Origin of the sequence: Amycolatopsis sp. NPDC049868 (assembly GCF_044461365.1) — a bacterium.
Lineage (GTDB): Bacteria > Actinomycetota > Actinomycetes > Mycobacteriales > Pseudonocardiaceae > Amycolatopsis.
Genome location: NZ_JBITKV010000006.1, coordinates 226,706 through 339,772 on the forward strand (window position 1 = coordinate 226,706; position 113,067 = coordinate 339,772).

Annotated in this window: 105 protein-coding genes and 1 pseudogene (2 of these 106 only partly in view); 50 read left to right on the top strand and 56 right to left on the bottom strand. The window is 69.0% G+C overall.

The features are described 5' to 3' along the window. Positions 1–2,697 carry the 3' portion of a serine hydrolase gene (locus tag ACIBTM_RS25440; protein ID WP_395879619.1) on the top strand. The gene continues 621 nt to the left of window position 1, outside the view, so the window shows 2,697 of its 3,318 coding nt (coding positions 622–3,318); its start codon lies off the left edge, out of view; the stop codon is at positions 2,695–2,697. A 42-nt stretch (positions 2,698–2,739) separates the two neighbouring features. Here ACIBTM_RS25440 and ACIBTM_RS25445 read toward each other — a convergent pair whose 3' ends face one another. Together ACIBTM_RS25445 and ACIBTM_RS25450 are read right to left on the bottom strand one after the other, a co-directional pair. After that, entirely contained in the window at positions 2,740–2,934 is a 195-nt protein-coding gene (locus ACIBTM_RS25445; RefSeq protein WP_395879620.1) for a hypothetical protein, read from the bottom strand. Between the two features lie 70 nt (positions 2,935–3,004). After that, positions 3,005–5,854 carry an AAA family ATPase gene (locus ACIBTM_RS25450; protein ID WP_395879621.1) on the bottom strand — a complete coding sequence of 950 codons (2,850 nt, stop codon included), beginning with the start codon at positions 5,852–5,854 and terminating at the stop codon, positions 3,005–3,007. Between the two features lie 606 nt (positions 5,855–6,460). Between ACIBTM_RS25450 and ACIBTM_RS25455 the strand changes: the two genes are divergently transcribed. Together ACIBTM_RS25455 and ACIBTM_RS25460 are read left to right on the top strand one after the other, a co-directional pair. Further along, the gene (locus ACIBTM_RS25455; protein WP_395879622.1) at positions 6,461–7,624 is read left to right on the top strand and encodes an MFS transporter; all 1,164 of its coding nucleotides are present in this window, start codon (positions 6,461–6,463) and stop codon (positions 7,622–7,624) included. Next, a complete protein-coding gene (locus tag ACIBTM_RS25460; RefSeq protein WP_395879623.1) occupies positions 7,621–8,958 on the top strand; it encodes a M20/M25/M40 family metallo-hydrolase in 1,338 nt (445 codons plus the stop codon). The genes ACIBTM_RS25455 and ACIBTM_RS25460 overlap by 4 nt, the downstream gene beginning before the upstream one ends. Positions 8,959–8,968: 10 nt before the next feature. Here the strand turns inward: ACIBTM_RS25460 and ACIBTM_RS25465 are convergent, their stop codons facing one another. Together ACIBTM_RS25465 and ACIBTM_RS25470 are read right to left on the bottom strand one after the other, a co-directional pair. Further along, a complete protein-coding gene (locus ACIBTM_RS25465) occupies positions 8,969–9,616 on the bottom strand; it encodes a response regulator (protein WP_395879624.1) in 648 nt (215 codons plus the stop codon). Beyond that, positions 9,604–10,803, bottom strand: coding sequence for a sensor histidine kinase (locus tag ACIBTM_RS25470; protein WP_395879625.1), 1,200 nt, complete (start codon positions 10,801–10,803; stop codon positions 9,604–9,606). The genes ACIBTM_RS25465 and ACIBTM_RS25470 overlap by 13 nt, the downstream gene beginning before the upstream one ends. A 75-nt stretch (positions 10,804–10,878) precedes the next feature. On the opposite strand from ACIBTM_RS25470, the gene ACIBTM_RS25475 reads away from it, so the two are divergent. Then, positions 10,879–11,205, top strand: coding sequence for a putative quinol monooxygenase (locus ACIBTM_RS25475; protein ID WP_395879626.1), 327 nt, complete (start codon positions 10,879–10,881; stop codon positions 11,203–11,205). Here the strand turns inward: ACIBTM_RS25475 and ACIBTM_RS25480 are convergent. Beyond that, positions 11,189–12,052, bottom strand: a complete 864-nt coding sequence (locus ACIBTM_RS25480) for an alpha/beta fold hydrolase (RefSeq protein WP_395879627.1) — start codon at positions 12,050–12,052, stop codon at positions 11,189–11,191. The genes ACIBTM_RS25475 and ACIBTM_RS25480 overlap by 17 nt on opposite strands. A gap of 110 nt (positions 12,053–12,162) precedes the next feature. Between ACIBTM_RS25480 and ACIBTM_RS25485 the strand changes: the two genes are divergently transcribed. Both ACIBTM_RS25485 and ACIBTM_RS25490 read left to right on the top strand, forming a co-directional pair. After that, complete coding sequence (locus tag ACIBTM_RS25485) at positions 12,163–13,071, top strand: diiron oxygenase (protein WP_395879628.1); 909 nt, start codon at positions 12,163–12,165, stop codon at positions 13,069–13,071. Position 13,072: 1 nt separating this feature from the next. Next, a complete protein-coding gene (locus ACIBTM_RS25490; RefSeq protein ID WP_395879629.1) occupies positions 13,073–14,581 on the top strand; it encodes an FAD-dependent oxidoreductase in 1,509 nt (502 codons plus the stop codon). A 62-nt stretch (positions 14,582–14,643) separates the two neighbouring features. Here the strand turns inward: ACIBTM_RS25490 and ACIBTM_RS25495 are convergent, their stop codons facing one another. The 7 genes from ACIBTM_RS25495 to ACIBTM_RS25525 form a co-directional block, all read right to left on the bottom strand. Next, positions 14,644–15,864, bottom strand: a complete 1,221-nt coding sequence (locus ACIBTM_RS25495; protein WP_395879630.1) for a cytochrome P450 — start codon at positions 15,862–15,864, stop codon at positions 14,644–14,646. Positions 15,865–15,950: 86 nt separating this feature from the next. Then, the gene (locus tag ACIBTM_RS25500; RefSeq protein ID WP_395879631.1) at positions 15,951–16,904 is read right to left on the bottom strand and encodes a PDR/VanB family oxidoreductase; all 954 of its coding nucleotides are present in this window, start codon (positions 16,902–16,904) and stop codon (positions 15,951–15,953) included. A gap of 15 nt (positions 16,905–16,919) precedes the next feature. Further along, positions 16,920–17,669: an SDR family NAD(P)-dependent oxidoreductase gene (locus ACIBTM_RS25505; RefSeq protein ID WP_395879632.1), complete on the bottom strand. Its 750-nt coding sequence runs from the start codon at positions 17,667–17,669 to the stop codon at positions 16,920–16,922. Then, the gene (locus ACIBTM_RS25510; RefSeq protein ID WP_395879633.1) at positions 17,666–18,160 is read right to left on the bottom strand and encodes an aromatic-ring-hydroxylating dioxygenase subunit beta; all 495 of its coding nucleotides are present in this window, start codon (positions 18,158–18,160) and stop codon (positions 17,666–17,668) included. The genes ACIBTM_RS25505 and ACIBTM_RS25510 overlap by 4 nt, the downstream gene beginning before the upstream one ends. After that, positions 18,153–19,448 (bottom strand): Rieske 2Fe-2S domain-containing protein, encoded by a 1,296-nt coding sequence (locus ACIBTM_RS25515; protein ID WP_395879634.1) that lies wholly within the window; start codon positions 19,446–19,448, stop codon positions 18,153–18,155. The genes ACIBTM_RS25510 and ACIBTM_RS25515 overlap by 8 nt, the downstream gene beginning before the upstream one ends. 5 nt (positions 19,449–19,453) lie before the next feature. Further along, positions 19,454–19,825 (bottom strand): hypothetical protein, encoded by a 372-nt coding sequence (locus ACIBTM_RS25520; protein WP_395879636.1) that lies wholly within the window; start codon positions 19,823–19,825, stop codon positions 19,454–19,456. Positions 19,826–19,863: 38 nt separating this feature from the next. After that, the gene (locus ACIBTM_RS25525) at positions 19,864–21,003 is read right to left on the bottom strand and encodes an acyl-CoA dehydrogenase family protein (RefSeq protein WP_395879637.1); all 1,140 of its coding nucleotides are present in this window, start codon (positions 21,001–21,003) and stop codon (positions 19,864–19,866) included. A 158-nt stretch (positions 21,004–21,161) separates the two neighbouring features. Between ACIBTM_RS25525 and ACIBTM_RS25530 the strand changes: the two genes are divergently transcribed. The 5 genes from ACIBTM_RS25530 (at position 21,162) to ACIBTM_RS25550 (ending at position 25,370) form a co-directional block, all read left to right on the top strand. Beyond that, positions 21,162–22,649, top strand: coding sequence for an ATP-binding protein (locus tag ACIBTM_RS25530; RefSeq protein ID WP_395879639.1), 1,488 nt, complete (start codon positions 21,162–21,164; stop codon positions 22,647–22,649). Positions 22,650–22,719: 70 nt separating this feature from the next. Next, the gene (locus ACIBTM_RS25535) at positions 22,720–23,220 is read left to right on the top strand and encodes a flavin reductase (RefSeq protein WP_395867015.1); all 501 of its coding nucleotides are present in this window, start codon (positions 22,720–22,722) and stop codon (positions 23,218–23,220) included. Beyond that, positions 23,217–23,477 carry a hypothetical protein gene (locus tag ACIBTM_RS25540; RefSeq protein WP_395879641.1) on the top strand — a complete coding sequence of 87 codons (261 nt, stop codon included), beginning with the start codon at positions 23,217–23,219 and terminating at the stop codon, positions 23,475–23,477. Before ACIBTM_RS25535 ends, ACIBTM_RS25540 begins: the two co-directional genes overlap by 4 nt. Next, positions 23,474–24,718, top strand: coding sequence for an amidase (locus tag ACIBTM_RS25545; RefSeq protein WP_395879642.1), 1,245 nt, complete (start codon positions 23,474–23,476; stop codon positions 24,716–24,718). The genes ACIBTM_RS25540 and ACIBTM_RS25545 overlap by 4 nt, the downstream gene beginning before the upstream one ends. A 10-nt stretch (positions 24,719–24,728) precedes the next feature. After that, positions 24,729–25,370, top strand: a complete 642-nt coding sequence (locus ACIBTM_RS25550) for a response regulator transcription factor (protein ID WP_395879643.1) — start codon at positions 24,729–24,731, stop codon at positions 25,368–25,370. 119 nt (positions 25,371–25,489) lie between these two features. Here the strand turns inward: ACIBTM_RS25550 and ACIBTM_RS25555 are convergent, their stop codons facing one another. After that, the gene (locus ACIBTM_RS25555; RefSeq protein WP_395879644.1) at positions 25,490–26,038 is read right to left on the bottom strand and encodes a nuclear transport factor 2 family protein; all 549 of its coding nucleotides are present in this window, start codon (positions 26,036–26,038) and stop codon (positions 25,490–25,492) included. Further along, entirely contained in the window at positions 26,035–27,357 is a 1,323-nt protein-coding gene (locus ACIBTM_RS25560; RefSeq protein WP_395879645.1) for an MFS transporter, read from the bottom strand. The genes ACIBTM_RS25555 and ACIBTM_RS25560 overlap by 4 nt, the downstream gene beginning before the upstream one ends. Positions 27,358–27,518: 161 nt before the next feature. Here ACIBTM_RS25560 and ACIBTM_RS25565 point away from each other — a divergent pair, with 161 nt between their 5' ends. The 5 genes from ACIBTM_RS25565 to ACIBTM_RS25585 all read left to right on the top strand — a co-directional run bounded on the left by ACIBTM_RS25565 (position 27,519) and on the right by ACIBTM_RS25585 (position 33,966). Further along, positions 27,519–28,937, top strand: coding sequence for an amidase (locus tag ACIBTM_RS25565; RefSeq protein WP_395879646.1), 1,419 nt, complete (start codon positions 27,519–27,521; stop codon positions 28,935–28,937). 116 nt (positions 28,938–29,053) lie between these two features. Next, entirely contained in the window at positions 29,054–29,794 is a 741-nt protein-coding gene (locus ACIBTM_RS25570) for an ABC transporter ATP-binding protein (RefSeq protein WP_395879647.1), read from the top strand. Between the two features lie 4 nt (positions 29,795–29,798). Continuing rightward, positions 29,799–32,369 carry an FtsX-like permease family protein gene (locus ACIBTM_RS25575; protein ID WP_395879648.1) on the top strand — a complete coding sequence of 857 codons (2,571 nt, stop codon included), beginning with the start codon at positions 29,799–29,801 and terminating at the stop codon, positions 32,367–32,369. A gap of 187 nt (positions 32,370–32,556) precedes the next feature. Beyond that, on the top strand, positions 32,557–32,916 hold the full coding sequence (locus ACIBTM_RS25580; RefSeq protein WP_395879649.1) for an antibiotic biosynthesis monooxygenase family protein: 360 nt from the start codon (positions 32,557–32,559) through the stop codon (positions 32,914–32,916). Between the two features lie 96 nt (positions 32,917–33,012). Next, entirely contained in the window at positions 33,013–33,966 is a 954-nt protein-coding gene (locus ACIBTM_RS25585) for an Acg family FMN-binding oxidoreductase (protein ID WP_395879651.1), read from the top strand. Here ACIBTM_RS25585 and ACIBTM_RS25590 read toward each other — a convergent pair. The 5 genes from ACIBTM_RS25590 to ACIBTM_RS25610 all read right to left on the bottom strand — a co-directional run bounded on the left by ACIBTM_RS25590 (position 33,900) and on the right by ACIBTM_RS25610 (position 38,796). Beyond that, on the bottom strand, positions 33,900–35,267 hold the full coding sequence (locus ACIBTM_RS25590) for a DJ-1/PfpI family protein (protein WP_395879652.1): 1,368 nt from the start codon (positions 35,265–35,267) through the stop codon (positions 33,900–33,902). The two genes, ACIBTM_RS25585 and ACIBTM_RS25590, sit on opposite strands and share 67 nt — an antisense overlap. A 2-nt stretch (positions 35,268–35,269) precedes the next feature. Continuing rightward, a complete protein-coding gene (locus tag ACIBTM_RS25595) occupies positions 35,270–35,668 on the bottom strand; it encodes a hypothetical protein (RefSeq protein ID WP_395879653.1) in 399 nt (132 codons plus the stop codon). Between the two features lie 297 nt (positions 35,669–35,965). After that, positions 35,966–36,607 (bottom strand): response regulator, encoded by a 642-nt coding sequence (locus ACIBTM_RS25600; RefSeq protein ID WP_395879654.1) that lies wholly within the window; start codon positions 36,605–36,607, stop codon positions 35,966–35,968. Then, entirely contained in the window at positions 36,604–37,707 is a 1,104-nt protein-coding gene (locus tag ACIBTM_RS25605) for a sensor histidine kinase (protein WP_395879655.1), read from the bottom strand. The genes ACIBTM_RS25600 and ACIBTM_RS25605 overlap by 4 nt, the downstream gene beginning before the upstream one ends. A 90-nt stretch (positions 37,708–37,797) precedes the next feature. Next, positions 37,798–38,796 carry a LacI family DNA-binding transcriptional regulator gene (locus ACIBTM_RS25610; RefSeq protein WP_395869208.1) on the bottom strand — a complete coding sequence of 333 codons (999 nt, stop codon included), beginning with the start codon at positions 38,794–38,796 and terminating at the stop codon, positions 37,798–37,800. Positions 38,797–38,957: 161 nt separating this feature from the next. Between ACIBTM_RS25610 and ACIBTM_RS25615 the strand changes: the two genes are divergently transcribed. From ACIBTM_RS25615 to ACIBTM_RS25640, 6 genes are all read left to right on the top strand, one after another. Continuing rightward, entirely contained in the window at positions 38,958–40,025 is a 1,068-nt protein-coding gene (locus tag ACIBTM_RS25615; RefSeq protein ID WP_395879656.1) for an ABC transporter substrate-binding protein, read from the top strand. Positions 40,026–40,027: 2 nt separating this feature from the next. Next, positions 40,028–41,503: a sugar ABC transporter ATP-binding protein gene (locus ACIBTM_RS25620; protein ID WP_395879657.1), complete on the top strand. Its 1,476-nt coding sequence runs from the start codon at positions 40,028–40,030 to the stop codon at positions 41,501–41,503. A gap of 34 nt (positions 41,504–41,537) precedes the next feature. Continuing rightward, on the top strand, positions 41,538–42,494 hold the full coding sequence (locus ACIBTM_RS25625) for an ABC transporter permease (RefSeq protein WP_395879659.1): 957 nt from the start codon (positions 41,538–41,540) through the stop codon (positions 42,492–42,494). Then, entirely contained in the window at positions 42,491–43,483 is a 993-nt protein-coding gene (locus tag ACIBTM_RS25630; RefSeq protein ID WP_395879660.1) for an ABC transporter permease, read from the top strand. The genes ACIBTM_RS25625 and ACIBTM_RS25630 overlap by 4 nt, the downstream gene beginning before the upstream one ends. A gap of 10 nt (positions 43,484–43,493) precedes the next feature. After that, a complete protein-coding gene (locus ACIBTM_RS25635; RefSeq protein WP_395879661.1) occupies positions 43,494–46,217 on the top strand; it encodes an AbfB domain-containing protein in 2,724 nt (907 codons plus the stop codon). A 110-nt stretch (positions 46,218–46,327) separates the two neighbouring features. Next, a complete protein-coding gene (locus ACIBTM_RS25640) occupies positions 46,328–47,080 on the top strand; it encodes a LysR family substrate-binding domain-containing protein (protein ID WP_395879662.1) in 753 nt (250 codons plus the stop codon). Here ACIBTM_RS25640 and ACIBTM_RS25645 read toward each other — a convergent pair. Genes ACIBTM_RS25645 through ACIBTM_RS25655 form a run of 3 tightly spaced genes read right to left on the bottom strand, consistent with a single transcriptional unit; the run spans position 47,077 to position 48,886 of the window. Then, positions 47,077–47,454: a DUF5997 family protein gene (locus ACIBTM_RS25645; RefSeq protein WP_395879663.1), complete on the bottom strand. Its 378-nt coding sequence runs from the start codon at positions 47,452–47,454 to the stop codon at positions 47,077–47,079. The two genes, ACIBTM_RS25640 and ACIBTM_RS25645, sit on opposite strands and share 4 nt — an antisense overlap. A 23-nt stretch (positions 47,455–47,477) precedes the next feature. Continuing rightward, the gene (locus ACIBTM_RS25650) at positions 47,478–48,536 is read right to left on the bottom strand and encodes a DUF1648 domain-containing protein (protein ID WP_395879664.1); all 1,059 of its coding nucleotides are present in this window, start codon (positions 48,534–48,536) and stop codon (positions 47,478–47,480) included. Beyond that, positions 48,491–48,886 (bottom strand): GntR family transcriptional regulator, encoded by a 396-nt coding sequence (locus ACIBTM_RS25655; RefSeq protein ID WP_395879665.1) that lies wholly within the window; start codon positions 48,884–48,886, stop codon positions 48,491–48,493. Before ACIBTM_RS25655 ends, ACIBTM_RS25650 begins: the two co-directional genes overlap by 46 nt. Before the next feature lie 70 nt (positions 48,887–48,956). Here ACIBTM_RS25655 and ACIBTM_RS25660 point away from each other — a divergent pair, with 70 nt between their 5' ends. After that, positions 48,957–49,319: a hypothetical protein gene (locus tag ACIBTM_RS25660; RefSeq protein WP_395879666.1), complete on the top strand. Its 363-nt coding sequence runs from the start codon at positions 48,957–48,959 to the stop codon at positions 49,317–49,319. Here the strand turns inward: ACIBTM_RS25660 and ACIBTM_RS25665 are convergent. Beyond that, positions 49,316–49,810 (bottom strand): hypothetical protein, encoded by a 495-nt coding sequence (locus ACIBTM_RS25665; RefSeq protein WP_395879667.1) that lies wholly within the window; start codon positions 49,808–49,810, stop codon positions 49,316–49,318. The genes ACIBTM_RS25660 and ACIBTM_RS25665 overlap by 4 nt on opposite strands. A 211-nt stretch (positions 49,811–50,021) precedes the next feature. On the opposite strand from ACIBTM_RS25665, the gene ACIBTM_RS25670 reads away from it, so the two are divergent. Then, positions 50,022–51,158 carry a serine hydrolase domain-containing protein gene (locus tag ACIBTM_RS25670; protein WP_395879668.1) on the top strand — a complete coding sequence of 379 codons (1,137 nt, stop codon included), beginning with the start codon at positions 50,022–50,024 and terminating at the stop codon, positions 51,156–51,158. 57 nt (positions 51,159–51,215) lie between these two features. Here ACIBTM_RS25670 and ACIBTM_RS25675 read toward each other — a convergent pair whose 3' ends face one another. The 3 genes from ACIBTM_RS25675 to ACIBTM_RS25685 all read right to left on the bottom strand — a co-directional run bounded on the left by ACIBTM_RS25675 (position 51,216) and on the right by ACIBTM_RS25685 (position 54,443). Beyond that, entirely contained in the window at positions 51,216–51,965 is a 750-nt protein-coding gene (locus ACIBTM_RS25675) for an isocitrate lyase/phosphoenolpyruvate mutase family protein (RefSeq protein ID WP_395879669.1), read from the bottom strand. Continuing rightward, entirely contained in the window at positions 51,962–53,347 is a 1,386-nt protein-coding gene (locus ACIBTM_RS25680) for an MFS transporter (protein ID WP_395879670.1), read from the bottom strand. The genes ACIBTM_RS25675 and ACIBTM_RS25680 overlap by 4 nt, the downstream gene beginning before the upstream one ends. 76 nt (positions 53,348–53,423) lie before the next feature. Continuing rightward, on the bottom strand, positions 53,424–54,443 hold the full coding sequence (locus ACIBTM_RS25685) for a sigma-70 family RNA polymerase sigma factor (protein ID WP_395879671.1): 1,020 nt from the start codon (positions 54,441–54,443) through the stop codon (positions 53,424–53,426). Between the two features lie 389 nt (positions 54,444–54,832). Here ACIBTM_RS25685 and fusA point away from each other — a divergent pair, with 389 nt between their 5' ends. Next, on the top strand, positions 54,833–56,884 hold the full coding sequence (fusA, locus tag ACIBTM_RS25690; RefSeq protein WP_395879672.1) for an elongation factor G: 2,052 nt from the start codon (positions 54,833–54,835) through the stop codon (positions 56,882–56,884). A 96-nt stretch (positions 56,885–56,980) separates the two neighbouring features. Here fusA and ACIBTM_RS25695 read toward each other — a convergent pair whose 3' ends face one another. From ACIBTM_RS25695 to pdhA, 6 genes and pseudogenes are all read right to left on the bottom strand, one after another. Next, positions 56,981–57,754: a PE-PPE domain-containing protein gene (locus ACIBTM_RS25695; RefSeq protein ID WP_395879673.1), complete on the bottom strand. Its 774-nt coding sequence runs from the start codon at positions 57,752–57,754 to the stop codon at positions 56,981–56,983. 78 nt (positions 57,755–57,832) lie between these two features. Then, positions 57,833–58,108 (bottom strand): annotated as a pseudogene (locus tag ACIBTM_RS25700) (VOC family protein); the annotation flags it as partial. Continuing rightward, the gene (locus tag ACIBTM_RS25705; RefSeq protein WP_395879674.1) at positions 58,017–59,405 is read right to left on the bottom strand and encodes an MFS transporter; all 1,389 of its coding nucleotides are present in this window, start codon (positions 59,403–59,405) and stop codon (positions 58,017–58,019) included. The gene ACIBTM_RS25705 and the pseudogene ACIBTM_RS25700, both read right to left, overlap by 92 nt. 81 nt (positions 59,406–59,486) lie before the next feature. Beyond that, complete coding sequence (locus ACIBTM_RS25710) at positions 59,487–60,680, bottom strand: dihydrolipoamide acetyltransferase family protein (RefSeq protein ID WP_395879675.1); 1,194 nt, start codon at positions 60,678–60,680, stop codon at positions 59,487–59,489. Beyond that, positions 60,673–61,671 carry an alpha-ketoacid dehydrogenase subunit beta gene (locus tag ACIBTM_RS25715; RefSeq protein WP_395879676.1) on the bottom strand — a complete coding sequence of 333 codons (999 nt, stop codon included), beginning with the start codon at positions 61,669–61,671 and terminating at the stop codon, positions 60,673–60,675. Before ACIBTM_RS25715 ends, ACIBTM_RS25710 begins: the two co-directional genes overlap by 8 nt. After that, a complete protein-coding gene (gene pdhA, locus ACIBTM_RS25720; RefSeq protein WP_395879677.1) occupies positions 61,671–62,759 on the bottom strand; it encodes a pyruvate dehydrogenase (acetyl-transferring) E1 component subunit alpha in 1,089 nt (362 codons plus the stop codon). The genes ACIBTM_RS25715 and pdhA overlap by 1 nt, the downstream gene beginning before the upstream one ends. A gap of 135 nt (positions 62,760–62,894) precedes the next feature. On the opposite strand from pdhA, the gene ACIBTM_RS25725 reads away from it, so the two are divergent. Beyond that, a complete protein-coding gene (locus ACIBTM_RS25725; protein WP_395879678.1) occupies positions 62,895–63,377 on the top strand; it encodes an Lrp/AsnC family transcriptional regulator in 483 nt (160 codons plus the stop codon). Between the two features lie 380 nt (positions 63,378–63,757). Here ACIBTM_RS25725 and ACIBTM_RS25730 read toward each other — a convergent pair whose 3' ends face one another. Then, entirely contained in the window at positions 63,758–64,192 is a 435-nt protein-coding gene (locus tag ACIBTM_RS25730) for an Lrp/AsnC family transcriptional regulator (protein ID WP_395879679.1), read from the bottom strand. An 82-nt stretch (positions 64,193–64,274) separates the two neighbouring features. Between ACIBTM_RS25730 and ACIBTM_RS25735 the strand changes: the two genes are divergently transcribed. The 4 genes from ACIBTM_RS25735 to ACIBTM_RS25750 all read left to right on the top strand — a co-directional run bounded on the left by ACIBTM_RS25735 (position 64,275) and on the right by ACIBTM_RS25750 (position 66,961). Further along, on the top strand, positions 64,275–64,886 hold the full coding sequence (locus ACIBTM_RS25735) for a LysE family translocator (RefSeq protein WP_395879680.1): 612 nt from the start codon (positions 64,275–64,277) through the stop codon (positions 64,884–64,886). A 99-nt stretch (positions 64,887–64,985) separates the two neighbouring features. Beyond that, on the top strand, positions 64,986–65,903 hold the full coding sequence (locus ACIBTM_RS25740; RefSeq protein ID WP_395879681.1) for a lysyl endopeptidase: 918 nt from the start codon (positions 64,986–64,988) through the stop codon (positions 65,901–65,903). Positions 65,904–65,967: 64 nt separating this feature from the next. After that, positions 65,968–66,384 carry a hypothetical protein gene (locus ACIBTM_RS25745; protein ID WP_395879682.1) on the top strand — a complete coding sequence of 139 codons (417 nt, stop codon included), beginning with the start codon at positions 65,968–65,970 and terminating at the stop codon, positions 66,382–66,384. Positions 66,385–66,499: 115 nt separating this feature from the next. Beyond that, the gene (locus tag ACIBTM_RS25750; RefSeq protein WP_395879683.1) at positions 66,500–66,961 is read left to right on the top strand and encodes a hypothetical protein; all 462 of its coding nucleotides are present in this window, start codon (positions 66,500–66,502) and stop codon (positions 66,959–66,961) included. Here the strand turns inward: ACIBTM_RS25750 and ACIBTM_RS25755 are convergent. Next, positions 66,918–68,093, bottom strand: coding sequence for an ROK family protein (locus tag ACIBTM_RS25755; protein ID WP_395879684.1), 1,176 nt, complete (start codon positions 68,091–68,093; stop codon positions 66,918–66,920). The two genes, ACIBTM_RS25750 and ACIBTM_RS25755, sit on opposite strands and share 44 nt — an antisense overlap. A 93-nt stretch (positions 68,094–68,186) precedes the next feature. Here ACIBTM_RS25755 and xylA point away from each other — a divergent pair, with 93 nt between their 5' ends. Next, positions 68,187–69,356 (top strand): xylose isomerase, encoded by a 1,170-nt coding sequence (gene xylA / locus ACIBTM_RS25760; RefSeq protein WP_395879685.1) that lies wholly within the window; start codon positions 68,187–68,189, stop codon positions 69,354–69,356. On the opposite strand, the gene ACIBTM_RS25765 is transcribed toward xylA, so the two are convergent. Together ACIBTM_RS25765 and ACIBTM_RS25770 are read right to left on the bottom strand one after the other, a co-directional pair. Next, complete coding sequence (locus tag ACIBTM_RS25765) at positions 69,353–70,357, bottom strand: alpha/beta fold hydrolase (RefSeq protein WP_395879686.1); 1,005 nt, start codon at positions 70,355–70,357, stop codon at positions 69,353–69,355. The genes xylA and ACIBTM_RS25765 overlap by 4 nt on opposite strands. A gap of 100 nt (positions 70,358–70,457) precedes the next feature. Continuing rightward, positions 70,458–71,213 (bottom strand): thioesterase II family protein, encoded by a 756-nt coding sequence (locus tag ACIBTM_RS25770; RefSeq protein ID WP_395879687.1) that lies wholly within the window; start codon positions 71,211–71,213, stop codon positions 70,458–70,460. A gap of 161 nt (positions 71,214–71,374) precedes the next feature. On the opposite strand from ACIBTM_RS25770, the gene ACIBTM_RS25775 reads away from it, so the two are divergent. From ACIBTM_RS25775 to ACIBTM_RS25785, 3 genes are all read left to right on the top strand, one after another. Next, a complete protein-coding gene (locus ACIBTM_RS25775; RefSeq protein WP_395879688.1) occupies positions 71,375–71,764 on the top strand; it encodes a hypothetical protein in 390 nt (129 codons plus the stop codon). 113 nt (positions 71,765–71,877) lie between these two features. Beyond that, positions 71,878–72,537 carry a DUF998 domain-containing protein gene (locus ACIBTM_RS25780; RefSeq protein WP_395879689.1) on the top strand — a complete coding sequence of 220 codons (660 nt, stop codon included), beginning with the start codon at positions 71,878–71,880 and terminating at the stop codon, positions 72,535–72,537. Positions 72,538–72,617: 80 nt separating this feature from the next. Then, complete coding sequence (locus tag ACIBTM_RS25785; protein WP_395879690.1) at positions 72,618–73,466, top strand: fructosamine kinase family protein; 849 nt, start codon at positions 72,618–72,620, stop codon at positions 73,464–73,466. A gap of 1 nt (position 73,467) precedes the next feature. On the opposite strand, the gene ACIBTM_RS25790 is transcribed toward ACIBTM_RS25785, so the two are convergent. Beyond that, positions 73,468–74,142: a TetR/AcrR family transcriptional regulator gene (locus tag ACIBTM_RS25790; protein ID WP_395879691.1), complete on the bottom strand. Its 675-nt coding sequence runs from the start codon at positions 74,140–74,142 to the stop codon at positions 73,468–73,470. A gap of 92 nt (positions 74,143–74,234) precedes the next feature. On the opposite strand from ACIBTM_RS25790, the gene ACIBTM_RS25795 reads away from it, so the two are divergent. Beyond that, positions 74,235–74,960 carry an SDR family oxidoreductase gene (locus ACIBTM_RS25795; RefSeq protein WP_395879692.1) on the top strand — a complete coding sequence of 242 codons (726 nt, stop codon included), beginning with the start codon at positions 74,235–74,237 and terminating at the stop codon, positions 74,958–74,960. A 19-nt stretch (positions 74,961–74,979) separates the two neighbouring features. Here the strand turns inward: ACIBTM_RS25795 and ACIBTM_RS25800 are convergent, their stop codons facing one another. The 4 genes from ACIBTM_RS25800 to ACIBTM_RS25815 all read right to left on the bottom strand — a co-directional run bounded on the left by ACIBTM_RS25800 (position 74,980) and on the right by ACIBTM_RS25815 (position 77,670). Next, positions 74,980–75,471, bottom strand: coding sequence for a hypothetical protein (locus ACIBTM_RS25800; protein ID WP_395879693.1), 492 nt, complete (start codon positions 75,469–75,471; stop codon positions 74,980–74,982). 75 nt (positions 75,472–75,546) lie between these two features. Beyond that, the gene (locus ACIBTM_RS25805) at positions 75,547–75,810 is read right to left on the bottom strand and encodes an amphi-Trp domain-containing protein (RefSeq protein WP_125677397.1); all 264 of its coding nucleotides are present in this window, start codon (positions 75,808–75,810) and stop codon (positions 75,547–75,549) included. 82 nt (positions 75,811–75,892) lie between these two features. Then, the gene (locus ACIBTM_RS25810) at positions 75,893–76,489 is read right to left on the bottom strand and encodes a formylglycine-generating enzyme family protein (protein ID WP_395879694.1); all 597 of its coding nucleotides are present in this window, start codon (positions 76,487–76,489) and stop codon (positions 75,893–75,895) included. A gap of 35 nt (positions 76,490–76,524) precedes the next feature. Then, positions 76,525–77,670, bottom strand: coding sequence for a Cmx/CmrA family chloramphenicol efflux MFS transporter (locus ACIBTM_RS25815; RefSeq protein ID WP_395879695.1), 1,146 nt, complete (start codon positions 77,668–77,670; stop codon positions 76,525–76,527). 376 nt (positions 77,671–78,046) lie between these two features. On the opposite strand from ACIBTM_RS25815, the gene ACIBTM_RS25820 reads away from it, so the two are divergent. Continuing rightward, on the top strand, positions 78,047–79,126 hold the full coding sequence (locus ACIBTM_RS25820; RefSeq protein ID WP_395879696.1) for a dihydrodipicolinate reductase: 1,080 nt from the start codon (positions 78,047–78,049) through the stop codon (positions 79,124–79,126). Further along, a complete protein-coding gene (locus ACIBTM_RS25825) occupies positions 79,123–79,602 on the top strand; it encodes a carboxymuconolactone decarboxylase family protein (protein WP_395879697.1) in 480 nt (159 codons plus the stop codon). Before ACIBTM_RS25820 ends, ACIBTM_RS25825 begins: the two co-directional genes overlap by 4 nt. Before the next feature lie 56 nt (positions 79,603–79,658). Here ACIBTM_RS25825 and ACIBTM_RS25830 read toward each other — a convergent pair whose 3' ends face one another. Beyond that, a complete protein-coding gene (locus ACIBTM_RS25830; protein WP_395879698.1) occupies positions 79,659–81,200 on the bottom strand; it encodes a GMC oxidoreductase in 1,542 nt (513 codons plus the stop codon). A 173-nt stretch (positions 81,201–81,373) separates the two neighbouring features. Between ACIBTM_RS25830 and ACIBTM_RS25835 the strand changes: the two genes are divergently transcribed. Beyond that, positions 81,374–81,739, top strand: a complete 366-nt coding sequence (locus ACIBTM_RS25835) for an RNA-binding S4 domain-containing protein (protein WP_073843358.1) — start codon at positions 81,374–81,376, stop codon at positions 81,737–81,739. 5 nt (positions 81,740–81,744) lie between these two features. On the opposite strand, the gene ACIBTM_RS25840 is transcribed toward ACIBTM_RS25835, so the two are convergent. Beyond that, positions 81,745–82,722: a DUF5937 family protein gene (locus ACIBTM_RS25840; RefSeq protein WP_395879699.1), complete on the bottom strand. Its 978-nt coding sequence runs from the start codon at positions 82,720–82,722 to the stop codon at positions 81,745–81,747. A 48-nt stretch (positions 82,723–82,770) separates the two neighbouring features. On the opposite strand from ACIBTM_RS25840, the gene ACIBTM_RS25845 reads away from it, so the two are divergent. The 4 genes from ACIBTM_RS25845 (at position 82,771) to ACIBTM_RS25860 (ending at position 88,427) form a co-directional block, all read left to right on the top strand. Next, positions 82,771–83,958: an MFS transporter gene (locus tag ACIBTM_RS25845; RefSeq protein WP_395879700.1), complete on the top strand. Its 1,188-nt coding sequence runs from the start codon at positions 82,771–82,773 to the stop codon at positions 83,956–83,958. A 24-nt stretch (positions 83,959–83,982) separates the two neighbouring features. Then, positions 83,983–84,555, top strand: a complete 573-nt coding sequence (locus ACIBTM_RS25850) for an NADPH-dependent FMN reductase (RefSeq protein ID WP_395879701.1) — start codon at positions 83,983–83,985, stop codon at positions 84,553–84,555. Between the two features lie 99 nt (positions 84,556–84,654). Beyond that, positions 84,655–86,976, top strand: a complete 2,322-nt coding sequence (locus ACIBTM_RS25855) for a cellulose binding domain-containing protein (protein WP_395879702.1) — start codon at positions 84,655–84,657, stop codon at positions 86,974–86,976. Beyond that, positions 86,973–88,427 (top strand): cellulose binding domain-containing protein, encoded by a 1,455-nt coding sequence (locus ACIBTM_RS25860; protein ID WP_395879703.1) that lies wholly within the window; start codon positions 86,973–86,975, stop codon positions 88,425–88,427. Before ACIBTM_RS25855 ends, ACIBTM_RS25860 begins: the two co-directional genes overlap by 4 nt. Before the next feature lie 44 nt (positions 88,428–88,471). Here ACIBTM_RS25860 and ACIBTM_RS25865 read toward each other — a convergent pair whose 3' ends face one another. Beyond that, complete coding sequence (locus tag ACIBTM_RS25865) at positions 88,472–89,212, bottom strand: class I SAM-dependent methyltransferase (protein WP_395879939.1); 741 nt, start codon at positions 89,210–89,212, stop codon at positions 88,472–88,474. 114 nt (positions 89,213–89,326) lie between these two features. Here ACIBTM_RS25865 and ACIBTM_RS25870 point away from each other — a divergent pair, with 114 nt between their 5' ends. After that, the gene (locus tag ACIBTM_RS25870; RefSeq protein ID WP_395879704.1) at positions 89,327–89,899 is read left to right on the top strand and encodes a TetR/AcrR family transcriptional regulator; all 573 of its coding nucleotides are present in this window, start codon (positions 89,327–89,329) and stop codon (positions 89,897–89,899) included. Positions 89,900–90,116: 217 nt separating this feature from the next. On the opposite strand, the gene ACIBTM_RS25875 is transcribed toward ACIBTM_RS25870, so the two are convergent. The 4 genes from ACIBTM_RS25875 to ACIBTM_RS25890 all read right to left on the bottom strand — a co-directional run bounded on the left by ACIBTM_RS25875 (position 90,117) and on the right by ACIBTM_RS25890 (position 93,569). Then, positions 90,117–90,950, bottom strand: a complete 834-nt coding sequence (locus tag ACIBTM_RS25875; RefSeq protein ID WP_395879705.1) for a bifunctional 5,10-methylenetetrahydrofolate dehydrogenase/5,10-methenyltetrahydrofolate cyclohydrolase — start codon at positions 90,948–90,950, stop codon at positions 90,117–90,119. Then, positions 90,947–91,570 carry a cyclodeaminase/cyclohydrolase family protein gene (locus tag ACIBTM_RS25880; protein WP_037338332.1) on the bottom strand — a complete coding sequence of 208 codons (624 nt, stop codon included), beginning with the start codon at positions 91,568–91,570 and terminating at the stop codon, positions 90,947–90,949. Before ACIBTM_RS25880 ends, ACIBTM_RS25875 begins: the two co-directional genes overlap by 4 nt. A gap of 121 nt (positions 91,571–91,691) precedes the next feature. Continuing rightward, positions 91,692–92,516 carry a peptidoglycan-binding protein gene (locus ACIBTM_RS25885; protein ID WP_395879708.1) on the bottom strand — a complete coding sequence of 275 codons (825 nt, stop codon included), beginning with the start codon at positions 92,514–92,516 and terminating at the stop codon, positions 91,692–91,694. A 78-nt stretch (positions 92,517–92,594) separates the two neighbouring features. After that, the gene (locus tag ACIBTM_RS25890; protein ID WP_395879709.1) at positions 92,595–93,569 is read right to left on the bottom strand and encodes a hypothetical protein; all 975 of its coding nucleotides are present in this window, start codon (positions 93,567–93,569) and stop codon (positions 92,595–92,597) included. A 277-nt stretch (positions 93,570–93,846) separates the two neighbouring features. On the opposite strand from ACIBTM_RS25890, the gene ACIBTM_RS25895 reads away from it, so the two are divergent. The 4 genes from ACIBTM_RS25895 to ACIBTM_RS25910 all read left to right on the top strand — a co-directional run bounded on the left by ACIBTM_RS25895 (position 93,847) and on the right by ACIBTM_RS25910 (position 100,555). After that, positions 93,847–94,233, top strand: coding sequence for a hypothetical protein (locus ACIBTM_RS25895; RefSeq protein WP_395879710.1), 387 nt, complete (start codon positions 93,847–93,849; stop codon positions 94,231–94,233). A 77-nt stretch (positions 94,234–94,310) separates the two neighbouring features. Continuing rightward, positions 94,311–96,674, top strand: a complete 2,364-nt coding sequence (locus tag ACIBTM_RS25900) for an ATP-binding protein (RefSeq protein ID WP_395879711.1) — start codon at positions 94,311–94,313, stop codon at positions 96,672–96,674. A gap of 124 nt (positions 96,675–96,798) precedes the next feature. After that, positions 96,799–99,132, top strand: coding sequence for a chitobiase/beta-hexosaminidase C-terminal domain-containing protein (locus tag ACIBTM_RS25905; protein WP_395879712.1), 2,334 nt, complete (start codon positions 96,799–96,801; stop codon positions 99,130–99,132). Positions 99,133–99,229: 97 nt separating this feature from the next. Next, positions 99,230–100,555, top strand: a complete 1,326-nt coding sequence (locus tag ACIBTM_RS25910; protein WP_395879713.1) for an aldehyde dehydrogenase family protein — start codon at positions 99,230–99,232, stop codon at positions 100,553–100,555. A gap of 1 nt (position 100,556) precedes the next feature. Here ACIBTM_RS25910 and ACIBTM_RS25915 read toward each other — a convergent pair whose 3' ends face one another. Beyond that, on the bottom strand, positions 100,557–101,225 hold the full coding sequence (locus ACIBTM_RS25915) for a hypothetical protein (protein ID WP_395879714.1): 669 nt from the start codon (positions 101,223–101,225) through the stop codon (positions 100,557–100,559). Between the two features lie 165 nt (positions 101,226–101,390). Between ACIBTM_RS25915 and ACIBTM_RS25920 the strand changes: the two genes are divergently transcribed. Continuing rightward, positions 101,391–101,846, top strand: coding sequence for a DUF4383 domain-containing protein (locus ACIBTM_RS25920; protein ID WP_395879715.1), 456 nt, complete (start codon positions 101,391–101,393; stop codon positions 101,844–101,846). A gap of 151 nt (positions 101,847–101,997) precedes the next feature. Here ACIBTM_RS25920 and ACIBTM_RS25925 read toward each other — a convergent pair whose 3' ends face one another. From ACIBTM_RS25925 to ACIBTM_RS25945, 5 genes are all read right to left on the bottom strand, one after another. After that, on the bottom strand, positions 101,998–102,201 hold the full coding sequence (locus ACIBTM_RS25925) for a ferrous iron transport protein A (RefSeq protein WP_395879716.1): 204 nt from the start codon (positions 102,199–102,201) through the stop codon (positions 101,998–102,000). Then, positions 102,198–102,437 carry a glutaredoxin domain-containing protein gene (locus ACIBTM_RS25930; RefSeq protein ID WP_037338316.1) on the bottom strand — a complete coding sequence of 80 codons (240 nt, stop codon included), beginning with the start codon at positions 102,435–102,437 and terminating at the stop codon, positions 102,198–102,200. The genes ACIBTM_RS25925 and ACIBTM_RS25930 overlap by 4 nt, the downstream gene beginning before the upstream one ends. 3 nt (positions 102,438–102,440) lie before the next feature. Further along, entirely contained in the window at positions 102,441–105,329 is a 2,889-nt protein-coding gene (locus tag ACIBTM_RS25935) for a helix-turn-helix transcriptional regulator (protein WP_395879717.1), read from the bottom strand. 89 nt (positions 105,330–105,418) lie between these two features. Next, positions 105,419–105,613 (bottom strand): hypothetical protein, encoded by a 195-nt coding sequence (locus tag ACIBTM_RS25940; protein WP_016334466.1) that lies wholly within the window; start codon positions 105,611–105,613, stop codon positions 105,419–105,421. Positions 105,614–105,626: 13 nt separating this feature from the next. Continuing rightward, on the bottom strand, positions 105,627–108,497 hold the full coding sequence (locus ACIBTM_RS25945) for a type 2 lanthipeptide synthetase LanM family protein (protein ID WP_395879719.1): 2,871 nt from the start codon (positions 108,495–108,497) through the stop codon (positions 105,627–105,629). A gap of 258 nt (positions 108,498–108,755) precedes the next feature. On the opposite strand from ACIBTM_RS25945, the gene ACIBTM_RS25950 reads away from it, so the two are divergent. Next, positions 108,756–109,991 (top strand): acetyl-CoA hydrolase/transferase family protein, encoded by a 1,236-nt coding sequence (locus tag ACIBTM_RS25950; RefSeq protein WP_395879720.1) that lies wholly within the window; start codon positions 108,756–108,758, stop codon positions 109,989–109,991. A gap of 571 nt (positions 109,992–110,562) precedes the next feature. Here the strand turns inward: ACIBTM_RS25950 and ACIBTM_RS25955 are convergent. Together ACIBTM_RS25955 and ACIBTM_RS25960 are read right to left on the bottom strand one after the other, a co-directional pair. Further along, entirely contained in the window at positions 110,563–111,207 is a 645-nt protein-coding gene (locus ACIBTM_RS25955) for a hypothetical protein (RefSeq protein ID WP_395879721.1), read from the bottom strand. Between the two features lie 236 nt (positions 111,208–111,443). Next, a complete protein-coding gene (locus tag ACIBTM_RS25960; RefSeq protein WP_395879722.1) occupies positions 111,444–112,553 on the bottom strand; it encodes a serine hydrolase domain-containing protein in 1,110 nt (369 codons plus the stop codon). 344 nt (positions 112,554–112,897) lie between these two features. On the opposite strand from ACIBTM_RS25960, the gene ACIBTM_RS25965 reads away from it, so the two are divergent. Next, positions 112,898–113,067, top strand: the beginning of a protein-coding gene (locus ACIBTM_RS25965) for an N-acetylmuramoyl-L-alanine amidase (protein WP_395879723.1). Its footprint extends 1,411 nt past the window's final position; 170 of the gene's 1,581 nt are visible here — the first part of the coding sequence; the start codon lies at positions 112,898–112,900; its stop codon lies off the right edge, out of view.

A 113,067-nucleotide genomic window follows, 5' to 3' on the forward strand; every position in this document is an offset into this window, starting at 1 on the left:
TTCCGCTCCGGCGCTTACGTTCTCGACGTGACCACGAAGACCTCCGAGCCGCGGCTGATCGGCTCGGGCGAAGGCATGGCGGGCACGGTCGGCTGGACCGCCGACGGTACCGCGCTGCTGGTGGTAGGCAGGCCCGACACCCAGGTCGGGCACCTGGGGCTGTGGCGGGTGCCGCTCGACGGTGGCGAGCCGGCCGACCTGTCCGCCGCATTGGACCGCAACGTGATGTCCGGCGGCTCCGGCTATCCGGGAGCTCTGCCGCAAACGACGAAGAACGGCACCGTGCTGTTCGGCGTCCGCGACCGCGGCTGCACGCATCTGTACGAAGTGGACACCGAGGGCGGGACGCCGCGCGCGGTGCTGGCGGGCGCGGACCGCGTCGTGTCCGGAATGGACATCGCGGACGGGCGGGTCGTGGTCGTCCTGGCCACGGCCACGTCGTTCGGCGAGGTCGCCGTCGTCGACCCGGCCACCGGCGCCGTCGAGGTGCGGACGAAGCACGGCGACTCCGACGTCGAGCTCTTCCGCCACGAGGAGCGGGAATTCACCATCGGCGACGGCACGGTCGTCCACGGCTGGCTGCTGCGGGACCCGTCGCGATCCGGCGCCGCCCCGCTGCTGCTCGACATCCACGGCGGACCGCACAACGCCTGGAACGGCGCGGCCGACTCGATCCACCTCTATCACCAGGAGCTCGTCGCCCGAGGCTGGGCGGTGCTGCTGCTCAACCCGCGTGGCAGCGACGGCTACGGCGAGGACTTCTACACCGGCGCCGTGGGCGCATGGGGGGTGGCCGACGCGGCCGACTTCCTCGAACCCCTTGACCAGCTGGTCGCGGAAGGGGTCGCCGACGCCGACCGGCTCACCGTGGCGGGCTACAGCTACGGCGGGTTCATGACCTGCTACCTGACCAGCCGCGACGACCGCTTCGCCGCCGCCGTCGCCGGCGGTGTGGTCAGCGACCTCACCAGTATGGGCGGCACGTCCGACGCCGGGCACTACCTGGCCGTCGGTGAACTCGGCGGTCCGGCGTGGGACAAGGCGAACGAGCGGTTCTCACCGTTCGCCCGCGTCGCCGACGTGCGGACGCCGACGCTCGTGCTCCAAGGCTCGAACGACGACCGGTGCCCGGTCGGTCAGGCCGAGCAGTGGTTCGGTGCCCTGCGCGCACGGGGCGTCCCGACGCGGCTGGTGCTGTACCCGGACGCCTCGCACCTGTTCATCCTCGACGGACCGCCCTCGCAGCGCGTCGACTTCAACCGGCGCGTCCTCGAATGGGTCGAGCAGTACGCCGCGCCCGCGGACGGGGTGTCGCGAGTGCCGATCGAAGCGGCGCACTGGCGGCGACGGCTGGCCGAGCTCGCGCGCAAGCACCGCGTTCCCGGTGCGGCGCTGGGTATCACGCGGGTCGGCGACGTGGAGGACACCACGGTTCTCGCCTCCTACGGCGTGCTGAACACGAAGACCGGGGTCGAGGTCACCGACGATTCGGTGTTCCAGATCGGTTCGGTCTCCAAGGTGTGGACCGCGACCGTGGTCATGCAGCTGGTCGACGACGGCCTTCTCGACCTCGACGCGCCGATCGCCGACGTCGTCCCCGAGCTGCGGCTGGCCGATCCGGACGTCGCCAAGCAGGTGACCATGCGGCATCTGCTGACGCACACCAGCGGGATCGACGGCGACGTCTTCACCGACACCGGCCGAGGCGACGACTGTCTCGAACGCTATGTCGAAATCCTCGACCAGGCGGCGCAGAACCATCCTCTCGGTGAGACGTTCTCCTACTGCAACTCGGGTTTCGTGCTCATGGGGCGGGTGATCGAGAAGCTCACCGGGCAGACCTGGGACGCCGCGATGCGGGAGAAACTGTTCACCCCGCTCGGCCTCACCCACACCGTGACGCTGCCCGAGGAAGCGCTGCTGTTCCGCGCCGCCGTCGGGCACGTCGGTGGCGCGGACGAGGACCCGAAGCCCGCCCCGGTCTGGGGACTGCCGCGGAACATGGGCCCCGCGGGCCTGATCACCGCCACCGCCAAGGACGTGCTCGGCTTCGCCCGGCTGCACCTGACCGGCGGGCTCACCCCGTCCGGCGAGCGGATCCTGACCACGGCGTCCGCCACCGAGATGGCCGAGAAGCACGCCGACCTCCCCGACAAACACTCCCTCGGTGACTCCTGGGGCCTCGGCTGGATCCGCGACGACTGGAGCGGACGGCGGATCATCGGCCACGACGGCAACACCATCGGGCAATCCGCGTTCCTGCGGCTGCTGCCCGATCAGGGGCTCGCCGTCACACTGCTTACCAACGGCGGCAACACCCGCGACCTGTTCGAGGAGCTGTACCGGGAGATCTTCGCGGAGCTGGCGGATGTGGCGATGCCGCGGCCGCTGGCGCCGCCGTCGCCCCCGGTCACCGTCGACGGTTCGCGGCACGTCGGCGTCTACGAACGGGCAGGCGCACTGATGGAGGTACTGTCCGAAAAGGACGGACTCCGGCTGCGGCTGACCGCGACGGGCCCGCTAGCCGAGCTGATGCCGGAGAAGACGATGGAGTTCGACCTGGTCCCGGTGACCGACTCGCTCTACGTCTGTCGTGAGCCGGGCTCGCAGACCTGGACGCCGGTCACGTTCTACACGTTGCCGACAGGGGAGCCGTACGTGCACTACGGCGTGCGCGCGACGCCGAAGGTGTCCTGAAAGCACCCGGCCCGCCCGGACTTCTGGGCGGGCCGAGTGCATTCAGGCCTTGCGCCGCGCGATGTAACGGACGATCAGAAGCACGATGCACACGACCGAGACGGCGCCCGCGAACATGCGGATCGTCCAATCCAGCCCCGCGAACTGGCCGATCGAGTTGGTGGCCGCGCTGACGAGGAGGACGAGCCAGAGGGAGGCGGTGACGAGCACGCCGCCGGTGTTTTTGGTGTCGTTCATGGGAAAGACGTTATGGAACGGCGGGACCGGCGACCAGGGGAGTGACCCCCGGGCTCGGGTGGTGCTGGCGCTACCCCGGCGTCGACGTGGCCGGCGGCAGACCGAGCCGATGCGCGGCCGTCGCGGCCTGGACACGGCCGGAAACGCCCAGTTTGGACAGGATGTTCGATACGTGGGTGCTGACGGTCTTCGCGGAGATGTAGAGCTCCGCGGCGATCTGACGATTGGTCCGCCCTTCGGCGAGCAGCCCGAGCACCTCGATTTCCCGCCCGGTCAGGCCGTGCCGGTCGTGCGCGGGATCGTCGGAGCCGGCCAAGGAGACGCGAAGCGCTCTGGCCAGCCGTTCGATTTCGGCTCCCAATGGAACGACGCCGAGCCGGTCGGCGAGCGCGGCGGCGCCGCGGAGGCGGGTGACCGCGTCGTCGTGGGCGCCGTCCTCGCCGGCGGCCGATGCCGCCGCGAGCAACGTCCGTGCCTGTGGATAGGGCTCACCCAGCTCTGCCCACGCCGTCGCGGCCCGGTCCCATGCGGACCGCTCGGGGTCGATGGTCGCGGCGAAGGTGAGCCGGTGCGCCTCTTGTACCGGGCCGATCGACGGCAACGTGGCGGCCAAGGACCGCAATCGGGGACGAAGCCAGGGCAGGTGGGCTCCCGAAACCAGCACCGGCCACAGATAACGCGGACTCGCCTCGGCGCCCGGTAGGTTCAAAGCCTCCGTGACCAGATCGGCGGCCTCCGTCTGCCGGCGCTGGGCCAGCTTCAGGTCGATCTCCAGCCGGGCGAGGGGCAGCAGGTCCTGCGTGTCGGGGTAGCCGTGGGCGAACACCTCGCGTGCGTACGTGGATGCCGTTCCCGCTCCCGTGAGATCCCCTCTGGCCAGCAGGATCGTGCCGCGCAGCACCAGCAAATAGGCGTCCAGGCCGGGTATCGGCGGATGGCCGAGCGCGTGCTCGATGGTTTCGGTGGCCTCGTCCCAGTCGCCGACGGCGATCAACGCTTCGGCGAGGTTCGCCGCGTGGACCGGGCCGGCCGTTCGCGCCAGACCGGCCGCCGCGCATACGGCGAGGCCGGTCCGGGACGCCGATGCGGCCGCCGCGTACCTGCCTTCGCCTTGCAACAGATCGGCTTCGCGGCGCAACACGTGCAGAAGCGCGGTGTCGTCGGCGAGGTCCCGCGCCGTCGCGCCGGCTTGCGCCAGCTCCGGCAACTGGGCGTCGAGATCGCCTGCCCTGGCACGGGAGTAGGCCAGGTCGGCCCTGGCCATCACCTCGGCACGGACATCGCCGAAGCGCCGGGCGGCGGTGATCGCCGCCTCGGCGACCAGACGCCCCTCGTCCTCGTACGGCACCGTCAGCAGCCGGTAGGAGAGGGCCGCCAGTGCCGTCGCGGCCGCCGGATCCGTTCCGGGGATCAGTTCGGCCGCGGCGCGGAGGTCATCGAGTCCGCCCTGCTGCCCGAGGGAGTGCCGGAGTTCGCCCCGGCGCATCAGCGATCGTCCGGCCCGGCTCGGCTCGGCCGCGGCGTCGATCTCGGCCAGCAGAGTCTCGACGAGAGCCAGTGCGCGGGTCACGTCGCCTGCCGAGGAGGCGGCTTCCGCAGCTTTGTCGAGCACGTCGTCATGCCCGACACCGAGGTGTTCTTCCGCGGTGGGTACCAGCCGCCACAGCCGCAGTACGTCAGTAAGCAGGTGCAGTTGCTCGGCGTAGGCCAGTGACCGGCCCGCCTCCTCGGCGGCGTGCCACGCCGCGATCAGCGCCCGAGCGGGATGTTTGCCGGCGACCGCGCTCCAGTGAGCGGCCAGCTGCGCGCCCGCCTTTCCCGGCGACGCGAGCGACGGATCACGTTCGAGGGCTTCGGCGTAGGCGACGTGCAGCCGGGCACGTTCCACGGGCAGCAGATCGTCCTGGACGACCTCGCGCGTCAACGCGTGCCGAAACCGGTAGCCCTCGCTGTCGGCGGCGAGCAGGTTCGCCTCGACAGCGGGACGGAGTGCGGCCGCCAGCTCCGGCTCGTCGAGCCCGGTGACCGTCGCGAGCAGCTCGTGTCCGATGTGGACAGTGCAGACCGAAGCCGCGCGTACGACCTCTTGGCTCGGCGCGGGAAGCCTGCTCAGCGGGGCGATCAGCAGGTCGCGAATCGTCGGTGGCACCACGGCACCGCGCCGATCGGGACAGCGCATCAGCGCCTCGACGAAGAGCGGATTGCCCTCACTGCGCGCGAAGACGTCGTCGCTGAGGTCGACGTCCGGCTCGTGCCCGAGCAACTCACGCAGCTGAGCCGTCACTCCTCGTCTCGACAGCGGGCGGAGATCGAACCCGCGGACCCAGCCGACCCTGGCCAGCTCCGACGGCAACAGCCGCGCCGCGTGAGCCCGGTCGAGGTCGGTCCGGAACGTGAGGACGATGAGCAGGGCGGGCACCGCCCGCTGGTTCCCGACGAGGAACAAGAGAAGTTCCCTGGTCGCCTGGTCCGCCCAGTGGATGTCCTCGATCAGCAGCAGGGTGGGCCGCTGCTCGGCCAAGGCCTGCAACAGGGACAGCATCTGTTCGAACAGCCGTGCCTTGGCAGCCTCCGGGTCGCCGCCGGGCGGAGGCCCCAGCACGGGCAGCAACCGGCCGAGTTCGCCCACCGCTCCGCCGGGAAGCAGCCGGAGGACTCCGGCGACGCCCAGTTCGCCGACCAGGTCACGCAGCATCGAGGTGAACGGCGCGAAAGGAAGGCCGCTTCCACCGAAGTCGAGGCAATCGCCGGCCACCACCCGGGCCCCGTCATCGACGGTCGCCGCGAACTCCCGCACCAGACTCGACTTCCCGACGCCCGCGTCGGCGGTGACGAGCACGGTGACCGGAGCGCCGGCTCGGACCTCGTCGAAAGCCGCACGCAGCTCGGCGAGCTCCCGATCTCGTTCCACGACTGCCACAGGCCGAGTCTAAGGACCTGTTGGCGGATTCGGGCCGGGTAGGTCACGCCCCCCGCCGCCGGGGCTGATGTGACGAAAGGAGCTTTCGCCCCTGGTCGGATACGGTCACACGTGACGCTTCGGGTCAAGTCCGTGAAGGCCCCCTTGCCTCGGCTCAGCCGAGGAAACTCGACCTTGCCAAGTACATGAAGGCCCCCATCCTTGCGCCTAGGTACAGGAAGGGGGCCTTCATGTACCTCGGGTGCCGTCTCGTGAGTGTTTTGGGTCGTCGCCGAGGGTGTCGCGAAAGCCACTTTCGCGACACACCTCCACAACCGGACCGGAGCCTGAGACCGGCAGCAGCTGAAAGCAGGTAGGTAGCCAAGACACCCTTGGCTACAGCGACCCAAAACACTCACGAGGTCCACCGGAACGTTCTTTACGCTCACGGCCCCTCGCGAAACGCCCGAATCGGCCAGGCGGCCCAGACCCACCCCACCCGAATAAGCCGACAGCATCGTCTGATGCGGCGAAGGGAGCCTTCAGCCCACCACAGGCCGACTCTAAGGACCCGAATAGGGCACTTGCCCGATGCCGGCCCGCTCGCACGGGCCGCATGCTGACGACATGATCGACGAGCCGGTGGTCAGGACGACGCCGAAGGCGAGCAAACAGCTGGTGATGCTGCTGGTGGCCGCTTTCGGCGCGCTCAGCGGGTTCTACCTCCTGGTGTCGGTGGTCCCGCTGTACATCGCCGATTCGGGAAGCGGCGGGTTCGGCGCCGGGCTCGCCACGGGCGCGATGATGCTGGCCACGGTGGTGACGGAACTGGCCGTGCCGAGGTTGGTGGCGCGGCTCGGCTACCGGGCGGTGTTCGCTCTGGGGCAGCTGCTCCTCGGCGTGCCGGCACTCGCGTTGATCATCTCGCCCGCCACCGGGCTGACGCTGGGGGTCAGCCTGGTGCGCGGGGCAGGTCTCGGGATCGTGGTGGTCGTCGGGAGCGCGCTCGCCGCCGAACTGGCCCCTGCCCGCCGCCGCGCCGAAGGACTCGCGATCTACGGCGTCGTGGTGGGTGTGCCCGCGGTCGTGGGGCTGCCCGCCGGAATCTGGCTCAGCGAGCAGTTCGGTTTCGCGGCGACGTTCGCCGTCGCCGCGGTGGTTTCGCTGTCGCCGCTGGCCGTGGTCTCGTCGTTGCCGTCGAAATCCGGCGATGTGACGGCGTCGGGCTCGGTGCTGAGGACCCTCCGGGCGGGCGGACTGGCCCGGCTGACGGTGGTCTTCACCGCGATAACGATCGGTGCCGGTGTGTTCGCCACTTTCCTGCCGCTGGCCGTATCGGCCGAAGCGCGCGGGACGGCGGCCCTCGCGCTCCTCGTTCAGTCTCTGGCCATGTCGGCCGCCCGCTTCGCCGCGGGCCGGTTCGGGGACAGACACGGCTCCGGGCGGCTGCTCGTCCCATCCGTGCTCGTCTCGGCCGTCGGCGCGGCGTTGTTGTCGTGGACGGACAGCTCTCTGCTGATGGTCGCCGGGATGGCGTTGTTCGGCGCCGGGTTCGGCGTGGCGCAGAACGTGACGTTGACGCTGATGATCGAGCGGGTCGACGTGGCCGAGTACGGCAACACGAGTGCGTTGTGGAACCTGGCCTACGACGCGGGATTCGGTCTCGGCGCGGTCGGTTTCGGGCTGCTGACCGGACCGTTCGGCTACGGGACCGGATTCGCGCTGACCGCGGTCGTGCTCCTCACCGCGCTCGTCCCGGCGATCCTCGACAGGAAGGTCGCGAAGCCGTGATCGACATCGACAAGGTGCTGCCCGCGGCTCGTGCGGCGCTCGACGCACTGGTGCGGATCCCGTCGGTGAGCGCCGAGCCCACCGGAGACATGCGGCGCTGCGCCGAGCTGACGGCGGCGTTGTTCCGTGGCGCGGGGATGCCGGAAGTCGAGCTCCTCGACGACCTGCCAGGCGGTCGACCCGCGGTGCTGGCCAGACATCCGGCGCCACCCGGAAGACCGACCGTGCTCCTGTACGCCCATTACGACGTCCAGCCCGCCGGCGACCTCGCGCACTGGACCAGTCCGCCGTTCGAGCCCGTCGTGCGCGACGGCCGGTTGTCCGGCAGGGGCACGGCCGACGACAAGGCCGGTATCGCGGCACACCTCGCCGCGGTGCTGGCGTACGAGGGCGCCCCTCCGGTCGGCGTCACCGTGCTCGTCGAGGGGGAGGAGGAGATCTCATCACCGACTCTCGGCGAACTGCTCAGCAGGCACCGCGACCGGCTCGCCGCCGACCTGATCGTGCTCGCGGACTCCGAGAACCTGGAGCGCGGCACACCGGCGTTCACCACTTCACTGCGCGGCACCGCCGCGTGCGTCGTCGAGCTGCGCACGCTGGAGAGCGGTGTCCACTCCGGCAGCTTCGGCGGCCCGGCACCCGACGCGCTCAGCGCGCTGTGCGGTCTGCTCGCCACCTTGCACGACGAACACGGCGATGTGGCCGTGTCCGGCCTCAAAACCGGCCAGGTTCCCGGGTACGGCTACCCGGTACGGAGGTATCGCGCCGAAGCAGGTGTGCTCGACGGTGTCGAACTGCTCGGCACGGGCGACGTCGCCGAGCGGCTGTGGGCCAAACCGGCGGTGAGTGTCCTCGCCATCGACGCACCCGCGGTCACGACGGCGTCGAACACGATCGTCCCGGTGGCCAGGGCCAAGGTCGGTCTGCGAGTGGCCCCTGGCGACGACGCGGTCCGCGCCGCCGCGTCACTGGCCGAGCACCTGACCGCGCACACGCCCTGGGGCGCCCGGGTATCGGTCTCCGTCGCGGACATCGCGCAACCCCACCAGGTCGACACCGCCCACCCGGCCTATGCGGCGGCCGGACGGGCCTACCGCGAGGCCTACGGCAAGGACGTGATTCACATCGGCAGCGGCGGCAGCATCCCGTTCGTGGCGGAATTCGCCGCCGCCTTCCCCGCCGCCGCGATCCTCATCACCAGCGCGGGCGCGGACACCGACTCCAATCCTCATGGTCCCGACGAGAGCGTGCACCTCGCGGAATTCGAACGAGCCTGCCATGCGGAGGCCCTCCTGCTGTCCGAACTCGGCCGAGACCGACCGCGCCGGCGGTGAGGGTGCCGCCTCAGCTCTTCCCGCCCAGGTAGGCCAGCACGGCCAAGACCCGCCGATGCCCGCTGTCCTCCGGCAACCCGAGCTTCGCGAAGATGTTCCGGATGTGCTTGTGCACCGCGCCGTCGCTCACCACCAGCAGTTCGGCGATCGTCGTGTTGTTGTAGCCCTCCGCCATCAGCCCGAGCACCTCGCGCTCGCGCGCGGTCAGCACTTCGAGCGGGTCGGTCGCGCGGCGGTGCGCCATCAGCTGGGTGATCACCTCGGGGTCCATGGCCGTCCCGCCCTTGACGACCCGGTCCAGCGCGTCGAGGAACTTTTCGACCTTCCCGACGCGCTCTTTGAGCAGATACCCGACAGCGCCCTTGCCGTCGGCCAGGAGTTCGGCCGCGTAACTGGTTTCGACGTGCGCGGACAGCACGAGCACGGGAAGCCCGGGGTACATCTTCCGTGCCTTGACGGCGGCGCGGAGGCCTTCGTCGGTGTGGGTCGGTGGCAGCCGGACGTCGGTGATCACCGCGTCGGGCCGGTCCTTGGTGACCAGTTCGAGGAACTCGTCCACGTCGTCGACCGCGGCGGTGACGTCGATGCCCGAGGTGTTCAGCAGCATCACCAGGCCTTCGCGCAGCAGTGCGTCGTCCTCGACGATCACGACCCGCATGGCAACTCCACTTTCAGTACGGTCGGCCCACCGGCGGGGCTCGACAGTTTCAAGGTCCCGTCGAAGGCCTCGGCCCGCTTGCGGATCCCGGACAGGCCGCTGCCGCCTGATTCGTCGGCGCCGCCGTGGCCGTCGTCGCGGATTTCGATGAGCAGGGTGTCCGCGGTGCCGTCGAGGGTGATCGAGGCGTGTTCGGCGCCGGAATGTTTGGTGATGTTCGCCAGCATCTCGGCGACGACGAAGTAGGCGGCCGCTTCGACGGCGGCGGGACGACGGCTGCTGCTGCGAACGTCCACAGTGCACGGAACCGGGCAGCGGTCGGCCAGCGCGGTGACGGCGCCGTCGAGGCCGCGGTCGGTCAGCAGCGGCGGGTGGATGCTGCGCACGACGGTCCGGAGTTCGGCGAGCGCGCCGGTCGCGGTGTCCTGCGCCTTGCCCAGTAACTCCCTCGCCCGCTGCGGATCCTTGTCGAAAAGCGAATCGGCGATCCCCAATTGCAGGACCACCGCGGCGATCCTCGCCTGTGTCCCGTCGTGCAGGTCGCGTTCGAGGCGACGGAGCTCGGCGCCGTGCGCCTCCAGCGCGGCGGCCCGCGACGCGGCGAGTTCGACGACGCGGTCGGTCAGCACGACCCCGGCCGCCGGCGCGAGCAGCCTGCGCGCGACGGAGGCCTGCCACCGGGCCACCGCCGGTGTCAGGAACACGAGCGCGATCATCGCGACGCCGGTGACGACGCTGAGGATCGCCAGTGGCCAGGACGTCACGACGAAACCGAGGGAGCTTTCCACCCCGCCGGGCACCGTTTGCCACACCAGCGCCGTGACGAGCTGGCGGAGCCCGCCGAGCGGCAGGGCGACGGCGAAGATGCCGATGACGAAACCGGTGGCGCCGTGGAAGGCGAGCCAGCCCAGATCCCGCCGCGACGCCGGGTCGGTCACCGGGTTCCCCGACCGGTACGGCTCGGGGATCGGCTCGCCCAGCAGGCGGGCGGCCCGCCGTCGTTCGAAGTTGACCGGATGCCTGATCAGCCGGAGCGCGACGGGCACTGCCGGGATCCCGACGCCGAACGGGCACATCATCAGCACGAACAGCATGCCGACGAGGACGAACCAGGCGAACATGGAGGAAGCCGCGCCGACCGCCAGGTACCGGATCGCGGACCAACAGGACCGGAGCCGGGTGATCACCCGGACAGTCTTTCATCCGGTCGCCGGCGGCCTCGGAGCGGAGCGCGTGAAGGCCCGCTTTGCGATACTCGGGCCATGATCCTCATCGTCCTCAAGGCACAGATCCGCCCCGAGAAGCGAACCGAATGGCTGGCGGGTATCGAGCGCTACACGCAGCAGGTGCGCGGCGAACCCGGCAATGTCTCGTTCGACTACTACCAGAACGCCGGTGACGAGAACGAGTTCGTCCTGGTCGAGGTCTTCGCCGACAGCGCCGCGGGTGACGCCCACGTCGCCACGCGGCACGCCCAGGAGTTCTTCCCGTTCATGGCGACCGTCGTCGCCGAGAAGCCGCGGATCAACTACCAGAACCTCGACGGTGACGCGTGGTCGGAGATGGCCGAGGTCACGCCGGTCGACTAGTGGCGCCGGTCGCGGTGCGGTCGATGATGGCGGCCAGCGTCGTGGCCGCCTCCTCGGGGATCCAGTGGCTGACGCCGGTCAGGATTTCGAGCCGGTAGGCGGCGTCGACATACTGGCCGGCGAGTTCGGCGCTTCGCCGGGACAGGGCCGTGTCGCCGTCGCTCCAGACGTGGGTGGTCGGCACGGTGACCCGGGCGCGGAGGGCGGCCGGGTGGTTGAAGACCATCGCGCGGTACCAGTTCAAGCCGCCGGTGAGGGCTCCGCCGCGGACGATGTCCTGGCGGACCTGGTCGATCTGGGCGGGTGTCATCCCGGTGCCTGCCAGCGTGCGTTCCAGTACGCGTGGCCGGCTCCGGATGGCGAGTTCGGGCAGCCAGGGGAGCTGGAAGAGGAACATGTAGTACGACCGGACGAGCTGGTCGCTGCAGAGCATCGCGCGGAGGAACGCCCCGGGATGGGGGACCGACACGGTGGTCAGAGATGTGACCAGGTCTGGTCGCCGGGCCGCGGTCGACCAGGCGGCGACGGCACCCCAGTCGTGTCCGACGAGATGGACCGGCCCGGTGTCGAGGGTGTCGATGAGGGCGACGGTGTCGGCCACCAGACGGCTGGATCGGTAGGCGAAGCGGCCCCGCGGGCGTGCGCGGGGTGAGTAGCCGCGCTGGTCGGGCACGATCGTGCGGTATCCCCGCTGGTGGAGCTGGGCCGCGGTGTCGGTCCAGGAGGCGCCGGTCTGCGGGAAACCGTGCAGCAGGACGACGACGTCGCCGTCGAGCGGTCCGGTGTCCCGGACATCGAAGACGAGTCCGTCGTGGTCGAAGGTGGCGATGCGGCGGGGCGCGGTCATGGGCGGATTTCCCCTTCTTTCGTGGACTGCTCGTATATGTTACCTTGAGTAACAGTGAATCGCGGTAACAGGTAGCCGCGCACTCTGTCGACGTCGTCAGGGAGGTCCGTATGACCAGCACCGATGTGCCGCGAACGGCCGGGGCAGGCCGCCACGAGACCGCGCAGCGGCTCCTCGATTCGTCCGCGATGCTGTCCTACGACCCGGCCACCGAGGTGGACTGGGAGACGCCGCTGGACAAGGACTTCCACGGTGCCAGTCCGGAGTGGAGCACCCTCTACGGCACGAGCTACTGGGGCGAGATGAGCCCGGAGCAGCAGAAGGAGCTCACCCGCCAGGAAGCCGCTTCGGTCGCGAGCACCGGCATCTGGTTCGAGATGATCCTGCAGCAGATGGTGCTGCGCGACTTCTACGCCAAGGACCCGACCGATCCGGCGTTCCAGTGGGCGCTGACCGAGATCGCGGACGAATGCCGTCACTCGATCATGTTCGCCCGCGGCGCGGCGAAGCTCGGCGCGCCGCCGTACCGCCCGCGCAAGCTGGCCGTCGAACTCGGCCGGGTCTTCAAGGCGACGGCCAGTGGCGAAGCGGCGTACGCGGCGATCCTCGTCGCCGAAGAGGTCCTCGACGTCATGCAGCGCGACTGGATGCGCGACGAGCGCGTGGTCCCGTTCGTGCGCACCATCAACAACATCCACGTGGTCGAAGAGTCCCGGCACATGAAGTTCGCCAGGGAGGAGACGCGGGAGCAACTGGAGGGCGCGGGCTTCCTGCGCCGCCGGATCAACGCGCTGGTCATCGCGATCGCTTCGTACTTCATCGTCAGCAGCATGATCAACCGCGACGTCTACAAGTATGCGGGGCTCGACCCGAAGCGCGCTTTGCGCGAGGCGAAGGCCAACGAGCACCACAAGGCGATGATGCGGTCCAGCTGTGCCGGCCTGATGGAGTTCCTCGGCTCGTGCGGTCTGCTCACCCGCCCGGCGCTGGTGTTCTACAAGCGGGCGAACCTGATCTGACATGGCCTTCGCGATCACCCAGACCTGTTGCAACGACGCCACTTGCGTGTCCGTCTGCCCGGTCAACTGCATCCACCCGACGCCGGACGAACCCGACTTCGGCACCACCGAGATGCTCTACGTGGACCCGGCCACCTGCATCGACTGCGGGGCCTGCGCGGACGCCTGCCCGGTGGACGCCATCTTCCCGGCGGATCTGCTGACCGGACCGCTGCAGGTCTACGCGGGAATCAACGCGGCCTTCTACGCCGACCGCGAGCCCGTCGCCTCGGCGGATCCGGCGCCGAACTTTCACCAGTGGGGCCCGCCGACGTTCGACCGGGCCATCCCGAGCGACTTCGCACCCGCGGACATCGCCGTCGTCGGCACCGGTCCGGCCGGCATGTACGCCGTGGAGGACCTGCTGCTCCACACGAACGCGCGGGTCACGCTGATCGACCGGCTGCCGGTCGCGGGCGGACTCGTCCGCTACGGCGTCGCCCCGGACCACCCCGCCACGAAGCGGATCGGCGAGACCTTCTCGCGGTTTCACGAACACCCGCGGCTGCGGATGCGCCTGGGCACCGAGATCGGTCGCGACGTGTCGGTGGACGAGCTGGCCGAGCGTCACGACGCCGTCGTCTACGCGGTCGGTGCCTCCTCCGCGCGTGGTCTCGGCCTGGACGGCGAGGATCTGCCCGGCAGTATCGCCGCGACCACGGTCGTCGGCTGGTACAACGGCCATCCGGACGTGCCCGCGAACGCGGTGGACCTGTCCGCGGAACGTGTCGTACTGGTCGGCACCGGGAACGTCGCACTGGACGTGGCCCGGATCCTCACCGCCGACCCCGACGACCTCGCCGGCACGACGATCGCCCCGCACGCGCTGGAACGGTTGCGTACCAGCAAGATCCGGGAAGTCGTGCTGCTCGCCCGGCGCGGGCCGGAGGACGCCGCGTACACGTCGCCGGAGCTGCTCGCCTTGGCAGGGCGCGATGACGTGCCACTCGTCGTCGACGACGCGGACCCGCGAACCACGGCCGCGATCGACGCGGCCGACGGCAAAGCGGCGCTGCTGCGCGAACTCGGCCGCGAGACCGTCGACTGGACCGCGCCTCCGGCCGGGGACTCGCGCCGGATCGTCCTGCGCTTCCACTCCGCGCCGGCCGAGATCATCGGCGACACCCAGGTGCGCGGCCTGCGCGTCACGGGGCAGGGCGGGCCGGTGGAAATCGCCGCCGGTCAGGTCGTCCGCGCTGTCGGCTATCGAGGTGTGCCGGTGCCGGGGCTCCCGTTCGACGACGACCGCGGCACGATCCCGAACACCGCCGGTCGCGTCGAGGGGCTCAGTGGCGCCTACGTGGTCGGTTGGATCAAACGCGGTCCTTCGGGCGGAATCGGCGCGAACCGCACTTGTGCGCGGGAGACCGTGGCGACCTTGCTGGAGGACATCACGTCCGGCGCGCTGCCGGTTCGGGTGCGGCGGTCGCCGATCGCCGCGCTGGCCGCGAGATTCCGCGGGCGGTCTTGAGGTTGGGCAGTTGAAGTACATGAAGGCCCCCTTCCTGTACTTAGGCGCAAGGAAGGGGGCCTTCATGTACTTGGCCCGCGATCAAGCCGCACCGGCAGCACGCGGTGACCGTTGGAGATGAACGAGTCCAGGTGCCGTAGCCCCTCCGGGCCGGCCGCGAGGGCCATCTCCGGGAAACGCTCGAACAGGGCCGGAAGAGCGATCGCCGCCTCCAGCCGGGCCAGCGGTGCGCCGATGCAGTAGTGCGCTCCGAAGCCGAAAGCGATGTGCGCTTTGTCCTCGCGCGCGACGTCGAACGCGTCGGCGTCGTGCTCGTGCAGTTCCGGGTCACGTCCGGCGGCGGCGTAGCCGGCGAGAATCGCGTCGCCCTGCCGGATGACCACGTCGGCGACAGCGATGTCCTCGACGGCGTAGCGCAACGGCAGGTTCGCCACAGGTGCCTGCCACCGCAAGGTTTCCTCGATCGCGTCAGTCCAGGAGACCTGCCCGGAGCGGAGCAGGGCGAGCTGATCGGGATGGGTCAGCAGCGCGGTGATCGCCTGGTCGAGGAGATTCACGGTGGTCTCATGCCCCGCCGAGATGAACAGGATGAGAGTGTCGATCAGTTCGGCTTCGTCGAGCCGGGCGCCGTCGGCCTGTGCGGCGATGAGCGCGGTGGTGAGATCCTCGCCGGGGTTCTCCCGTCTGGCGGCCACGAGTTCGGTGAAGATCGAGTGGATGTCCTGGTAGGCGGCCAACATCGCGTCCTGGCTCGCCGAAGTCCGGAAGAAGACGTCGACCGAGTGACGCAGTCTGCCGCGAGCCGAGTCCGGTACCCCGAACAGGTGGCAGATCACTTCGATGGGCACCGGATAGGCGAAGTTCTCCCGCAGATCGACGGGTTCGTCTTCGGGCAGGGCCGCGAGCCCGTCCAGCAGATCGGTGACGATCCGGGTGATCCATGGCTCCAGCGTGGCGATCCGGCGCGCCGTGAAAGCCTGCGTCACGAGCGAACGGAGCCGTTTGTGGTCGGCGCCGTAAGCGGTGAACATGTTCCGCACGGAGACCCACACCAGCAACGGCCAATCCGTGCTGACCTCGGCCAGGGCCGGCCAGTGCTGCCGGGCGTCCTTGGAAACCCGCGGGTCGCCGAGCAGGTCACGCAGCAGTTCGTAGCCGGTCACCGACCAGGCCACGACACCGCCTGGCAACTCCACCCGGGTTATCGGGCCATGTTCGCGAAGGCGTTCGTTCTCGGCGTGGATGTCTTGGCCGTTCGGGTCCAGAACCAGGGGACGCGTCACCGGGGATCACCCTTTCTCGGCGGAGCGGACCGGGTCCAGCGTGCCAGCGGCGCCCATCGCCCGGCTATTCGCCAAACGGTGGTCGCTCAGTACAGCTCGATGACGAGCCGGTCGGTGAGCGCGCGTGAGACGCAAAGGGCCATCTGGCCTTCGCGGTCGGCGGCGGTCAGGCAGTTGTCGCGATGATCCGGGGTGCCTTCGAGCACACCGGACACGCACGAGCCGCAAATGCCTTCCTCGCAGGACTTGAACACTTCGATGCCGTTGTCCTCGAGGACCGCCAGGATCGATTTCCCCGCCGGTACCTCGAACTCCTCACCGGTGTCGAGTTCGACGGTGAGGGGACGGTCGCCGGAGGTGTCCACTTCGGCGGCTTCGAAATGTTCGACGTGCACGTGGTCCGCGCCGACGACCGGGCCGAGCACGTCGCCGACCTGTCGCATGAAACCGTCCGGACCACAGGTGTAGACGTGCGTCGCCGATGTCAGGCCCTCGGCGATCGTCCGCAGGATGGCGGGATGTTCGCCGCGCGGGACGCCGAAATGCGGCCGGATCCGGTCGGCGAACTCCACCCGTTCTTCGAGAAGTTCCACGAACGCCGCGGTTTCCCGCGAGCGCGCGAAGTAGTGCAGCTCGAATTCGCTGCCCCAGGTGTAGAGCTCGTAGGCCATCGAAAGCAGCGGCGTGATGCCGATACCGCCCGCGACGAGGACGTGCCGGTCCGCGTCTTCGGCGACGGTCAGCAGGTTGCGCGGCTCGCTGATCTTGAGGTGATCGCCGACCGAGACCTGGTGCATCGCCGCGGATCCACCGCGCGACTCCGGTTCCCGTTTCACCGCGATCAGGATGGAACGCGGGTCGTCGGGGGCGCCGCACAGCGAATACTGCCGCAGCACCCCGGTCGGGCCGACCACGTCGACGTGCGCCCCCGCCCGGTAACGGACGCGCAGCGGCTCGTCGTCCTGCCGGACCAGCCGCAGGGTACGGATTTCCGGCGTCTCTTCGATGATTTCGACGACGCGGAAGAGGACGTTCGTCATCTGGGTGCCTCCTGGTCAGCGCATGAACAGGCCGCCGTTGGCGTCCCAGCAGGCGCCGGTGACGGAGGCGGCTTCGGGGGAGGCGAGCAGCGCCACCATCTCGGCGATGAACGTCATGCTGCCCAGCCGTCCGACCGGGATACCGGCCGTCAGCTTCGCGAGGTTCTCCTCGCCGACGATCCGGTGGACCATGGGGCTGTCCTGCGGTCCGGGGGAGACCGCGTTCACCGTGACCCCCCGCGCGGCGAGCTCACGGGCGAACACCTTGGTCGCCGTCAGGATCGCGCCCTTGGAGGACGCGTAGTGCCCGCCGGTCGAGGTGCCGCCGTTCTGCCCGGCCAGCGAGGCCAGGTTGACGATCCGGCCGTATCCGGCTTCGGCCATATGCGCGCCGAACAGCTGGCAGGCGTGGAAGGTGCCGTTGAAGTTCACCGCCATCACCTCGTCGAGCTCCTGCGGCGTGATCTCCAGCAACGGCCGCGCCTGGGTGCGGGCGGCGTTGTTGACCAGCACCTGAACCCCGCCGAAATCGCCGAGTACCGACGCGAGCAACTGATCGATGGCCGGGCGGCTGGCGACGTCGACGCGGTAACTCTGGGCGTGCGCCCCGGTCCGGTCCAATTCGGTCGCGAGCCGGTTCGCGGCCGCCTCGTCGAGGTCGGCGATCGCCACCCGGTGGCCGCCGCCGTGCAGGCGCCGGACGATCTGCTCGCCGAGCCCGGTCGCCCCGCCGGTGATCACGGCGACCGGCGCGGTGCCGCTCACAGCAGGAATCCCGCGGCGGGAACGGCTTCGTCGGCGTTGACGAGCCGGACGACCTTGCGGGCGAAGCGGTCCTCGTCGCCGGTGGTGCCGAGGCGGACGACGTAGTCGACGTCCGCGGCCCAGAGGTCGTGACGGCCGCGTTTGTACGCCACGATGATCTGTGCGGCCTTGAGCGTGACCGAACGGTCGCCGACGTCCGTGGGGATGAAACGCGAGACGGTCCGCACGGTGATCGCCGAGTCCACCGCGGCGATCGCGTAGCCCTCGGTCATCCGCCGCACGCGCAACCCGCGCATCCGGGCGTCGTCGTGGACCATGTTGAGGACGTCGTCGAAGTCGTCGGCATCGCGTTCGATCGGGATGATGTACATCCCGTCGTCGGCGTAAAGCCCTTGCCAGGCCTCGTATTCCTTGGCGTCCAGCAGCGCGGCCTCGCGCCAGGCCAGCTCGATCGCGCGGACCACCCGCGGATCGGTGAGGGTCTCAGTCATCGCTCATCATCCGCTTCCATTGGGCGTACGCCGCCCGCATTCCGGTCTCGTCGGTGACGTGGCTGGTCGGCCAGCCCTCGGCGGAGGGCTTCTCGCGACCCAGACCGCGGTTGACCATGATCGGCAGCTCGGGCGCGCCCTGGGCGCCGCGCTGCACCCGGTCCCAGCCCTCGGAATCGTCCGGAGTGCCGAACCCGAACGGCCCCTGGAAATGCTCGTGGGCGCGCAGCCGCTCCCGGTTGACCGGCCCGACGATCTCGGCCGGGCCGTCGCTGCCGAGGGCGACGTGCTCGATGACGGTCTCGTCGACACTGATCGGCCGCAACACCCGGAAGAACGAGATCGACATCGACACGTTCGGGAACAGGTTGAGGTTGAACCCCGTGCCGTGCACGGCACGGACGAGCCTGCGGATCTCGGCCTCGTCCACCCCCGCGGCTTCGAGCCGGGCGACCAGGCCGTCGAACCGCGGCTGGAGCGGCTCGCTGCCGTCGTCCGCGTCCAGATCGGAGTGTTCGGGGACCATCTGCATCACCGAGTGGCCGTTGCCGAGGTCGTGGGTGACCGCCGTCGGATCGGTCATGAACGACATCATCTCGGCGGTCTCGGCGTCGACCGAGGCCATCCAGGACCGGTGCACGATGGGGAAGTGGTACCCGTCGGTGGTGTTCTCCAGCTGGATCTTCCAGTTGCCCCGATAGGTGAACCGGTGGGTGCCGAGCACCTTCACCGGATAGCCGCCGCCCTGCGCCATGAAGCGATCGATCCACAGCTTGACGTCGCCGAGGAAGTCGGCCAGCGGTTCGGCGTCGGCGTTCAGGGTCGCGAAGATCATCCCGCCGTAGGACTCGGTGCGCAGGGTCTTCAGCCCGAGATCCGCCTTGTCCATGACGCCCTCGTACCCGTCGGGATAAGGGATGCCGCGCAGTTTGCCGTCCAGCCCGTAGGACCAGGCGTGATAGGGACAGGTGAACCCGTTGGCATGACCGGACTTCTTCTCGCAGAGCGACGCGCCCCGGTGGCGGCAGCGGTTCACGAGCGTGCGGATCTCACCCTTGCGGTCCTTGGTGACGATGACCGGATGCCGTCCGACGTGGGTCGACTTGAAACTGCCTGCCTTGGGCAGTTCCGATTCGTGGGCGACCCAGATCCAGGTCCGCTCGAAGATCTTCGTCATCTCCTGGTCGAAGATCGCGGGGTCGGTGTACATCCGGCCGGCGACCCGGTCGCCGAGGACGAGGTCCGCGGGCGGCAGGTCGTACACGGTGGCGGCGGTGAATTCGGTCATCGCGATCAGCCCCGGTATTCGCGAGGAGTGAGGGCGCGGCCGATGCGCGCTTCGATCTTGGCGTACTTCCACAGCTTCCACGGGCTGTCGCCGACCGGAGTGGTGCGCAGGAAGTCGCATGCCTTCTTGACGGTTTCCTGCGTGTCGACGTCGCAGAGCAGGTAACAGGTCCACGGCCACCCGCCGGACGGGCCGACCATATGGGAGTCGTCGTCGATGTCACCGATGAAGTCCACCCCGGGCAGGCCCTTGATGCCGTCCATCAGCGCGACGAAGGCGGTCCAGACGTCGCCGGCGGTGACGCCGCCTTCCGGAAGGTCGAAGAAGTTCTGGTTGATACCGATGCAGAACAGCACGCGCAGCGGGGTATCGCTCATGGTGGTGGTCCAACTCCTCGTCAGCGGTCGGTGGTGGGTCACTGGAAGCCGGGAACGGTGGGCGGATGGCCCATCAGCACGGCACCCGCGGCGTCGTACATGGCCGGGCCGAGGAAGGCGTGCTGCTGCGGGACGAGGGCGTCGCCGAGCAGCCATTGCAGCGGGTGGTCGTTGGCGATGGCGCCCGTCCCGGACAGGCCGATGACCCGGTTGACGGTCTCGGCGGCGGTCTTCGCGAGATGGGTCGAGGCCAGCCGGAGATGGGCGTTCTGGTGCGGCGCCACGGGATCGCCGTCCAGCACGGTCTGCCACGCCTCGTGGGTGACCTCGTAGAAGTACGCCTGCGCCGAGCGCATCGTCGCCTCGGCTTCGGCCAGTCCCGTCCGGTAGTAGGCGCGGTCGGCGAGTTTCGGCGCGCCCGTGACGCCCGAACGGCCGCTGCCGACCTCGGTCGCGAAGTCGAGCGCCGCGCGGGCGACACCCGCTCCGACGACCGCCAGGACCTGGGAGGCGTACGCGAGGGTGGGGTAGCGGTACAACGGCTCGTCGATGGTGGGCTCACCGCCGCGGATGAACGTCCACTCCCGTGGGACCTCCACCTTGTCGACGACCAGGTCGAAGGAACCGGTGCCCTTCATCCCGACGACGTCCCACTCCTGGATGATCTCGACCTGCTCGGGCCGCAGCAGGGCGGTGCGAGGCTTCCCGGCGGTCGTGTCGTCCCCGGGGATCCCCACGCCCAGGACGTCCGCGCCCATGCAGCCGCTCGCGAACTTCCAGCGCCCGTCGACCAGGAAGCCGGAGGCGGTGGGCTCGGCGCGTTGCACGGGGAAGAGGCCACCGGCGAAGCACACGTCCGGACCGTCGGCGTACAGCTCGGCCTGCGTCTCGACGGGCAGTGCCGCGAGATAGACCAGCGCGGAGCCGAAGCTGGCCACCCAGCCGGTGGATCCGTCGACGACGGAGATCCGCTCCACCATCCGCAGGAACTCGGCCGGGGGCAGGGGCTTGCCGCCGAACCGTTCCGGCGTCGCGGAACGGTAGACGCCTGCCGCCTTGAGCCGGTCGACGAAGTCGCGGGAGACGTACCGCTGGTCGCGGAACTCCTGACGGCGCTCAGGGAGTTCGGCCAGGACATCGTCGAGTGTCACGGCCGGGCTCTCCTGGATCTGGGCCATCGGGCGCTCCTCGCGTCGTAGGGAAGATGTCTCCGACGCTAGGGATCACCGCCGCGCGTGGCCATTGGTCATTGCCTGCCGACGGCCGGGATTCCCACGCAGAGGGGTAGGGGAAATCCTTACCGGAGGGCCAGGTGGCGAACTCCTATGCTGAGGCCGTGGAGGTCGACCCGATCGCGCCCGAGCTGGCAACCGGCGACTTCGTGGCGATGATGAACGCTTCGAAGGTGTGCGTGCTCGTCCACGACGCGGTGACCAAGAACATCCTGTGGGCCAATCCCGCCGCGTGCGAAATGCTCGAATTCAGCCTTTCGGAGCTGCGCCCGCTCAAGGCCAACCACATGAGCAGCTCCGCCCAGCAGTACGACCGGGTCATCGGACGGGCGTGGCTCCAGGCCGCGGTGGAACACGGTTCGAGCCGGATCGTGTGGCACTACCGGAGCAAATCCGGCCGGGTCATCCCCACCGACGCGGTCGCCATCCGGGTCGAGCTGGCGCGCGGACCGGCGGTGATGGTCCAGTTCCGCGACATCCAGCGCGCTGAGGAGATCGAACGAGAGCTGAAGCTGACGACGTCGTACGTCGACGCGCTGGCACGGCACACCTCGACCGTGGCGTTCATGCTCGACGCCGCCGGCGCGGTGCGGTTCGCCACGGACAGCGCGCTGACCTTCCTCGGCCTGACCGGCGACGACGATCGGCTGGCCGGGGAGCCACTGACCGCGTACGCGCGGCTGTACCTGGGCGGCAGGCCGGTGCGCTGGGCCGAGGTGGTCGCCGGCGCCGATCCGGTCGGGCCGGTGCAGCTGGAGTTGCCGGGGGAGAGCGCGACCTGGCTGGAAGGGAGCCTGGAGCGGCTTTCCGAGTCCGAGGTCGACGCGTATCTGATGATCCTGCACGACGTGTCCGAGCGCGTCCGCGGCGAAGCGCGGCGAGAGCTGGAACTGCGGCACGAGAACTACTTGGCGCGCTACAACGCCATGGGGGACATGGCGATGGCGATCGCGCACGAACTCGGCCAGCCGCTGGCCGCCGCGGCGAACTTCATCGCGGGCATCCGGGCGCGTGCCGCCACGATGGCGGACGGTGGTGACGTCCGTGAGCAGATGGGCTACGGCTTGGACAGCGTGGCTCGCCAGATCGACCGGGCCAAGGAGATCGTCGGTTCACTGCGCTCGTTCGTCGGGCATCTGGAACAGGTCGAGCAGGTGGTCGACCTGAACGAGATCGTCCGGGAGTGCCTGTACTTCATCGAGCTGAGCGCCGCGCCGAACTCCGTCGCCATCGAGGTCCGGCTCGATCCGGCGCCGGTGCTGGTGCGGTGCGAACGCGTCCTCACCGGGCAGGTGGTGATGAACCTGTGTCTCAACGCGATCGACGAGACCGCGGAATGCGAGCCCGTGCAGCGGCGGATCACGGTGGGCACACGGGCCGATGAGGGGGCCGGCGTCCTCACCGTCGACGATCACGGCCGCGGCATCGCCAGGGATCCCTTCGTCGAGTCCTTCACCAGCAAACCCGGAGGCAGCGGGATCGGGCTGGCACTGAGCCATCGCATCATCACCCGGCAGCACGGAAGCATCTGGGCCGAGCGGCGGGACGGCGGTGGCTCGCGGTTCGGGTTCGCCCTGCCACTGGCCACGTAAGGGAAATCCTCAGGCGGCGCGGTGGAACTCGGGATATCGCCGGTTTCGGCCACGGCTCTAGCGTCGAGGTATGCCCGATGAGCTGACCACCACCCAGCGACGGTTTCGCGCGGCGATGGCGAACCTTTCGACGGCTGTCAACATCGTCACCACCGACGGCGTCAGCGGCCGCGCCGGCATCACGGTGAGCGCGGTCTGCTCGGTCACCGACTCACCGCCGACCCTGCTGGTCTGCGTCAACCAGTCGAGCTACACACACGACATCTTCCGGACCAACGGCAGGATGGCCATCAACGTCCTGGCCTCCCAGCACGAGGACCTCGCCCTGCAATTCGCCGGCGCGACGGACGTGCCGATGCTCGACCGGTTCCGGTTCGAGGTCTGGGATCACGACAGGTTCCGCATCCCCGTCGTCCGCGACGCGGCCGCCGTCCTGATCGGACAGGTCGGCGCAGAGTTCACCCAGGGCACGCACACGGTGCTCTTCGTCGAGGTCGAGGACGTCTTCGTCGACGAGGACGCCGGGGGCCTCGCCTACTTCCGGCGCGAATTCCACCGGATCGCGCCGTGAACGAGCGCACCACGTTGATGTGTTACAACGACACCCACGGGTACGGCTGGCGCCATGTGGATCTGTTCGTGCACGACTCCGAGGGCCGTGAGCTGAACTGGGTCCATTGGCAGGTCCCGGCCGACGGTCCCGACGCCGCCGACGAAGTGACGGCGCGGGTCGAACCCCGGCTGAGGCGCACGTCGGAATGGCGGCACGCGGTCAGCGCCGGCGGCGTGGACTATTGGGAAGCGGATGCCGCTTGGGAGGACGAGTGAAGCTCACGCGACCCTGGTCGCTGCGTGAACTCGTCCAGGACCTGCGGCAAGGGCGGACCACCCCGGAGGCGGCTTCGCGACGCGCATTGGCGCGGATCGCCGAGACGGACGCGGATCTGCGCGCCTGGGTCGAACTAGTGGCGTTCCAGCCTGGCACCGGGGTGCTTGGCGGCGTACCGCTCGGGGTCAAGGACATCATCGATCTGGCGGGCCTGCCCACCCGCTGCGGTTCGGCCCTGCGCGCGGAGGCCACCCCGGCGACGGCGGACGCGGCGATCCTGACTGAGTGGCGCGCGGCCGGGGCGATTCCGCTCGGAAAGACGGTCACCACCGAGTTCGCCTTCTTCGCTCCTGGCCCGACTCTGAATCCCGCGGTCCCCGGCCACACCCCAGGCGGCTCGTCGAGCGGATCGGCCGTCGCGGTCGCGTCCGGGCAAGTGCCGTTGGCGCTCGGTTCGCAGACCGCCGGGTCGGTCACCAGGCCGGCGTCGTACTGCGGGGTCGCCTCGCTGGTGATGAGCCACGGCCGGTACCCGGTCACCGGGGTGACGGGGTTGAGCCCCAGCCTGGACAGCCACGGCGTCTTCGCGGCCACGGCCGCCGACCTCGCGATCGCATGGCCTGCGCTGACCGGCGAGCCCGCACAGGAACTGCGTCCGCCGCGGGTCCTGGTGTGGTCCGCTGCCGCGCTCGACGTCGTCGAAGCACCGATGCGGCACGCGCTGACTCAAGCGGCGAAGCGTCTGCAGGAAGCCGGGGCGATCGTCGAGCCGTTCCGCGACGAACGGCTGATGGCCGAGCTCACGGCCGCACATCCCGTGGTGATGGCCTACGAGGCGGCCCGGGAAAGGACCGCCGAACTCGCCGTGGCCGAGCGCTTGAGTGCTCCCTTGGCGCAGCTTCTCCAGGCCGGTGCCGGGACCTCGGCCGACGAGTACGAAACCGCCCGGGCCACCATCGCCGACGGCTCCGCCCGTCTGGCCGAGATGTTCGACGCCTACGACGTCGTGCTCGGCCCGGCCGCGCCCGGAGCGGCGCCACGCGGGCTGGAGGCGACCGGTAACCCGGTGCTGAGCCGGGGCTGGCAGGCACTCGGCCTGCCCGTGGTCGCCCTGCCCGGATTCACCGACGCGGCGGGTCTGCCGCTCGGACTGCAACTCGTCGGCCGTCACGGCGGGGAGGACGAACTGCTCGGGCACGCCTGCTGGGCGGAGCGGGTGCTCGCCGGGGATTCATGGTAAGGAGCTCTCCATGGTCACCACCGATTCCGCGTCCGGCGGCGAGACGTCGCCGGTGGTCTACATCGTCGACGACGACGAGGCCATCCGCCAATCCCTGGTGTTCCTGCTGGAGAGCGTCGGCATCCAGGCGCTCGTCTACCCGGACGGGCCGACGTTCCTGGAAGAATTCGACCCCGACGAGCCGAGCGTGCTGATCATCGACGTCCGGATGCCGGGGCTCAGCGGCTTGCAGCTGCAGGAGAAGCTGGTCGCCCGGGAATTCCCGGCCCCGGTGATCTTCTGCTCCGCGCACGGCGACATCCCGATGTCCGTGCGGGCGCTCCGCCTGGGCGCCGTCGACTTCCTCGAGAAGCCGTACGAGCCGCAGCGGATGCTGGAGGTCGTCCAGGCACAGCTGGTGGTCGCGGCGGAACGGTTCTCGGAGGCCGCGTGCCGCAAAGCCGTCGCCGAGCGGATCGCGACCCTGACCCCGCGCGAACGGGAGGTGCTGCGGCTGGTGATCGACGGTCTGCCCAGCCAGCTGATCGCGCGCCAGCTGGGCACGAGCGTGAAGACCGTCGACGTGCACCGGGCCCGGATCAAGGCCAAGACCGAGTCGGACAGTCTCGGCACGCTGGTGCGCGATGTCCTTCAGCACCAGGTCACGGTGTAGACACGGGTCGTTCAGCCCGAAACGCCACTCACGAGCCGGGTTGGGTAGCTGAAGTACATGAAGGCCCCCTTCCTGTACTTAGGCGCAAGGATGGGGGCCTTCATGTACTTGGCATGCGATCAAGCCATCAGCACCGAAGCCGCCGGAAAGTCCGAAGCGAACCCCGCGGGCAGCGGAGCGATGAAGACGTTCTCGGTCCGCGTGCGGGTGATGAGCCAGCGGCCGTCGTGGCGCCGGAACGTGTTGTTGAGCCTGCTCGATCGCAGCAGTCCCGTCCCGTCGGCGTACAGCCACGGCTGGACGTGGATCCATTGCCCATCGGCCCGGTCGCCGTCGACGTGGATCTGCTCCGAAGTCAGGTAGTGCGCGTTGAGGACCAGCGCCGGATCCCGCTTCTCACCCCAGAACCGGGCGAAATGCGCCCGGATCCGGTCCTTGCCCACCGCGCGGCCGAACTGCCCGTCGTAGTGCTCGCCGACGCCTTCCCAGACGGCGTCCTCGGCGTACAGGTCGAGGATCAGGTCGATGCGCTGGTCGTCGTCGGTGACGCCGTATTCCGGGCACGGCGTGTCGCAGAGGAACATGTAGCGGGCCTGAACGCGGCGGATCTCGGCCTCCGCCTCCAGTACCTCGACGCGGCGCCGGAGTTCGGTGAGTTCGTCGTTCATCGATGGGTCCTCACGGGTGCGGTTTCGGGAAGGGCCAGCAGGCAGACGACGGTCAGGGCCATCCCGCCCGCGAGGTAGTAGCCGACCGACGTCGAGGTGCCGGTCCATTCGATGAGCCGGTTCGCCATCGACGGCGCGAGACCGCCGCCGAGCACCGCGCCGATCTGGTACGCCAGCCCGGCGCCGGACTGCCGTTGTTCGGGCGTGAACAGTTCCGTCAGATAGGTGATCAGCGGGCCGAACAGGAAGCCGGTGAGGGCGAAACCACCGGCGATGGCGAGCGCCCATGCGGTCAGCGTGCCGACCCGGGCGATCGGGAAGAGCACGAACATGTACGCCAGGACCGCGACGGCCGCCGCGAGCATCACGGGTTTGCGGCCCAGCCGGTCGGAGACCCGGGCACCGAGCACGACCGTCACCGCGTGGAGCGCGAGTCCGGGCAGCGTGCACCACAGCACGTCCTGGATGTCCAGGCCGAGGCCCTTCGGCGCGGGGCCGGCGGCGTAGGAGAGCATGAACCCGGCCAGGACGAACATGACCCCGTTGAGCCCGGTGTTCGCGCCGGCGGCGAGCAGCAGCCTGCCCCAGTTGTCGCGGATGACGTTCCAGATCGGCAGTTTGACGATCTTCTTGTCCAGTTTGCTGGCCGCGAGCTCGTGGAACACGGGCGATTCCTCCAGCGCCCGCCGCGCCCAGACTCCGATGGCGAGGACGACCGCGCCCGCGATGAACGGGATCCGCCAGCCCCAGCTGGTGATGACCCCTTGCGGCAAGTAGAAGATCAGCACGAAGGCGAGGTTCGCCAGCAGCGCGCCGAGTGGTGAGCCCAAGGCGACGAAGGCGCCGAACGCCGCCCGTCGTGACGGCGGCGCGTGCTCGACGGCGAGCACCGACGCCCCGCCCAGCTCGCCGCCCCGGGAGAAACCGTGCACCAGGCGCAACAGGACGAGCAGGAACGGCGCCGCCACACCGATGGTGGCGTAGCCGGGCAAGAGACCCATCAGGACGGTGGCCGCGCCCATGAGGTAGAAGGTGATGAGCATGGCGCGGCGGCGGCCGTAGCGGTCGCCCACCCAGCCCATCACGATCGCACCGAGCGGCGCGACGACGTAGCCGATCGTGTAGGTGGCCAGACTCATGAACGAGGCGAACCAGGGATCGGTGTCGCCGGAGAAGAACACCTTGGGGAAGACCAGCGCGGAGGCGACCGTGTAGATGGAGAAGTCGAAGAACTCCAGCGACGTCCCGGCGCCCGCGCCGATCGCGAGCCGGCGGGTCTGGGTCGAGGTGGTCCTGGGTGGAGCGGTGGATGCTGTCATGCGCGCTCTTCCTTGAACGGTGACGGGCGGTCGACGTTGCGCCCCTCCCCGGCAACGTTCGTCCCAAGGTAGGAAGGAGCAGGGATCGCGCCTAGTGGAGGAACCCGTTCCCCCGCTGAAGGTTTTCCCTACCCTGTCCCTGACGACGAGGAGGTCCGCGCGTGAGCGCTGTCAACGATCTGTCCGCCACCACCCAGGCCGGGCTGCTGGCCTCCGGCGAGTTGTCGGCGCGGGAACTGCTCGACGCCACTCTCGACCGCGTGGCGGAGCTGAACCCGGTGCTGAACGCCGTCGTCAGCATCGACGAGGAGAGCGCGAGGGCCGCCGCCGCGGCGGCCGACGAAGCGCGGGCGGCGGGGCGGTCGCTCGGACCCCTGCACGGGCTTCCGCTCGCCGTGAAGGATCTCCACGCGACGGCCGGCTTGCGCACCACCTTCGGCTCGCCCGCGTTCGCGGACAACGTTCCCGACGCCGACGATCTCGTCGTCGCCCGGATGCGCGCCGCGGGAGCGATCGTCTTCGGCAAGACGAACGTCCCCGAGTTCGGCGCGGGCTCGCACACCTTCAACCCGGTGTTCGGCCTGACCCGCAATCCGTACGCGCCGGACCGCTCGGCGGGTGGTTCGAGCGGAGGTGCCGCCGCCGCGCTCGCGGCCGGGATGACGTCGCTGGCCGACGGCAGCGACATGGGCGGATCGCTGCGGAATCCCGCCTCGTTCTGCAACGTCGTCGGGCACCGCCCGAGCCCTGGTCGGGTCCCGGCCTGGCCGTCGAAGGACGCCTGGTTCACCCTTGGTGTCCAAGGCCCGATGGGACGCACGGTCGCCGACACGGCCCTGCTGCTGTCCGTTCAGGCGGGCCCCGACGATCGTGCTCCGCTGTCACTGGCCGAACCCGGCAGCGTGTTCACCGCCGGACTACCGTCCCGATTGGACGGACTGCGTATCGCGGTCTCGCCCGATCTCGGCGGCCGGGTACCCGTCGACGCCGAGGTCGCGGCGATCGTGGAAGACCAGGTGGAAGTGCTGCGTGGTCTCGGCGCCGAGGTCGTTTCGGGCTGTCCGGATCTGACCGGGGCCGAGGAGGTCTTCCGTACCTTTCGTGCCCTGAACTACGCGCAGTCCGTCGGTGATCTGGTCGACGCCGAACCGGACAAGGTCAAACAGGCCGTCCGGTGGAATGTCGCGAAAGGACGCGCGCTCACGGGAGCGGATGTGGCCGAGGCCACGCGACTGCGCACCGAACTGTTCCACCGCGTCCGCGCCTATTTCACCGAAGTGGACGCCGTCGTCCTCCCCGCCAGTCAGGTACTTCCCTTCGACGCGGAGCTCGAGTACCCGAAGACCGCGGGTGGGTCCGAAGTGGAGGATTACCTGCACTGGATGCGGGCGGCCTATCTGATTTCGGCCACGGAATGCCCGGCCACGGCCGTCCCGGCGGGTTTCACCGGCGACGGGCTGCCGGTCGGGGTCCAGGTGGTCACGCCGCATCACGCCGACCTGCGGGCGCTCGGGATCGCGCACGCACTGGAGAACGCCAACGGCCACACCGCCCGGAGGCCGGCGATCTCCATGGCCTGACCGTCTCGTGGTGGTGCCAGCGCTACCACGAGTCTTCCCTCACGCGGGATCGATCGCGAACCTCGCTGCCCGTAGGTTCAGTCGAGAGAGATCACCACCGCTAAGGGGAAACGACGATGAATTCAGGGGGCGCGTGCGCCTTGACGCTGGAATCCGTGAGCAAGGTCTACGGATCCGGCGACGGCGCGGTCACGGCTTTGAACGGGGTGACCGTCGAAGTGCGCCGGGGCACGTTCACCGCGGTGATGGGACCGTCGGGCTCGGGTAAGAGCACCTTTCTGCACTGCGCGGCCGGGCTGGACAAGCCGAGCTCGGGCCGGGTGCTGCTGGGGGACACGGAACTGAGCAGGCTGCGGGAGAAAGCGCTCACAGAGCTGCGGAGAACGCGCATCGGGTTCGTCTTCCAGGCCTACAACCTGTTGCCGTCTCTGAACGTGCTGCAGAACATCACCCTGCCGATGCGGCTGGCCGGGAAGAAACCGGACCCACAGTGGCTGCGCGAGATCGTCGAGGGTGTCGGGATCGCGAAGCGGCTCGAACACCGCCCGTCGGAGCTCTCCGGCGGCCAGCAGCAGCGGGTCGCGATCGCCCGCGCGCTGGTCACCCGGCCGGAGGTCGTCCTCGCCGACGAGCCGACCGGGGCGCTGGACACGCGCACCGCGAAACAGGTCCTCGACCTCCTCCGTTCCATTGTGGACGGCATGGGGCAGACCGTGCTGATGGTCACCCACGACCCGGTCGCGGCGTCGGCCGCGCACAGCGTGCTGTTCCTCGCCGACGGCAAGCTGGCGGGGCACCTTCCGGCGCCGACGCCGGAACGGGTCGCCGAGCGCATGACCCACCTCGGGGAGTGGTGACGTCATGTGGGATCTGGCCTGGCAGACGATCAAGACCCGCTTGAGTGGTTTCGTCGGCGCGTTCGTCGCGATCCTTTGCGGGACGGCGCTGGTCGCCGGTTGTGGTGTCCTGATGGAATCCGGTCTGCGCGCCGGTGTCCCCACCCAGCGATACGCCGACGCGGCGGTCGTCGTGGGCGGCGGGCAGACGGTCGATCCGCCCGGAACCGGCGCGCTCGACAGCAAGCAGGTCGCCGAGCAGGCGTCGGTGCCGGTGACGCTCACCGGGGCGATCACCGCCGTGCCCGGGGTCCGTGGTGCGGTGGCGGAGCAGAGCTTCCCGGCCACCGTGGTGACCGCCGACGGCAGGCCGCTGAACGGGCCGGAAGGCGGCCAGTCGCTCGGTCACAACTGGGACGCCGCCGTGCTGGCACCGTTCTCCCTGCGGGACGGCCGCGCGCCCGCCGGTGCCGACGAGGTGGTGCTGGACGCGGAACTGGCGGCACGGAGCGGCGTGTCGGTCGGGCAGCGGGTGAAGATCGCCGTCCGCTCGACGCCGGTCGACTTCCGGGTCTCCGGGATCGCCGCCCCGAAGACCGGCGACGGTCTCGCCCGGCAGTCCGCGCTGTTCTTCTCGCCGGAGAAGGCGACCGAACTCGCCGGGACTCCCGGACAGGCACACGCGATCGGCGTGCTGGCGGAGCCGGGCGTCCGGCCGGGTGATCTCGCCGAGAAGATCAGCGCCGCGGTCGGTTCCGACAAGGTGACGGTGACGACCGGGGTCGAGCGCAGCACGGTCGAGTTCCTCGACGTCAGCCAGACCCGGATGCTGCTGATGGCGCTCGCGGGTTCGTTCGGCGGGTTCGCGCTCCTCATCGCGGTGTTCGTGGTGGCCAGCACCCTGGCACTCGTCATCAACCAGCGTCGCCGGGAGTTCGCCCTGCTGCGGGCGATCGCGGCGACACCGCAGCAGATCCGCAAGCTCATCGGCGCCGAGACGATGTTGGTCGCCTCGGTCGCCGGCGTGCTGGGCAGCGCTCTCGGGGTGGCGGTGGGCTTCGGCCTGAGGAACGCCTTCGGTGCCATCGGGGTGATCCCGCCGGACTTCGAACTGGCGATCAGCCCGATCCCGCTCGTCGCCGCGCTGGCGCTGGGCCTTGGCACGGCGCGGCTGGCCGCCTGGTCGGCTTCGCGGCGCCCGTCGTCGATCCGCCCGGTGGAGGCGCTCGGCGAGGCCGCGGTGGAGCGGCGCGAACTCGGCCGGGTGCGTCTCATCGTCGGCTGTGCGCTGGTGGTGGCCGGTTTCGGCGGGTCGATGGTTCCGATCTTCCTTCGCGGTGACGCGGGGCTCGCGGCTTCGGGAAGTTCGTCGCTGGTGATCGTGATCGGGCTGGCCGTGCTCGGCCCGAAGGTGGTCGCCCTCATGACCCGGCTGATCGCCCCGGTGCTGAACCGGATTTCGCGGATCAGCGGCTATCTGGCCGCCGCGAACAGCCAGGCCAACTCGCGACGGCTGGCGGCCGCGGTGACGCCGGTGATGCTGGCGGTCTCGTTCGCGCTGACGATGTTCTACAGCCAGACCTCGGCAGCGGCCGCACGCCAGGAAGAGACCGTCGAGTCGACCACGGCGGACTACGTGCTCGCCAGTGGTACCGGAGGGCTGTCCCCGGAGGTCGCCGAGGCGGCACGGCGGGTCCCCGGTGTCGCCGCCGCGACCCCGGTCGTGCGCACCGAGGTGCTGAACACGGTGCAGGAAGAGGACAAGCTGCGCGTCGAGCGGTACGCGGCGCAGGGACTGGACGGCGCGCAGGTTCGCGGGAACCTCGACCTGGGCGTCGTGTCGGGCAAGATCACCGACCTGACCGGGAACACCGTGGCGATGAGCGAATCGGAAGCCGATTGGTACGAGAAGAAGATCGGCGACGACGTCGAGTTCTTCTTCGGTGACGGTGCTCCGGCGAAGCTGCGGCTGGTCGCCACCTACACCCGTGACCAGGCGTTCGGCCGGTACGTGCTGCCCGCCGATCTCGCGAGGGCGCACACCGGTGACCGGATGGACGATTCGGTGCTGGTGCGGCGGCAACCCGACGCGGATTCCGCCGCCGTGACCGCCGCGCTGAACGAGCTCGCGGTCCGCTATCCGGGGCTGGCCATGACGCCGGGATCGGCGGTGGCCGCGCCCGCGAACGGGCAGCAGGACACCCAGTTCTACGTGAACCTGGTCGCCGTCGGGGTGATCCTCGGCTACGTCGTGATCTCGGTGGCGAACACACTGGTGATGAGCACGGCGCAACGCTCGCGGGAGTTCGCGCTGCTGCGCCTGATCGGCACCACGAAACGCCAGGTGGTGCGGATGATGCGGTTCGAAGCGCTGGCGACGGTCGGCGTCGCGGCGTTGCTGGGCACCGTGGTGGCGGGGATCCCCCTGATCCTGCTGAACCTCGGCCTGCGCGGGACACCGCTGCCGTCCGGCACGGTCACCGTCTTCGGCGGTGTCATCGCCGGGGCGATCCTGCTCGGACTGGTCACGCTCGGCCTCGCCACCCGCGTGGCGCTGCGGTCGAAGCCGATCGAGGCGATCGGACTCCGCGAATAGCGCGCTGGGCGTAGGACGCGAAAGCCACTTTCGGGACATCACACGTCGCGAAAGTGGCTTTCGCGACACGCCACCTTTGCCGGGGCGGCGTCCGTTCACCGGGTTCGAAATGTCGGGCAGGTCACTCTTGATCTCCACTTAGGTCGAGGGCGAATGCTGGGTTCATCACCAGCTTCGAGGAGTGAACATGAGTGAGGACAAGGGTTTCTACTCGATCATCGAGTACGCGGTCGACGGGCCGGAGACCCAGGCGGCGTTGGTGGAGGCCTTCGCCGGGATCCAGGACCGCTGGGTCCGGTTCTACCCGGGCTACGTCTCGGCCCGGTTCCACGCGAGCGTGGACGGGACGCGGGTCGTCAACCTGGTCAGCTGGGCGAGTGAAGAGGACTACCGGCATTTCGAAGAGACGTCGGACACCGCGGGCCGGCTCGCGGCCATCCAGGAGGCGCTCGACGGCCTGCCCGGCGAGGTGGAGTCGCTGGTGAGCGCGAACCCTCGTTACCGCGTGGTCCGGGAGACCGGCCCCGGTCCGCGGGTGGCCGGCTGAGGGCCGAAGGTCCCGGTCCTAAAAGACCACGGCCACTTCCGGCCCCGGCTTCCCGGACGAAAGGGTGAGAGGACCACCTCCGGCTAGGGAGCCGCGATGATCCTCACCGAAACACCGGTCGTCACTGCCGCGCTGGAGGCCGCCGTCCGGGCACCGTCACCCCACAACACGCAGCCGTGGCTCTTCGAGGTCGGACCGGACGTCATCGGCCTCGTCCTCGACGAGGATCGCGTGCTCGAGGTCTGCGACCCGGACCGCCGCGAGGCGCGGTTGTCCTGCGGCGCGGCGCTGCTGAACCTCGAGCTCGCGATCGCCGTCGCGGGGCGGTCCTGTGACGTGGAGTTCTTGCCGGAGAAGGACCGCCCGGAACTGCTGGCCAGAGTGGGGATCGGGCCCCGGCACCGGGCGAGCGCGGCCGAGCAGCGCCTGGCGGCGTCGATCCGCGTGCGGTACAGCAACCGGCGGCCGTTCGCCTCGACCCCGGTCCCCGCCTGGGCCCGGTACGCGGTGCGGCGGGCGGCCGGGGACGAGGGCGCGAAACTGGTCCTGCTCGACGAGGTAGGCCTGCTGGAGGCCGTCGCGGGACTCATCCGGCGGGCGGATCACATGCAGACCCTCGACGATCGTTTCCAGGCGGAACTGCAGGCATGGACCAGGGAAAGCGGGAGCCACGACGGCGTCCCGGGCTACGCGGGCGGACCGCGTCCCTCGGGTGGGTTGCTGCCCGTCCGGCATCAAGGGGAGAGCGACCAGGTCCGGGAGTTCGAACGCGATCCGGTCGTCGCGGTGCTGACGACACCGACCGACGGGCCCCTCGCCCAGATTCGGGCCGGGCGGGCGATGCAGCGGGCGTTGCTGACGGCGACTTCGCTCGGCCTCAGCGCGTCGTTCTACTCGCAGCCGATGGAAGTCCCGTCCGCCCGCGCCGTCCTCCGGTCACTGCTCGGCGAGAACGCGCACCCGCAGGTCGTTTTCCGCCTGGGCTACGGCTTCCCGGGTGCCGTCACACCTCGCCGCCCGGTCGGCGACGTCCTCCGGATCACGCGATAGAGCGCTCGGATACCGAAGGCCACGAGCAGGCCGAGGACGGCCAGCCCGAACGGGCGCAGCGTGACCGTCCACGGCCACGCCTCACCGTCCAGCGCGAGATGCTCCGTCCCGTACTCCAAGGTCCTGGCCGTCCACCGCGTGGTCGCGGTGTCCGTGGTGCGCACCAGGTCTTCGAGTACGGCGTCGAACGGGAATCCTGGCGCGGCGTGCAGGTACACCGGCGAGAGCGCGGAGAACCGATCGGCGGCGTGACTCGCGGCGGCGTCCGCGCCGGGCACGACGAGCCGGTCTTCCGGCACCGGCGTGCCGCGCGGGGCGAAGGTCAGTCCGTGCCGGGACAGGATCGGCGCGCCGTCGAGACCGACGGCCGTCGTCTCGACCGCCAGCGACTGGCCGTAGGTGTCGAACACCGCGGCGAGTTCGAGTTCCCGGATCCCGGAAGTCAGCAGGACCCCCAGCATCGGCTTGTCCCACCGGAAGGCGGTGTTGAATCCGACGACGGTGTCCGCCGCTTCGAAGCTGTTCTGTGTCATCGGCGGGCTGGAGCCGGGGGAGTAGTGGGTCCAGCCGACGGCTTCGGCCGCCTTCCGCGCGGTTTCGGTGCCGGCGAACCGCTCGGTGACGCGGAGCGCCCCGTCGATACCGGAGAGGATCCCGGCCGTGGTCACGATGTTCCCGTCGTCGACGTAGCGCGTGCCACGAATCCAGTCCACCGCGGGGAATTCGTCCTCGAAGCCGCCGATGCGGATCCAGTGCGCGGTGGCCTTCCGTCCGTCGAGGAGCCCGGCCGAGGCGAGGACGCCCGAACCGTTGCAGACGCTCATGAGCAGCGAGCCTCGCGACGACTGCCGCCGCAGCCAATCGGTCACCGGCCGCGTGGTCGGCTCGCCGAGGTCCGGCAACGCGGGTACCACCACGACGTCCGGGGCGGCGGCCGAGAGCAGTCTGTCGAGATCGGCGAAACCCAGGTCCGGGATCAGATCGAGCCCGCCGGTCAAGGTGACCGGCCGGGCCAGCGGCGCGACGGTGTAGACGTTGAACGCGCCGGACGCGGCCAGGACCTCGTACGGTGCGAGCGCGTCGGAGACGACGGCACCTTCGTTCCCGACGACGACCACCGCGGTCGGCTTGGCGGGGTCGTGTGCCTTGTGTACCGGCGGCGGCGCGATCCCGTCGGTTCTCTGCGTGTAGCGGTTCTCGAAGCTGGCGCTGAGTGTGACGGCGCCGAGCGTGACCGGCAGGGCCAGCGCGGCGACGGTGAACGCCAGCACGGTCAGCGTGACCCGGACGAAGGATCGCATGGTCAGGCTCCGTACTCGGCGCGGCGGCGGAGCATGGCGGCGAGCATCGCGGGCACCATCAGCACGTGCCCGGCCGTCATCAAGGCGGGCCCCGAGATCAGGCCGGTCCAGAAGAACGGCAGGACCAGCAGATAGGGCACGTACATCGCGGCCGACATCTCCGCGATCGGAGCCCAGCCGTGGCGCCGGATCCGCATCCACAGCGCCATGCCGAGCGACATGTTCGTCGCCATCACCAGCGCGTTCGCGGTCACGTTCCCGGCGAGGCCGGGCCACAGGAACGACCAGACCGGCTCGAAGACGATCATCCCGGCCACCATCGAGAGCAGCATCTCCACGGCGTGGCGGGTGAAGTGCAGGACGGCCTGCTTACGGGTCTTCTGTTCTGTCGTGTGGTTCATTTCCGGCTCCCTCGGTCGATGCGACGGGAGCAATGTTCAGCCGCGGCGGGGCACGAGGGCAGGTGCCGGAAGTCATGTGCGAGGTCATGTGACCGGTGGTCAGGTACCTGCGATCGGGAGGTGTCGCGTGACTGGAGGGATGACACACGTGATCGGACGGACGACATACGTGTCCAGGCGGATGACTCGTGCGGACCTGCCGGCGTGACGGTGTCGTCCCCCCAGTCACGCGTGTCGTCCGTCTGATCACACGTGCCGTCCGGCCGGTCACGCGAAACGTCCGGTTCGATCCGCCGTTCAGAACAGGCCGAGTTCCTTCGCGCGCAGGGCGGCCTGGGTGCGGTCCCGCACCTGGAGCTTGGACAGGACGCTCGTCACGAGGTTCTTCACCGTGCCCTCGGCGAGGAACAGTGTCTTGGCGATCTCGCGGTTGCTGCGGCCATCAGCCAGGAGCCGGACGACCTCCAGTTCCCGTTCCGAAAGCGGTGTCACCAACGGCCGGGGTGTTTCGGCGGGCAGCCGGGCCACTCGCGCGACGAGTTTCGCCGCGACGGAAGGCTGCAACACCGATTCGCCCCGCTCGGCCGCGACCAGCGCTTCGACCAGCCGCGTCGACGAGACGTCCTTGAGGAGATAGCCGACGGCGCCCGCGCGCAACGCGGCGAACACGTCCTCGTCGTCGTCGAACGTCGTGAGCGCCAGGACACGAACGCCGGGCTGCTCGGCCCGAATCCGTGCGGTGGCCGCGATCCCGTCCAGCACGGGCATCCGCAGATCCATCAGCGCGACGTCGGGACGAAGTTCGGCGCAGAGCCGCACGGCCTCCTCACCGTTCGCCGCCTCGCCGACGACGTCGATTCCCGGCTGGACTTCCAGCAGGGTCGCCAACGCTTCGCGGAACAACGCCTGGTCGTCGACGATCAGCACGCGGACGGTCATCCCGGCACCTCCACGGTGAGCGTCAAGCCCTTCCCTTCGGCGGAGTCGACCGAGACCCGGCCGCCGAGGCCGGCGACCCGCTCGCGGAGCCCGATGAGGCCGAAACCCTTGTCCGGCAGGGAATCCGCAGCGATTCCGAGGCCGTCGTCGCGGACTTCGAGGCGCACACGATCGGCGACGGCGTAGTCGAGCACCACGGTCGCGGCCTTGGCCCGCGCGTGCTTGCGCACGTTGGTCAGTCCCTCCTGAGCCGCCCGGAACAGCGACTCCTCCACGTCGGCGCGGGTGTCCCGCGCGGTGCCCTTGACCTCGAACCCGGTCGGCACGCCCGCCGCGGAAGCCTCGTCCGTCAACGTCCGCAACGCGTCCGTGAGCGGCTCGGAGCGCGGCTCCCGCAACGCCGACACCGACCGGCGGACCTCCGCCAGCGCCTCGCGCGACTGATCCTGTGCCTTGGCGAGCATCCCGTCGGCCCGCTCCGTGTCCCCGGTGCCGATCACCGCGCGGGCCGCCTGCAACATCATCTGGACGACCGTGAGGTGGTGGCCGAGCCCGTCGTGGATGTCGCGCGCGAGCCGGTTGCGCTCCTGGATCGTCGCGAGTTGTTCGGCCTGGGCGGCGTGGTCGCGAAGACGTTCGTGCGCCTCGGCCAGTTCCTCCCGCGCCCGCTTCTCCCGGACGACCAGCTCGGTCACCACGGCGGCGAAGACCATGACCGCCAGCGTCCCGAGTCCCTCGCGGAGCCCGTCCATCGGCGCCATCGGCAGGTGGATGAGCGGGATCACCACCGCGACCCCGAAGGCCACCGGCAGCGGCAGCAGCAACACGGTGTGGCAGACGAGGACCACGAGAAGCAGGACCGCCCCGACGGCGGCGCCCGAAAGCGAGAACAGGGTGAAGCCGAGCGGTAACTGAACGCAGACGTACGCGATCGCCCAGGCACGTCCGTGCTTCTGCACCCAGGGGAAGCCGGCGATCGCGATCGCCGCGTAGACCAGCCCGGTGAGGAGCGTCGGCAGCACGAGCGTCTCGTACTTGGCCGAGCCGAGCGGCAACGTCACGTACGCGAGGAGGGTCAGCACCGCCAGGGCCCGGTTCACGGACACACAATGCCACGACTCCCGCTTTTCGTCCTCTGAATGCGGTCCTTGCACGCGCAACTACCGCATTCAGAGGACTGAACGCGGGGGTCAAGCGATGGTGCTGTTCCGGATCTCCAGCGAGAACGGCGTCTGGACGTCCTCGGGTTCGAGGTCGCTCCCGCCCGCGATTCGCCGGCGCAGCAGATCGACGGCGGCGCGCGCGATCGCCGCCTTGTCCGGCGCGATCGTCGTCAGGGACGGCAGGCTGTACGCGCTCTCCTCGTTGTTGTCGAAGCCGACGATCGCCATCTCCGACGGGACCTGGACGCCGCGTTCGGCCGCCGCGCGAAGGGCGCCGATGGCGAGAAGGTCGTTGAAGCAGAAGACCGCGTCGGGTGGTTCCGGCAGCGCGAGGAGATGCGCCATCGCTTCGGCGCCGTTGGCGCGGTGGTACCGAAGGGCGGGCAGGACCAGTTCCGGGATGGGCGCGAGCCCCGCCTCGGCGAGCGCGGAGTGGTAGCCCTCCAGACGTTGCGCGGCGGTGTGCCGCTGCGGATGCGCACCGATGGCGGCGATCCGGCGGCGGCCGAGCGAGATCAGGTGCCGCACCGCGATCCGGGCGGCCTGGACGTTGTCGATGCCCACGTGGTCTATCGGGACGTCGACGACGTGCTCGCCGAGCATCACCAGCGGAACACCCGGCGCGAGGTCCTCGAAGTCGTTGGTGTGCAACGCTTCCGGGCTGATGATCGCGCCGTCGATCAGATGCGGGCCCAGCGCGGAGAGTGCGTTGCGCTCACGTTCCCTGGTGCCGAGGGTCTGTTCGATGAGGACGTTCCACTCGTGCTCCTGCGCCGCCTGCAGCACCAGGCCCGCCAGCTCGCCGAAGTACGGGATGCTCAGCTCGGGCAGCATCAGCCCGAGGAACCCGGTGCGCCCGCGGCGGAGGTTGCGGGCACCGAGATTGGGCCGGTATCCGGTCGAGGCCAGCGCCTCCTCGACGCGTTTGCGGTTCTCCGGCTTGACGAAGTCATAGCCGTTGACCACGTTCGACACGGTCTTGACCGAGACGCCCGCAAGCTTGGCGACGTCCTTGAGCGTGGCCACCCTCGCTCCCCTCCACAGTGCTCCGGTACAGATCCGGCACAGCCTAGCCGCGCGAACGGCGGATTTACAACGTTGTACCAACGATGTAAATCTGGCATCGTCCCTATGAGTGACATGGGTCACCGCAGACCCGTGTGCTCGACTTCCCCGAGGAGCGATCGATGTCCCTGCCCATCCGCCGCACCCTGCTCCTGGTGACCGGCCTCGCGCTCGCGCTGACGGCCTGCACCAGCCGTGAGACCCAGCAATCCGCCCCGTCGGGGGCGGGGCCCGCCGCTTCGGCGGCGCCGAACCAGGCCGCTGGGCCCGGATGCGCCCGTGAGAAGACCGGCTACCCGCAGGTGGACGTGAAGAACGCGGTCATCGGCTTCTCCCAGTCGGAGAAGGAGGCGAACCCGTTCCGGATCGCCGAGACACAGTCCATCAAGGACGAAGCCAGGAAACTCGGTGTCCCGGACGGCAAACTCCTGGTCACCAACGCGCAGAGCGATCTCAACAAGCAGGTCAGCGACATCAAGTCGTTGCTGGACCGGGGTGCGCAACTGCTCATCGTCGCCCCGCTGAACTCCGACGGCCTGCAGCCCGCCCTCGACGCGGCGAAGGCCAAGAAGGTCCCGGTCATCACGATCGACCGCAAGGTGACCTCACAGCCGTGCACCGACTACCTGACCTTCATCGGCTCGAACTTCGTCGAGCAGGGCAAGCGCGCGGCGCAGGAGATGGTGAAGGCCACCGGCGGCACCGGCAAGGTCGCGATCCTGCTCGGCGCGTCCGGCAACAACGTGACCACCGATCGCACCAAGGGTTTCAAGGACGAGATCGCCGCGACCACGGGCATCCAGGTCGTCGCCGAGCAGACCGGTGAATTCGACCGGTCCAAGGGGCAGGCGGTGATGGAGCAGCTCATCCAGAGCAACCCCGAGATCACCGCGGTCTACGCCGAGAACGACGAGATGGGCATCGGCGCCGTCACCGCGCTGAAGGCCGCGGGCAAGACGCCGGGCAAGGACGTCAAGATCGTCTCGATCGACGGCACCCGCAACGCCGTCCAGCTCATCGCCGACGGCAGCTACAACGCGGTGATCGAATCCAACCCGCGCTTCGGGCCGCTCGCCTTCTCGACGCTGCAGGATTTCGCCGCCGGTAAGGAGATCCCGCCGACCGTCGTGATCTCCGACGACCAGTACGACTCGGCGAACGCCGCGCAGAAGCTCGGAAACGCGTACTGACGATGGAACCGGTTCTCGAGGTCGAAGGCGTGACGAAGACGTTCGCCGGGGTACGTGCGCTCGACGACGTGTCGTTCGCGCTGCGGCCGGGCGAGGTGCACGCGCTGGTGGGCGAGAACGGCGCCGGCAAATCGACGCTGATCAAGGTGCTCACCGGCGTGCACAAACCGGACTCCGGCACGATCCACGCACGGGGCGCGATCTCCACGATCTATCAGGAGGTCAACCTCATCCCGCTGATGAGCGTGGCGAGCAACGTGTACCTCGGCCGCGAGCCGAGGAAGCGGTTCGGCCTGGTCGACTGGGCGCGGATGAATTCGGACGCGGCGGCCTTGCTGGCGGACTACGGCATCGACACCGACGTCCGCCGTCCACTCGGGACACTGAGCGTCGGCGCCCAGCAGATGGTCGCGCTGGCCCGCGCGGTTTCGGTCGACGCCGACGTCGTGATCATGGACGAGCCGACGTCCTCGTTGGAGTCGCGCGAGGTCGAGACGCTGTTCGAGGTCATCGGCAGGCTGCACGAACGCGGGATCGCGATCGTGTACGTCAGCCACCGGATGGACGAGCTGTACCGGATCTGCGAACGGGTCACGGTGCTGCGGGACGGCAAGCGGGTCCACACCGGACCGCTCGCCGACCTGCCACGCCTGGAACTGGTGTCGATGATGCTCGGCCGCAGCGTCGGCGACATCCGCTCGCACGGCGCGACGGCCTTCGAGGGCGACCACGAGGCCGGCCGGGAACCGGTGCTGCGCGCGGAGAACCTCACCAGCGGCAACCGGCTGGGCGGTGTCTCGGTGGAGATCAAACCCGGCGAGATCGTCGGCCTCGCGGGGCTGCTCGGCTCCGGCCGGACCGAGACCGCGCGGGCCATCGTCGGCGACCTGCCGCTTTCCGGTGGCACGGTGCTCGTCGGCGGAAGGCAAGTCCCGCAAGGGAATGTGGCGGCCGCGATGCGCGCGGGCGTGAGCATGCTCGCCGAGGACCGCAAGACCGAGGGCATCATCCCGCATCTTTCGGTCCGGGAGAACATCGTGCTCGCCGCGTTGCCGAAGCTCTCCCGCTTCGGCCTGGTCAGCCGGGCCCGGCAGGACAGGATCGTCGACACGTTCGTGAAACGCCTGCGGATCAAGGTGTCGAGCCCGGACCAGAAGGTCGCCGAACTCTCCGGCGGCAATCAGCAAAAGGTGCTGCTGGCCCGCTGGCTCTGCACCGAGCCGAAAGTGCTGCTGCTCGACGAGCCGACCCGGGGAATCGACGTCGGCGCGAAGGCCGAGGTGCAGGCGCTCATCGACGAACTCGCGAAAGAAGGGCTCGCCGTCCTGCTGATCTCGTCGGAGATGGAGGAGCTTCTCGACGGTGCCGACCGGCTGATAGTGCTCAAGGACGGAGCGGTGGTCGGGGAACTCGCGGGGGAGCGGCTGACCCAGGACCACGTGCTGGCCGCGATCGCCTCGGGCGGCGCGGATGACTAGTACGCAGCGGAGAACGGAGGAACCGGGGCCCACCATGACCGAAACGGCGAAAACGGTGGACCGGACCCGAGTGGCGCGGTGGCTTCAGGAATACGGCGTGTACGTCGCCGTCGTCGCGCTCGTGCTGTTCAACATCGCGTTCACGGCGAACTTCCTGACGGTCGGCAACTTCCGGACGCAACTCATCCAGGCCGCGCCGGTACTGGTGGTCGCGCTCGGGATGGCGCTGGTGATCGGCACCGAAGGCGTCGACCTGTCGGTGGGCGCGGTGATGGCGCTCTCCGCCGCGCTCGTCCCGCTGTACCTCGGCGCCGGAACCCTGCCGGCGGTGGCGGTCGCGCTCGCGGCGGGGCTGGCCGCGGGGACGCTGAACGGGGTCCTCGTCGCCAAAGTCGGGATCCAGCCGATCGTGGCGACACTCGCCTTGCTCGTCGGCGGGCGCGGGCTCGCGCTCGTACTCGCCGACGGCCAGTTGATCCAGCTGCACGATCCGGATTTCCTCGCGCTCGGCAACGGCGAGGTGCTCGGGATCCCGGTGAGCGTGCTCATCGCGGCCGTACTGGCCGTGCTGGTGGCGGCGCTGGTCGGGAAGACGGCGTTCGGCAGGCGCCTGGTCGCGATCGGCGGCAACCGGCGGGCCAGCGTGCTCGCCGGGCTGCCGGTCAACCGCGTCCTCATCGGCGTCTACGCGATCTGCGGGCTGCTGGCGGCGCTGGCGGGCGTGCTCTCCACCGCCAGGCTCGGCGCCGGCGACCCCGCGGACGCCGGATTGCTGATGGAACTGTCCGCGATCACCGCGGTCGTGGTCGGCGGCACCCCGCTGACCGGCGGCCGTGTCCGCATCCTCGGCACGGTGATGGGTGTCCTGCTCATGCAGCTCGTCCGCGCCACGCTCATCAAGCACAACCTGCCGGATTCGACCGCGCAGATGATCCAGGCCGCGATCATCGTCGGCGCGGTCTACGTCGCACGGGAACGGAGCAGCCGATGACCGCGGCGCCCACGATGGCCGCCCAGGACTCCACGCGGCGCGAGCTCATGACCGGGGTCCTGCAGAAACAGGGCGCGGCGATCGCGCTGGTGCTCATGGTCGCCGTCGCGTGGCTGCTGTTCCCGCGCTTCGGCAGCCTGGACAACCTGCGCGACATCGCGTTGCAGAGCTCGTTCCTCGCGATCATCGCGCTCGGGATGACGTTCGTGATCATCACCGGCGGGATCGACCTGTCCGTGGGGTCCGTCTACGCGCTCGGCGGGGTCCTCGCCGCCTACGGATCGCAATGGGGTTTCCTCGTCGCGCTGCTGCTGCCGCTGGCGGTGTGCGGGCTGATCGGCCTGATCAACGGGTTGCTCGTCGCGAAGACCGGGATGGCGCCGTTCATCGTCACGCTCGCGTCCCTGCTGTTCGCCCGCGGGCTGCTGCTCGCGATCACCACCGAGGGTGCGACGACGTACAAGATCCCGGAGGGCGAGGCGTTCGTCGAACTCGGGCGCGGCACGCTGTTCGGGTTCGGTTATCCGGTGTTCATCGCGGCGGCGCTGTGCCTGGTCGGCGGGCTCCTGCTGCGGCGGACGCGGTTCGGGCAAGCGGTGTTCGCGACCGGCGGCTCGGAGCAATCCGCGAAGCTGATGGGGCTGCCGGTGGCGCGCACCAAGGTCACCGTCTACGTGATGAGCGGTGTCCTTTCCGGGCTCGCGGGCGCGCTGACCGCGGCCTACCTGCAATCCGGTGTCACGGTGATCGGGGTCGGCCTCGAACTGGACGCCATCTCCGTCGTCGTCATCGGCGGCACCCTGCTGACCGGCGGAATGGGCACGATTCTCGGAACGGTCATCGGCGTGGGCATCCGAACGGTCATCCAGAACGTCATCAACCAGATAGGAACTCTCGACAGCAACTACCAGTCGGTGGTCAGCGGTGCGTTCCTGCTGGTGGTCGTTGTGCTGCAGCGGTCGCTGGCCCGCACGACCGCCCGGAGATAGGGGAGATCGCATGCATCGAAGAACCGTGCGGGCGCTGAGCGTCGTGACCGGCCTGCTGGCCGCCGCGACGACACTCGTTCCCGTCGCCCAAGCCGCTCCTGTCCCGCTCCCGACCCCGTGGACGGACCAGGTCTCGCCGTCGAACGCGCTGCCCGAGTACCCGCGCCCGCAGCTGGTGCGCTCGGAATGGCTCAACCTCAACGGAACCTGGGGTTTCACCGGCGCGCCGAACCTGAATTCGCCGCCGATCGGCAGGCCGTTGAGCGAAAACGTACTCGTGCCCTACCCGATCGAGTCGATGCTTTCGGGGATCAAACGGCATGAGGACAACATGTTCTACCGGCGGACGTTCACCATTCCGTCCACTTGGGACGGTCGCCGGGTGAAGCTCAACTTCGGCGCCGTCACCTGGGAGACCAAGGTCTGGGTCAACGGGACGTCGATCGGGAGCCACACCGGTGGTTTCGACGCGTTCTCGTTCGACATCACCCCGGCGCTCAAGGCGGGGGAGAACGAGATCGTCGTCGGCGTCGCCTCGCCGGTCGACGGCAGCCGGTACCCGGTCGGGAAGCAGCGCAAGTCGCCCAGCGGCATCTTCTACACGGCGGCGTCGGGGATCTGGCAGACCGTCTGGCTGGAACCGGTCCGGGCCGAGCACATCACGCGGCTCGACACCACTCCCGACGTCCCCGGCGGCGCGCTCGACCTCGTCGTCCAGGGCACACCCGGGCAGCAAGCGACCGCCGAAGTGCTTTCAGGCGGCCAAGTGGTCGGCACCGCCACGGGTGGCGTCGGGTCCCATCTGCGGGTCCCGGTGCCGAACGCGCGGCTGTGGTCTCCCGACGACCCGTTCCTCTACGACCTGCGGGTGCGGCTGCCGGGAGGCGACGTCGTCACCGGGTACTTCGGCATGCGTTCGCTGGGCAAGGCGATGGTCGGTGGTGTGATGCGGCCGCTGCTCAACGGCAAGTTCGTCTTCCAGCTGGGCACATTGGACCAGGGATACTGGCCGGACGGCATCTACACCGCGCCGACCGACGAGGCGCTGCGGTTCGACCTCGAACGCCAGAAGGCGCTGGGCTTCAACATGGTCCGCAAGCACATCAAGGTCGAACCGGCGCGGTGGTTCTATCACGCCGACAAACTGGGGCTGATGGTCTGGCAGGACATGCCGTCACTCGACTCGATCGACGAAGTCCCGAACGGGCACGCGAACTACGAATCCGAGCTGCGGCGGATGATCGAGCAGCACAAGGGCATCACCTCGATCGTGCAGTGGGTGCCGTTCAACGAAGGCTGGGGTGAGTACGACGCCGGCCGCATCGTGGATCTGGTCCGCTCGATCGACGGCACCCGGCTGATCAACCACAACTCGGGGTCGAACTGCTGCGTGTCCGATCCGGATCCGGGCAACGGTGACGTGATCGACGACCACGCGTACCAGGTCTCCACCGGCACCAGGCAACCCGACGCGCGAAGGATCGCGGTGCTGGGGGAGTACGGCGGCCTCGGAAGACGCGTCACGGGGCACGAATGGGAACCGGGCAAGGGTTTCGCGTACGGCGCGCTGTATCCGGACGAGACGTCGCTGACGAACCGGTACGTCGAGATCACCAAGCAGGTCGGGCGGTTCGTGCACGGCCGGGGGCTTTCCGCGTCGGTCTACACCGAACCGTACGACGTCGAGAACGAGGTCAACGGCTTCTACACCTACGACCGTCGCGTGCTGAAGATGACCGAAGCGCGGGTGCGCGAGATCAACCAGAAGGTGCTCGCCATCGCCAAGGGCACCGAGGTCGGCCGGGGCGAGCTGGTGTCGCTGCGGGTCACGACGGCCGGGTACACGGATCGCTATCTGAGGCACCAGGACGATTTCGTCCGCACCGACGTCCTCGGCGAAGGCAGTGCGGATCTCGGCAAGAAGGACGCGACGTTCTGGGCCCGGCAAGGACTGGCCGACGCGTCGTGCCTGTCGTTCGAGTCGCGGAACTATCCAGGGCACTTCCTGCGGCACGCGTCGTCGCGGATCCGCAAGGACGCGAACGACGGTTCGGCGTCGTTCGCCGGGGACGCGACCTTCTGCGCTCGGGAAGGCGCCGGTGGGACCGCGCTGGAGTCGTTCAACCAGCGTGGTGCCTATCTCCGCCACTACGCCGCGACCGTCTATCTCGCGCGCAGCGGCGGGGCGAACCCGTGGGACACGCCGTCGAGCTTCGCGGCGGACACGACGTGGGCAGCGTCGGTCCCGCTCTGGCGCAGCGGCGTGGATCTCCCACTGGACCAGGCGCGCTCGTTCAAGGTGACCACGCCCGGCTTCACGGACCGCTTCCTGCGGCACCGTGACGGTCTCGCCCGGACGGATGTGGTGAACGCGGGGAGCGCGGCCTTACTGAAGGCGGACGCGACGTTCGTCGTGCGGCGCGGTCTCGCGGATCCGTCGTGCTACTCGCTGGAGGCGCGCAACTATCCGGGACAGTTCCTGCGGCACGCGGACTTCCGGGTGCGGCTGGGCGGGAACGACAACACCGACCTGTTCCGGAAGGACGCGACGTTCTGCGCCCAGCCCGGTGCCGGCGGCGTGCGGTTGGCGTCGGTCAACGAGCTGGGCACGAACGTGCGGCACTACGCCGAGGAGGTCTTCGTCGCCACCAGCGGCGGCGGCCACCCGTTCGACAACCCGGTCTCGTACGACCAGGACGTCACGTGGGCGGTCTCCGGGGCCTGGGCTCCGTAGCCCAGTACATGAAGGCCCCCATCCTTGCGCCTAAGTACAGGAAGGGGGCCTTCATGTACCTCGGCTTCAGGCGCCGTGGCCGGCGAGATCACGCCCGGTAACCTTGCCCCATGACCGGCCCGGATACTCCCGCCTCCTTCAAGCTCGCGTACGTCCCCGGCGTGACGCCCTCGAAGTGGGTCCGGATCTGGGACGAGCGGTCGCCCGACGTCCCGCTCGAACTCGTCCAGACGACGGCCGCCGACGCGGTCGCGCTGGTCCGGGAGCGCGAGGTCGACGCCGTCCTGCTGCGGCTCCCGATCGACCGTGAGGGCCTGCACGCGATCCCGCTCTACACCGAGACGACGGTCGTGGTCGTCCCGAAGGACCATCTGGTCGCCGCCGCGGACGAGGTCTCCGTCGACGACATCGCCGACGAGGTCGTCCTGCACCCGCTCGACGACACGCTGGACTGGGAAACGCCGCCGGGGAAGCCCGCGCTGGAGCGGCCCGCCACCACCGCGGACGCCATCGAGCTGGTCGCCGCCGGGGTCGGGCTCCTGATCGTCCCGCAGTCGCTCGCGCGGCTGCACCATCGGCGTGACCTGACCTACCGTCCCATCTCCGGCACTCCGGAGTCCGGTGTCGCGCTGTCCTGGCCGGACGACGAGACCACCGACCTGATGGAGCAGTTCATCGGGATCGTCCGCGGCCGGACGGTCAACAGCACCCGCGGACGGCAGCAGGCCCAGGAAAAGCAGGCGCCGGTGAAGAAGACCCCGGCCAAGAGCAACCGTCCCCAGGCCGGCGGCCGGAAACCGCAGTCGGGGAATCGCCGCGCTCCTCAGGGCGGGAAACGCGGCAAGCCCCGTCGTCGCGGCTAGCTCTCGCTGCGGGCGGCCTTGAGGCGCGCCTCCTCCTTGCGGACCTCGGCTTGGGTCTCGCGCTCCCGCTGCAGCCAGTCGGGGTTCTCGCTCTTGACCGCGTCGATCTCTTCGGTGGTGAGGGCGCCGGTGATCCCGCCGCGCGCCAAGCCGCTGATGGAGACGCCTAGCTTCGCCGCGATGACCGGACGCGGATGCGGCCCGTTGCGGCGCAGATCCCGCAGCCACTCCGGCGGCTCGGCCTGCAGCGCGTTCAGCTCGTCGCGGGAGACGACACCCTCCTGGAACTCCGCCGGGGTCGCCTCCAGGTACACACCCAGCTTCTTCGCCGCTGTCGCGGGCTTCATCGTTTGAGGGGTTTTCTGCGACGTCATTGCCTCAGGGTAACGCCCTGTGATCAGACGCCCTTCTCGGGCAGCGTGACGATGCCGAGCCCGGTGAGCACCCCGGCCACGGCGACCGCGGCGAGGACCAGCCAGGCGACCGGATGCCCGAGATTGAGTGTCCAATAGGTCCCGACCCGCCGGTGCACCAGCAGCGCCGGATCGTTCCGGTTCACGTAGACCATCCCGGCCACGTACCAGTGGCGGTCGTCGTCACGTTGTTCGTAGCGGGTCTCCGGTTCGTCGCGGCCGGGACGCAATCGGTGCCCGGCGTCGCCCGCACGGACGGTGAAACCGAGCCACGCGATGAACGCGGCGGCGAGGGGAAGGTACGCCACGACCGTCACCGGCACCGTTTTCTCGACGACACCCCACTGCTGAAGCGAGACGACGAGCAGTGTCGCGTTCACGCAGCCCGCCGAGATCAGCAGGAGGGCGAGCACGCCGTGCAAGTACTCCCGGTACCGCGAGGCCGACACCGAAGGTTGTGCGGCGTCGATCTCCGGCCTGGCCCGTGAGATCGCGACGGCCATGAGCGAGATCAGCACGATGACCGCGACCTGCGCGAAGACCATCGAGAAGCCCGCCGCGCCGGTGAGCCATCCGCTGACCGCCGTGGCGGCCGCGAGTACCACGGCGGGCACCAGCAGGATCCACTGTGGACGGACCGGATCCGAGCGCAGCGAGGTGTCGGTGGTGACCGCCTGCCGCGCGCCGGCATACCAGCCTTCCGCGCGTTTCGCGGCGGCGATCGAGCGGTGAGCCAGGCCCCCGAGCAGCGAATAGGCGGCAGTGAGAGCGAGGAGGACGACCTCGGGCGCGAGCCAGTCGAAGAGAACCACGACGAAAGCGACGATCGCACCCGCGCCGATACCCCTGTTGTAGCGACGGCGAGCGAGGAGGATGACGGGCTCACGGGAACGACTGGCCGGGATCCGGACGCCGAAGGGAAGTGTCGGCCGGGCAAGGGCGGGCGCGGAGCCGAAGGCCGCCGCGGTGAACGCGATAACGGCCAGGTGCGGCCAGATCATCGCCGCGCGCTCACCGCGAAGGAGTCCAACACCGCTTCGCATCGGCTCGTCACCTCGCGCGGGCCTACGCCGAGAGCGACGGCCTCGGCGAGCAGGGTGCGCAGGCGCTCCTGCCACTCGTCCGCGTAACCGTCCTCCGCCGGACCCGACGTCACGTCCCGCCGGACGACCGCGCCGGTCTTGCGGTTGATGCGGATGAACCCCTGTGTCCGCAGCAGGTCGTAGGCCTTGTTGACGGTGTGGAAGTTGATCGCCAGGTCGGCGCCGAGCTGCCGGGTGGAGGGCAGGGTGCTGCCTTCGGTGAGCACGCCGTCGGCGACGGCTTCGACGATCCGGTCGCGGATCTGCTGGTAGATCGGAACCTCGCTGTCGAGGTCGAGAGTCAGCAACACCAGGTAAGGATATCTGCTATACAGTTGCTATAACAACTACATCAGATGGCTATGCGGAAAGGTGGTCATGATGGCGACGATCGACATCGCCGACGGCGGGGTGCGGGTGAGGTTCTCGACCTGGGAGCGGCTGGCCGTGTGGCGCGACGAGGTGGTCGTGCCACCGGCGGCGATCAAGGCCGTCGAGCACGTCGACGCGCCCCTGCGACGGACGCGCGGGGGACGGGCCGGGGCGCTGATCAGTGGAGTGCTGAAGGTGGGTTACTGGGGACTGGGGACGGGGACGCGTCAGCTGGTGTCGGCCCGCAGGGGTGTGCCTGGGCTGCGGATCGAGGTCGACCGCGAGGTCGCCGGGCTCCCCTTCGACGAGATTCTCGTCAGTGTGCCGAACGCCGCGCAACTCGCCGCCGCGCTCGCGCCGAGCAACGTCTAGAGGTAGTCGAAGAACCGGTCCCACCACGAGGGTGGCCGATCCGGCGGATAGAGGGCGTCGAATCCGCTGATCCCGGTGTACTTGGTCCACAGCGGGTGTTCGGAGACGGGCAGGTAGCCGAGCGCTTCCAGTTCGTCTTCGACCCGTCTTCGCACCGGCGCCGGGAAGAACTCGCGTTCCTCGTCTTCGTCGTAGCTACCCGGATTTCCCAGTGTCACCGCGACGAGACCGCCGAAGTTGCTGACCGTCACGGTCACCTGGTCCAGTGCGGCGGTCGCGTTCGCCGGGATCACGATCCTGCCGAGGTGGCTGGCGTCCTGGACGTCACGGTCGACTTCGCAGGAGCAGCCGAACTGTCGCTCCAGCCGTTCGGCCAGCCGCTCGAATCGAGCCCGTGCGGCCGGTCCGTCGAAGTCGTGCGGCACCTCCCAGTGGCCGGGTTCGTCCAGCTCTCGCAGCATTGCCCAGGTCTGCTGTTCGTCGAGGGGCATCGTCGCCTCCCGGCCTCGGGTGGTCTAGTCCACTTACCGAACTGACCTTAGCCAGCCGCGTCCCGCCCGGACAATGGTGGGACGAATTCTCGTCGAAAATTTTCGTGGGGTAGCGCCTGCACCACCGAGGATTCGGCAGCTTGCACTCCTGATCTTCGTGTCCGGTTCGGCCAGTGTTGTCGGTGTCGATCTCGTCGGAGAAGGAGTGCGAATGACGGTACGCAAGGGTGTGGTGGTCCTGACGGTGGCGGGGCTGTTGGGCGCCGGGTGGACGACGGCGGCGGACGCGGCCCCGGCCAAGGGAACGGAGCTGCGGAAGAGCCTCGACTCGTTGGTGCGTCAGGAGAAGTTCCCGGCCGCGCTGGCCTCCGTGAGCGATGGCAGGCGGACGACGTCACTGGTCGCGGGGTCGTCGCGGATCGACCGCCAGGTCCCGGTCCCGCGTGACGGCATGGTGCGGGCGGGCAGCAACACCAAGACCTTCACCGCGGTCGCGGTCCTGCAACTGGTGGCCGAGGGCAAGGTGGAGCTGGACGCGCCGATCGAGAAGTACCTGCCCGGGATCGTGCGTGGGGAGGGTATCGACGCCACCAAGATCACCATCCGGCACCTCCTGCAGCACACCAGCGGGCTGCCGAACTACACCGAGCACCTCGGCCTGCTGGACTTCGAACAGGTGCAGCACCGGTATTTCCCCACGCACGAACTGCTCGCCGCCGCCCTGGGGCATCCGGCGAAGTTCGAGCCCGGCGCCAAGTGGGAGTACAGCAACACCGGCTACCTGCTGGCGGGCATGGTGATCGAGAAGGTGACCGGACGTCCGGTCCAGGAGCAGATCACCGAACGCGTGATCAAGAAGGCGGGTTTGAAGAACACCTACTGGCCACAGGTCGGAGACCAGACCATCCAGGGGCGGCACCCGCACGGGTACGCCATCGGCAACGCCGCCACCGGCAAGGTGATCGACGCGACCGAACTGGATCCGTCCTGGGGCGGTGCCGCCGGTCAGCTGATCTCGACGCCCAGTGACCTCGGTCAGTTCTTCCGGGTCCTGCTCGACGGCAGGCTGCTGCCCGCCGCGCAGCTGGCCGAAATGCGGAAGACGGTCGACGCACCCCTGTTCCCGGGGACGAAGTACGGCCTCGGCCTGGCCAGCAACCCGCTCAGCTGCGGCGGCGTGTACTGGGGCCACGGTGGGGACATCCACGGGTTCGAAACGCGTGGTGGGGCCACGGAAGACGGCCGTGCCGTCGGGCTGGCGGTGACCGCGATGCCGGGGACCTTCGGCGACGCGGAGAAGGGCTCCAACGCCGTCATGGCCACTGTGGACACCGCGTTCTGCAAGTGACGACGCGAATGCCACTTTCGCAACCCTCAAGGTTGCGAAAGAGGCTTTCGCAATGCCTCACCCCTCAAGCTTCCCGATCGCGGAACGGAATCCCTCCAGCGCCGCGCGATAGAAGCGCGGGCCGTACGACACCCGTGCCACCCCGAGTTCGCGGAGCGCGGCCAGATCCAGTTCCTCGCCGACATTCCCGTTCACCGGGCACGCGAGCTCGGTGACCAGCGCGGCGAGGTCGTCCCGGCGCCGGACCCCGATCGGGTACACGCAGTCGGCACCGGCCTCCCGGTACAGCCTGCCCCGCCGGACGGCCTCGGCGAGTCTGTCGGGCTCCGCGATCCCGCGGTCTCCCAGGAACGTGTCGACCCGGGCGTTGACGACGATCGGCACCCCGGCGCCGGTCGCGGCCGAGCGGATCTCCGCGATCCGCTGGGCGTGCTCGTCCGCGTCGGCCAGTCCGCCGGACCGGTGATCGGTGTCCTCCAGGTTGCAGCCGACGGCTCCCGTCTCCAGCAGCCGTTCCACGAATTCCCGCGGCGCCAGGCCATAGCCGGCTTCCGCGTCCACGGTGACCGGCACCGAGACCACGCGGGCGATCCGTGCCGCCGCCGCGAACATCTCATGCCACGGCGCGCCTTCGCCGTCGGGGTGGCCGAGCATCGCCGAGACGGCGGCACTGGCCGTGGCGATCGCGGGGAAACCCGCCGCTGCCACGATTTCGGCGCTCGCCGCGTCCCAGACGTTCGGCAGCACGAGCATTTCCCCGCTGTGGAGGCCTCGAAGTGTTTCGGCTCGCGTCTTCGGATCGGTCATCGATTTCCTCCTCGATCGATACTGGACAGGGCGCCGGGCATGCACAGGGCGACGAGCATGCCGGTGAAGGCGAACGCGACGACAGCGGCCATCGCCGCGGTGAAGCCGCTGCCGAACTCCTCGGGCGACAGATGGCTTCCGGCACCGGCGAAGACGGCGACCACCACCGCCACCCCGAAGACACCCCCGAAGATCCGCAGTGTCATGAACGCGCCGGACGCCTGGCCGATCTCGGCAGGACGGACCGCTCCGACGGCCGAGCGCTGTGCGGCGGGCATGGCCGACGTGATGCCGGCACCGCTGACGATCAGGCCGGGCAGCAGGATGGCGTAGCCGGCGCCGGGTTCGGCGACCAGCACGAGCCAGCTCATGCCGATCGTCTGGAGCAGCAGCCCGGCGGCGACGAACGTGCGCGCGCTGTACTTGTCCGCCAGCTTGCCGGCGAGGGGCGCGCAGATCATCAGGGTCGCGGTCCATGGCATCATCCGCAGTCCCGCCTCGAACGGTCCGAGACCTTGCGCGGTCTGGAAGTACTGGGGCAGGAAGAACAACGTGCCGTACAGCGAGGCGAAGACGCAGAAGTTCGCCGCGTTGGCCGTCGAGAAGGCCCTCAGCCGGAAGAACCGCATCGGCAGCATCGGCGCTTCGCTGCGGCGCTCCCACCACACGAAGGCGATCACCAGCGCGACGCCGAGGGTCAGCGCGCCCAGTACCTCGGCACTGCCCCAACCCGCGAGGTTCCCCCGGACCAGGCCCCAGACGATGCCGAACGATCCCAGCGTCACCAGGACGACGCCGCCCTGATCGAGCCGGTTTCTCGGACCGGTGCTCTCGTCGACGCGCCGGAGCGTCAGCAGGACCGCGGCCACGCCGACCGGCAGGTTGAGCCAGAAGATCCACTGCCACGCCAGCCCTTCGGCGATGACCCCGCCGATGAACGGGCCGCTGAACGTCGCCAGCCCGGTGAGTCCCAGATAGAGCCCCATCGCCTTGCCGCGCCGCTCGGGCGGGAAGATCGCGCTGATCAGGGTGAGCGACAGCGGCAGCACCAGCGCGGCACCGGCGCCCTGCACCGCCCTCGCGACGATCAGCGTGCCGATGTCCCAGGACACCGCGCAGCCCACCGAGGCGAGGGTGAACACGGCGAGGCCGGTGACGAACATGCGGCGGCGGCCGAACCGGTCACCGAGTGCCGCTCCGGTGAGCAGCAGGACGGCGAAACTGAGGTTGTAGGCGTTGACGATCCATTCGAGTTGCTCGATCGACGCCGACAGATCCTCGCGGACCGTGCCCAGCGCCGTCGTCACGACCTGGCTGTCCAGCGCCATCATGAACGACGCGAGGGATGCGAGCCCCAGGACCCACGCCTGTTTGGGGGTCAAGATTTCTCCTTGCCGGCAGTGTTTTCGGGCATGACAGGGCACACGCCAGGTGGACGTGTGCGGGAAAGGTGCGGTATCAGCCGCGCAGCGAGCGGGGCAGCCCGAAGGCCGCGAGCAGCGAGTTGTCGAGGAACCGGGTCACCGCGGTGACCCGGTCGCCCGCGAGTTCCAGCACGAGCACGCCGTGCGCGTGACCGATGGGCGTCCTCGGGTCGCGGAGGTAGCAGCCGAAGGCGGGCTGGCCGTTGGCGCGAGTCGGGATCAGCGAATACCGGTGGCCATCGCGGAGTGCGACGGTCGCCAGAAAATGCCCGACGGCCTCCGGCCCCTGGTACTCCAAAGGAAGCGGGGGCATGGTCAGCCAGGCGTCGTCGGTCAACAGCGCCACGATGGCCTCGACGTCGCCGTTCTCGAAGGCACGGGTGAACTCGTCGACGATCCGGCGTTCCCGCAGGGAATCGGGCAGGGGAGCGGTCTCCCGCTCACCCGGCGGCATCTCTCCGGCCAGCGCCGAACGCGCCCGGTTCAGCGCGCTGGTCACGGCGTTCTCGGTGGTGTCGAGGATTCCCGCCGCTTCGGCGGCGCGGAACCCGAGGACATCGCGCAGGACCAGCACGGCCCGCTGCCGCGGAGGGAGCCGCTGGAGTGCCGCCAGGAACGCGAGCGAGATCGATTCCCTGGCCTCGTAACGCGCCTCCGGACCGGGCACCCGATCGGCGATCTCGGCGAGCAGCAGGTCCGGGTACGGCTCCAGCCAGCTGGGTTCCGGGCGGCGGCGCGTCGGCTCTGGCAAGGGGACCTCCGGTCGGTAGGCCGCGTGGTCGTGCGGGCGGCGGCCGCCCGCACGCAGCGCGTTGAGACAGCGGTTGGTCGCGATCCGGTACAGCCAGGTCCGGATGGACGCGCGTTCCTCGTACGCGTCGATCCCGCGCCACGCGGCCAGCAACGTCTCCTGCAGCAGATCTTCGGCGTCCTGCACCGAGCCCAGGATGCGGTAGCAGTGCACCTGCAGTTCGCGGCGGTACGGCGCGACGAGGTCACGGAACGCCTCGCCGTCACCGCTCTTCGCCAGGGTCAGCAGTTCGTCCACCCGCATGCCGGGTTCCCTCCTCGTGTGGTGTCTCTCGAAGGGATGGACACCGCCGTCGCCGGAAACTGGTCGGTCGCCGACCAGTTTCCCCCGAAATCGCGGAAAACCGGTTCGCGGTCCACATCGGAGTGGCTACACTCGCCACGAAATCACCCCGGCGAGGAAGGACAGGACCGTGCGTCATCACAACGCCGTCGTCGTCCCCTCGGCTCGCTACGAGGTGATCCTGGTGTCTCCGCGCATCCGGTGCCTGCCGCGCGGCTCGTACCGGTCCTGCTGACGAACGCCCTTCTCACGCCTTCTTCCCGTTGCCCGCAACGGTGAGACGTGCCTGCCCGCGTTCGCCGAATCGCGCCGTCGGAGATTCCGCCAGTTCATCTCGAAAGGCCCGCGCCATGCGCACCGACCCGCACCGCGTCCCCCTGTCCGCCGTCCGGAACCTGGGCATCCTCGCCCATGTCGACGCCGGCAAGACCACCCTCACCGAACGGATCCTGTACGTCACCGGCACCACCTACAAACGGGGTGAGGTCCACGACGGCACGACCGTGACCGACTTCGATTCCCAGGAGCGAGACCGTGGCATCACCATCTTCGCCGCCGCCGTCAGCTGTTCGTGGGACGGCCATCTCGTCAACCTGATCGACACCCCCGGCCACGTCGACTTCGCCGACGAGGTCGAACGGTCGCTCCGGGTCCTCGATGGCGCGATCGCGGTGTTCGACGGCGTCGCCGGGGTCGAACCGCAGAGCGAATCGGTGTGGCGCCAGGCCGATCGGCACGGCGTGCCGCGGATCGCGTTCGTCAACAAACTCGACCGCGCGGGTGCCGATCTGGACGCTGCCGTGACGTCCATCCGGGAGCGGCTGCATCCGCGTCCGCTGGTGGTCCAGCTGCCGATCGGGGCGGAGGACGGCTTCGTGGGCGTCGTCGACCTGCTGCGGATGCGGGCACTCGTCTGGGCCGATGGCGCCGAGACCGCCGAGGAAGGGCCGATTCCGGAGTCCCTTGTGGACGAAGCGAACCGGCGCCGCCGCCTGCTCGACGAGGCCGTGGCGGAAGCCCATCCGGGCGCGCTGGAGGAGTTCTGCGCGTCGTCGGCGGTGTCGGCGGGCACGCTGGTCTCGGCGCTGCGCGAGCTCACCCGGACCGGCGACGGTGTGGTGGTGCTGTGCGGCTCGGCCTACCGCAACCGCGGGGTGGAGCCGTTGCTGGAAGCCGTGGTGGCGTATTTGCCTCCGCCGTCGGACGTTCCGCCGGTTCGTGGCGAGTACGAAGGCACGGCTGAGGAACGTCCCGCCGATCCGTCGGCGCCGTTCGCGGCACTGGCGTTCAAGGTGACCTCGACCGCCACCGGGCGGTTGACGTTCCTGCGGGTGTATTCGGGCACGATCCGGACTTCGGAGGCGGTGATGGACGTGGGCGGTGGCCGTATCGAGCGCGTCGGCCGCATCCTGCGGGTCCAGGCGGACCGGCACACCAGGGTGGACAGCGCCGTCGCGGGCGACATCGTCGCGGTGGTCGGGCTCAAGACGGTCCGTCCCGGCGCGACGCTGTGCACGCCGTCGGCGCCGCTCCTGCTCGAGCCGCCCGTCGCGGCCGATCCGGTCGTGTCGGTGGCCGTCGAGGCGCGGACGGGAGCCGGCACGGAACGGCTGATGTCGGCGTTGGCACGGCTGGTCGAGGAGGATCCGTCGCTGGTCGTCCGGACCGATCGTGAGACCGGTCAGACCCTGCTGTCGGGACTGGGCGAACTGCACCTGGAGGTGGCGGTGGAGAAGATCCGGCGTGACCACGGGCTGGACGTCGGGGTCGGCCGGCCACGGGTCGCCTACCGCGAGACGGTCGCGCGCGGCGTGTCCGGTTTCGTCCACCGGCATGTCAAACAGGACGGCGGTGCTGGGCAGTTCGCCCACGTCGTCATCGACACGGAGCCACTGGAGGAAGGGGAATTCGAGTTCGAGTCCACTGTGGTCGGTGGCCGGGTGCCTCGGGAGTACATCCGCGCCGTCGAAGCGGGTTGCCGTGACGCGCTGGCGGAAGGCCCGCTCGGCGGGCATCCGGTGACCGGCGTCCGGGTCACGCTGACGGACGGGGCGACCCATCCGAAGGACTCGTCGGAGCCGGCCTTCCGGGCGGCCGGACGGTTCGCGCTCCGGGCGGCGTTGGCCGCCGGTGCGATGACCCTGCTGGAGCCGATCGCCGAAGTGACCGTCACGGTGCCCGAAAGCGCCGTCGGCGTGGTGCTCGGCGACCTCGCCGCACGGCGAGGCCGGGTGCTGGGGTCGGTGGTGCGCGCCGGGACGACCGTGGTCACCGCGATCGTGCCGCTGGCCGAACTGTTCGGCTACGCGACACGGCTGCGCAGCCGGACCCAGGGCCGGGGCACGTTCACCGCCCGGCCGACCGGCCACGCTCCGGCACCGGAAGGGTTGCCTGTCAGGTAGTTCGACGATGGCCCGCCCACGACACTGTGGGCGGGCCATCGCCCGAACCGCTGTCACCCGGCTATCGGGCGCCGGGTGACAGCCGTCTTCACCCGGTCACACCGAAGGCCACGGAGGGCGGCAGTTCTGCCGCGGCAGCGCGTGCGATCCGTTGGTGTACACGCCGTCCGCGATCGTGTCCTCCATGATCGAGCGGTGATCGGTGGGCCGGGCCCACTGGTAGCAGAGGTGCTGGGCGAAGTACCCGCCAGGCGCCTCGATGGTGTCGAAGTGGCAGACACCGTCGGTTTCGATGCAGTAGCGGATGAACGGGATGCCGCCGAAGTCGGTGCGGCCGGGCCCGAAGGACACGTAGCCGCCGAACGGCGACGGCGCCCCGGTACCCGCCGGGAGTACCGCGCTGATCCCGCGTCCCGGCGGGCCGACGGGCTGCATCGGGTCGGCGAAGATCTTCGCCCGGAACCGCGACTTGTCCACGGCCAGCTTCCCGTCGGCGATGTCGTTCAGCACCAGGTTCGCGACGAGGGCGCCCTGCGAGTAGCCGACGACGGTGAATTCCGCCCCGGGGTTCTCGTCGAAGGAACTCTGGACGACACGGCGGGCTTCTTCGTGCCCGCGAGCGACGCTCTGGTCCATGGGCGTCTGGTCGCAGTTGGGTGCTCCGGCGGCCCCTGCCGGGTAGTGGACCACCTTCTTGATCCCGCCCCGCAACCAGGCGTCGTTGTAGACGGTCGCGGCCCCGTCGCAGGTGCCGCCGACGAGGATGTAGTACCGAGCCTGGTCGGCCTGGGCCGACGGCGCCATGACGCCGATCAGGCCGGCGGCCAGTGCGGCCGCCGCCAGGACCCCCCTGAGTTTCTTCACATTCATCGTCCTTTCGTTCGACTACGGTGCGTGGTCGAACGCTAGGGACGAGTCATGAAATTTTGATGAAACCCCCTTCGGACGTCAGCGGTGCGACAGGACGTTGACCACGTGCCCGCTCGGGTCGCGGACGAAGAACCGCCGGACACCCCACGGCTCGTCGGTCAGTTCGTGCACGATCTCCGCGCCGGAGGCCTTGGCGGCCGCGTACCTCGCGTCGACGTCGTCGACCTCGATCGAAGCGATCGGTACGACGGGCGCCGTCTCGTCATGGGTCATGAGGCTCAGCTGGACCGCCGGCCGCTCCGGGTCGGCCAGGGTCACGATCCAGCCGTGGTCCATCACCACCTCGAAGCCGAGGACCTGTACGTAGAAGGCCTTCGCCTCCTCCATCGTCCGGGTCTCGAGGTCGGTGACCACTCTCTTGATCGACATGCGCGGATACTGGCACAGGGGTACGACGGTTTCGCGGGAGCAGGAGCGGCGTCGCGAGCATGAGCGCTCCCGCGATGCCGACCGCGGCACGCGGGCCGGTGAACGTGGCGAGCAGGCCCCACAGCGCGGTCAGCGTGGCGGTGGTGAGCTTCCCGGCGATCGACCAGGCCGACAGCGTGCGGGCGGCGCGGTCGAGGGGCACCTGTTCGAGCCTGGTGGTGGCGAGCACCGGGTTGTACACACCGATGCAGGTGATCAGGCAGAGCTCGACGAGGATCACCAGGATCATCCCGGGAACACCGGGCTGGATGAAGACCAGCCCGACGGGCCAGCAGACCCGAAGCCAACCGGAGACGAAGAGGACCCTGTCCCGGCCGTACCGGGCGACCAAGGGCCGCGAGAGCCGCGCCCCGATCAACCCGCCGAGACAGGGCACGGCGAAGGCGACCGCGTACTCCCATGGCGCGAAGCCGAGTTGCCCGAGCATCAAAACGGCGAACAGCGGCGCGGTCGCCATGATCAGGCCGTTGACCACGGTCGTGTTGACGAACAGAGGCCGCAGCAACGGATGGGTGAGGATGAACCGCCAGCCTTCCCGCAGGTCGCGGCCGGTCAGCCGGGAACCTTCCGGCTTCGCGGGTGGCGGCTCCGAACCACCGACGGCACGGATCCCGGCCGCCGAAAGCAGATAGCTGACCGCGTCGGCGGCGATCGTGATCACCGGCCCGAACAGGCCGACCGCGAAACCGCCGAGTGGCGGCCCCAGTACGGTCGCCGTCCAGGTGGTCGACTCGAACCGGGCGTTCGCGACCAGCAAATCCTCCCGGGGCAGCAGGGTTTTCAGAAACGCCCCACTGGCGGCCAGGAACGTGATGTCGGCCGCCGCGACGACGACGGACACCGCGAGAAGCTGGCCGAAGCCGAGCAGCCCGAACGCGTACGCCACTGGGACGGTCAGCAGCGCCACGCACCGGACGAGGTCCATCGCGATCATCACCGGCCGTTTGCGGCGGAACTCGACCCAGGGGCCGAGCGGCAGCGCGACCACGGCGCCCACGACGAGGCCGGCGGCCGCCAGCAGCGAGACCTCGGCGGTGCCCGCGCCGAGCACCACGATGGCGATCAGGCTGAACGCGTCGAACGCGAACCTGGTCCCGAACGCGCTCGCCGCGTATGCCGCCCACAGCCAGCCGAACCGTCGCCCCAGCGATCTCCCACCCACCCGCGAGATCAAAGCAATCCGGTGCCCCGAAGTCGAACAACGGGTCGTTGGCGGGTCACAACCGCGAGTTGTGCGACCCGGTCAAAGATCCCCGAGCGCGGTGATCGGCGATTCGACGCAGTCGGCGACGAACCGCAGGAATCCGCCGGCGGTCCCGCCGTCGCACACGCGGTGGTCGAACGCCAGCGTCAGCTCGCAGATCTTCCTCGCCACCAGCTCGCCGTCGACCACCCAGGCACGGTCGATGATCCGGCCGATGCCGAGGATCGCCGCCTCCGGGTGATTGATGATCGCGGCGGAGCCGTCCACCCCGAACACCCCGTAGTTGTTGACCGTGAAGGTCCCGCCGGTGAGGCCCGCCGGGCCGAGCTTTCCTTCCCTGGCCTGCGTGGTCCGGTCACCGATCGCCGCCGAAAGCTCCCTTGTGGACAGTGAACCCGCGTCGCGGACCACCGGCACGACGAGACCGCGGTCGGTCTGCGCGGCGAAGCCGAGGTTGATGTCCCGAAGCTGGACGATCTCGTCGCCTTCGACGCGCGAGTTCAGCTCGGGGAACTTCCGCAGACCCGCGACGGCGAACCGGGCGACGAGGCCGAGGAGGCTGACCGGGCGATCCGGCGCCGAGGCGTTGAGCGATTTCCGCGCGGCGACGAGTCCGGTCGCGTCGACGTCGACCCACACCGTCGCCTCGGGGATCTGCCGCCGCGAAGTCGTCAGCTTGTCCGCGACCGCCTTGCGGACCCCCGTCAGCGGGATCCGCGTCTCGCCGTCTCGCTGCTCGGGGACGGCGAGGGCCGCTTCGACGTCGGCGCGCCGGATGATGCCGCCCGGACCGCTGCCGGTCAGCTTCGTCAGATCGATCTTGTTGTCCGCGGCCATCTTGCGGACGAACGGCGAGATCACACCCGGCGCTTTCGACGGCTTCTCCGGGGTGGCGACGACGGTGCGGGTCCGGCGGCGCTTGGTGGTGGTCGTGGTGCCGTAGCCGATGAGGACGTTGCCGCTGCCTTCGCTCGCGGTCGTCACGCCGGGTTCGGCGAACCCGGGGCCGATGGTGAGCAGGGGAGCGCCGACGGGCAGCGACTGGCCGGGTTCACCGTGGAGGCGGGTGACGACACCGGCGAACGGCACCGGCACCTCGACGGCGGCCTTCGCGGTCTCGACTTCGACGACGGGCTGGTCGACGCCGACGGTGTCGCCCTCCGCGACGAGCCAGGTGACGATGGTGCCTTCGGTCAGGCCCTCGCCGAGGTCGGGGAGCAGGAAGTCAGGCACCGGCCACCACCGGTTCGTCGTTCCACTGCAGCCGGGCGACGGTGTCCAGGATCCGGTCGACGTCCGGAAGCTGATGACGCTCCAGTTTCGGCGGCGGGTAAGGGATGTCGAGCCCGGTCACGCGCAGCACGGGCGCGTGCAGCTGATGGAAGCACTGTTCGGTGATCCGGGCGACCACCTCGGCGCCGTAGCCGCCGAACCCGGCGGCCTCGTGGACGACGACCGCGCGTCCCGTGCGGCGCACCGAGGCGGCGACGGTCTCGTCGTCGAACGGGCTCAGCGACCGGAGATCGACCACCTCGACGTCCCAGCCTTCGGCGGTCGCGGCCTCCGCGGTCTCCAGCGCGGTGGCGACCATCGGGCCGTACGCGATCAACGTGACGTCCTTGCCCTCGCGGCGCACGACGGCGCGGTCCATGGCCGCGCCGTCACGGGTGAAGGACACGGGTTCCTTCGACCAATAGCGGCATTTGGGTTCGAGGAAGATCACCGGATCCGGCGAGTCGATCGCGTCGCGCAGGAGGTCGTAGGCGTCCTGAGGAGTGCCGGGCGTGACCACGCGCAGGCCGGGCGTATGGGTGTAGTAGGCCTCGCTCGAATCGCAGTGGTGCTCCACGCCGCCGATCCCGCCCGCGTAGGGGATCCGGATGACCATCGGCAGCGACAAGGCGCCGCGGGTGCGGTTCCGCAGCTTCGCGACGTGCGAGGTGATCTGCTCGAACGCGGGGTAGGCGAAGGCGTCGAACTGCATTTCGACCACCGGACGGAACCCGCCCATCGCCATCCCGACCGCGAAGCCGACGATGCCGGACTCGGCCAGAGGTGTGTCGAAACAGCGTTCCTCGCCGAAGTCGGCGGTGATGCCGTCGGTCACCCTGAACACGCCGCCGAGCGGGCCGACGTCCTCGCCGAAGATCAGCACTCGGTCGTCGTCCTTGACCGCGTCCCGCAGAGCGGCGTTGAGCGCTTGTGCCATCGAGATCTCGGTCATCAGGCCTCCAGTTCGGCCGCGACCAGCGCCCGCTGGGCGGCCAGCTGACGGGTCGGAACGGCGTACACGTGCTCGAACAGCGACAAGGGATCCGGCTCCACGTCGGCGTTGAGGGTGTCGCGCACCCCGGCGGCGAAGGTCTCCGCCTCGGCTCGGAATCGCTCGATGTCTTCGCCGGACAACAGGTTCTCGTTGGTCAGGTAGGTCTCCAGCCGGCGAACCGGGTCGGCCCCGCGCCACTTCTCGACCTCGGCCTGGTCGCGGTAGCGGGTGGCGTCGTCGGCGTTGGTGTGCGCGTCGATCCGGTACGTGTGCGCCTCCACCAGGACCGGCCCGCGACCGGCCCGCGCGTGCGCGACGGCGTCGTCCAGGACGGAAAGGACGGCGAGGGCGTCGTTGCCGTCGACCTGTTCGGAACGGACGCCGTAGCCGACCCCCTTGTAGGCCAGCGCGGGTGCGGCGCTCTGCTTCTCGAACGGCACCGAGATCGCGAACCCGTTGTTCTGCACGAAGAACACCACCGGCGCCTTGAACACGGCGGCGAAGTTGAGCGCCTCGTGGAAGTCGCCTTCACTGGTGGCGCCGTCGCCGATGAGCGCGAACGCGACGGCGTCCTCGCCGCGGCGGTGCAGCGCGTGGGCGAGCCCGGCGGCGTGGAGAGTCTGCGTCGCCAGCGGGGTGCACTGGGGTGCGACGCGGGTCTCGGCGGGGTCGTAGCCGCAGTGCGCGTCGCCGCGGAGCAGCGTCAGGATCTCGCCCGGTTCGAGGCCGCGAGCGACGAGCGCGACCGAGTCGCGATAGGTGGGGAAGAGCCAGTCGGCGTCGGTGAGGGCGAGCGCGCTCGCGACCTGGCAGGCCTCCTGGCCGGCACTGGACGGGTACACGGCGAGGCGGCCCTGCTTGGTCAGCGCGGTCGCCTGCGCGTCGAACCGGCGGCCGAGCACCATCAGCCGATAGGCCTCGACGAGCCGTTCGGACGGCGGCACGGTGTAGTCACCGTGCTCGTCGACGCGCGTGCCGTCCTCGGCGAGGAACCGCACCGGGATTCCGGACGGCAGCAACGCGGCGGCAGGGGTCTCCCGCGACATGGCGCAGCACCACCTTTCACAGACATATGATGCTGAGATGGTGGTTTCTGGAGTCCCAGTGTTCAAGAGGCGCGCGAAATGAGCGACAAACTGCCCGCAGAATCGGTTCAGACGAGCAAGACGTCCAATAGTGGCGTGGCTCACGAGCCGGATTCGGGACGAACGGTCCTTGCCCTCGACGACATCGATCGCGCCATCCTCGCCGAGCTGACCGCCGACGGCAGGCTCGCCGTCCGGGCACTGGCGGAACGGCTGCACATCTCGCGCACCAACGCCTACGCGCGGCTGGACAGGCTGATGTCCGAAGGCGTCATCACCGGCTTCGGCGCCCGGATCGACCCTCGGCTGGCAGGGCTCGGGACGAGCGCGTACATCCTGATCACCGTCGAGCAGACGTCGTGGCGCACGATGTCGGCGGAGTTACGGGAGATCCCGTTCGTCGAGCACGTCTCGCTCGTCGGTGGCGACTTCGACATCCTGCTGCTGGTGCGGACTCCGGACAACGCCTCGCTGCGAGATGTCGTGCTGGAACGGTTGCAGGCGCTGGACGGCGTGCGGTCGACGCGGACGTGGCTGATCTTCGAGGAGCAGCCGGGCGTCGCCCCTCGTGAGTGGTAAGCCAAAAGGTATCCGCGCCCTGCTTGCCTGAAGTACATGAAGGTCCCCTTCCTGTACATAGGCGCAATGATGGGGGCCTTCATGTACTGGGCGTGGTGTGAAGGTCGAGTTTCCTCGGCTGAGCCGAGGGAAGGGGGCCTTCACGCGCGGCAAATGTGACCGCTGTGGCTGCTGGTGTACCTAGAGCGAGTGTGGCGATCATCGGGTCCAAAGCGCCGCTCCCCGTAGCCGCCGGGGGGCGAAGGCTCCCTTCGTCGCATCAGACTCGGTGAAGGGAGCCTTCAGCACACACCACTCCGCCAGTACATGAAGGTCCCCTTCCTGTACATAGGCGCAATGATGGGGGCCTTCATGTACTGGGCGTGGTGGGCAGCGGCCGGTCATTGACCACCTGCTTCATCACGAGCGTCGAGTTCAGCCGCTGCACCCCCCGGCAGCGCGGACAGCACGTCGTCTTCGAGCCGCTGGTACGCGGCGAGGTCGGCGGTGACGATGCGGAGCAGGTAGTCGGGGTCGCCGAAAAGACGCTGCGCGAGCAGGACGTTCGGGATGCGTGTGACGGCGTCTTCGAAGCCCAGCAGCGTCTCGCGGTCCTCTTGCCGCATGGTGACGAACACGAGCGCCTCGAAGTTCAGTCCCAGCGCGGCGGGATCGACCACCGCCCGGTACGCGCTGATCGTGCCGTCCCGTTCGAGCGCACGCAGCCGGCGGTGGCACGGCGACGCGCTCAGCTGGACCCGCTCGGCCAGTTCGGTGAGCGTCAGACGTCCCTCCTCCTGCAGGATGGCAAGAATCTTCCGATCGACAGCGTCCATGTGGAAGATTCTTCCACGCTGGTCCGGCTTCGAGGTAGAAGTTGAAAGCACCTTTGGGCGAATCGCGAATAGCTTTCCGAGCATGCCTCTCGGATCAGTTCTCGCCTTCTGGGGCGTCGCCGCCCTGCTCATCGCGGTGCCCGGCGCCGACTGGGCCTTCGCGATCAGCGCAGGCCTGCGTCGCCAGGTCCTGCCCGCCGCCGGTGGCATCGTTCTCGGCTACCTGGCCATGACGCTCGTGGTCGCCGCGGGGCTGGGCGTCCTCGTCGCGTCGACGCCGATCGCGTTGCTCGCGCTCACCGTCGCCGGCGGGCTCTACCTGATCTGGCTCGGATTCAAGACGGTGCGCTCGCCGGCGAAGCCTGCCAGTGCACCCGGGGAGGCCGGGAGCCGAGGCGGCACTCTGCTGGAAGGGATGGCGGTCAGCGGACTGAACCCCAAGGGACTACTGGTCTTCGTCGCGATGCTGCCGCAGTTCGCCGATCCGGCCGCGCGCTGGCCGATGCCGGTCCAGCTGGCTGTTCTCGGCCTCACCTTCGTCGGCACCTGCGCGATGGTCTACCCGTGCGTCGGCGTGGGAGCACAAGCGTTGCTGCGCGCCCGTCCCGCGGTTTCCCGCGTCGTTTCCCGGATCTCCGGCGCCTCGATGATCGTGGTGGGAACACTTCTGGTCGTCGAGCGACTGGTGGCGTGAGCCGAATGGTCCATTCCACCGGACAGGTCGCTGAACAAACCTGGCCGCACCGTTGGAAAATCTCATACCCTCCGATGCGGGCCGAAGGGAGCTGACCTGATGCGGTGGACCTGGGTGCGTACGGCGGTGGCTTTGGTGGTCGCCGCGTCGATCGTCCAAACGACTCAACCGGAAACAGCCGAAGCGCAGGTGGGCCCCGCAGCGGCCGGCCGGTCCGCGATCTACGGCGGGGGACCGTTCTATCAGGACGGACAGGGCGTCATGGACGTCCTGCGGTCGTCGGGTTTCACCACGGTCATCCTGTGGAGCATTCACGTCCACGACAACGGGGATCTGTACTACAACGATCATCTCGTGGTCAAGGACGGCCAGTACGTCGGCGACGCGGGGTGGCTGGCGCGGCTGCGGACGCTGAAGCAGGCTCCGACGTCGGTCGATCGTATCGAGGTCTCGGTCGGTGCCTGGGGCACACCGGACTGGCAAGCCATCGACAACCTGATCACGCGCGACGGCACCGGCAGCGGGACCGTGCTGTACCGCAACTTCCTGGCGCTGAAGAACGCCACCGGCGCGGACGCGATCAACAACGACGACGAAGCGCACTACGACGTCGACTCCACCGTGACTTTCGCGCGGATGGCGAACGCCATGGGCTACCGGAACTTCACGCTCGCTCCGTACACCGCGGTGTCGTACTGGCAAGGCGTGAAGAACGGGCTCGGCGGTCTGGTCGATCGCGTGTACCTGCAGGCATACGCGGGTGGCAGCGGGAACGATCCGGCGACCTGGACGCGGTCGCTCGGCATGCCGGTGGATCCGGGGCTCTGGAGCAAGAACGGCTCCGGCTGCACCGCGGGGGACTCGCCTGCTCAGGTGGAGAGCAAGATGAGGGCCTGGAAGTCGTCGGCGGGGATCCCAGGTGGCTTCATGTGGCTCTACGACGACATCAAGAAGTGTTCGGCGCAGGGCACGGCCGCCGACTACGCGCGGGCGATCAACACCGCCACCACGAGCTGACGCTGTAACGCTCTCCGCGCTTCCGCCGAATACAGGCAGGTTCGATGGCGGAGGCGGAGGAATCGTGGCGCGTGCCCTGGTCTTGATCGCGGTCGCCGCGGTCTTCATCGCGCCTGCCTGCGCGCGGTCGGAACCGGCGTCACGTCCCGCCGTCACGGTCACGACGAGCGTCGGACCGGCCGCTACCGACCCGCCGAGCACTGTGGTGACCACGACGGTCGTGACCACGTCGGTCACCGCGGCGCCGACCACGAGCAAGGTGCCCGCCAAGACGAAGGCGGACCAGCGCAGAGCGGCCTGCCGCAAGAACGAGAATCAGTGCTACGAGCCGGGGACCGACACCAAATGCCAGACCGGCGGCTGCGTGAACGCCGGACGCGGGATGACGCAGCGCGACGTCGAGGAACAGCGCGACAAGTGGCTCCGCGAGCATCCGGGTTGGTGCGCCGCGGGCGAGACCGGAGCGGTGGCACCCTGTTGATCGACGCACGCCGCCGAACACGCCATTCGGGTGATAACGGTTCGGCATTCGATGTATCTGGTGTACACCCCATTGACACCTTCCTGCGATCGCGGCGACTGGGAGGAGGAATGCGGTGACGGTGGAGGACGCGGGTCAGGACTACCTGACACGGCAGATCGGGGCGCTGCTCGAAGCGATTCGCGAGGAGGGTCCGGTCGGCGAGGGCAGACGCAGTTTCCGGCTCGCCGGGCATCTCGCCGCGGAGGGCGGGTTCCACCTCGGCGACATCCTCGCCGCGACCGCGCAACTGCTGGCGGTCCACGCTTGGAACAACGGCTACCTCGCCGCGGCGGAACTGCTGACACGCCGCATGCGGGAGTTCGGCGCCGAGTCGGCCGAGCTGGTGCGGTACCTGGTGCGGCTGGAGACCGGCTGTGAGCAGGGCTGGCTCCCGCACGCGGATCGCGACGAGCTGATCGCCTACGCCCGGCGTGTCCAACGTGCGGACATCGAGGAGCGCGCGTTGTCCATCGAGGCGTCGTTGCCCGGGGTCACCGATCCCGAGCGTCCTGATCGGCTGGCGAGTGAGTCGTGAGATGGTGCTCGGGGTCAGCGAGGATGCCGCGGATCACCGAGCCGGCGGCGCCGCGTACGGCGGCCCCCGTGCCGAGCGCCGAGCGGACCACACGCACCGGCGACCACGCCGTGCTGGGCACGCGGCGTTCCAGTTCGGCGAGGAGCGGCTCACGCAACCACGGCTCCAGCCGCGCGTAGGTTCCGCCTAGCACCACCGCCGGAACGTCCATCAGATTGACCACAGTGGACAGTCCGACGCCGAGGTGCCCGGCGGCGGTGGTCACCGCGGACAGTGCGGCGGCCTTCCCGGATTCCAGTGCGGAAATCAGCTCGTCCACCGTTTCCGCGCCCGCGAGCCGCAGGATCTCCTCCTGGCCGGCCATACGTTCCAAACAGCCGTTCGCGCCGCAGGAACACGGCGGGCCGTCGGGCGCCACCGGCAGGTGGCCGATCTCGCCGCCCGCGCCGCGGACCCCCTCGAACAGGGCACGGTCCAGCACGATCCCCGCGCCGATTCCGATCTCGCCCGACACGTGGACGAAATCCGGCAACGCAGAACCGTGCCAGAGTTCGGCGAGTGCCGCGAAGTTCGCTTCGTTGGCGACGGTGAACGTCCCACCGAGCCGGTCGGCGAGGTCGACGTCGCGCCAGCCCAGGTTGGGGGCGAGCCGCACGAGGCCGGATTCGACCAGGCCCGGAACCGCGATACCGACGCCGCCGACCGGGACACCCAGCGCGTCCGCCTGCTTCCGGGCTTTACGCAAGAACGCCGATACGCGTTGGAAAACACGCGGGGTCCGGTTGTCCGCGTATCGGACCTCCTGCGCGCGGACGGCGCCGGTCAGATCGACGAGACAGGACGCCAGGTAGTCCACGCCGATCTCGATGCCGAGTCCGTGCGGACCGGTGGGGGAGAGCGAAACGACGGTGCCGCGCCGCCCGGGGCCGACGCGTTGCTCCGGTTCGCCTTCGGCCACGAGATCCGCCGCGATCAACCGGTCGACCACGGTCGACACGGTCGCCTTCGTGAGGCCGGTGACGGCGGCCAGGCCTGCCCGTGACGTGCCTGGACCGTCCGCGATCGCCCCGAGGACGAGTGCGGCGTTGTGCTGCCGCACGGTGTGCTGTCCCGCCGGGCGCGTGCCGATCATCGCGCGATTGTATTCGTTCGATGCCTGAACGAAAGCCTTGACCCGCCGGGGTGGGCGTCGATAAGTTCAGGCATCAAACTAATTGGAGGCGAGATGGCTCAGGCACCGACGCGTGAGGACAAGTTCAGCTTCGGGCTGTGGACCGTGGGCTGGCAGGCGAACGACATGTTCGGCCCGGCGAGCCGTCCTCCGCTCGACCCGGTCGAGGCCGTGCACCGCCTCTCGGACCTCGGTGCCTGGGGGATCACCTTCCACGACGACGACCTCGTCCCGTTCGGTTCGGCCGACACGGAACGTGCGCGGCAGCTGAAGCGTTTCCAGGGCGCGCTCGCCGAGACCGGTCTCGTGGTCCCGATGGTGACCACGAACCTGTTCAGCCACCCCGTCTTCAAGGACGGCGGCCTGACCAGCAACGACCGCGACGTCCGCCGCTACGCGCTGCGGAAGGTGCTGCGGAATCTCGACCTCGCCGCTGAACTCGGCGCATCGACGTTCGTGCTCTGGGGCGGACGCGAAGGCAGCGAGACCGACGCCGCGAAGGACGTCCGCGCGGCGATGGATCGCTACCGCGAGGGCATCGACTTCCTCGCCCAGTACGTCCTCGACCAGGGCTACGGCCTCCGGCTCGCGCTCGAGCCGAAGCCGAACGAACCTCGCGGCGACATCCTGTTGCCGACCATCGGCCACGCGCTCGCGTTCATCTCGACGCTCGACAACCACGAGATCGTCGGCGTGAACCCCGAGGTCGGGCACGAGCAGATGGCCGGGCTCAACATCGTTCACGGCATCGGGCAGGCCCTGTGGCAGGGCAAGCTGTTCCACATCGACCTCAACGGCCAGCGCGGCCCGCGGTTCGACCAGGACCTCGTGTTCGGCCACGGCGACGTGCTGTCGTCGTTCTTCCTGGTCGACCTGCTGGAGCACGGCGGCTACGACGGGCCGCGCCACTTCGATTACAAGCCGCTGCGCACGGAGAACATGGACGGCGTATGGGCCAGCGCCGAGGCCAACATGGCCAGCTATCTGCTGTTCGCCGAACGTGCCCGCGCTTTCCGCGCCGATCCCGAGGTGCGGGCCGCGCTGGACGCCGCCCTGGTCCCCGAGCTGGCGACGCCGACCCTGAACGAGGGCGAGACGGCGGCGGATCTGCTGGCGGACCGATCGGCTTTCGAGGACTTCGATCCGGAGAAGGCGGCGGAACGCGGTTACGGCTTCATCCGCTTGTCCCAGCTGGCGCTCGAACACCTCACCGGGGGCCGCTAGAACCGGTCGACATCGATGACGGCCTTGGCGAACTCCTCCGGTGCCTCTTGCGGGACGTTGTGGCCGATCCCGTTCAGGACGCGGTGCTCGTACCTGCCGGAGAACTTCGACCGGTACGCCTTGCCATCGGTGTTCGGGCCGTCGAAGTCGCTGCCGATCGTGATGGTGGGCACCGAAACCGCCGGCCCCTGCGCGAGCTTCTGTTCAAGCGCGTCGAGTTTCGGGTCTCCCTCGGCCAGGCTCAGCCGCCACCGGTAGTTGTGGATCACGATGGCCACGTGGTCCGGGTTGTCGAAGCAGGCCGCGGAACGGTCGTAGGTCGCGTCGTCGAAGGCCCACTTCGGCGACGCGATCTTCCAGATCAGCTTGTTGAAGTCGTGACGGTTCTTCGTGTAGCCGAGGATGCCGCGCTCGGTGGCGAAGTAGTACTGGTACCACCAGCCGAGCTCGGCGGTGGGGGAGAGCGGCTGCTTGTTCGTCTCCCGGTTGGTCACCAGGTAGCCGCTCACCGACACGAGCGCCTTGCACCGCTCTGGCCACAGCGCGGCGATGATCACGGCCGTGCGGGCGCCCCAGTCGAAGCCACCGAAGACGGCCTTGTCGATCTTGAGCGCGTCCAGCAGCGCGACGATGTCGGCGGCGATGGCGGACTGCTGGCCGTTGCGGAACGTGTCCTTCGACAGGAACCGCGTCGGTCCGTAGCCGCGCAGGAACGGCACGATCACCCGGTATCCGGCCGCGACCAGGCGCGGGGTGACGTCGACGTAGCTGTGGATGTCGTAAGGCCAGCCGTGCAGGAGGACCGCCACCGGACCGGCGGCGGGGCCTGCTTCGGCATAGCCGATGCTCAGTTCGCCGGCGTCGATCTGCTTGAGCGGGCCGAACGAGGTGTTCCCGCCGGTCGTGGCCGGTGCCGCCGCGGGCTGGGCCGAGCAGCCCGCCATGGTGGCTCCCGCTGTCGCGGCGACGACGGCCTGCGCGAACCTTCTCCTGCTGAGCATCCTGATTCCTCCCGCGAAACGCCTGGTACGGGAAGAAATTAAGGGGATGGCTTCGGGCCCGGCGACCGTCGGACGACGTCACCGGTGTAAGTCACCTCGGCTAGGCCACTTCCGGCTCGGCGGCCACGAAGGCCGCTTCCAGCCGACGGATCCGCGCCCAGAACTCGGCCTCCCGGCCGGATTCGAGAACACCCAGATAGCCGCCGGGGACGACGCGCCCCACGAACGGACCGGACGTCCACACCCGCCAGCCGCCCGTGGCGTCGTCGCCCGAAGCGGACGCGGGATCGTCGGCGCCGCGGATCGCCGCGATCGGGCACGAGAGCTGGGTCCTGGCCGGCCCACGGTAGGCGTTCAGCAGCTGGAGATCGCCGAGCAGCAGGTCCAGGGCGTACTCCCAGCCTTCGGGTGAATCGCGATAGCCCGCGACGGGGGTGAGTCCGGTGCGGCCGAACACCCGGCCCATCGCCGAGGCCCCCGCTTTGGCGTTCTTGTCGGGCGAACGCCGTTGCGGGGCGCAGGCGTCCACGACGATCAGCGCGCGAGGGGACACGCCCAGCCGTTGAGCCGTTTCCAAAGCGACGAAGGCGCCCATGCCGAATCCGATCGTCACGGAACGGGAGAACCAGGCCGTCGGCATCGCGGCGGCCGAGTACGCGGCGAGTTCTTCGACGGCCGAAGCAGGTGGTTCCGCGAGCATTTCCCCGTGTCCGGGGTATTCGACGCCTCGAACGTCCGCATCGGCCGCACCGGCGAGCGGCTCGAAGGCCTGGAGTGTGCCGCCGGCGGGCGGAAACAGCAGGTAGCCGCGGCCGTGACTGTCTGATGTGGACAGTGAAACGAGTGCGGCCGTCATGATCCGAAAGATACGCGCCATTAACCCGAATGGGGTAACGGTTCGGATTCGACCAAGATCAATTCACCCGCGAGGGGGAGCTCTTCGGGAAAAGATGCCCGGCCGTGTCGTATCTGGCTCTTCCCGTTCGACGTCCTGTTAAGAGCCGGAAGGAGAAAGCGATGAACACCACGACACTGGCCTCGACCACGCGGCTGAACCCGGTGAGCCGCACCCTGCCGGTTCTGCTGGCGATGGAGGACGACGCGGAAGACGTCGGCCGCCTGTCCCCGGACGACCGCCTGACCTGCCACGTGCACGGCCGCTGGATCCACGAATGCGTGGCTTCGCCGCTGCACGTCAACCCGATCACGCGGCATCGCTGGTGTCGTTCGTGCGCGACCGCGTTGACCGTCTCCGTCGACGAACTGTCCGGTGACGTCACGATGTTCTGCCCTCGGTGCGGCCACGGCGAAAGCGCCGCCTCCGCCCGGCTGATCGCCGCGTGCCGGGCCAGCCTGGCCGCCGCGCGCCGCCGCTCGACGAGGGCAATGCGTCAACGCGCCGCATGAGTGGGCGGTTCGTCCCGTGGCGAGGAAAGCGGGACGAAAGGACCCGGCGACGGGACGTCCGGCCCTGACTCGATGGCCTGCCGCGAAAAGACCATGGGGGCAGGAGGTCGAAAATGAAGAAGACCCTGCTCCTCGCCGCGGTCGCGGCGGTCGTGGTGTACGTCATCGGGGATTTCCTGGCGGCCTCCGCCTACGACGGTTACCGCTATCTGGACCAGGCGATCAGCGAGCTGAGCGCCTTCGGGTCGCCCGTGCGGCCACTGATGGTGACGGTGATCCTTCTCTACAACGTGCTCCTGCTCGCCTTCGGGATCGGCCTTCTCCTGGTGGCCCGGCGAAAGAGCCTGTGGTGGATCGGAGCCCTTCAGCTCACGCAGTTCGTGCTCGTGGGCATCGCGACGCACACGTTCTGGGCGATGAGCTCTCGTGGCAGGGCGACGGGGTTCAACGACACCATGCACATCGTCTTGTCGGGTGTGTTCAGCCTGCTCGTGGTGGTGATGATGGCGCTCTCGGCCGTCGCCTATCCAGGATGGTTCCGCCGCTACTCGCTCGCGACGATCGTCGTGGTCGTGGCCTTCGGGATCGCGTCTTCGCTCGCGATGCGCGGGATCGAGCAGAACGACACCCCGTGGGCAGGGGGATTCGAGCGCATCAACGCCTACGCCTACTTCGCATGGCTCGTGGTCCTGGCGGTAATGGTCATCCGCCACGAACTAGGCACCGTCCGCCCGGCTCCGCGAACAGATCGGGCCGAGGCCCCGCACGGCTAGGCGGATCGCCCGGCTCAATCGTGTGCTGGCGCTGCTGAACCGGGCGTCGTCCCATTCGTGGGCGGAGGTAGGTTGCGGGCATGACCCAGGTTTCCCCGCCTGCCGAGGCTGCCATGAGGATCACCGGCCGCGCTGTCGCCGAGCAGAGAAACCTCTCGAGCGGGGTGACCGAAGTGGTGCTGGACAGCGGCGACACCGTGGTCGTCAAACGAGGTCACGCCCGGAACGCCACGCTCGCGGAGGCCGCGGGCCTGCGATGGCTGGGCGAAGCCGGTGCCGTGCGGGTGCCCGGGGTCCGCGGCCATGACGACGAGTGGCTGGTCACGGAGCTGGTCGGCGGAGGACGGCCGACGCATCACGCGGCGGAGCGGCTGGGGCGGGGGCTCGCGGCGCTGCACGCGGCGGGCGCGCCCGCGTTCGGCGCGGCGCCGCCGGACGGGCCCGTCGACGCGTGGATCGGCTTGGCGCCGATGAAGAACACGCCGGGGGAGGACTGGGCGCGGTGGTATGCCGAGCATCGGGTCCTGCCCTATGTCCGCCGCGCGGTCGACGAGGGCACTCTGAACAGTGACGAGGCCGCCGTCGTCGAGGGGGCCTGTGCGCGGCTCCCGGAAGTGGCCGAACCTCCGGCGCGCCTGCACGGCGACCTGTGGAACGGCAATGTGCTGTGGGGACCTGTCGAAGCCTCGCTCATCGATCCGGCGGCGCACGGCGGCCACCGCGAAACGGATCTCGCCATGCTGCAGTTGTTCGGCTGCCCGTTGCTCGACCGGGTGCTCGCCGCCTACCAGGAGGTCGCCCCGCTCACCGACGGCTGGACCGACCGGATCGCCGCGCACCAGCTGTTCCCGCTACTGGTCCACACTGTCCTTTTCGGACGGTCCTATGCCGGGCAGGCGGTCGCGGCGGCGAAGGCCGTCGGCCGGTAGGTCACCGCGCGAGGCGGTCGAGCCATTCGGCGAGCATCGCGTGCTCGGCCGCGGTCAGCACGTCCCCGGGTTCCTTCTCCAGCGCGGCCTTGAGCGCGATCGCACGGCTGGGGATGTCCGACGCGTCGTCCGCGCTGTCGGTGGTGATGGCCGCGATGACGTGTTCGCGCGCGGCGACGATCAGATCCGGATCGCGTTGCTCGGGCGGGCTGGCGAGGAACGTAAGGATCACGCCCATCCCGGTCGCGTGCACCAGCTGCGCGGCCTGTTCGACCGGGACACGCAGCCTGCCGGCCCCGGCGATGCGTTCGACGATCCGGCGGAGCATCGCGTCCGCCTCGCGGCGGGCTTCACGGACGCGGGGCTCGCCGTACATGAGCATGTAGAAGGCGGGCTGCCGCAGCCCGAACTCGACATGCAGGTCCCAGCCTCGCCGCAGATCGCCCACCGGGTCGTCGGTCTCGCCGAGGGCGTGCTTCCCCTCCAGATAGCTCTTGAAGCCGTACGTGGCGACGGCGTCGAGCAGGCCGTCCTTGTCGCCGAAGGTCCGGTAGAGCGTCGGCGCCTGCACTCCGGCGGCGGCGCTGACCGCACGCGTCGACAACGCCTCGCGCCCGCCCTCCCGCAGAAGTTCCGCCGCCGCGCGGACCAACCGGTCTTTCGTCGTCAACGTCATGAATCGACGATAACACTCAGCTGGTAGCAGTGATCCGGTATCAGTGATACTGTTATCTCGTTATCAACGGAAACACCTGATGGGAGCATGTCATGGCACGCGTAGCGATCGTCACCGGCGGGTCGCGGGGCATCGGCAGGGAGTCCGCCGAGCGGCTCGCGTCCGATGGGTTCGCGGTCGTCGTCGTATACGGCGGCAACGAGGACGAGGCGCAGGCCGCGGTCGACGCGATCACCGGCAGCGGTGGCCAGGCGATCGCGGCCCAGGCCGACGTCGCCGACGAGCAAGCCGTCGCGGCCGTGTTCGACACCGCGGAGAAGACCTTCGGCGGGGTCGACGTCGTGGTCCACGCCGCGGGCATCATGTATCTCGCGCCGGTGGCCGAACTGGATCTCGACCGGCTGGACCGATTGCACCGCACCAATATCCGCGGCACCTTCGTGGTCGACCAGCAGGCCGCCCGGCGCGTCCGCGACGGCGGCGCGATCATCAACTTCTCCACGTCGGTGCTCGGTCTCGCCCTGCCGGGATACGCCGCCTATGCCGCCACGAAGGGCGCGGTCGAGGCCGTCACCCTGGTCCTCGCCCGCGAACTGCGCGGCCGCGACATCACCGTGAACGCGGTCGCTCCCGGCCCGACCGCCACGGCGCTGTTCCTCGACGGCAAGGACGAAGCGACCATCGCGAGCATGGCGGCGCAGCCCCCGCTCGAACGCCTCGGCACCCCGTCCGACATCGCCGAGGTCGTCTCGTTCCTCGCCGGACCGGCGCGGTGGGTCAACGGGCAGGTCCTTCGTGCCAACGGCGGCATCGTTTGATGGATCGGGCGACTACCGCTCACCCTTCCCGAGGCTCGGTGTCATCCACGCCGGCCCCGCGAAGGTCGGCCGAAGTGAACACAGCGTCCGCCCGCTCGCCGAGCAGGATGCCGAGAACCAGTTCCATCGTGTCGACGTAGGACTCCCGCAGCCTGTCTCGCAGTTCGACGCTCCGGCTCATCGACGCGAGCACAGGCCCGTCCTGTCCGGCCCGTTCCAGCACCTTGACGAGCAATCCGCCTTCGAGGAAACCCGAGGCTTTGACCTCCAGGTGCTTCCGGGCAGCGCTGCTGAACAGCATGAACAGGGCGGAGCCGTCGATCCTGTCGGAGATGCCGTCCCAGGTCAGTTCGAGGCCGAAGAGCGACTCCAGCCCTTTGAGCAGCCGTTCCCGGTAGGCCCTGAGGGCGTCGTTGTACGCGGAATCGTCATCGCTGAACCCGTGCGAGTACTCGGGCTGGGCCGCGAGGTACGCGAGGACGAACGCCCGGCGGTCGTAGCGTTTGGTCACCAGCGGACGGTAGCGAAGAAGCGGGCGGGCCCGCTGATGAAACACGAGCCCGCCCGGTCCTTTGTGGACAGAACGTCAGACGACGGTGCCCTCGGAGTCGTCGTCCGAGTCGGTCTCCTCGATCTTCCACTTCAGCTGGAACTCGACCTCTTCCTCGCCGTCACCGCGCTCGTGCTCGATCGAGAACTGCGCACGCGCGGGGACGCGGAACCGTTCCCCGGCGATCTGGATGCGGAACGAGGTCTCGGACTCCAGCGCGTCGGCGAGCCTGCGCAGTTTCGCGACGACGTCGGCGGTGGAGTAGACGCGTTCGACGTCTCGGGGAGCGGTTCCGGTCACGGTTTCCTCCAGAGGTCCGACACCCCGGCCGGGTGTCCTGGCGTCATTCAATCGGGTGATCAACACGTACGAGAGGCCGGGGTCACAGTGACCGAGCGAGGCGGAAGCCGACATCGTCGACGCGGAACGTGGGGTGGCTGCGGCGTCGCACCGAGGCCCGGCAGCTCCACTGCTCGTCGAACCAGCCACCGCCCTTCAAGACCCGGTACTCGCCGTACACCTCGGCGTCGTACACGTCCCAGCACCACTCCCAGACGTTGCCGAGCATGTCGTGCAGGCCCCACGCGTTGGAGGTCTTCCCGCCGACCTCGTGCACGGACTCCGCCGAGTTCTCGCGGTACCAGGCGATCTCGTCGAGCGGCCCGTAGCGGGGACCCGCCGTGCCGGCACGGCAGGCATGTTCCCATTCCGCTTCGGTGGGCAGCCGGTAGCCGTTCGCGGAGTGGTTCCAGGCCAGGGAATCCAGCTCATAGACGGGAGTCAGGCCCTCGCGTTCGGACAGGGTGTTACAGAACAGGAGGGCGTCCTGCCAGGAGACGTCGACGAGGGGAAGCCTGCCGGTCTCCTGGGTGACCGGAACCGGGGCGAGCAGGAAGGACGCGACATCGACGGTCCAGCTCCGCCGCGTCCGCCGGTCCGCCAGGGTCGCCCGGCCCGCCGGGACAGTGATCATCTCCATGGTCCGGCCGATGTTACCTATCCCGGCGTGCCTGCTCAGGAGCGAACCGGCGACCTCCTCCGCAGAGCGAACGGAAGCGCTACAAGCGCGATCGCCGCACTGATCCAGATGGCGTCCCGGTAGTCACCGGTCGCCCCCGTGACGAAACCGGCGAGCACCGGCCCCAGGAACGCACCGACGTTGAACGCGACCGTCGCGAACGAGCCACCCAGGGTGGGCGCCCCGGGAGCCACGTGCATGACCCGCGCGATGAGGGCGGAGCCACAGCCGAACGACAGTCCACCTTGGACGGTCGCCAGGACGAACAACGCGATCGGCTGCGCGCCGGTCGTGGCCAGTGCCGCCCAGCCGACCGGCAGGGCGCACAACCCGAGGACCAGACCTCGCCGGAGTTCGCCGTTCCCCTTGCGGCCCGCCACCGTGACACCGAGGAACGCGCCGATGCCGAACGCCGCCAGCAGACCGGAAACCGCTTCGGTGGGAAGGTGGGCGACGTCCGTGGCGATGACGGCGAGAAAGGCGAACGTCGTGAAGGTCGCACCGTTGACCAGCGCGCCGAGGAGCATCGCCTGTCGTACGGGTGGTGATTTCAGCTCGTGCACTTCGCGCCTGATCGAGACTTCGGACGGACTTGCGGCGTCGGCCGGTGCCGAACGGAACACCAGCACCAGCGCGGGAAGGCAGAGCGCGGCGACCGCCCAGAACGCGGAACGCCAGCCCGCGAGATCACCGAGGACGGCGCCCGCGGGCACTCCGGCGACACACGACAACGTGATACCCGCCAACAGGATCGCGGTCGCCCGCGCTTGCTTCCCTTGGGGTGCCAGCGCGACCGCGACCGGCATCGCCACGGCGAGGAATCCGGCGTTGACCACCGCCGCGACGACCCGGGTACCGAACAGCAGCGGGAAGCTCGTCGTGACGGCGCCGATGACGTGCACGACGACGAAGGCCGCCAGGAACCCGGCCAACGCTCGCCGTCGGGGCCAGCGCGCGCTGAGCACGGCCATCGCGGGAGCGCCGACGATCATTCCGATGGCGTAGGCCGACGTCAGCGCGGCGGCCGCGCCCACCGGGACCGACAACTCACCGGCGATCCCCGGTACGAGACCGGAGGCCATGAATTCGGAGGTGCCTTGCGCGAAAACGGCAAGGCCGAGGACATAGACGAACAGGGGCAACGGACGACTCCCAAGTGGAAAGTGAACAGGAGGAGCCGTGCGCTGGACAGGAGGAAACCCGGCCGGACGCACGGAACAGCGCTCCGGTCACCGGGAGGCGAGAGGACCTAACGGCAGGACAGGAAGACTCGCCGCCGGATGACCGGCGGCGGTGTTCTGTCCGACTCGGGGCTCGTCACGAGAGCGCACACTACACAGACACCGTCCGACCGGTCCAACGGTTATTGCCGGTCACCGGAGAAAACGGCGTTCGTTCCGCGTACCGGAACGCTTTCGTTGCCCCGTCGAATGAACCCGAGTAATGCACTCTGACCTGCGGTTTTCGTGATTGTTTCGGTACTGGGAACCGAACTTCGATTCGGTTAACCTCGACTTCATGATTCCCACGGTTGTCTGGGGTACGGGCAACATCGGCCGTGCCTCCATCCGGGCCGTCGACGCGCATCCGGCGCTGGAACTCACCGGAGTGCTCGTGCACGATCCCGCGAAGGCCGGCCGTGACGCGGCCGCGCTCGCCGGGATCGACGGCGAACTGGGTGTGGCGGCGACCGATGACGTCGAAGCGGTTTTGGCGGCGGGGCCACGGGCGGTGGTGTACGCGGCGTCCGGTGACATCCGGCCGGCGGAAGCGCTGGCCGACATAGTCCGCGCGGTCCGGGCCGGGGCGGTGGTGGTGACCCCTGCGCTCTACGCGCTGTACGACCAGCGCAACGCGCCGGAGGAACTGCGTGAGTCGGTGCTCGCGGCGATCGCGGACGGCGGTGGTTCGCTGTTCGTCTCCGGGGTGGATCCCGGATGGGGCAACGACATCCTGCCGTTGCTGATCAGCGGGCTCGGCACCACCGTGGACGCGGTCCGCTGCCAGGAGATCTTCGACTACTCCACCTACGACCAGCCGGATTCCGTCCGCTATCTGGTCGGGATGGGGCAGCCGATGGACTACCAGCCGCCGATGCTGGCCCCGTCGGTACCCACGATGGTGTGGGGCGGGCAGGTTCGGCTCATCGCCCGCGGTCTCGGCGTCGACCTGGACGAGATCCGCGAGACGCTCGATCGCCGCCCGCTGGAGGAAACCGTGACCACGCGGGCGATGGGCGAGTTCGAAGCGGGTACGCAGGGTGCTGTCCGGTTCGAAGTGCAGGGGATCGTGGACGGTGAACCCCGCATCGTCATCGAGCACGTCACCCGGATCCACGCCTCGTGCGCGCCTGACTGGCCCATGCCGCCCAGCGGTGACGGGGCGCACAAGGTGATCATCGAAGGCCGTCCCAGGATCGAAGTCTCGGTCGAGGCCACCGACGAGGGCGAGAACCGGTCCGCCGGCGGCAACGCGACCGCCGTCGGCAGGCTGGTCGGCGCCATCGACTGGCTCGTGGACGCCGAACCGGGCCTCTACGACGCACTCGACGTCCCGTTGCGACCGGCCACCGGCAAGCTCGGAAGGAGCGCGCGATGAACATCGACATTCCCGAGGGCAAGGACCCGATCGGCTACGTATGGGGCGAGATGGTGCCCGGGATCGGGGTCGCGGCCTCGAATCTCTCGCTCGCGGTGTACTCGCACACCACGCTGGGGTTGCGCGAGTTCGAGGCGGCCAGGCTGCGGATCGCGCAGATCAACGGCTGCGTCTTCTGCCTGGACTGGCGGACTGAACGCGACGGGGTGAAGGTCGAGGAGGAGTTCGCCGACGCGGTGACCGAGTGGCGCACCACCGGCGCGTTCGACGAGCGGACCCGGCTGGCCGCCGAGTACGCCGAACGCTACGCGCTCGACCACCACGGCATCGACGACGAATTCTGGAAGCGGATGGCCGAGCACTACAGCCAGAAGGAGATCGTCGAACTGAGTATGAGCATCGGTTCGTGGCTCGCCTTCGGGCGGCTGAACCACGTTTTGGGAATCGACACCGTCTGCGTTCTTCCGAAGCTATGACGGTGTTGTCCAAAGAATAGGCCGGGGTGGCGGCCCCGGCCTATTTCAGATCGTCGTCACAGATCGGTGGCGACGATCTTTTCGATGTTCCTTTCCGCCAGCGCGGTAATGGTGACGAACGGGTTCACCGAGGTATTACCCGGAATCAACGCACCGTCGATCACGTAAAGGCCCGGATATCCGTGGAGCCTGCCGTAATTGTCGGTCGCCTTGCCGAGCACCGCGCCGCCGAGCGGGTGGTAGGTGAGATGGTCGCCCCAGATCTTGTACGCGCCGAAGAGGTCGGTCCGGTAGATCGTGCCCTCCTTCGCGTTGATCTTGTCGAAGATCGTCTTCGCCATCTCGATCGACGGCTGTTTCCAGGCGGTCTGCCAGTTCAGATCGACCTTGTTCGCGCTCGGGTTCCAGGAGAACGTCGCGCGGTTGGGGTTCTTGGTGATCGACAGGTAGAACGAGGCGTAGGTCTCGATGCCGGTCGGCAGCGGGGCGACCTCGGCGAACGCGCCGCCCGCCGTCCAGTTGTCGATACCCGCGGTGGGGATGGACGATTGCAGTGCCCCGGTGGCGTCCCACATGTGGTTCGCTCGGCCGCACATGACGTTCCCGTTGTCGCCCCAGCCTTTTCCGACCTCCTCGCTGAGGTTGGGCAGCGCGCCGGTCGCCCTGAGCTTGACCAGCAGCTTGCTCGTGCCGACGCTTCCGGCCGCGAAGAACACCTTGTCCGCGGTGACCGCCTTCGTCGCCGTCACCGTGCCTCCGGTGTCGAGCTGCTCCATCGCCACGGTGTATCCGCCACCGGACGCGGGCGTGACCGACGTGACGCGATGCAGCGCCGAGACGGTCACCCGCCCGGTGGCCTTGATCCGCGGGAGATAGGTCTGCTGCAACGACTTCTTGCCCGCGTTGTTGCCGTAGAGGATCTCCCCGGCCAGCGCGGACCTCGGCACGGTGCCCGCCTGTTCCTTCTTCATGTAGTCCCAGTCGTACACGTCCGGGACGAACAGGAACGGGAAACCGGACCGCTGCGCGTGTTTCCGGCCGACCCGCGCGTACTGGTAGCACTCGGCGGTCTCGAACCAGTCCGGGTCGATGGTGGCGACGCCGAGACCCGCGTTGGCGCGCGGGTAGTAGACGCCGTACATCTCGTCCGCGTTGACCGTGGGCAGGACCGACCCGAAGTTCTCGCGTTTCGGCGTGACGGCCATCCCGCCGTTCACCAGTGAGCCGCCGCCGACGCCGCGGCCCTGGTAGACGGTGATGCCACCGAATTCTTCGGCGTCGAGGATCCCGATGTGGCGCGGGACGTCCTTGTCGAGCGGGAAGCCGAGGAAGTTGCTCAACGGCTGCTTGGTCCTCGTCCGCAGCCAGAAGGAGCGATAGTCGGGCTTGGTGGTGTTGGCGAAGATCTTGCCGTCCGTGCCCGGGGTGTCCCATGCCATGCCGAGTTCGACGAGGTGGACGTCGACGCCGGCTTCGGCGAGCCGGAGCGCGGCGACACAGCCGCCGTATCCGGAACCGATGACGAGCGCCGGGATTCGGGCGGCGTCTGCGATCGAGCTTTTCGCGGAAGCGGTCCCGCCGAGGGCAGCGACCCCCAAGATAGAACCAGTTCCAGCAATAAAGAGGCGACGGGATAACTGTCCAGAAGCGCTTCTCCGTATGGTTTCGTCGCTCACGTGATCTTCCTCACCGTTGAGGGATTTAGAACAAGTTATACCTGCGTCTATACCGAGTGGCAATAAAGACGGCCGATAGGCCACTATGTACTGCTGTGGAGTCCACTCGAGTTGATCGCTGGCTGTGGGCCGTCCGGCTGACCAAGACGCGTCCGGACGCCGCAGCGGCGTGCCGTGGCGGCCATGTCCGCGTGAACGGCAAACCGGCCAAACCCGCGACCACCGTCGTGGCGGGTGACGAGGTCCGTGCGCGGGTTCACGACACGACGCGGATCTTGGAAGTGACGCGGGTGATCCAGAAGCGGGTCGGTGCCGCCGACGCGGCGACCTGTTTCATCGACCGGACGCCGGCGCCGCCGCCCGAGGCGGCCGTACCGGTCGCGCGGCGGGAGCGGGGCGCGGGGCGTCCGACCAAACGGGAACGCCGCGTACTCGACCGTTTCCGCTCCGGAGAGCACTGACCGGCCTACCCGTTGGCACACAAGGTGTCACCGAGTGCCGAGCGCGCGTAGAAAACCTCCCGTCCGGTCCGATGCCGGGTGATCAGGCCGTTGTCGTGCAAGACCTTCAGATGCTGACTGACCGCGCCGGGCGCCATCGACAGCCGGCGTCCCAGCGCGGTCGTCGTCACGCTCTCGGACAGGGCGACGAGGACGCGGGCACGGGTCCGTCCGATCAAGGCGTCGAGGGCGCCGGTGGTCGGGATGATGTCGCGCGCCCACACGGTGGCGACGCCCGGCGCGGGGTAGACGAGGCTCGGCTGGTACGGCTCGGCCATCACCGCGGTGTCGGGCCAGTGGAAGACACTGGGGATCAAGATCAGGCCGTCTCCGCCGAGCGGCCCGCTGCGTTTCCACGCGCGGGTGCGCACCTTCAGCCGCCCGTCGTTCCATGAGATGTTGGGATGCAGATCGTTGAACAGCGCCCCCGCCCCGTCTCGGGCCAGCTGGCGCGAGCGGCGGAGGATCTCCGCTTCGAACAGGCCCCGGATCTGCGGCCAGTACCTGGTCAGCGCCGTGTCCCAGTAGAGCCGGAGTTCCTCGGCCGCCCGCGCGACCCCGGCGGCGGGGTCGTCGAGGAACCGCCGCACGACGTCGCTCGCGGCGGCGGGAACCCGGGAGGCCTCCGCGACGGCTTCGCCGAGATCGGCACGAGTGATCTGGTCGAGCTCGGCGTCGATGTCGGGGACCGGGCTGGCCGGTGGCGGGGTCAGGAAGTCCGCGAAGTAGGCGCCGAGCGGGACCAGCGCGAAGAGCAGACGCAGATCCAGTTCGCGCAGCAGTGGCCGGACGGCGCGGATCCAGGGCAGGTGTACCGCGTGCCGTCCGGGGTCCTGGAGCAACCGCAGGCTGGCGATCGCCTCGGAAGCGGGGGAGAACGCGAAGCGCAGCCGGGCGAGGTCGCTGGAGGTGAAGTCGAACTCCGCCCACGAGGATTCAGGCACGACTGAAACGTTTATCGGCTCCGGGACCTCCGGTCAACGATGGACCGCATGATCACCCTCACCTCTCCGGCCACTGGGCCGCTGTCGCTGCCGCGTCCGTTTTGGATGTTGTGGCTGGGCGTCCTCGTCAACCGCGCCGGTGCGATGGTGCAGCCGTTCCTGTCCGTCTACCTGACCCGCGTACAGGGCTTCGGGATCGGCGAGACCGGCGCCGTGATGTCCGTGTTCGGGGTCGGATCGGTGCTCTCGCACGTGGTGGCGGGCCGGCTCGCCGATCGCTTCGGCCGCCGCGTCACCTTGACCGGCGGCATGCTGGCGACCTCGGCGTCGATGGTCCTGATGGGCGCGGCGACCGGGTTCGAGCTCGTGGCGCTCACGGCGTTCCTGCTCGGGCTGACCATCGAGTCCTACCGTCCCGCGTCACAGGCCATGGTGGCCGACCTGGTCCCGCCCTCGGTCCGGCCGCGGGCGTACGGCCTGCTCTTCTGGGGCGTGAACCTCGGTTACGCCGTCGCGATGGTGGCGGGCGGCTGGTTCGCCGACCGCGGTGCGACGGCGATGTTCGGCGTCAACGCCGCCGTCGCCCTCGCCTTCGCGGTGCTCGTGTGGCGGGCGGTGCCGGAATCCAGGCCCGCCGCGGTGGCGGGAGGTGGCGCTTGGCGCCTGGTACTCCGGGACCCGTTGATGCTCGCCTTCAGTGTCGTGGTGACCGCCTACGGCGCCATGTACGCCCAGGCGTTCACGACCCTTCCGCTCGCCATGGCCGGGCAGGGGATCACCGGTGTCCACTTCGGACTGGTCATGGCGCTCAACGGCCTCCTGATCGTCGCCGTGCAGCCCTTGGTCGGAAAGCGGCTCTCGCGGCTCGATCCCAACCGGGTCCTGGCTGCCGGGACGGCGGTCGTGGCCACGGGGTTCGCTCTGACCGCCTTCGTGCACGACGCGGAAGGGCTCGCGTTCACGGTGGTGATCTGGACGGTGGGGGAGATCGCGGTCGCGGGCTCGATCCCGACCATCGTGTCCCTCCTGTCGCCGCCCGCGTTGCAGGGCACGTACGCGGGGCTTTCGGGGATGAGCTGGTCGGTGGGCGCTGTTCTCGCGCCGGTACTCGGCTCCTTCCTGCTGCCGTTCGGGCCTGGCGCGCTTTGGGGCGGCGTCGGTCTGGTGGGTCTGGCCGCGGCCTTCGGTGCCGCGGCCCTGGGCGGCCCGGTGCGGCGCCGGGCCCGCTTCCTCTGATTCGGTTCGACAACGAGAAAGGCAATGAGCATGACCTACGAAGTCGGCTATGTGGTCGGCAGTCTGTCGCGCGATTCGATCAACCGGCGGCTGGCGGGAGCGCTCGCCGGGCTGGCGCCACAAGACATGCGGTTCACCGAGATCCCGATCCGCGACCTGCCGCTGTACGACCACGACCTCGACCCGGACTTCCCGTCGGCGGCCCGGGAGCTGAAGCGGGCGATCGAGGGATCTGACGCGCTCCTGTTCGTCACGCCGGAGTACAACCGCTCGATCCCGGGGGCGCTCAAGAACGCGATCGACTGGGCGACCCGGCCGTGGGGGTCGAACTCTCTCGACGGGAAACCCGCCGCGGTGATCGGCGCGTCGCCGGGACTGATCTCCACAGCGGTGGCTCAGCACCATCTGAAGAGCATCCTGTCCTTCACCAACTCCCCGGTGCTGGGCCAGCCTGAGGCCTACATCAGGTACACCGACGGGCTGATCACGGACAACGGCAAGGTGACGGACGAGGGGACCGAGGCGTTCCTCCGCCGCTATCTTGAGGCCTTCTACACCCATATCTCGACGTTCAATCGTTCACATACATGGACGTGATTCACATCCGTTGACGGACGCCAGGGACGTGAACTATAAAGGCGGGGTCCGGGTGTACACGCCGCAACACCTTCCGTCAGTCCGTCACGGAGGTTTCGGGTGTCCCGAAAAAGTCCTCTTCGTCGTGCCGTCCTACCGGCGGTCGCCGCCGTGGTCGCCACCGTCGCACTCCTGCAGGTACCGCCCTCAGCGGCGGACGCGGCGCCGGGACCAGGCGCACTGGCCGGTCTCGACCTCGGCGCGGCCAATCGCCGCGCGCCGGTCGCCGGCCTCTACGACTGGTCGAAAGCCGGGTATCGCGGTGGTGCCGCGCTACCCGGCTCCGGTGCGGTGAATCCGAACGCCACCTGTCAGGTCACCGCGGCCGAACTGGCGAGCCAATACAACGTCAAGCCCGACGACGGCGCCGACGACACGAACGGGATCCAGGCGGCGATCGACGGGATCAAGAGCGCGTGCTCGCCGTCCGGGAGTCACACGAAGCTGAGCACGATCAGCTTCCCGGCCGGCCGGTTCGACGTCACACACGAGATCCACGTCGACGCCGACTACCTGATCCTGCGCGGCGCGGGCAAGGACGCCACGAAGTTCGTCTACAAGCCGGACGCGAACACCCTTTACGACACCCTCACCCCGGACGGTTCCGACTGGGACGAGGACGGGATGACCTCGGGTGCGGGCAAGGGTGGCTGGTTGTGGCCCGGTCGCGGGTTGTTCCGCGTCCAGTCGAGGGGAGTGCACACGTCCTACGCGAGCGACTACGCCGCTGCTCCCGCGAACCGCAAGGACATCTTCGAGGGCACGATCAACGTCCACTGGAAGGCCGGGGTGAAACTGCGGGGCAAGCCGGGTGACACCGCGTTCGCCGCGCGCATGGGCGACAAGGTCGTCCACCTGGCGAGCAGTGGCGCCCTGACCTCGCTCGCCGCCGGGAACCTGGTCAACATCCGGGCGGCCAACTCGCGGAAGTTCTACGAACAGCAGCAGGCGACGCCGACGACGTTCCCGTTGCTGAACATGCACATGCGCCAGCAGATCTTCACGATCGCGGCGCTCGACACCACGGCACGCACCATCACCCTCGACAAACCGCTGGAGTACGACGTCCCGGTGAACTCCACTTCGGACGGTTCGGCCCCGATCGACGGCGCCACCTACGACTCGAAGGCGGCGCCGCTGGTCGACCCGGTGCTCGGTGTCGGGTTCGAGAACCTCGGCTTCACCCAGGAAATGCCGGGCCTGAATCCCGCGGAGGCGAACAACAACTACGGGAACATGGCGCCCGCCGCGGAGATGCACGGGATCGTGTTCAAGTGGGCGGCCGACTCGTGGGTCCGCGGTGTCCGCGCGGACATGACCGGGTCACACCCGATCGTCACCGAGGAGGCGAAGAACCTCCAGATCGTCGACAACGAGCTCAACGGTTCGTGGAACAAGGGCAAGGGCGGCAACGGCTACTTCCGTGGCTCCCGGGTCTGGGATTCGCTCTACGCGGGCAACACCTCGACCCTGCTGCGGCACTTCACCTTCCAGTGGTCCGCCGCGGGCAACGTGGTGATCGGCAACTCGTTCGACTCCGACCTGAACCTCCACGGGGGCTGGGAACGCAACAACCTCTTCGAGCTCAACACGGTCAAGGTCCCGTATGCGCACCGGTCCGGGAACTGCCGCGCCAACTGCGGCGAGGAAGGCGGCGGCGGGCCCGACGACTCGAACTGGTTCCCGATCTGGTGGGGCGCGGGCAAGAAGGCCGTCAAGTGGTCGGGTGCCTCCGGCCACCGCAACGTGTTCTTCAACAACGCCATGACCAAACAGCTCGCGGACAACGGCCCGTATAACGACTTCTACGCCGACCGGCACCGCGTCTACTCCTTCGGGTGGGACGGCACCGCCTACAAGCACCTCGACATCGGCGGCACACCGATCGCCGACTGGGCGAAGAACGAGCAGCGGGACTACACCGGCGGGCACGGGGTCGACGCGTCCAAGACCGACGCCGCGTCGTCGCTGTTCCTGAAGTCCGTCGACGGGACACCGCCGTCTTCCCCGACCAGCCAGAGCCCCACCACGTCCACGTCCTCGACGACGCCGACCCAGAGCCCGGGTGCCTGCCTGAACGCGACCTTCACCCGCAAGTCGGTGTGGGACAGCGGCTACGGCGCCGGCTTCACGATCAGTAACACGTGTTCGGCCTCGGTGGGTTCGTGGGCGGTCGAGTTCGACCTGCCCGCCGGGACGACGATCACCGGTTCCTGGAGTTCGGTGCTGACCAGGACCGGGCAGCACTACCGATTCGGGAACGCCACCCACAACGGGAGCGTCAAACCCGGCGGCACGGCGACGTTCGGCTTCAACGCCGCCGGCCAGGGGCTGCCGTTCGCCTGCTCGATCGCCGGAACGAAATGCGGAGGCACGGAATGACGAGGAAACGACTGCTCGCGGCGCTCGCGGCCACGGCGTCGGCGGCGGGGCTGTTCGGTGCCGTCGTCGCGGCCGAGGCCGCCGCGCCGAGCCTGACCGCGACGTTCGCCCAAAGCTCGGCCTGGGACAGCGGATACGGTGGGAAGTACACGCTGGCCAACGCGGGGGACGCGAACAGTACACAGTGGACGATCGAGTTCGATCTCCCCCAGGGCACCGCGATCACCACGTCGTGGAGCTCGGTGCTCACCAGGACGGGGCAGCACTACAAGGTCACCAACGCCGCGTTCAACGGCACGATCAAACCCGGCGGCACGGCGTCCTTCGGTTTCAACACCACGGGGCTGGGCCTGCCGACCGGGTGCACGGTCAACGGCAGCCCGTGCGGGGGAGGAGCGCCGACCACGACCACCACTCCGCCGTCGCCGACCAGCACGACCACGAGCACCCCGCCGACGACCACCAGCGTGCCGTCCGGGGACGTCGTCGACGTGAGTACCGCGGCGGAACTGCGGGCCGCGCTGGCCTCGGCGAGCCCGGGCCGGACCATCCGGCTGGCCGCGGGAACGTATCGGGGTTCGTTCGTCGCGACGAAACCCGGCACGGCGGAGGCGCCGATCACGGTGACCGGACCGTCGACGGCGGTCCTGATCAACGACGGCCCGTCCGGTGAGGCGCCGTCCTGCCCGGCTCCGACGGCGGGCTGGGATTCCGGGTACGGGTTCTGGCTCTACGGCGCGCCGTACTGGCACCTCAAGGGCTTCACCGTGCAGGAGTCGAAGAAGGGGATCGTCGCCGACAACTCGCACCACACGGTGCTCGAAGGGGTGCGGGTGCACCGGATCGACGAGGAGGCCGTGCACTTCCGCCGTACCTCGGCCGACAGTGTCATCCGTGACTCGACGATCAGCCACACCGGGCTCGTGCAGGCCGGCTACGGCGAGGGTGTCTACCTCGGCTCGGCGAACTCGAACTGGGCCTGTCACGGGAACTCCGGCGGGGTCGACCGAAGCGACCGGATTCAGGTGCTCAACAACCACATCGGACCGTACGTCGCCGCGGAGGGCATCGACGTCAAGGAGGGCACCGCGGACGGCGTCATCCGGGGCAACACCTTCGACGGTCAAGGGGTTTCCGGGCAGAACTCGGCCGATTCCTGGGTCGACGTCAAGGGAATCGGATACGTCATCGAGGGGAACACCGGCACCTTCGCCTCGCCGGGAACCTTCGCGAACGGCTACGAGACGCACAATCCCAGTACCACCCCGTCGTTCCCGAACGGCTGCGGGAACGTTTGGCGGGACAACAAGTCCGACCTCGGCGGCGTCGGCCAGTACGCCATCAAGATCACGTCGACGTCGAAGTGTTCAGTCCGGCCGAACGTCGTGTATGCGTCCAACACCGTGTCGAGGGCGGTGAACGGGCTGACCAACGTCCCCGTCACGCCTTGACGGACGCCGGTGACGGGAGCGGCGCGGCTCCCGTCACCGGCTGGTCAGTCGCGGACCGCGGTGATCGCCACGGTGGCGTAACGCGTGGTGAACCGGCCGCCCATCCTGTCGATCGCCGCCCCGACTTCAGCGAGGATCTCTTGTCGCGCTGTGGATTCGACCCAGGTCAGCGAGCCGAACGTCGGAAGCTGATCCAGCCATTCGTCACGGGTGTAGACCCGGTCCCAGTCGTGCCGGCTTCGTTCCGGCTCGCCGAACCCGCCTGCTTCGCGCAGGCCGTCGGCGACTTTCACGATGAGTGGCCCGTACGGGTCAGAGGACTGTTTCGGCACGCTCTTGAGGTCGATCGGGGCGTCCGGCACGAGCCGCCGGTAAGCGTCCGCCAAGGCGTCCGTGACCTCTTCCGGCGGTTCGGGTACGTGCCAGAACGCGGCGAAGAGCCCGCCGGGCCGTAGGACTTCGGCGGCCTTGACGGCGCCCGCCACCGGGTCGACCCAATGCCAGGCCTGTCCGGAGACGAGCAGATCGAACCGGCGACCGGCGGGCTCCCAGGCTTCGAACTTCGCGACCTCCACGTCGATCCCGCTCCGCCGGGCGAACTCGGCCATCCTCTCGTCCGGCTCGACGCCGAGCACATGACAACCCGAGGCTTGGAACTGACGCGCTTCGATGCCGGTGCCGACGCCGACATCGAGGGTCTCGCGACCGGGAGCGGCGGCGATGAGCTGGTCGACGAGTTCCGGGGGATAGGCGGGGCGGGTCCGGTCGTAGCGCTCGACGTCCACGCCGAAGGATTCCGCGGCCTGTCGATAGCGATGAGGCTCTTGCCCCGAGGGTAGAGTGGGCATGCGCCCATCTTAAGTGGGCACTTGCCCACTCGTCAACGCAAAGGGAGCCGAATGCCGACAGGGATAGCTTTGCGCGCCGTCCGCGCGCAGTTGTTCGACGCCGCCGAACGGGTCCTGTTGCGGGACGGTCCGAGCGGGCTCACCAGCCGTGCGGTGACCACGGAGGCGGACTGTGCGAAAGGCGTGCTGCACCGGCATTTCGACGACTTCGACGGCTTTCTCGCCGAGTTCGTGCTGGACCGGATCGAGAAGCTCGACGAGTCGGGGCTGCGGGAGGCCGTCGGCACCGGGGCGGTCGTCGACAACCTCACCTCGGCGCTCGCGGCGGTGTTCGAGTCGGTCGCGGTCGCGATCGTGCCGCTCGTGATCTTCCGTGACGAGCTTCGTGCCCGATTGCGCCGCGAATGGCCTGCCGGGGTTCCGGTGCTGACCCAGGCCGCCGTCATGATCGGCGGCTACCTCAAGGCGGAACGCGACCGAGGCCGGATCGCCGAGGACGCCGATGTCGAGACGCTCGCGGCCACGCTGATCGGTGCCACGCACCTGCTCTACGCGGACCGCACCGCGCCCGCGCCGGAAACGGCGCAGGTGCGGAAGGTGGTGGAGACGGTGGTCGGGACCTGACGAGGTTCTGCCGGCCAGGTCGGAGGCGCGACTCGCGTGATCAGACGCCGATCTCGCGTGATTGAAGGCGGAACTCGCGAGTTCCGCCTTCAATCACGCGAGATCCGTCTGTGATCACGCGAGTTCGGCGTCTGATCACACGCTCGCTCAAGTCCGAAAGCCTTACCGCGCGAAAGAGGCGCGAGTCCTCAGTGGACTCGCCGCCTCTTTCGGTGGCTCAGGACTGCGCGGCGGTGACGGTGTGCCGCAGTAGCAGCGACGTCGTGACGGGGCCGACGCCGCCGGGCACCGGGGTGATCGAACCCGCGATCTCCTCGACCGCGGCCTGGTCGACGTCGCCGACGAGCCCGCCTTCGGGCGTCGGGTTCGTGCCGACGTCGATCACCACGGCGCCGGGCTTGACGTGGTCCGCGCCGATGAAATGCGCGCGGCCGACGGCCACGACCAGGACGTCCGCGGTCTTGGTGACCGCCGCGAGGTCCTTGGTGCGGGAGTGGCAGACGGTCACCGTCGCGTGCTCGCCGAGCAGCAGCAGCGCGGCGGGTTTGCCGACGATGGTCGAGCGGCCCACGACGGCGACCTGGGCGCCGGACAGGGCGACCTGCTCGCGCTTCAGGATCTCCAGCACCGCGGCGGCGGTGGCCGGCGCGTACGTCGGGAGGCCGGCGGTGAGGCGGCCGAGGCTGACCGGGTTGGCGCCGTCGACGTCCTTGCGCGGGTCGATGTGCGCGCCGACGTCGTCGAGCGTGACACCTTCGGGCAGCGGGGTCTGGCAGATGATGCCGTGGACCGACGGGTCCGCGGACAGTTTGTCGAGTTCGCGGGTGACGTCCGCACCGGTCGGCTTCTCGAGCTGGACCACTCGGCAGTCGACGCCGACCTTCTTGGCGGCACGCTCGATCGAGCGCACGTACCAGGCGGTGGCGTCGTCGTCGGTCGGCACGAGCACGGCCAGCGTCGGGGCGGTGCCCGATTCGCGGAGCTTGGCGGCGGTCTCGGTGACCTCGGCGGTGATGGCGGCGGCGATCGCGCGCCCGTCGATCAGGGTCATCGGGCGAGCCTTTCGCGAACCTGGGCGATCAGGGCGTCGGCGCGCCCGGCGGCGGGGGTGTACTCGGTGAGCCGGGCCTCGGTCTCCTTGCGGAGCTGCTCGTCCGACATGGACGCGAGGTTGACCTCGACGTTGACGACGCCCGATTCGAGCGCGGACTTCGCGGACGAGGCCGCGACCGCGATGTCGGAGATGACGTTGGTGTTGGCGCCTTCGAGGATCGAGGCGGCGACGTCGATGACCTCGGCGGCGAGGGCGGCCGTGCGCAGCGGCACCTCGGCGGCGCCGACCAGCGCGGCCTGGATGGCGGCCGTGCGGGCCTGCTTCTCCTCGTCGGTGGCCTTAGGGAGCTTGTACGCGGCGACCACGGCGTCGAACGCGGCGGCGTCGTCGGCGGCGAGGCCGAGAGCGCGCGCACGGAGGTCTTCGGCCTTGGCCAAAGCCTCGGTCATGGTGGCCTCGTGCTCGGCGTACTTCGGCTTGCCGATGGTCAGGTTGCACACCATGGAGACCAGGGCGGCACCGACCGCGGCGTTCATCGCGGCACCCGCGCCACCACCGGGCGTCGAGGCCTTCGATGCCAGCTCGTCGAGCCACTGACCGACCGGTTGAGCCTCCACGCGATGTTCCCTTCCCGCTGGTTTTGCCGTCGCGCCGAAGCCTACCCGGGCGTTCCCGGACAGGCCGAAGGCCACCTTCGCGACGATCGACGCCGGAGAAGGTGGCCTTCGGAAAAGGTGTTCAGGAGCGCAGGTACTCCTCCCAAGTGAGCTTCGGCGAGACGGCGGGGCCGTCGTCGGCGCCGCGGCCGGCGAGCCCGTTGTAGCCGAGGTAGTAGTCGCCTGCCTGGTGCTGCGCGCCGGACGACAGATCCGGATCGGACAGTGCGATGGCGTGGATGTGGTAGGCGAAGCCCTGGTCCGGAGTCCGGATCCAAGCCGCGAAGCCCACCTGGCGCAGCTTCCGCGCGACGTCGGTCCGCGTGGTCGAGGACATGCCCTCGACGCCGATGTCGAGCGCGCCGCCACCGTCGTGCGTCCCGGCCGAAGCACCGACGCCGCCGGGGTTGTACGAGCCCTGCGTGATGGTGAGCTGCCTGCCGAGCAGACCTTCGGCCTTCACGAGCATCGCCTTGGTCCGGGTGTTCATCGTCTTGCCGTGGTAGGTCAGGCGGCTACCCGCCGAGACCACCGCGGTGACGGTGTAGCGGTTCTCGCCCAGCTTTTCGAGCGACGTCTTCCCCGGCAGGCCGGAGGCGTCGATCCCGGTGTAGCCCAGCGACTTCTGGTAGGTGGAGTACGCCGTGATCGTCGACGTGCCGAAGTGGCCGTCGACGTACTGCTGGTCGAGCAGCCCCTTGGCGGCCAGTGCCTGCTCCACCAGCAGCACGCTGTCCTTGGCACCAGGGGTCAGCGCGCTGTCGGCCCGGCGCGGGTCGATCTGCGCGGCCTTGAGCACCGCTTCCATGCTGGCCGTGGGCAACGCGGTCACTTCGGCGCCGGCCGGTGCGGCCACGCCGAAGGAGAGCGCGGTCGCTGTCGCGAGCACGGCTACCTTGGTCAACAATTCCTGCCTCCTGAACGGATTCGGTTGTCCGGTCAGCATGGGCAGCGGGAATACAAGGGCCGTACAAACGGACGTTCTTCAGGTTTGATCCCGGCCGGTGACGAACAAGGTCACCGCCTCGGACAAAGTCCGGCAATCGGCGTCATCGGGGTGTTTGGCGGCTTCCAGTTCGAGCGGGCGCATCCGGTCTCTCGCGCGGACCGATTTGACCGTTTCGGCGCTTTCGATCGCTTGGATGCCGACGGACAGTGCCTGGTCGCCGTCCCCGTCGAGAACGTGTCCCGTGGCCAGCATGGCCAGGCACAGTGAACGGCTGCGCGCCATTTCCGGACCGTATCCGCGAACGGCGTCGGTGAGTGCGGCGATGGCCAGTCCGACATGACGGCCACCCTCGCGCAAAGCCAGATCGGTGTGCACGGAGCCCGCCATCGCGGAAACGTCGACTTCGGTGAAGAACCTCGCCCAGTCGGGTGGCTCGGCGTCATCCTTTCCGGCGAATTCCTCGCCTGCTTGGTCTACCAGCCCGACGGCGAGGTTCGCGTCGCCTTTCTTGGCGTAGGCCCAGCCTTGGTTCGCGCTCAGGATGCTCGCGGCCAGCTTCGAACCGGCACGCTTCGCGGCGAGCCTGCCCAGCTCGAATTGCGTGAGGGCCTCGTCCGTGACGCCGTAGTGCAGATCGATCCGGCCCAGTCGGTAATGGATGTTCGCGATCAATTCGGCGTTTTCGCCGTCGGTGGCGAGCTTCAGCGCGACATCGAGATGATGCTGCGCGGCGCCGATGTGACCGGTGTCGAAACACGTCCACCCGGCGAGGTTGTGCAGATCCGCGACCGCGGAGAAAAGCCTGGGCCGCAACGGTTCCGAGATCGACATCGCGAGCATCCGATGGCCACGGTGGATCCGGACCAAGACGGCGTCGCGGCACATCCCGCCCCCGCATTGGTAGTCGACGGCACGGAGTGCCTTCGTCTGTTTTTCCAGCGCCTCGACATCGCGGTTGCTCACCCGGTCAGGTGCGAGGTGGCGGCGAGCGGTGGCTTCAGGATCTGTCATGGTCATTTAGCCTCTGACGTAACCCCAGCCCGATTTCGTGGCTCGAAGCCTAACCCGGCCGGAGCGCCGCCGCGACCTTTTCATCTCGAAGATCAATGTGCACTCAGGTATGAAGACAGGTAGTTGTACGGGTGTCGCCGAGGCGGAACAAGCGCAACCTGATAAGACTTCCAGTGGATGCCGAAAGGTCGAGACCCACATGGTGCTACGTGCTTCACAGCCTTCGCGAGCCCGTCTCCGGCTGGTCTCCTCTGAGGATGCGCGTACGACACCCCGGGTGGGCGGCCGTCTGGATCGGTACGGCGAGCTCGCCGACCGGCGGTTGGCCGCGATCCTCGCCGCCGAGGACGTGGCGGAGGAGCATGGGCTGAGCGCACACGCGCGCACGACCTGTTACGTGCACGGCTGCTGGGTGCATCAGTGCATCTCCGATCCGTTGCACGTACTGGTCGTCACCGGGCACCGCTGGTGCCGGCGCTGCGACCGCACGGTCGAAGTCGAAATCGACGAGACTTTTCCAGGATCGGTCGAACTCCATTGCGACGGCTGTGGTGTCCCGCCGGACACGGTCGCGAACCGCGAAGTGCTCTTCGCCTGCCGGACCAGTCTTCTCGCCATGCACGGAGGCGAAGTGTCGACGCTCTATGTGGTGCCCGACAGCTGAAACCGGATTGGGCTGACCGAGCGAAGGGGCCCCTGGCCTCGTTGACCGCCGTTCACAGGCGTCCGTACGGTTCAAGGGTGGGTACCGCGGCCGAAGCGGGCCGGCCGGGCAGCCTCCCCGCCGGAACCACGAGTTTCGTGGGGCGAAAGAAGGACGTCGCCGAGGTCAAAAGGCTGCTGTCCAAGGCCCGGCTGGTGACCTTGACCGGGGTCGGCGGTGTCGGCAAGACGAGGCTGGCTCTGCATACCGCCGCCGAACTGCGCCGGGCCTTCCCCGACGGTGCCTGGCTCGTCGAACTCGCGGATCTGTCCGACCCGGACTTGCTGGCTCATACGGTGCTGGAGGCGCTGGGCGTCCGCGACGACAAGGGCCGCGACCAGACGGACGTGCTCGCGGATCACCTGAGGGAGCGCCGGATCCTGGTGATCCTGGACAACTGCGAACATCTGATCGAGGTCTGTGCGGCGTCGGCGGACCGGCTGCTGAGGGTGTCGCCGGGGCTCCGGTTGCTCGCCACCAGCAGGGAGCGGCTCGGGATTCCGGGAGAGCACCTCTGGCAGGTCGCGCCGCTACCGCTGCCCGACCCGCTGGTCCCGCTGCGATCGGGGGCTTGGCGTGGCTATCCCGCGATGACGTTGTTCGCCGAACGGGCGGCCGCCGTCGAGCCGGGGTTCGCCGTCACCGATGAGGACCAGACTTCGATCGCGAACGTGTGCCGGATGCTCGCGGGGATACCGTTGGCGATCGAGCTGGCCGCGGTCCGGATCCGGGCGCTGTCCCTCGACGAGCTGGCGACCCGGCTGGCGGACAACTTCCACTTGCTCGCCAAGGGGGAACGCGGCGGACTGCCCAGGCACCAGACACTGCTGGCGGCGGTGGAATGGAGCCACGACCTGTGCGGCGCCGCCGAGCGGGTCCTCTGGGCGCGGGCGTCGGTCTTCGGGGGTGGGTTCAGCTTGGCCGCGGCCGAATCCGTCTGCGCCGGGGACGGGCTGCCCGCTCGTTCGGTGCTCGGGCAGCTGGCCGGGCTGGTGGACAAGTCGGTCCTGCTCTTCGAGCGCGATGGTGATCGGGCGAGGTACCGGCTGCTGGAGCCGCTTCGCCAGTTCGGCAGGGCGAAGCTCCGCGGCATGGGTGACGAGGAGGCGGTCCTGCGCCGCCATCGGGACTACTACCTCGCGCAGGCAGAGCTGAGTGAGCGGGAATGGTTCGGACCGAAGCAGGCGGAGATCTTCGCGCGGACCAAACTGGAGCACGCGAACCTGCGCGCCGCGCTCGACTATTGCCTCGCCACGCCGTCCGAAGGCAGGACCGGGTTGAAGCTGGCGGGCACGCTGTGGTTCTACTGGGCGGGTTGCGGTGTGCTGGGCGAGGGGAGGCACTGGCTCGACCACGCGCTCGAAGCCGTCCCAGACGGCGGCGAAGACCGCTTGAAAGCTTTGTGGGTCAATGGATACGTCTCAACCTTGCAGGGTGATATCCCCTCCGCGGTGACCTTGTTGGGTGAGTGCCGCACGGAAGCGGGCAGGGTGGGGAACGAGGCGGCGCTCGCCTACGCGATCCACCGCCTGGGTTGCAACGCGCTGGTCGGTGACGACGTCGGCTACGCGAAGGACCTGTTCGAGGACGCCCGAAGCCGCTATCGGCGGCTGGGTGAGATGAACGGCAACGTGATGCTGGCCGGAATCGAGATGGCGATCGCATCGATATTCCTCGGCGAATTGGAGGAGGCCGCGGCGCTGTGCGAGGAGGCGCGCGCGATCGGTGCCGCGCATGGCGAGGAATGGGCCTATGCCTACGCGATCTACGTGCTGGCGCTCGTGGCGCTGAACCGGGGCGAACTCGAACTGGCGACCCGTTACGCGCGCAACTGCCTGAAGATCAAATGTACTTTCAACGACCTGCTCGGCATGGTGCTCTCGATCGAGGTGCTCGCGTGGATCGAGTCGTCGCTGCGGCACTGGGTGCGCGCGGCGACCCTGCTCGGCTGCGCGGGGCGGATCTGGCGCTCGGTCGGCTACCCGATGTTCGGCTCGAAGTACTTCGGCGCCCCGCACGGCGACTGTGAGGCGCAGACCCGTGAGGCGCTGGGTGACAGCCGGTACGCGGTCCTGTCCCGGTACGGGAGCGAGTTCACCTTGGAAGAGGCCGTCGCCTTCGCGCTCGACGAGGCCGAGGTGGCGGAGAGAGCTCCCGTCGCCCAGGTCGGGACGGTACTCACCGACCGAGAGCACGAGGTCGCGGTCTTGATCACCGACGGTCTGTCCAACCGGGAGATCGCCGATCGGCTGGTGATCTCCCGCCGCACCGCCGAGGGGCACGTCCAGCGCATCCTGCGGAAACTGAACTTCGATTCCCGTGCGCAGATCGCGGCCTGGGTGGCCCAGACGGCGGTACGAGGCGAGCAGGACGGCCGCATCCGGCAGGTCCGTCCGGAGTAGTCAGTGGTTTGGACCACCACTGTTACCGAAGCGTGATCTGGACATATCGCACGGACGGCTACTTTGTTGTTGCGCGCAACGAATTGCTTCGCCCGTGGATTTCCAACGCCGGAGGTGTCACGACGTGAACCGGATCCTTGTGCAGCCCGAACGGCGGAAAGGGGTCCGTGGCGCGTTCGCCCTCGGCCTTTCCGCGCTCCTGATCGCGGCCGGGCTCGGCGGGGCCACCGCCGCGGCCGCCGACTACAGCCAGAGCGCCGCGTCCTTGACCGCGACCCAGGCGCAGTTCTCCTTCACCCCGGCGACCCCCGCGCGCTACGTCGACATCCACTACACCGGCGTCCCGGGAGTGGGGCAGCAGAACGTCCGCATGACCGACAACGGGGGCACGTGGCGGCACACCGTCGGCTCGCTGTCGGCGGGCACGGTGCTCGACTACTGGTTCACCTACGAGAAGAACGGGCCGCAGTACGACACCCCGCATTTCACGTACACCCACGGCGGCAGCGGCACGACCGTCGCGTCACCGACCTTCGATCCGCCCGGCGGCAGCTACCCGAGCGCCCGTTCGGTGACCCTGTCGAGCGCGACCGCGGGTGCGAGCATCCGGTACACAGTGGACGGTTCCGTGCCGACGGCGTCGTCCACCCCGTACACCGGGCCGATCACGGTCTCCTCGTCCTCGACGATCTCCGCGATCGCGCTCAAAGCCGGCTCGGCGAACTCCCCGGTGGCGTCGGCGAGCTACACGATCGGATCGACGCAGGCGACCTGCCCGGCTCAGGCCGAGGTCCCGGACTTCGGCCCGAACGTGCGGATCTTCGACCCGGGTATGTCCGCGGCGTCGATCCAGTCCCGGCTCGACGCGGACTTCAACGCGCAGAAGGACACCCTGACCGCGCAGTTCACCGAGCGCCGGTACGCGCACCTGTTCAAACCCGGCGTGTACAACGGCATCCACGACAACGTCGGCTACTACACCTCGGTCGCGGGCCTCGGGCAGAACCCTGGCGACGTGGTGCTCAACGGCGACGTCACCGTCGACGCGTTCAACGAGTCGGACAAGGGTGTGGCGCTGCAGAACTTCTGGCGGTCGGCGGAGAACCTCGCCGTCGTCCCGAGCAGCGGTTCGACCCGCTGGGCCGTCGCGCAGGCCGCGCCGTTCCGCCGGATGGACATCCGTGGCGGGCTCCAGCTCTATCCGGCCAGCTATGGGTTCGCGAGTGGCGGCTACACCGCCGACACGAAGGTCTCCGGACAGGCCGCGTCGATCTCGCAGCAGCAGTGGTACACCCGGGACAGCAGCTACGGCAGCTGGGACGGCGGCGTCTGGAACATGGTCTTCTCCGGGACGAGCGGCGCTCCCGCGAACACCTTCCCGAATCCGCCGGAGACGACGCTCGGCACCACGCCGGTGTCCCGCGACGTCCCGTATCTCTACCTCGACGGCTCCGGCAAGTACCGCGTGTTCCTGCCCTCGTTGCGCACCAACGCTTCCGGGCCGAGCTGGGCCAACGGAGGCACCCAGGGCTCTTCGCTGCCGATGAGTCAGTTCTACGTCGTGAAGGCGGGGGACACGGCGTCGTCGATCAACACCGCGCTTTCCCAGGGCTGCAACCTGTTCTTCACTCCCGGCGTCTACCACCTGAACCAGACGCTGAACGTGACGAAAGCGAACACCGTCGTGCTCGGTGTCGGCTACCCGACGCTGGTGCCGGACAACGGCGTCGAGGCCATGAAGGTCGCCGACGTGGACGGCGTCCGGCTCAAGGGACTGTTGTTCGACGCCGGAACGGCCAACTCGCAGTCGCTGCTCACCGTGGGCCAGGTGGGCTCGACGGCGAACCACGCGGCGAACCCGACGACCTTGCAGGACGTGTTCTTCCGGATCGGCGGTCAGATCGCCGGCAAGGCGACGAACAGCCTGATCGTCAACAGCCGTGACACGATCATCGACCACATCTGGGCCTGGCGGGCCGACCACGGCAACGCGGGCACCTATGGCTGGACGATCAACACCGGCGACACCGGCGTGGTCGTCAACGGCGACAACGTGCTGGCGACCGGCCTGTTCGTCGAGCACTACCAGAAATACCAGGTGATCTGGAACGGCCAGAACGGCAGGACGATCTTCTTCCAGAACGAGATCCCGTACGACGTCCCGGACCAGGCGGGCTGGAAGAGTCCCAACGGGCTCAACGGGTTCGCCGCCTACAAGGTGGGGGACAACGTGACCACGCACGAGGCGTGGGGCCTGGGCAGCTACTGCTTCTTCAATGACAACCCGTCGGTGAACCTGTATCACGCGTTCGAGGTGCCGAACCGCTCCGGCGTCCGGTTCCACAATCTGGTGACGGTCTCGTTGAACTACAAGGGGACCATCACCCACGTGATCAACGACGCCGGGGCGGTGACGCCGCCGGACACGCGTCCGAGCAACCTGGTGAGCTACCCGTAACGCCGGGCCGAAGGGTGCTTTGCCACGCGGGGAAAGCACCCTTCGGCTTCTTGTATAACGCCCTATACCGCGTAGCGCTGGGCAGCCGCCCCGGTCCATGACTAGGCTCAAATCCATGACCAGCAGCGATGCCCCCGCCGTCGTCGAAGAATTGCGCACCCTCTTCCGTTCCGGTGCCACGAAACCGGTGGAGTGGCGGCGCACGCAGCTCACGGGACTGCGGAAGCTCCTGTCCGAGCAGGCCGACGTCTTCCTCAAGGCGCTCTATGCCGATCTCCGCAAGAACACCGCCGAGGCGAAGCGCGCGGAGATCGCGCTCGTGCGGAACGAAATCGACCATACGCTGGAGAACCTCGACTCCTGGCTGAGCCCGGAACCCGCCGACTTGCCGTACCCGCTGCGCCCGGGCGACGGCCGCGTCGTTCGTGAGCCGCTCGGGGTCGCGCTGATCATCGGACCGTGGAACTACCCCCTCCAGCTGGTGCTCGCGCCGCTGGTCGGAGCGCTGGCGGCGGGCAACTGCGCGGTCGTGAAGCCGAGCGAGCTGTCGCCGAACACCTCGGCCGCGATCGCCGAGCATCTGCCGAACTACGTCGAGGGCGTCCGTGTCGTCGAAGGCGCGATTCCCGAGACGACCGCGCTGCTGGAGCAGAAGTTCGACACCATCTTCTACACCGGCAACGGCACCGTCGGCCGGATCGTCATGGCAGCGGCGGCTAAGCACCTCACGCCGGTCACGCTGGAGCTGGGCGGGAAGAGCCCGGCGATCGTCGAGCCGGGAGCGGACCTCGCCGTGACCGCCCAGCGGCTGGCCTACGGCAAATTCGCCAACGCGGGCCAGACCTGTGTCGCGCCCGACTACGTCCTCGCGATCGGCGACACCGGCCCGAAGCTGGCGGAACATCTGGCCGCGACCGTCCAAGCGATGTTCGGTGATGACCCGGCCGTCAGCGAATCCTACGGCCGCATCATCTCGACCCGGCACCACGACCGGCTGACCGCCTTGCTGGACAACGGAACCGTGGTCGTCGGCGGCCAAGCCGACCGCGACGAGAAGTACATCGCACCCACCGTGCTCACCGGTGTCTCACCGGATGCCCCGGTGATGCGGGACGAGATCTTCGGCCCGATCCTGCCGATCATCGACGTGCCCGACGTCGACGCGGCGCTGGCGTTCGTCAACGAACGCGACAAGCCGCTGGCGCTGTACGCCTTCACCGAATCGGAGGAAACGAAGCGCAGGATCGAGACGGAGACCTCGTCGGGCGGACTGGTGTTCGGTGCGGCGATCATCCACCTCGCGGCGCCGGAACTGCCGTTCGGCGGCGTGGGGGAGAGCGGGATGGGCCGCTACCACGGGCGCTACTCGATCGAAAACTTCAGCCACGTGAAGGCCGTGCTGGACAAGCCACTCGCGGGTTGAGTCAGCGGCCTTCGCGGCTGCCCTCGTAAGCGCGCTCGCGTAGCCCGGTCAGCCAGCGGGGCCGCAGCTCCCAGCCAGGGGGAGCGTTCAGCATCGGATCGAAGGCCGGGCGCGAGGCGTCTTCGTCCACCTCTTGGAGGGTCAGCGTCGCGCAGGGCTTTCGATGCCCGTTCGCGCGAACGGTTTCGACCAGGTAGGTCACCGGTCCTTCCCGCACCAGCCGCCTCAAGGCGTCCAGGGAGGCTTCGGCGTGCCGTGGCGTTTCCGCACGGGCCGACAGCCAGACCAGTCCGCCTTTCGTGCGGTAGGGCAGTAACGAGCTGTAGCGGCCGGTGGTCCAGGCTCGCGCCGGTCGCGGCAACACGCGGCCGGCCGAAGTGGTCAGGGTGAGGTCCCACGGAGCACCGTCGGCGGCGGTGATCCGGACGGCGAGGCCCAGCGCGTCGGGCACGCGCCCCGGGAGACCGGCCCCTTTCGACATGCGCACGGTGACGGCTACCGGCTCCGACGGCAGCGCGAGGTCGTCACGCCTCAAAGCGTGAAGCTCTCCTTTGAGCAGTAGGCCGTTCGGGTGGAACGCTCGCGCGCCGCGGAGCGCGGAGAGGGCGTGGAAGCCGGCCCGGAAAAGCCTGCCCAACGGCCCTGTTCGCGGTGCGTCGTGCACGGCCACGGGTTTCGCCTCCTTGCCGGGTGAGTGCTTGGCGGTGGCTACCCCGGTAGCACCGGATTACACGGAATTCTCACGAATTCGAAAACGACGATTCCCCGGTGTGACCGGCTTCGGCGCGGGTACTCGACCTTCCGGAAGCTCATTCCACCTGGATCGGAGGAAATCATGACTGCATCGCCGACCACCGTTCGGCGGGCTCCGCGCCAGCTCATCGCCCTCGGCGTGGGCGCGGTCTTCCTGCTCGTCGGCATTCTCGGCTTCATCCCCGGCATCACGACGAACTACGAGCAGCTGAGCGGTGCCGGGCACGAGTCCGGCGCGTTGCTGCTGGGCGTTTTCCAGGTGTCGATCCTGCACAACATCGTCCACCTGGCGTTCGGCGTCGCGGGCATCCTGCTGGCACGGACGGCGAGCGGCGCGAAGGCGTTCCTCGTCGGCGGCGGGGTGATCTACCTCGTGCTGTGGCTGTACGGGCTGCTGATCGACCACGGGTCGACGGCGAATTTCGTGCCGGTCAACAACGCCGACAACTGGCTGCACCTCGGGCTGGCCGTCGGGATGATCGCCCTCGGGCTCATTCCGCTCTCCGGTTCGAAGGCGCCGATAGCCGACTCGCGCTGATCCGTTCCTGATGGATCCGGAGCCGCTCGGCGGTCATGCGTGTCTGAGGGGACGGCGCGTGTGACTGGATGGACGACACGCGTGTCGTCCGCCTGGACACGTGTGTCGTCCGTCTGATCACGCGTGTCGTCCCCTCAGACACGCGACATCGTCACCCGCGCGGAGCCGGAGGTGGCGGCACCGGCTTCGCCAGGACGATGTCCGCCAGCCGGATCGTCGCGAGTCCGCGTTTGGTCTCCACCGTGCATTCCGTGTCGTCACGGGAGCGCAGGTAGCCGAGGGCGTCGGTGAACCCGCCTTCGATCCGGTACCGCACGACGACCCTCGTGCCGACCGGGACGTCCGGGAGGGTCACCGGTTCAGGTGCGCGGTGAGCTCGTCGTCGCTCGGCTCGACCAGATGGGTGCCGTCCGGCCAGACGATGGTCGGGATCCGCCGCTCACCGTTCTGCAGTGCTCGCACCGTCTCCTCCGCGCCGGAGTCCGCTTCGACGTCGATGTAGTCGTACTCGACGCCCTTCGAGTCCAGCAGGGCCCGGCTGCGTTTGACGTCGGGGCACCAGCCGGCGCCGTACACGATCAGGTCGCTCATGGATCACAGCATGCCAGGTCGCGGTCCGGCGGCGTGTTCGGCGAGGGCCGCACGGTCGGCGAGCCCGGTCTTGGCGAGCAGGCTCGCGACATGCTTCTCGACCGTCCGGGGCGAGATGTGCAGGCGGGCGCCGATGTCCTTGTTCCCCATCCGCTCGGCGAGCAGCACCAGCACCTCGTATTCGCGCACGGTGACCCCGGACGCGCGCAGGTCGCCGGGGACCCGGTCGACCCCGGAGCGCCGCTGCCGGACGGGGGCTCCGAGCTTGCGGAGCAGGCTCCGGCAGGCGGCCGCCACCGCCTGGATGTCCCTGCCGTGGAAGTACTCTTCCGCCTCTTTGAGCCAGCCGGCCGGATCGCCCCAGCCGTCGGCGGCGGCCGGTTCGGCGATCAGCCGGAGTCCGAGATGGCGGGCCAGGGGATAGGGCGCCGATGTGTTCAGCGCGGAGAGCACAGCTCGTTCGGCTTCGGCCGCATCGCCGCGCCTGCCGTGCTCGACGGCGTGTGCGAATTCGACGAACTGCCGGTTCCAGCGCATCCCGCTCACCGCGGATCCGTCCTCCGGGCAGGGCACGCCGCCGAGGGCGTCGACGAGCGTCCTGAGCCCGTGCTGGCCGGCGAGGTGGAACCGGCTCGGTCGCTGGTCCTCCAGCTCGACGACCTGGCCGAGTTCGCGCCGGGCGCGGTCGAAGTCCTCTTCGAGCAGCGAACAGAAGACCCGTGCCAGCCCGATGCTGAGCACCATCTCCTGTGCGTTTTCGCCGCCGCTTTCGCGGAAGTCGTCGAGTGCCTGTTCCATCGCGGGACGGTCCGCCCGGTGCCCGGCCGACATCGCCCTGGTCATATGCGCGTATTGCAGCAACGCGGTCAACCGGAGCCTGCCGAGCACTGCGAGGTTCTCCGCGAGCAGCGTATGCGCGGTGCTGAAGTCGCAACGAAGGATCGCGTGCATGGTGCGCACGGAATCGACCGCGCAGTGCAGCGTGATCGACCCGGTCCGCTGGGCGTCCGCGCGGGCGAGCAGCAGGGTCTGCTCGTCCCCGTTCATCAGCACGCGATGTCCGCCGAGCCGGACCAGCGCCTGCGTGCGGAGGTGGTGCAGATGGTTGTCCTCGGCGGTCCGCCGCGCGAGTTGCATGTAGTGCTCGGATTCGGTGAGGTCCCGCGACAGCGCGAGCATCCCGAGCACCTGCAGCGCCTGGCAGACGACGAACGGCTGCGCGGTCGCCTCGGCCACCTTCCACGCCTGACGCGCGAGCCGCTCCGCCGTGCCGGTCCGGCCGGGGACGTCGAGCCAGAGGTTCGCTTCGACGGCGTCGAGCGCCGCCTGCTGAGCGGGTGAGATCGCCGAACCGAGGGGAGCGCGGGCGCGTTCGATCTGGCCGAGGCATTCGTCGTGCCGTCCCGCGATGTAGGCGGCCCAGGCCAGCTGGGTACGCAGTTTCGCGGCCCGTTCGAGCGTGCCGACCTCGCCGAACGCGGCGGTCAGTTCGACGGCGCGGTCGAACTGACCGGTCTGCCCGAGCGCGTGCACCAGCGTCTCCAGCACCTCGGCCCGGTCACCCGCGTCGGCCCCGGCGAGCAGGTCGAGGGCCTTGGTGAGCATGGTGACCGCGGAGTCCGCGGCGCCCGCGTCGAGAGCGCGACGACCGGTCTCCGCGAACAAGCGGCCCGCCGCCCGCTCGTCCAGGGCGGTCAGCCGGAGCGACGCGACGAGCGCGCACAGGTCGCCCGGTAGTCCCGGGTACAGCTTCTCGACCGCGTCGGCGGTTTGCCGGGCGAGTTCCGCCTTCCGTGCCGGTGATTGGCGCGCCAGCAACGCTTCCGCGGTCAGCGGATGGCGGAAGGCGTACCAGCCGGGCGTCATCTCGTCGGTGGTCACCAGGTTCGCGGAGACCGCGGCGCCCAGGTGATTGTGCAGGGTCCGGTCGTTGGTTCCGGTGACCGTCTGCACCACCGTCAGCGGGAAGCGGCGGCCGATGATCGCCGCGACCGAAAGCAGTTCGCCCGCCTGCTCACCGAGTTGCTCCATCCGGACGCCGATACTGGTGACCAGCGCGGCGGGGACGCGGGCGCGGAGTTCGCCGATGACGCGCCAGCCGTCGCGGCCCTCGACCAGCAGGCCGTCGTTCACCATGCCGTGGAGCAGTTCCTCGACGATGAACGGAAGGCCGGCGCTGTTGCGCCACAACAGTTCCGTCGCGGCGGACGGTAGTCGCCCCGGCTCGGTTTCGAGGCAGGCGGCGGCGAGCGCGTGGGTGTCGGCGAGGCCGAGCCTGCCGAGTTCGACGACCGCGCAGCTCATCCGCTGCGCTCCGGAGGTCGCCAGGCGCAGCGCGTCGGAGGGCTCGTTGCGGAGCGTGCCGACGAACAGGGTGTGCGCCGAGGGGAGGTTGTCGACGAGGTATTCGAGGATGAACAGCGTCTCGGCGTCGGCGTCCTGGAGATCGTCGAGGACCAGGAGCGCGCCGCGATCCCGGCTGGTGACGGCCAGCAGCCGGAACACCGCTTCGGCGAGCACCATCAGGGAGCCCGATTCCCGAGGCCGGTCTCCTCGGCTCCAATCGGGGATGAGCTGGGCGAGTACGGGGATGAACGGGTCGAGTTCGGCCGCCTCCGGCGGGCCACCGCCGCGGAAATGCGAGAGCAGCGCCTGGGTGAGCGGCCGGAACGGGACGAGCGGGCCGATCGAGCTGGCCCTGCCCTGCAGCACCGGGATGTCGGCGGCGACCGCTCGCGAGGCGGCTTCGATGGCGAGCCGGGATTTGCCGATGCCGCCTTCGCCCACGAGGAAGATCGCGCCGCCGCGACCCGCGATGGCGCGATCGAGAGCTCCGGAGAGCTCGGCCAGTTCGGCGTCGCGGCCGATCATCCGTGACGAACGGATACCCACCGCCGTGACTATAGCGAGCGGATTCCGCCGTCACGGCCAAAAGTCGATCACGAAGGCGGGCGGCGCGAACCCGCCTTCGTGCGCGTTGCTCAGATCCAGCCGCCGGTGAAGACGCTGACGACGGACGGTGAACCGGTGTCCGTGGACAGGGTGGCGAGCGGGTTGGCACTCAGCCGCGGCTTGCTGCCCGCCAGCGCGTGGTTGCGCGAGCCGACCTCGAGTGCGCGCGGCAGGTTCACGGCGCCGAGGACGTCTTCGGTGGCGGGCAGATCTCTTTCGTACATGCGGTTCTTCTCCTCATACTCGGTTTACCGGTGGAAAAACGGTGGCCGCGGGATGCGGCCGGTCGGGGCGGAGCAGGAGCGCGGAGGGGACCCGGTCACCGAATCCCAGCCGCAGCAGGCCGTAGCCGATCCCCGCCAGGCCGCTCAGCAGCCCTGGCGAGGGGACCGCGCCGGGTGTCCCGCAGCGGGCACCGCGCTGGTCGATGGCGGCGAGCAGATGACCGGTCCGGCGGCGTACCGCGGCGGCGGCGCCAGTGTGCCCGTTCTCCGCCAGCACGCACAACACGTCCAGCACTCCGGACTCGCCGTGGCAGAGGCTGAGATCCTTCAGCGGTGCCCTTTCGGACAGTCGTCTGATCGTCCGGTCCAGGTCACCGGCGTACTCGGGATCGGGAAGGCGCGCGGCCATTCCGAGGGCGTCGCCCGCGAGTCCGTCGCACCACCCGCCGTCGCTTTCCGCCCGATCGTCCGCCTTTCCGGGCGGTTCTTCGCCGGAACGGTCGTGTGCCCGCAGAACCCAGTCGATCCCGGCCGAACCGCGGGCGAAGGCCTTCTCCGCCGGACGTTCGCGTGCGAGCAGCTGTGCGGCGTAGCGGTCCGCCCGCGCCAGCGCCGTCTCCAGTCCTGTTTGGACATACACCGACCGCATCGAGGCGACGCCGCCCGCGAGTCCGGTCGTGAACCCGGATGGCGTTTCGGTGGTGGCCTCGGGCATCAGGTCGACGGCCTGCTCGATGAGGTCGCCGGCGGGAAGCCCGACCAGCGTGCTGAGCCGGGCGATCGTGTACGCGACGCCACCGAGCCCGAGAAGCCCGCCGCAGCCGGCGGTGGCGGCGAGTTCACGGTCGGCGCGGAGCGTGGCGAAAAGGCCGGGGAGCGGGCTGATCGCGTACGTGGCCAGATCGCGGTACCGGGCGATCCCGGTCAGCTCGGCGAGCTGGGCGAGGAACAACGCGACACCGCAGTAGCCCTCGCCGAGCCCCGCGCCCATCGGGAGGACGGTCCAGTACCGGTCGTCGACGAGTTCGATCCCGAGCCAGTTGGAGCGGTGCTCGTCGGAGAAGGCGTTGGCGACGATCTGGTCGGCGATCCCGCACGCGGTGACCAGCAGCCGTTCCGCGTCGGGCGCCTGATTCGGCACCGCCGTTTCCGCGATGTCGCCGCTGCGGTGGTGGCCGTCGGCAGCCGTGCTGATGGCGAGGGTGGCCGAGATCAGCCACTCCTGGTCCCGCTGGTCGAGCGGATCCATGTCGGCGACCTTCGCCAGCACGGTGTCCAGTGACGGCCGCTCGACGACCCCTTCGACGCTGTCGCCACGTGAATCCAGCAGCGACGTCGAACCGGGAGTCGAGGTGAACATCGGTACGTCGCCCGCCCACAGGTCCTCCCGCTCGTGCGGCACGAGCCGGAGCAGCTTCTCCTCGCGCGCCGAGTCCTCTTCGAGCAGGTCGAACGCGTGGTCGCGGTCGGCGGCGTCGTGAAGCAGATCGGGATGGGTGGTCTCGTCCAGCAGGCGGGAGTAGAAGTTCGTCGGCCGGATGAGTACCCGGATGGGATCGTCGGCGCAGCGCCGGAGAAGCTCGGCGAGTTCGTCCCGTCCGGTGGAGATCGCGTCGTAGCCGAGCCGGAACCCGGCCAGCAGCGCCGCGCTGTGCTCCGCGGGGGTGACGTCGCGGCCGTCGAGGCGGGGGAGGTTGTTGCTTCCGGCGAGTTCGCCGGGAACCCGGACCAGCCGCATCCGGTCGGTCCCCGGTTCTGCCCAATCGACCCGGTCGGTGGGCAGCTTGCCACCGTGGCCGGCGAGGCCGGAGATGTCGACGGCACCGTGCTCGCCGGCGAAGAGGTGGGGGAGCAGCAGTGTGCGCTGCACCGACCGGGCCAGCATCGCCGCCGCGGGGTCGCCTTCCGGCGGAACGGGTGGCGACGGCTGGAACAGGGTCTCGATATCGATCAGCACCGGCTGGTCGCCGCAGGCGATGATGTTCTCGTAGTGGACGTCGGTGGCGTCCAGCGCGTGCAGGAGCGCCAGGAGGATGCCCTGCCTGCGGTAGAAGCGGTCGACGTCGCCGAGGTCGGCGCACGGCCGGTGTTCGACGAACCGGAGCCAGCCGTACCCGGCCCGCGGCAGTGCGTCGGCGGTCCGCAGTTCGAATCCGGGCAGCCGTTTGTTGAGCTGTTCGACGACGTCGGTGAAACGCTCGTGCAGGATCAGCGGGCGGGGTTTGTAGATCACCTTGGCGCCGCTGGAGAAGCGGAGCAGTTTGACCGAACGTCCGCGTGCGTGCGAGTCACCGATCCCGCCCGAGACCTCGACGAGCGTGCCGAGTTCGCCGTCGACGACCGAGCAGGGCAGCAAGGCCGCGTCGGCCGAGAACCGGGCGAGCGTTTCCGCGTGGGCTTCGGCGGCGTACAGGCAGGCCTGGGCGAGGAGCCGGGCCAGCACCGGGTATTCGCCGAACAACCGCACGAGTCCCGCCGGAGCGGATTGCCGTCGAACGAAATCCGAGAAGCGCTCTTCGGGCGTTTCGCCCTGGAGGGTTCCGGCCTTGCGGGAGCGGTGGAGTTCGAGGACCAGCGTGCGGACCGAGAGATTCAGCAGATGCCGGTCGAGTTGAGCCGCGAAACCCTGACGAAGCGTTTCGACGTCGGCGCCGGGGAGATCGTCCGGGACCGCGTCACGCGAGGCGGCGTCGACGAGCGACCTGAAGACCCCGGCGAACTGCACACGCCAGTCACCGACTGGGGGGCGCTCCGGCAGAAGCGCGGTGACCGCGTGTTCGGCGAAACCGGCCCAGAGGGGCTTGTCCGTTGTTCGTTCGCGCGGGGTCCGGCCGTGCTCCCACCACCTCGGCGGCAGGGACGTCACCGATGGCTGGGGCGTCACGGCGGTAATGCTTTCAGCTCGGCGAGGTACGCACATGGGGGCGGCGCACCCACATTCAGCGCACGCACGAAGATGTCCGGAGAGTGACTGCCGGGCACGGACGGTGCTTACCCGATGCCGCACCGGAATATGGGGTCTCGGTACCCATGCGCGGGCACCGGTCTCGGCCGCACCATGGTCAGGCGGTACCGCGCGCGGGCCGGTTTCTCTGGGGGTCCGGCCCGCGCCGGCGAGGTGCTTCTCGGGCATGATCGGCTCATGCGCGTCTTGTCGGAAAGCCAGCTCGGTTCCGTTCTCGCGGGCGTTCCCGCTACGCGGCCGCGAGTGGTGGTGAGCGGGAATTTCGCGACGCCGATGCGGGCACTGAAGGTGCTGGACGCGGCACTGGCGGAGTACCGCTTGTTCGCGTTGAACGCGCAGGCCGGGATGCCGGACCGTGAGGGTGTACTGCTGGAGACACCGTTCGTGGGCGCGGGTATGCGCGGACGCGCCGGGCTGCGGTACTTCCCGTCCCGGCTGTCGCTGGTGCCGCAGCTGCTCAAGCACTCGCTGCCGCCGGACGTCGTTCTGCTGCACACCTCGGCCTCGGTGGACGGCGTGGTGTCGCTGGGTACGGAGGTGAACATCCTGCCCGCGGCCATCGAGGCGGTGCGAGCCCGCGGCGGTCTGGTCATCGCGCAGCTCAACCCCGAGATGCCGTTCACCTACGGCGACGGCCTCGTGCCGGTGGACGAGATCGACTACGGCATCGAGGTGGTGGAACCGCTGCTGTCGCCGGTTCCGCGACCGGTGGGGGACACGGCGCGGACCATCGGTGAGCGGGTGGCCGGGCTGGTCGCGGACGGCGCGACCCTGCAACTGGGCATCGGCGGGATCCCCGACGCGACCCTGGCGGCGGTGACCGGACGGCGCGGACTCGCGATCTGGTCGGAGATGTTCAGCGACGGCGTGCTCGCGCTCGACCGCGCCGGGGCCCTCGATCCGGCGGAACCGGTGACGGCGTCGTTCGTGTTCGGCAGTGCCGACCTGTACCGCTGGCTCGACCGCAATCCGAGGATCCGTTTGCTGCGCACGGAAAAGACGAACGATCCCGCGGTGATCGCCCGGCAGCGCGGTCTGGTCTCGGTGAACAGCGCCCTCGAGGTCGACCTGTTCGCGCAGGCCAACGCGAGCCGGGTGAGAGGGACGATCTACTCGGGTTTCGGCGGGCAGACCGACTTCGTGGTCGGGGCGTTGCACTCACCCGGTGGCCGGGCGATCATCGCGCTGCCGTCCTGGCATCCGAAGGCCGACGTTTCGACGGTCGTGCCCCGGCTGGCCGGTCCGGTGACCTCGTTCCAGCACAGTTTCGTGGTCAGCGAGCATGGTGTCGCGACGATCTGGGGCAACGACGCGAACGAGCAGGCGCGGCAGATCGTCGACCAGGTCGCGCATCCCTCGGCCCGTGAAGAACTCGTGACGCGGGGCAGGGAACTGGGGTTCGCGCTTTCGTAGCATCGGCGGAAATACCGGAACCCGGTAAAGGGACACGGTTGTGTCCCTTTACCGGGTCGCAAACACGAGGGGCCGACCCGCGCCAACAGATTGGCCCCCGTCAATCCCTTTGCTTAGAGCGTCAGACCAGCCATCCGAGCACGTGGGCCAGGTGCGCGAGCAGACCCGAGATCAGGTCGTGACCGTGGTGCACGTGCTGGGTGAACATCTGCATTGAGGGGCTCCTTGTTCGGATTTCGTGTTCGGTTGTTGCTCTCGCGAGGAGCGATCGAAGATTTTCACCGCATTGGCGTCCTGTCAAAAAACGATTTCCCGGGCCGCCGGCGGGACATGAATCTTCCTACGATAAACACGTAAGTCTTTCGTGTTTTGCGTCAGGGGTGGGTTTCGCGAGCGCTGACACCGTGTGTAGCAGCGTCGTGGCGAGTCGATGTGGACGCCGAGCCTCCGCTACGGCAAGTGGGCGGGGGTGTGACACGAACCGGTGATCCACTTGCCACGAATGGTGAGTCGGCGAGAATCACCGATACGGGTGACGGGGACCAAGGGATGGCCCCAGGAAGTGCCTGCCTCAGCCGCCGATCCGCGATGAGGGATGGATGGGCGCGCCCGATTCGTAGAGCTCCAATGGGAGGGTCTTGACGGTCCGTGCCGTGGGGTCGAGGTAGCGGCAGGAGATACCGGGCACGTGGATCCACTCGCCGGCGATCGACGACCCGGACGGCCGTCGCCGCGTGGAGTCGAATCCGAAGCGCACCTGCTCGGGCATGTCGCAGGCCGCGTACTCGGTGCTGTTCTGGTACCTCAGCACCGACTCGACCTGGTCGCGGATGATCGGCCCGGCGGCGAGGTCCGCCTGGTAGGAGACGGTGCCATGTTCGCCGCGGCCGTTGCTCAGTCCGTTGCCCCGAAATTTGATGTCGCGCAGGACGTAGCCGTAACTCTCGCCGAGATAGGTGACCGTGCAGGTCACCGTGGTGGTGCGGCCCGGGTCGAACGCGGGGCAGGACGAGCGCGCTCCAGGGTCGACGCGATGGGCGAAGTCGGTCGCTTTTCGCAGTGCTTCCCAGGCGATCCGCTCCCGCAGCGGTGCGGTGTCGGCGGGTTTGGGTGGCAGCCCGCTCAAGTCCGGTTTGGGGTAGTCCGCCGGGATCTTGCCTTGGCGCAGCGACGAAAGATCAACCGTCGGCGTCGTGCTCGCGGGTGCCGTGCTCACCGGAGACGACGGTGGAGTGCTGGGCGGTGGAGCCGTGGGAGTGCCGCATGCCGCGGTGAGCAGGAGCAGTGCCACCCCTGCCGGGCGACCGAGGACGGTGCCTTTCACGCCGGTCATCTCCGATCTCGCCGATTCGATGACCAGGTCCCCGGTCGCTCCGGGAATGAAAATAACAGGGGCAACACTCGTGGAATGAGCGCAAAAATGCCGTTTCGAGGTGAGGTTCTTCGAGCTCGTTAGCAGAAGACCTCGGCGAGCAGCTTGGCGAACGCCGGGTTCTGGTTACCCGCGGTCGGCGCGCTCGTGACCGAAAGCTCCAGCCGCTTATGGGTGTCCGGCGTGGTCAACAGCTGCGAGGAGTAGCCCGGGATACCGCCGCCGTGGCCCCACACTTCGGTGCCACACGGCAGGGTCTGCACCTGAAGGCCGAGGCCGTATTCGGGGCTGACCGCGGTGGTCTTGGCGATCTCCTTCTGTTGCGCGAGCTTGAGCAGCCTGCCGCCGGCCAGTGCCACGCCGAACGTGTCCAGGTCGCGGGTGGTGGAGATGATCTCGCCCGCGGCCCACGCGACCGACGGGTTGAGGCGGGTGATGTCGTTCGGCTTGCCCGCCACGGACACGTAGCCGTGGGCGTGCGGGCCGCTGATGTCGACCTCGTCGCCGGGAACCTCGGTGCCGTGAAGGCGCAACGGCTTCAGAATCCGCTGCTCGACCGCCTTTTCGTACGGCCTGCCGGTTATTCCTTCCACCAGCAGACCCGCGACCACGTAGTTGGTGTTGGAGTAACTCCACCGGGTGCCGGGATCGAAGCCAAGCGGCCTGCTGGTCGCGATCTTGAGCAGTTCCTGCGGTGTCCAGTGCTTGTAACGGATCTGCTCGAACTCGTCCGGGTCGAGCGGCAACGCGTCGGTGTAGTTGTAGAGGCCGCTGGTGTGCTGCAGGACCTGGCGTACCGTGATGCGGCCGTCGATCAGGCCGGGAAGGTAGCGGACGACCGGCGCATCCAGATCGAGCTCGCCTTCGCCGACGAGTTGCAGCAGCACCGTCGATACGAACGTCTTGGTGATGCTGCCGACGCGGAACCGGCCGTTCTCCGGGACCGGTCGGTTCGATCCCAGTTCCGCCTTGCCTGAGCGTGCGGTGAAGCGCTGGTGGCCATCGGTCACCCTGGCCTGCGCGCCGAGCGCTCCTCCGCTCGTGGTGAACTGGTCCAGTGCTTCCTGCACGACCTTGCGGTCAGCGCTCGTGTCGGCGAGCGCGGTGCCGGTCGTGGCGACCAGTCCGGCCGCGGTGAGTACGGCAACGAGCCGAATCCTCAGCGAAGACCGCGAGTGTTTTCTTTGCATGACGAGAAAATCCCCCTTTAAGCCCAATGGCTCTCCCCAAGCGGCGGTGAGCCGCCGGCCCGGCCGACGCTAGCGTCCCACGTTCGCCACCCGCAGTACCCGAAAATCACAACCACTCGAACAGAGCAGATCACCCGGTATCGGCTGATCCATTCGGCGCTCGCTCCTCCACCGTCCGCGGGGCCTGGCAGGCATGAGGAGTGGGGCCGACTGCCGCGCCACGTTTCCTCACAATGAAAACCGTGGAACGCCCCTTGTCGTTGCTGGTTTGCTCGACGCGACCGGCGAGGACCGCGGCGATGCCAGTAGAGGTCTCCGCTCGGTCGCGAACCAGGGGAGGTTTCATGAAGCGATCTTTGGCCACGTCACTGGCGGTCACGGGAGTCTTGGTGACATCACTGATCCCGGTGACCGCGTCCGATGCCGCGCTGCCGGCCAGACCGGACTATCCCGCCGCACGGTGGGTAGCCGCCGATCCGCATAACTGGGGTGGCCGAAACGGCGACGCCATCAC

What these genes read in the sequence shown, in the direction of transcription:
- ACIBTM_RS25445 (WP_395879620.1), bottom strand. Translation starts at nt 2,934, where the DNA reads ATGAACGACACCAAAAACACCGGCGGCGTGCTCGTCACCGCCTCCCTC.
- ACIBTM_RS25455 (WP_395879622.1), top strand. Translation starts at nt 6,461, where the DNA reads ATGATCGACGAGCCGGTGGTCAGGACGACGCCGAAGGCGAGCAAACAG.
- ACIBTM_RS25465 (WP_395879624.1), bottom strand. Translation starts at nt 9,616, where the DNA reads ATGCGGGTCGTGATCGTCGAGGACGACGCACTGCTGCGCGAAGGCCTG.
- ACIBTM_RS25475 (WP_395879626.1), top strand. Translation starts at nt 10,879, where the DNA reads ATGATCCTCATCGTCCTCAAGGCACAGATCCGCCCCGAGAAGCGAACC.
- ACIBTM_RS25480 (WP_395879627.1), bottom strand. Translation starts at nt 12,052, where the DNA reads ATGACCGCGCCCCGCCGCATCGCCACCTTCGACCACGACGGACTCGTC.
- ACIBTM_RS25485 (WP_395879628.1), top strand. Translation starts at nt 12,163, where the DNA reads ATGACCAGCACCGATGTGCCGCGAACGGCCGGGGCAGGCCGCCACGAG.
- ACIBTM_RS25490 (WP_395879629.1), top strand. Translation starts at nt 13,073, where the DNA reads ATGGCCTTCGCGATCACCCAGACCTGTTGCAACGACGCCACTTGCGTG.
- ACIBTM_RS25500 (WP_395879631.1), bottom strand. Translation starts at nt 16,904, where the DNA reads ATGACGAACGTCCTCTTCCGCGTCGTCGAAATCATCGAAGAGACGCCG.
- ACIBTM_RS25510 (WP_395879633.1), bottom strand. Translation starts at nt 18,160, where the DNA reads ATGACTGAGACCCTCACCGATCCGCGGGTGGTCCGCGCGATCGAGCTG.
- ACIBTM_RS25515 (WP_395879634.1), bottom strand. Translation starts at nt 19,448, where the DNA reads ATGACCGAATTCACCGCCGCCACCGTGTACGACCTGCCGCCCGCGGAC.
- ACIBTM_RS25520 (WP_395879636.1), bottom strand. Translation starts at nt 19,825, where the DNA reads ATGAGCGATACCCCGCTGCGCGTGCTGTTCTGCATCGGTATCAACCAG.
- ACIBTM_RS25525 (WP_395879637.1), bottom strand. Translation starts at nt 21,003, where the DNA reads ATGGCCCAGATCCAGGAGAGCCCGGCCGTGACACTCGACGATGTCCTG.
- ACIBTM_RS25535 (WP_395867015.1), top strand. Translation starts at nt 22,720, where the DNA reads ATGCCCGATGAGCTGACCACCACCCAGCGACGGTTTCGCGCGGCGATG.
- ACIBTM_RS25550 (WP_395879643.1), top strand. Translation starts at nt 24,729, where the DNA reads ATGGTCACCACCGATTCCGCGTCCGGCGGCGAGACGTCGCCGGTGGTC.
- ACIBTM_RS25555 (WP_395879644.1), bottom strand. Translation starts at nt 26,038, where the DNA reads ATGAACGACGAACTCACCGAACTCCGGCGCCGCGTCGAGGTACTGGAG.
- ACIBTM_RS25560 (WP_395879645.1), bottom strand. Translation starts at nt 27,357, where the DNA reads ATGACAGCATCCACCGCTCCACCCAGGACCACCTCGACCCAGACCCGC.
- ACIBTM_RS25570 (WP_395879647.1), top strand. Translation starts at nt 29,054, where the DNA reads ATGAATTCAGGGGGCGCGTGCGCCTTGACGCTGGAATCCGTGAGCAAG.
- ACIBTM_RS25575 (WP_395879648.1), top strand. Translation starts at nt 29,799, where the DNA reads ATGTGGGATCTGGCCTGGCAGACGATCAAGACCCGCTTGAGTGGTTTC.
- ACIBTM_RS25580 (WP_395879649.1), top strand. Translation starts at nt 32,557, where the DNA reads ATGAGTGAGGACAAGGGTTTCTACTCGATCATCGAGTACGCGGTCGAC.
- ACIBTM_RS25585 (WP_395879651.1), top strand. Translation starts at nt 33,013, where the DNA reads ATGATCCTCACCGAAACACCGGTCGTCACTGCCGCGCTGGAGGCCGCC.
- ACIBTM_RS25590 (WP_395879652.1), bottom strand. Translation starts at nt 35,267, where the DNA reads ATGCGATCCTTCGTCCGGGTCACGCTGACCGTGCTGGCGTTCACCGTC.
- ACIBTM_RS25595 (WP_395879653.1), bottom strand. Translation starts at nt 35,668, where the DNA reads ATGAACCACACGACAGAACAGAAGACCCGTAAGCAGGCCGTCCTGCAC.
- ACIBTM_RS25600 (WP_395879654.1), bottom strand. Translation starts at nt 36,607, where the DNA reads ATGACCGTCCGCGTGCTGATCGTCGACGACCAGGCGTTGTTCCGCGAA.
- ACIBTM_RS25615 (WP_395879656.1), top strand. Translation starts at nt 38,958, where the DNA reads ATGTCCCTGCCCATCCGCCGCACCCTGCTCCTGGTGACCGGCCTCGCG.
- ACIBTM_RS25620 (WP_395879657.1), top strand. Translation starts at nt 40,028, where the DNA reads ATGGAACCGGTTCTCGAGGTCGAAGGCGTGACGAAGACGTTCGCCGGG.
- ACIBTM_RS25625 (WP_395879659.1), top strand. Translation starts at nt 41,538, where the DNA reads ATGACCGAAACGGCGAAAACGGTGGACCGGACCCGAGTGGCGCGGTGG.
- ACIBTM_RS25630 (WP_395879660.1), top strand. Translation starts at nt 42,491, where the DNA reads ATGACCGCGGCGCCCACGATGGCCGCCCAGGACTCCACGCGGCGCGAG.
- ACIBTM_RS25635 (WP_395879661.1), top strand. Translation starts at nt 43,494, where the DNA reads ATGCATCGAAGAACCGTGCGGGCGCTGAGCGTCGTGACCGGCCTGCTG.
- ACIBTM_RS25640 (WP_395879662.1), top strand. Translation starts at nt 46,328, where the DNA reads ATGACCGGCCCGGATACTCCCGCCTCCTTCAAGCTCGCGTACGTCCCC.
- ACIBTM_RS25645 (WP_395879663.1), bottom strand. Translation starts at nt 47,454, where the DNA reads ATGACGTCGCAGAAAACCCCTCAAACGATGAAGCCCGCGACAGCGGCG.
- ACIBTM_RS25650 (WP_395879664.1), bottom strand. Translation starts at nt 48,536, where the DNA reads ATGCGAAGCGGTGTTGGACTCCTTCGCGGTGAGCGCGCGGCGATGATC.
- ACIBTM_RS25660 (WP_395879666.1), top strand. Translation starts at nt 48,957, where the DNA reads ATGGCGACGATCGACATCGCCGACGGCGGGGTGCGGGTGAGGTTCTCG.
- ACIBTM_RS25665 (WP_395879667.1), bottom strand. Translation starts at nt 49,810, where the DNA reads ATGCCCCTCGACGAACAGCAGACCTGGGCAATGCTGCGAGAGCTGGAC.
- ACIBTM_RS25670 (WP_395879668.1), top strand. Translation starts at nt 50,022, where the DNA reads ATGACGGTACGCAAGGGTGTGGTGGTCCTGACGGTGGCGGGGCTGTTG.
- ACIBTM_RS25675 (WP_395879669.1), bottom strand. Translation starts at nt 51,965, where the DNA reads ATGACCGATCCGAAGACGCGAGCCGAAACACTTCGAGGCCTCCACAGC.
- ACIBTM_RS25685 (WP_395879671.1), bottom strand. Translation starts at nt 54,443, where the DNA reads ATGCGGGTGGACGAACTGCTGACCCTGGCGAAGAGCGGTGACGGCGAG.
- fusA (WP_395879672.1), top strand. Translation starts at nt 54,833, where the DNA reads ATGCGCACCGACCCGCACCGCGTCCCCCTGTCCGCCGTCCGGAACCTG.
- ACIBTM_RS25695 (WP_395879673.1), bottom strand. Translation starts at nt 57,754, where the DNA reads ATGAATGTGAAGAAACTCAGGGGGGTCCTGGCGGCGGCCGCACTGGCC.
- ACIBTM_RS25715 (WP_395879676.1), bottom strand. Translation starts at nt 61,671, where the DNA reads ATGACCGAGATCTCGATGGCACAAGCGCTCAACGCCGCTCTGCGGGAC.
- pdhA (WP_395879677.1), bottom strand. Translation starts at nt 62,759, where the DNA reads ATGTCGCGGGAGACCCCTGCCGCCGCGTTGCTGCCGTCCGGAATCCCG.
- ACIBTM_RS25730 (WP_395879679.1), bottom strand. Translation starts at nt 64,192, where the DNA reads ATGGACGCTGTCGATCGGAAGATTCTTGCCATCCTGCAGGAGGAGGGA.
- ACIBTM_RS25735 (WP_395879680.1), top strand. Translation starts at nt 64,275, where the DNA reads ATGCCTCTCGGATCAGTTCTCGCCTTCTGGGGCGTCGCCGCCCTGCTC.
- ACIBTM_RS25740 (WP_395879681.1), top strand. Translation starts at nt 64,986, where the DNA reads ATGCGGTGGACCTGGGTGCGTACGGCGGTGGCTTTGGTGGTCGCCGCG.
- ACIBTM_RS25755 (WP_395879684.1), bottom strand. Translation starts at nt 68,093, where the DNA reads ATGATCGGCACGCGCCCGGCGGGACAGCACACCGTGCGGCAGCACAAC.
- xylA (WP_395879685.1), top strand. Translation starts at nt 68,187, where the DNA reads ATGGCTCAGGCACCGACGCGTGAGGACAAGTTCAGCTTCGGGCTGTGG.
- ACIBTM_RS25765 (WP_395879686.1), bottom strand. Translation starts at nt 70,357, where the DNA reads ATGCTCAGCAGGAGAAGGTTCGCGCAGGCCGTCGTCGCCGCGACAGCG.
- ACIBTM_RS25770 (WP_395879687.1), bottom strand. Translation starts at nt 71,213, where the DNA reads ATGACGGCCGCACTCGTTTCACTGTCCACATCAGACAGTCACGGCCGC.
- ACIBTM_RS25775 (WP_395879688.1), top strand. Translation starts at nt 71,375, where the DNA reads ATGAACACCACGACACTGGCCTCGACCACGCGGCTGAACCCGGTGAGC.
- ACIBTM_RS25780 (WP_395879689.1), top strand. Translation starts at nt 71,878, where the DNA reads ATGAAGAAGACCCTGCTCCTCGCCGCGGTCGCGGCGGTCGTGGTGTAC.
- ACIBTM_RS25785 (WP_395879690.1), top strand. Translation starts at nt 72,618, where the DNA reads ATGACCCAGGTTTCCCCGCCTGCCGAGGCTGCCATGAGGATCACCGGC.
- ACIBTM_RS25790 (WP_395879691.1), bottom strand. Translation starts at nt 74,142, where the DNA reads ATGACGTTGACGACGAAAGACCGGTTGGTCCGCGCGGCGGCGGAACTT.
- ACIBTM_RS25795 (WP_395879692.1), top strand. Translation starts at nt 74,235, where the DNA reads ATGGCACGCGTAGCGATCGTCACCGGCGGGTCGCGGGGCATCGGCAGG.
- ACIBTM_RS25810 (WP_395879694.1), bottom strand. Translation starts at nt 76,489, where the DNA reads ATGGAGATGATCACTGTCCCGGCGGGCCGGGCGACCCTGGCGGACCGG.
- ACIBTM_RS25820 (WP_395879696.1), top strand. Translation starts at nt 78,047, where the DNA reads ATGATTCCCACGGTTGTCTGGGGTACGGGCAACATCGGCCGTGCCTCC.
- ACIBTM_RS25825 (WP_395879697.1), top strand. Translation starts at nt 79,123, where the DNA reads ATGAACATCGACATTCCCGAGGGCAAGGACCCGATCGGCTACGTATGG.
- ACIBTM_RS25845 (WP_395879700.1), top strand. Translation starts at nt 82,771, where the DNA reads ATGATCACCCTCACCTCTCCGGCCACTGGGCCGCTGTCGCTGCCGCGT.
- ACIBTM_RS25850 (WP_395879701.1), top strand. Translation starts at nt 83,983, where the DNA reads ATGAGCATGACCTACGAAGTCGGCTATGTGGTCGGCAGTCTGTCGCGC.
- ACIBTM_RS25860 (WP_395879703.1), top strand. Translation starts at nt 86,973, where the DNA reads ATGACGAGGAAACGACTGCTCGCGGCGCTCGCGGCCACGGCGTCGGCG.
- ACIBTM_RS25870 (WP_395879704.1), top strand. Translation starts at nt 89,327, where the DNA reads ATGCCGACAGGGATAGCTTTGCGCGCCGTCCGCGCGCAGTTGTTCGAC.
- ACIBTM_RS25875 (WP_395879705.1), bottom strand. Translation starts at nt 90,950, where the DNA reads ATGACCCTGATCGACGGGCGCGCGATCGCCGCCGCCATCACCGCCGAG.
- ACIBTM_RS25890 (WP_395879709.1), bottom strand. Translation starts at nt 93,569, where the DNA reads ATGACAGATCCTGAAGCCACCGCTCGCCGCCACCTCGCACCTGACCGG.
- ACIBTM_RS25910 (WP_395879713.1), top strand. Translation starts at nt 99,230, where the DNA reads ATGACTAGGCTCAAATCCATGACCAGCAGCGATGCCCCCGCCGTCGTC.
- ACIBTM_RS25920 (WP_395879715.1), top strand. Translation starts at nt 101,391, where the DNA reads ATGACTGCATCGCCGACCACCGTTCGGCGGGCTCCGCGCCAGCTCATC.
- ACIBTM_RS25930 (WP_037338316.1), bottom strand. Translation starts at nt 102,437, where the DNA reads ATGAGCGACCTGATCGTGTACGGCGCCGGCTGGTGCCCCGACGTCAAA.
- ACIBTM_RS25940 (WP_016334466.1), bottom strand. Translation starts at nt 105,613, where the DNA reads ATGTACGAAAGAGATCTGCCCGCCACCGAAGACGTCCTCGGCGCCGTG.
- ACIBTM_RS25950 (WP_395879720.1), top strand. Translation starts at nt 108,756, where the DNA reads ATGCGCGTCTTGTCGGAAAGCCAGCTCGGTTCCGTTCTCGCGGGCGTT.
- ACIBTM_RS25960 (WP_395879722.1), bottom strand. Translation starts at nt 112,553, where the DNA reads ATGCAAAGAAAACACTCGCGGTCTTCGCTGAGGATTCGGCTCGTTGCC.